Raw genomic sequence first — 115,343 nt, 5'->3', positions numbered from 1 at the left:
TCTTCGCGCTCAAGGAGACCAAGGACCAGCCGCTGGGCTGACAGCCCGGCGACGGCCCGGCGGGCCGGTCAGAGCCTCACCGGCAACCGCGCCAGCCGCCACGAGGCCGGCATGAGCTGACGCTCCAGGTCTGCCGGATCGACGGCGAGGGTGAGGCCGGGGAAGCGGCGCAGCAGCGCTCCGAACGCCACCTCGGCCTCCTGCCGGGCCAGCGCCGCGCCCAGGCAGTAGTGCAGGCCGTGCCCGAACCCGACGTGGGTCTCCCGGCGCCCGTCCGGCTCACGGGTGATGTCGAGCCGTCCGGGGTCGTCGAACACACGCGGGTCGTGGTTGGCCCCGGCCAGTACGGCCATCACGGCCTCGCCCCGCCGTACCGGCATGCCGCCGATCTCCAGGTCCTCGGTCGCGTAACGCGTCCGGGTCCCCTGGACCGGGCCGCACCAGCGCATCAGCTCGTGGACGGCCAGGGGCATCAGCTCCGGCCGCCGGCGGAGCAGGGCGAACTGGTCGGGGTGCGCCAGGAGGGCGGCGGTGCCGTTGCCGATCAGGTGGGCGGTGGTCTCGTGCCCGGCGAAGACCAGGGTCAGCACCAGCGTGACCATCTCGGTGTCGCCGAGCCGGTCGCCGTCCTCGTCGTGGGCGCGGATCAGCCCGCTGAGCAGGTCGTCGGCGGGCGCCGCGCGGCGCCGTCCGATCAGCTCCTCGACGTGCGCCACCAGCTCCCGCAGCGCCGTCCCGAACCCTCCCGGGTCCATGGTCACCAGGGCCCTGCCCCACCCCCGCCACCGCGGCCGGTCCGCCTCGGGGATGCCGACCAGTTCGCAGATGACGGTGATCGGCAGCGGGTAGGCGAAGTGCTCCAGCAGGTCGACGACGCCGTCCTCGGCCGTGGCGCCGAGCCTGTCGAGGAGGTCCGCGGCGATCTCCTCCACCCGCGGCCGCAGGTCCGCGACCCGGCGCGCGGTGAAGGCGCGCGACACGAGCCTGCGCAGCCGGAGGTGGTCGGCGCCGTCGGTCTCCAGCATGCCGTCCAGCACGTACCGCGCGTACTCCGGGGGCACCCCGCGGGCCCGCAGCTCCTTCTCGCGGACGCTCCGCACGTCCATCCCCGGCACGCTCGCCGGGCTGTTGGCGAACCTCGGGTCGCCCAGCACGGTCTTGACGTCGGCGTAGCGGGTGACCAGCCAGATCGGCGTGGCGGATCCGGGGAGGGCGCCCAGCACCATGGGGGCCTGCTCGCGCATCCGTGAGTATCCCCCGAAGGGGTCCCTCATCAGCTCGGGATCGGCCAGGTCCACCCTGCCGGTGACGTCGGTCGTGCCGGGTCCGGCCGGAGTGCTCATGGTTGCCCTCCTCGGGCGTCGGCTCCGTCTCCGCCTGCCCGTTGACGCATGCGGTAGGTCCAGCATGCGCCGCCGAGGGCCGATAACCTACGACCGCGCGCCGGTGAGGACTGCGCCGGGCCCGGCGGGGCGCCCCTACGGACGCTGCCGGGCGGGCGGCTTCACCTGGAGGTCGTCGAGGAGGGCCTGCGTCGCGGCGGCGATGACGTCCACGGCCCGGTCGAAGGCCTCCGCGTTGCGCGTCGACGGAGACCGGAACCCGGAGAGTTTGCGGACGTACTGCAGCGCTGCGGCACGCACGTCCTCGTCCGTCACGTCGCTGGCGTACGGTTCACGAAGGGTCTTGATGCTCCGGCACATGTCAAGACGGTACGACATCCCGCCTCCCGGGCTCCATCCCCGGCCCCGGCCGCGCATGGCGACGCCGGGACCGGGGACGCTCCGCCCGGTCGCCGGGCGCGCTCAGCCGGCCTGCGGGGTCCGGGGCGACCAGACGAGCAGCCCCAGGCACATCTCGTCGCTGGTGCCCTCGCCCCAGACGACGTAGCGGGGCGGCAGGTCGCGCAGCGCGGGCAGCATCTTGCGCAGGCCCGCGTCGTGGGTGCAGGTCACCCGGAAGGTGTCGCCGGCCTTGACGGTGACGGGCTTGGGCAGCGGGCGGATCGCCTGCTCGTCGAAGTTGTAGGCGGGGATGTCGAGCAGGGTCCGCGCGCCGGACGTGCCCGGGTTGAGCTCCACCTTGATCGAGCGTCCGAGCAGGTGCATGTGCCCGGCGACGGCGTACACGGTGCCGGTGCGGTCGGACTTCTGGTCGCAGTGCTGGGTCGGCGCGGCCACCGGAGGCTTGGCGTTGTTGCAGAACTGGTTGAGGCCGGTCACCGTCTGCCCGGCCTGGTCCCCGAAACGGCGGACGACGTCGCGGACCGCGGCCTCGCGCTCGCACAGCGGGCCGGACTCCTCCGACGTGCACGGCAGCTCGATCGGCGCCGGCAGCTGCTCGGTCTCCAGCGGGTCGAGGTCGGCCTTGCCGTCGGTGAGCCGCAGCCGGATCCCGGACTGGTCGCTGCCGACCGGCTTGCCCTCGGCGGCCAGCAGGTTGTAGTGCACCTGCATGATGATCCGGCTACCCGGCGGCATCGGATAGCCGACCTTCTGGGCGAGCAGCGTCTCGTCGGCCCCCGGCGCCCAGTGCCCGATCCAGGCGCCTTCCTCGATGCCGGCGTCGCCGAAGCAGGTCCATCCCTCGCCCGGGGTGCCGGCGTCGAGCTTGGCCGCGGCCTCGGCCCCGTGGGGGTCGACCCGGAAGATGATCGCGTGGTGGACGATGCCGGTGTTCTGCGGCAGGAACTGGCTGCCGGTGAGGAAGGCCCGGTCGGTCAGCCCGGGGTCGACCAGGAAGCAGCGGTATTCGTCGGTCCCTCCGGAGGGGGCCGACGGGGTGTAGGGCTGCGGCAGCGCCAGGTTGACGAATCGCTCGGAGGGCCGCAGCGGTGCCGCCGGCGGCGGCGGGGACACGCTGCCGTGGCCGCCGTGCGCCCCGGCGGTGGAGGCCGTGCCCGGACTGTGGGAGGCGGAGGCCGCGCCCGGACCGGGTGAGGCGGCCGGATGCCGCTCTCCGGAGCATGACGCGACGAGAAGGACGGCGGCGAGCGCGACCGCCGTCCCGCCTAACCACCGCGCCGGCCGGACTGCATGGCTCATGACCCGCCCCCTGCTCTCCTGGGATTCCCCGCGAGCTCCAGCTCGCCGGGGACGGAGCCCTGGACGGGCTCCGAAGCCCAGACTCCACGGCCCCGGCGCGGTTTTCCATCCGCCGCAAGGCCGAAAGCGCTCCTCCGCGCGGCCGAGACCACCTCTCCGCCGGAAGTGGCAGTCACCTACGTCGGAAGTGGCGGTCACCACGCCGTCCCCGGCCGCCGGCCGGGGCCGCCGTCTGGCGCCCCCGGCGGACCGGGACGGCGCGATCGCACTGTCGCGCGGAGCGGTGGAGGCGGGCGTCGAGATCGCGATGGCGAGCACGCCCGGTGCGGTCGCCGCCCGTCCGGTGTTCGCCGGGCCGGTCTCAGGCCGGCACGGCGCCGGTGGCCCCCCAGCCCGGGATCTGGAAGCGGGCGGTGAGCGAGTCTTCCGTCACCTCCTCACCGCAGGCGCGGCAGACCACGATCGGGTCGAGGTCGTTCCCGCAGGAGTGCCGGAACACCACCGGAGGGCGGTCGGCGAGATGGCGGTCGCCCCAGCTCATCAGCGTGAGCAGCACCGGACGCAGCTCCCGCCCCGCGTCGGTGAGGTGGTATTCGAAGCGGGGCGGCCGCTCGCTGTAGGGGACCCGCTCCAGCACGCCCGCCTCCACGAGGGTGCGCAGGCGCGTGGCCAGGATGTCGCGCGGAGCCCCGATGTTGCGGGTCATGGCGTCGAAGCGCCGGACGCCCCAGAAGACCTCGCGGAGCACCAGCAAGGAGTATTTCTCGCCGATCACGCTGAGCGCGTCGGCGATCGAGCAGGGGCGGGCGTCGCGCATACGCCCAGCCTAGGCCAGCGCATTTGCTTATCCAACTCACCGGGTTATAGTTCATCCAGTTTTCCAACTCGCCTGCCGCCCGCAAGGAGCGATGGACATGCGCGACGCCGTCATCGTGGAGGCCGTACGGACCCCGATCGGGAAGGGGAAGCCGGGCGGCGCGCTCGCCGGCGTCCACCCGGTCGAGCTGCTCGCCCACACCCTCCGCACCCTCCTCGGCCGCTCCGGCGTCGACCCGGCGCTCGTCGACGACGTGATCGGCGGCTGCGTCGACCAGGTGGGGGAGCAGGCGATGAACACCACCCGCTACGCCTGGCTGTCGGCCGGCTTCCCGGAGTCCGTCCCGGCGACCACCGTCGACCGCCAGTGCGGCTCCTCCCAGCAGGCCGTCCACTTCGCCGCCCAGGGCGTGATCTCCGGGGCGTACGACCTGGTGGTGGCCTGCGGGATCGAGTCGATGAGCCGGGTGCCGATGTGGTCCAACGTGCCGCCGGGCGCCGACCCCTTCGGTCCCGGGATCGCGGCCCGCTACCCCGAGGGGCTGGTGCCCCAGGGCATCAGCGCCGAGCTCGTCGCGGCGAAGTGGTCGATCGACCGGCAGGAGATGGACGCCTTCGCCGCGGCCTCCCACCGGCGGGCCGCCCGGGCGCACGCGGACGGCCTGTTCGACGCCGAGCTCGCGCCCGTCGCGACGGACGCCGGAATGGTGACCGCCGACGAGTCCGTACGGCCGGGCACCACCCCCGAGATCCTCGCCGGGCTCCGCCCGGCCTTCGCCGACCCCGCCTTCGCCGAGCGCTTCCCGCAGATCACCTGGTCGGTCACCGCGGGCAACGCCAGCCCGATCAACGACGGCGCCTCCGCCGTGCTGATCGCCTCCGGCGAGACCGCGGCCCGGCTGGGGCTGCGCCCGAAGGCGCGGCTGCACAGCTTCTCGGTGGTCGGCTCCGACCCGCTGACCATGCTGACCGGCATCATCCCGGCCACCGGCAAGGTGCTGAGCCGGGCCGGGCTGAGCCTGGACGACATCGACCTGTTCGAGGTCAACGAGGCCTTCGCCTCCGTCGTGCTGGCCTGGCTGAAGGAGACCGGCGCCGACCCCGCCAAGGTCAACGTCAACGGCGGCGCCATCGCGCTGGGTCACCCCCTGGGCGCCAGCGGCACCCGCCTGATGACCACTCTCGTCAACGCCATGCGGCAGCGCGGAGCCCGCTACGGGCTGCAGACCATGTGCGAGGCCGGCGGGCTGGCCAACGCGGCGATCCTGGAGGCGGTCGGGTGACGGCGGCGGAGGGGCGGCGGCACCGCCGGGGGGACCGGGCGGGGAGCGGCCCCCGATCAGGGGAGGAATACGGCCGAAAAGACGTTCCTGCCGACACCTGAGCTCCTATAGTCGATCACTATGCCGTCCAAGGGAGACTCCGCGAACACCCGCGACGTGACCGCCCTCGTGGGAGCCGACACCCCCAACATCGCCCGCATGTACGACTACTGGCTCGGGGGCAAGGACAACTTCGCGGCCGACCGGGAGAGCGCCGAGGAGATCGTCAAGATCTCCGAGGGGCGGGTCCTGCGGGGCGTCCGGCTCAACCGGGCCTTCCTGGGACGGGCGGTGCGGGCGGCCGCCGAGGCCGGGGTCCGCCAGTTTCTCGATCTGGGCTCCGGCCTGCCGACCCGGGAGAACGTCCACGAGGTCGCCGGACCCGGCGCGCGGGTGGTCTACGTGGACTACGACCCGGTGGTCGCCAGCCACGCCCACGCGATCCTGGCCAGGTCCGACGGCGTGGGCTTCGTCCAGGCCGACCTGCGCAGGCCCGCCGAGATCCTCGACCACCCCACGGTCCGGGAGATCGTCGACTTCGACGAGCCGCTCGCGCTCCTGTTCGTCTCCGTGCTGCACTTCGTCGGTGACGCGGACGGCCCGCACCGCATCGTCGCGGACTTCCGCGACGCCGCCGCGCCCGGGAGCCACCTGATCCTCTCCCACCTGTCGAAGGACGGCTTCCCGCAGAAGATGGCGGCCACCGAGCAGGTCTACCAGGGCGCCAGCGCCCGGCTCGGGGCGCGCACGCGCGAGGAGATCCTCGCCTTCTTCGACGGCTTCGAGCTGTCCGAGCCGGGCCTGGTCGGCCCCACCGAATGGCGCCCCGGCGCCGGAGGGGCCGGTCCCGAGAGGTTCGCCGGCCTGGTCGGCATGGGGGTCAGGCGCTGAGCGCCGCGCCGCCGCGGGCCGGATCCGCGGCGGCGGGTCCCGGGGGCCGGCCGGACCGCGGGCGCCGACGGCCCGGACGAGCCGTCAGCCCGCGGCGGGGTCCAGGGAGCCGATCACGTCCTCGGGGACCTGTCCCAGCCGCTCACGCTGGGGGAAGTCGCCGACCGGCACCCGGGCCACCTCGCGCGCCGTGTCGTAGTCCACGACCGAGATCACGTCCTTCTCGCTGAGCGACACGAAGCAGTGCCGGCCGTCGGCGCCGGTGGTCGCCCAGTACGGCAGGCTGCCGGCGTCGTAGTGCACGTAGCCCCGCGTGGTCAGCCCGGGACGGTCGACGATCGCCACGTAGTCGTCGATCGTGCCCGCCACGCAGAGCTTGCCGCTGTCGCCCGACATCGCCATGCCGTGGTGCGCGGAGTTCTGCGGGTAGGCGTCGGCGGCGAGCCTCCCGCCCGCCTCGCTGAAGGGCATCTCGACCTTCCGGGTGATCTTCCCGGTGACCAGGTCGACCTCGGCGAAGCCGTTGAGATAGGAGAACTGGGCGTACATCGTCCTGTTGTCGGCAGTGAACACCGCGGGGCGGATGCCGTACTCGAAGGTGTGTTTCCTGATCACCTTGAGCGTGGCGGCGTCCACGACCGTGAGCTGTCTGCTGCCCTTGAGGGCGTTCAGCGCCTTGGGCAGGGAGGTGACGCCGATGCTGGAGTTGTACAGGAACCTGCCGTCGGGGGAGTAGTCGTTGGCGTGCGGGTAGGTGCCGGTCGGGATGTCGGTGACGAGCGCGCCGGTGGCGGTGTCGATCACCTGTGCCGCGGAGGCGGTCGTCGCCGACACGATGAAATGCCTGCCGTCGGCGGAGAGCGCCGCGTGGTCGGCCTTGAAGCCCTCGATCTTGTAGCGCCACAGCATCCTGCGGCCGGCGATGTCGAAGGCCACCGCGTCCGACAGGTTGCCGCGGGAGACGTACAGGGTGCGCCCGTCGGGGGACAGCGCCATGTCGTCGACGAGCTTGCGGTATCCCTGGATCCGGTTGACCGCCTCGTAGCCGGCGCGCTCGACCGGGTTCATCGCCCTCAGGCGCTCGTCCAGATCGGGGACCGCGTCGAAGGAGCCCAGGTTGCGGTAGGTGGCGCTGTCGACGAAGCTGACCGTCCCGCCCTGCGCGTTGCCCACCAGGAGCACCTCGCGCGCCGGTGCCGACCGGGCGGCGGAGGCGGGGCCGGCGAGGGCCGCCAGCAGCACGGTGGCCGCGGCGAGCGGCATGACGGACTTCATGGAAGGTGCGCGCACGGTGTCGCCGTCCTCTCGGTCGATGGGCACTTCCGTGAGCTCGCGCCGCGGGACCGGCCGCTGCGGTCGGCGGGGGAGAGCGGAGCGCGCCGACGACGACCGGAATCCGTTCAGGCGAGAACGCTACAGGCGGGCGCGGGCGGGCGCTTGTGGGGGCGTCAGCAATTCGCGGGGGGAGATTGTCGGCACCTGACAACCCGGTCAGCGCGGCGGGCCGGGCCGCCGGACGGTCAAGTGTTCGTCGGTGAACGTGGGGATAAGCCGGACGGACGGAGGGGTAGGAGAGCGCCCGTGAAGGGCGAAGCGAACGCCACGGGCCCGCACGTCCCCGCCCCGGCGGAGGCCCGGCCGCCGTCCCGCCGGGGCGGGCCGGACGGCCCCGGCGGGCCGGTGCGCTGAGCGCGGCGAGCGATGTCACCAGTCTTCCGGCGGGCCGCCGACCGGCTGACCGACGCCGCCCCGGGCTGGCTGCTGGAGGCGGTACGGCCGGCGCCGGCGGCGCTGCGGTGGGGACCGATGCTCCGCATGGCCGTGGGCGTGACCACCCCGCTCCTCGTGGGACTCGCCGCCGGGCAGATCGCGCTCGGCCTGCTGCCGTCCATGGGCGTCATGTCCACCGCGATGGCCGACCGGGGTGGGTCCTACCGTGCCAGGATCATCCTGATGTGCGCGGCCGGCTCCGCCGGGGCGCTGGGATATCTCACCGGGGCGCTGGCGCGCGGCGACGGCTGGTGGACGGTGCTGGTCGTGACGGCCGTCTCGGCGCTGTCCGCGCTGATCAGCACGGCCGGGGCCGCGGGGTCGGCGGCCGGGCTCCAACTCCTGGTGATGACCGTGCTCGGCACCGGCATCCCGATCCCGGGGCCGCCCGGCCCGAACACGCTGAGATTCCTGCTGGGCGCGGTGTGGGCCCTCGCGCTGGCGCTGGCCGGCTGGCCGCTGCGCCCCCGGGCGGCGGAGGAGGCCGCGGTCACCGCGGCCTACCGCGCCCTCAGCCGGCTGTTCGCCGATCACGGCCCCGACGGGCTGAAGGCGTTCGACACCGCCCTCAGGAGCGGCTACGACACGGTGCTCAGCGCCCGCTCCGCGGCGGCCGGGACCGACCCCGAGCGTACCCGCCTGGTCGCCCTGCTGAACCAGTCCTCGCTGATCCGCAACGCGCTGATCTCGCTGCGCCAGGAGGCGCGGGAGCCGCCGGAGGAACTGGCGGTCGCCGTGGCGGAGGTCACCGACATGCTCGCCGGCGGGCCCGAGCCGCAGGGGCCGCGGCAGGAGTACGGCTCACCGGCCCTGCGCGCCCTGCACTCGGCCGTGCGGGGAGCCGCCGAGCTGGCCTCCGGCGGTGACATCGCGGCCGGCCAGGTGCCCTACGAGCCGGTCGGGCACCGCCGACGGCTCCGGATGCTGTGGGAGAGGATGTGGTACGGGCACCTGGCCCGCGTCTACACGGTCCGGCTCTCGCTCTGCATGGGCGTCGCCGGAGCGGTGAGCGAGTTCGGCTGGTTCGAGCGGTCCTACTGGCTGATGCTGACCGTCGCGCTGGTGCTCAAACCCGACTTCGGGTCGGTGTTCGCGCGCGCCGTGCAGCGCGCGCTCGGGACGCTCGCGGGGACGCTGATCGGCACGGTGGTGCTCCTGGTGGTGCCGTACGGCCCGGCGCTGCTGATCCCGATCGCCGTCTTCGCGGCGCTCATGCCGTACGGCATGCAGCGCAACTGGGGCATGATGTCGGCCTTCCAGGCGCCGCTGGTGCTGCTCCTGGTGGACCTGCTGACCCGCGGCGGCCCGAAGCTGGCGGAGGTCCGCCTGGTGGACACCCTGGCCGGCTGCGCCATCGTCCTGCTGCTGGGATATCTGCCATGGCCGGCGAGCTGGGAGGCGCCGGTCGGGCCGAGGTTCGCCGACGCGGTGTCGGCCACCGCGCGCTACCTGCGGCACGCCTTCGACCCGGAGGACCCCGGGAGGGCGCTGCTCCGCCGCCAGGCGTATGACGCCTTCGCCGACCTGCGGACGGTCTTCCAGCGGGCGGTGACCGAGCCACGCGTGGTCAGCCGGCGCATCACCACCTGGATGCCCGCGATGACCGCGCTGGAACGGGTGGCCGACGCGACCGCCGCCACCGTCGCGCGGACCGAGCACGGGGCGCCGCCGCCGTCGGACGCGGCGGTCCAGGCGCTGGTGACCTCCTTGGAGGACATCGCCTCCGACGTCCGCGCGGGGCGGACGCCGCGGAGCCCCGAGCTCGCCGACGAGGAGATCCTGGAACGGGTGAACTCCGCCGTCGTGAGCCTGCGCGCCACCGTGTCGGGAGACCATCCGGGCACCGGCGAGGCGAGGAGCGGATAGTCGCCGGCTGCCCCGAACTCCGCCCCGCCCCGTGAGCCCCACGCCGTCCGTGACGCGGGCCGTACCGGGCGGGGCCGGCCCGAACGCGGGCGGGATCTACTACCCATGATCGGAGTGGAGGCGAAGAGGCCGGCGGGCACCGTGCCTCCGGAGGCTGAGACGCCGTACCGCCGGGAGGGCGAGGCGGCTGAAGGGCCGGCCCGCTGAGTGGTCGAGGGGCTCTCCCCGCGCCGCCGGCCACCGCGCCGGCCCGCACCGCGCGAGCATGGCGGGTGTCTACGACGGCGGGTAGCATCGAACGGTCCGCGGGTAGATGGGAGTCGCGCGCGATGCGTGGTCTGGGAGACCTGGAGTCCGCGATCATGGACCGGATGTGGTCGTATCACCGGCCCGCCTCGGTCCGGGACGTGCTGGAGGACCTCCGCCGCGAACGGGAGATCGCCTACACCACGGTCATGACCGTGATGGACAAGCTGCACACCAAGGGCCTGCTGCGCCGCCGGCCGGTCGGCCGGGCCTACATCTACGAGACGGTGGCCACCAGAGAGGCCCACACCGCCCAGCTCATGCGCGACACCCTCGCCTCCGGCGGCAACCAGGCGGCCACCCTGGTGCACTTCCTGGAACGGCTGACCCCCGAGGAGTCGGCCGCCCTGGAGGCCGCGCTCCGGGTCTACCCGCCCGGCAGCCGCCCGTGACGGCCGCCGCGCCGCAAGCCCTCTCCGGCAGGATGGATCGCCGCCGGCGATGACGCCCGGTAGTAGGGGCGACGGTGCGGGCCGCGGCGGTTCCCCGGCGAACATCTCCGTCGTGGGCGCCAAACGTCGGATTTGGCACAACAGCCGCCATGGGGGCATCATCCTCTACTACCGTCCATCGGACGAAGGGCAGCCCGGCTCGACACGCTGGAGCGGGCGCCCGTACCTTCGGGGAAGGGAGAAGCGTGACGGCTGCGTCCCGCGGGATCCGGCGTCACGACGCACTTCGAGCCCTGCTCTCGGCGTTCACCGCCGTGCTCCTGTGTGCCTGCATGGTCTCGGCGGGCCATGCCGAGCCCAAGCCCAGCGCCAAGAAACTCCGCAAGGAGCTGGCGCAGCTGCAGAAGCAGTCCGAGACCATGATCGCTGAGTACCACGCCGGCCGGGTCGAGCTGCAGAAGGTGGAGAAGTCCGAGAAGGTGGCGCGCGGCAACCTCGAACGCGCGCAGCGGCAGTTCGACAGCGCCGCGGCCGAGATCCGCCTGCTGGCCGCCGAGCAGTACCGCGCCGGCAGGATGGGGATGACCGCGGCGCTGCTGGTCAACACCGATCCCGGCGCCATGCTCAACCGTCTGGCGCTCACCCAGCAGCTCATCCGCGAGCAGGACGCCAAGCTGCAGGGGTTCGCCAAGATCCGTGACTTCCACCGGGCGGCGCGGACGGCGGCCGACGAACGCGCCGAGCAACTACGCGCGTCGCTCAAGAAGCTCGACGGCCAGAAGAAGCGCGCGGAGAAACTGATCGGCCAGATCAAGGACAGGATCGACCGGCTCTACCCCACTCCGGGGCTGCGCAGGGCCGACGGTTCGTGGGTCCCCCAACTGCCGTCGGGGCCGGACAACATCACGCCGCGGATGCGGCTGGTCCGGCAGCTGATCGCGCAGCGCTTCGGCCCGCGCTTCGGGATCGGCTGCTACCGGGCCGACGGCGGCATCGCCGGCGGCGGGGAGCACCCACTGGGCCGCGCGTGCGACTTCATGCTCAGCACCGGCGGCGGCATGCCCTCAGCGGCGGAGACCAAGCGCGGTCACCAGATCGCGGCCTGGGCCATCAAGAACGCCCGGCGGCTGGGCATCATGTACATCATCTTCCGCCAGCGGATCTGGCACGTCCGCACCGGCACCTGGCGGATGATGTCCGACCGCGGCGGCACCACCGCCAACCACTTCGACCACCCCCACATCTCGGTGTACTAGCGTCCTGCTGCCCTGACCCGCGGCCGTCTGAACTCCACGCATCTGGTCGATCGTGCCGGCCGTACCGGCCCCGGATGCGAAAGGCCGGACGCCCGCCCCGAAAAGGTGCGGGCGTCCGGCTTCAGGGCCAGGTCAGGCCTGCCGGGCAAGGCCCTTCTCGACCGCCTCGATGATCTGTGGCCGCAGCTCGGCGCAGCTGATGATCGCGTCCACCGAGCCGACGTCGACCGCCCGCTGGATGCTGTGCACTCGGTCGAACTCGGTGGCCACCTCGGTGAGCTTCTCGGCCCGCACGGACGATCGCAGCTCGGCCAGTTCGGCGGCCAGCGCGGCCCGCGTGGCAGCCGGCGCCTCCGCGACACGGGCGGCGAGCGCGAGAACGCGGGGGTCGTTGCCGGTCCGCTTGTCGACGTCGCGCGAGAAGACCACCGCGGCGGCCGGAGCGCCGCCGAGCACCGAGGCGAACGAGCCCTCGACCGCGAGCACGGTCATGTTCGGGTTGAGCGCCTTGGAGAACACCACGAACGCGCCGCCGTGGTATCGAGAGATCACGCAGAACACGATGGGGCCCTTGAAGTTCACCACCGCGCGGCCGATCTCCGCGCCGTACTCCAGTTGCAGCCTGCGCATCGACTCGGGCGACCCGTCGAACCCTGACAGGTTGGCCAGCACGACCAGCGGACGGTTCCCGCTGGCGGCGTTGATGGCCCGAGCGGCCTTCTTGGACGACTGCGGGAACAAGGTGCCCGCGGTGTAGGTGTCCGGGCCGTCGGTGGGGGGGAATCCGCGGCGCGGCACGGACCGGGACTCGATGCCCAGCAGGCACACCGGCCGGCCACCGAGGTGGACATCCTGGACCACGGCGGTGTCCGCCTCGGCCATGCCCGCCCACCGCTCCAGCACCGGGTGGTCCTGATCGGACAGCGCGCGCATGACTGTGCGGATGTCGAACGGCTTCTTGCGGTCCGGGTTGGACTCGACGGAGAAGATCTGGCCCACTGTCGTGAAGTCGCTGTCCGGCACGGCGTGCGGGAACGTCGAAACGTCGCGGTCCACCGGGTCGTCGGTGACCGTCGTGCGCGGCCGGCTCTCTCCCGGTGCGACGTAGCTGTGGTCGTAGTGCGACATCAGGATCTCCCGCGCACCGCGGATGTCCGGCGCCCAGTACTGCGCCTGGCCGTTCGGGCCCATGATCCGGTCGTAGCCGCCGATGCCGTGGTTGTCCTCGGCCGACACCCCGCCGGAGAAGTCGAGCGACTGCTTGCCCGTCAGCACCATCGCGGAGTCGGGTGTCATCACCAGGATGCCCTTGGTGTGCATGAGCATCGTGGCCTCGGCGTTCCAGTACGGCTGGGCGCCGACGTTGATGCCCGCGACCACGACGTTGATCTCGCCGCCGTCCTGGGTGAAGTTCACGATCCGCTTCAGCGCGGCCGCCACCCAGTCCATGTTCTCGGTGCCGGACGACATCGAGATCCGGGCGCCCGCGGAGAGCGCGAACCACTCCAGCGGCACCCGCATCCGCTCGGCCAGGTCGAGCGCGGCGATCACCCGCGCGCACTCGGGCTCGGACAGCGCGCCGAGCGCCTTCGTCGGGTCGCCCAGCAGCACGACGCGGGTCATGCCCTCCGGGTGGCGCGGCGTGGGCGTGCTGACGACACCCGCGACGAGCGCGGCGGTGTTGCGCCCCTTGGGCCGGTCCACCGGCACCAGCTCCGAGTGCTCGTCCAGGTCGTACTCGGTGAACGAGCCGAACGGTCCGGCGAGCATGCCGGTCAGCTCGTACGGGTGGTGCGTGCCGCGGCTGTGCGCGCGCAGCACGTCCTGGCGGTAGTCGTCCAGCGGCTCGATGGGCTCGGTCGGCGGCGGCGCGATGGACAGTTGCACGCCGGAGCTCATGTCGTAGCCGATCCGGACGGCGATGTCGACGAGCTCGCCGGTGGCGCTGTCGCGGCGCCTGCCGAGGAACAGCACCTCCTCCAGGCCCGCGCCCGCCGTCGTCGGCAACACGCGCTTGGCCACGGTGTTCAGGTCGTCCGGTGACAGGTCGGTCGGCGGCCACACGTAGATGACGATCCGGTTCGTGGCGGACGTCTTCGCGCCGGGCTTCTTGGCCCGGCGGATCGCGTCGAGGCACGTGGCCAGGATGTCCTCGGCCGCGGGCAGCGCGACGAGCCTGCCCTCGTCGTCACGCAACGGGGTCAGGTCGCGGACCTGCCCCAAGGCGACCAGGCGCTCGTCGGACGGGTTCTGCCGTGCCGCGGCCCGGAAGAGGTAGACCTCCTCGTCGGGCGAGGGCAGCCGGGTGAGGTCGAAGTCGCGCAACCGCTCCAGCTGCATGCGCTCGGCGATGCGCGGGTGCAGACCGCGCAGCAGCCGTTCCTCCACGAAGCCGTCCGCGGACGGCCGGAAGGTGAAGTGGTGGTGCATCACGGCGCCGCTGTTGCCCGCGACGGTCGTGGTGATGCGGTCGATCCGGTCCGACGGCTGCTGCGCGAGCAGGACCTCGCGCAGGCGCGTGGCCATCTCGTCGGGGTCGCTCGGACCGTCCGACCAGGTCAGGTAGAGGTCCGCCACCAGCGCGCCGTCACCGGCGAACTCATCGACCGCCTTGACCGCCTGGGCCAGCGCCGGGAAGTCGACCGCGGTGGTCACGACGCGGCCTTCGCCGGCCGCGGTGAGGTGGTCGGCGACGACGAACGTGCAGCCCACCACCTTGCTCACCCGGATGTTGCTGAGCGCGCGGTTGCCGTAGTAGCGGCGGCTCAGCACCTCCAGCAGCGGCACGGGGTCCGTGCCCTCGCGGCCGATCCGCCGGCCGACCAGCCGGACGAGCGGCTCGGGACTGGCGACCATCGCGGAGATCCGCTCGGCCCGGTCGGGCGCGTCCGGATGGTGGTCGAGGTGGCGCAGGTGCTTGCGCACGGCCGTGTAGACCTTGGCACGGGTGCGGCGCAGCAGCGGTTGGGCGAACCAGGCGAACACGACGCCGCGCGCCAGGTCCGCGACGGCCGGGAACCGGACCTGGGTGGCGGCGACCAGGTGCTCCAGCGCCAGGCCGACGGCGACGCGGTCCGCCTCGGCGGGCGGGGCCTCGTTCACCCACTGGCGCAGCAGGGCCGTCACCACGGCGACGTCGGCGGAGGCGCGCTGCTGGGCCAGGAAGATCCGGAAGACCGCGTCCTCCAGCTCCGGCGTGCGGTCCAGGCCCTCGACGCCGTAGCGGGACAGCACGTGCGTGAGCCGCTGCTGGAAGCCGTCCGACAGCCCGGACCGGTCCGAATCAAGGTATTGCAGGTAGGTGTGGAAGTATTCGCGGGGGCTGTGCACCGAGGAGGCGGACTTCGACTCCTCGCCGGCGGGCCGGTTGCGGCTCAGCTCGCTCAGGTCGGCGAACAGGCGCAGCAGCTCGACCTCACCGGCCAGCTCGTGTCCGCCCTCCGCGACGAGCTCGGCGCGCGCGGCCAGGTAGTCGGCGAGCAGACGCTTGTCGTCCCGTGGGTCGATGTCGAAGCCCAGCAACAGGCTGCGCAGGTCCTGCAGACCACGCGCGGCCCGCTCGGCGGCGGGCACGTCCACCGGCTCGGAGGGCAGGTCCAGCTCGGCCTCCTTCGCCGCGGCCGCGGGGCCGGCCGCCTCGTCGCCGTCACCCAGCGGCTCCAGGCGGAGCAGGCGGGCGCCCGCCTCCACCTGGCTGCCGAGCGACACCGCGAGCTCCCGCACGCGGCCGCGGAACGGCGCGCGCAGCACGGTCTCCATCTTCATGCTCTCGACCACGAGCAGCGGCGCACCGGCCTCGACCTCGTCGCCCACCTGCAGCGGTGTGGCCACCACGAGCGCGGGCACGGGCGAGCGCACGATGCCGCCCTCGTCGCGGCTGATCCGGTGCGTGATGCCGTCGACCTCGACCAGGTGGATCGGGCCGTGAGTGCTCGTGACGACTTTGAAGCGGACGCCGTTCACGGTGATCTGGCCGCTGTGCTCGTCGAAGCGCTCGATGCCGACGTCGGCCGCGTGCTCGGGGCCGCCCGCCGAGATGCCGATGCGGAACCGGTGGCCACCGGTGCGGGCGACCTGGACGCGGTAGCCGACGTCGCGGAGCTTGAGCTCCAGCGCGCGGCCGCTGTCGTGCTGCGACTGCGGACGGCCGCCGTGCGCGGTGGACAGGAAGCGCTGCCGCGTCACGGCCTCCTCGTCCTCGTAAGCCTCGACGGCGGCGGCGATCAGCGCGATCGCGGAGTGCCGGTGCGACACGAGGGCGCCCTGGGCGCGCACGCGGTCGATCCAGCCGGTGTCGGCGGACCCGTCGATCACCGCGGGCTCGTCGAGCAGCATGCGGACGAAGCCCTTGTTCGTCACACCGCCCTCGATGATGACGGTCGTCTGGGTCATCGCGCGGCGCAGGCGGGCCAACGCCTCCGTGCGGTCACGGCCGTGCGCGATGATCTTGGCGATCATCGAGTCGAAGTCGGCGGGGATCACGTCGCCCTCGCTGAACCCGGTGTCCACCCGGATGCCGGGGCCGCTGGGCAGCGCCAGCCGGGTGATCCGGCCGGGTGAGGGTGCGAAGTCGCGGTCGGGGTCCTCGGCGTTGAGGCGCGCCTCAACGGCGTGACCCCACTCCTCGGGCGCGTCGCCCTCGAGCTTGCCGCCCGCCGCGATGTGCAGCTGGGCCTTCACCAGGTCGACGCCGGTGGTGATCTCGGTGATCGGGTGCTCGACCTGCAGGCGCGTGTTGACCTCGAGGAAGGCGAACAGCCGCTCACCGGGGTGGTAGAGGAACTCGACGGTGCCCGCGCCCTGGTAGCCCACCGCGAGCACGAGCCGCTCGGCCGAGGCCTTCAGCTCGGCGACCTGCCTGGCGTCGAGGACCGGGGAGGCGGACTCCTCGATGATCTTCTGGTTGCGCCGCTGCACGGAGCAGTCGCGCACGCCCAGCGCCCACGCGGTGCCCTGCCCATCCGCGATGACCTGTACCTCGACGTGCCGGGCGCCCGTCACCAGGCGCTCCAGGAACACGACGCCACTGCCGAACGCGCGCGCGGCCTCCTGGCGCGTCAGCTCGTAGGCCCGGGTCAGCTCGTCGGCGTTGGAGACCATCCGGATACCACGACCACCGCCGCCCGCGGTCGCCTTCAGCATCAACGGGTAGCCGATCCGGTCCGCCGCCGCCTTCGCCTCCTCCAGCGTCTCCACCGGACCGCGGCTCCACGGTGCGACGGGCACACCGACCTCTTCGGCGATCAGCTTCGAGCCGATCTTGTCGCCCAGCTTGCGCATCGCCTCGGCGCTCGGGCCGACGAACGTCACGCCGATCTCGGCGCACAGGTCGGCGAACGCCGGGTCCTCCGCCACGAAGCCCCAACCGACCCAGGCCGCGTCCGCACCGGTCTCGACCAGGGCCTTCTTGAGTACGGCGTGGTCCAGATAGGGGCGGTTCGCCGCGAGCCCCAGGTCGTAGGCGATGTCCGCCTCACGGACGAACGTGGCCGTCCGGTCGGAGTCCGTGTACAGGGCGACGGTCTCGATCCGTGTCCCTGTCTCCGCGGCTAGGTCCCGAACGGCGTGGATGAGCCGCATGGCGGCTTCACCGCGGTTGACGATGGCGACACGACTGAACACTGAGCGGGCCTTTCGAAGACGATGAACATGGCGGCTACCCTCGCCCCAACCGTGGTACATACTCTTGGCTGCCCCCGGGGTGCCGAAATGGCGGGGACTAAGCGTGTTTCGCGGCCGGAGTTGTGGGGATCGCACAGACGCATCCGCCGGGGTGGTGTGGCATGCGGCTGATGTGATCTTGGTCACGCAGCGGCTCATGGACTCGGGGCCCGTTCCCGACCGGCCGTGGCCAAGGGGGCCCGTTTGTTGGGAAGCGACAAAGACGGCAGGTGGGCCCGCTCCGGTGCCGGACATGCTCCGATGGTGTTCGGAGGATCTTCGGGGGGCCGGGCACCGGCCCGAAGTCCACATTGAGATGATCTTGGTGTGGGGCTGCGGGGCGCGCTGCCCAGGGTATGTCCGGTCGCTGAGGCTTCACTCGGCGCAGGTCCGGTTCAGTTGTGCGACGCCGGACCTCTGCCGATGCGCGGTCCGCGCCGGTGCGCGGCGCTACCCCGCCGCGCATGTTGGCGTCTGCCGCCATCACCGCTCTGCCCCTGCCGGAGTCATGGAAGTCTTGTGCCGAACGTGCTGACCTGACGGACCCGCCCGCTCCCGGTTACCCTGAAACCCTAACCGACGTGGACATATGAAGGGGCCGGGCGGTAGGTGCCCAGCCTGTCGAGCCGCACGCGATCGAACGCGACCCCGACGAGACCCTCGCCCGCCGAGGTCAGCGGTTCGGCGTCGGTCGGCTCCGGTGGCCGTCCGAGGCGAGCCGGTCATCGATCTTCACCTGCGGTGCGGTGAGAAGGGTGTTGATCTCTGTCGTCACAGACAGATCGTCGACACCCTCCGCCGTTCCCGCACCCCAAACGGCTCAGGGCTTACCCATCTAGGCCATGTAGACGGGGGCGAGGTCGACGAATATGCGGTAGTCCGTGATCAGGCCGTCGTCGCGGGTGCGCCAGATCGATACGGCTACGACGCCGACATCCTTGCCGTCGAGCCGCCGGTAGGTCACCTCGGTCTCGGCGATGATGTCGGCGTCCACCTGCCAGTTTCTGACGATCCGGTGCCGCAGGCCGCCGATGGTGGAGAAGAACGCCCGCAACCCGGCGGCGATGGCCTCACGTCCCGCCATCGGCTCGGCGTTGCCGAACACCAATGTGGCGTCCTCGGCCAGCAACCGCACGAACTCGCCGGGGTCGAACGAGTCGACTGACTGGAAGACGCGTCGCACCACATCGTCGGTCATGCCGATCCTTCCTCGCGCAGCCGGGATCACTGGTGGGGACGATACGGGGCCAAGGGCGACGCGCAACTATCGCCAAGGTGGGTATCTCATCGCCGCAGGGCTCGCCGAAGATCTCCGAACCTGGTGCCCCGTAGAAGAGGAGGAGGAACGGATGTCGAAAGGGCCGTGCGGAGCATGATCATCGTGCTGGGCGACGGCGAGGGCAGGCCGGCCACCGCCGGAACGTACGGCAACGTCTCCGGTCCCCGAGAGGGCGCCGGATACCCCAGCCGGAAGTCTCAGCCGGAGGGGCGCTCGGTCCCGCCGGGAGAGCCGGGGTCCCGGGTGATCAGCGGGATGTCGCCCGTCGCGTGCTCCGCCACGTGGTAGAGCCGGTCCATCATGATCTCGAACTCGTCCTCCATGAAGTACCACTCGAACTCGGGGCGCAGCGCGTGCAGGCGCTCGATGATGAGCTCGACGTCCTGCCTGGTGAGGGGGTTGTCGATCCAGCCGAACCGGCCGTCCGGCCCATGGCCGAGGAAGTTGCCGCCGAGCGGTGCGCCCTCGTGCAGCCCAAGGTCGCTCCGCCTGATGTCGAACGCCCGCCCATGGCCCGGCTCCGGCCAGGAGGGGCGGACCTGCTGGGGCAGGGCGCGCACCCGGGGCGCGGGCGCCGCCGTACACCGGGCAGCGCGTCTTTCACCGCCCCGGTCCCGCGGGCATCCCCCACGGTCAGTGGAGTGGGGCGAAGATCCGTCAGGCGGCCGGGACCGTGGTCGTCAGATGGTCGATTCCGCCGTCGGCCCCGGTCATCCGGCCTGCCGGGCCCGCTCCAGGTAGTGGACCAGGTCGCGCATCCGGTCCACGGGCCACGGCAGCTTCCGGCCGAGCTCCTCGCTGTTGTCCCGCCACATCGTCCGCGCCGCGGCCCTGGTCCGCTCTCCGTCGTCGCCGTCGCCGTGGAACCGGCCCCCCAACGCGTCCCAGCGGCCGACCAGGGCCTGCACCCGCGGATCGTCGGCGGGGGTGCCGTCCTGGACGTGCCGCAGGAGCTCCTCGACGAGCCCGGCCCATTCGGTCCTGGCCGCCTCGACGGCTTCCGGGCCGAGTCCGGCCCGGCGCCGGGCCAGTTGCTCCCGCTGTTCTGCCGTGAACGAGGTCTCGAACACAGAGATCATCTCCAATGCCGTCATGAACCGGTCCGGATCGGGCATCGACCCGCTGTCGATCTGCTCCAGCAGCCCGCGGAGCTGGTGCGTGAGCTGCTGGATCCGTACGGCGTGCGCCTCCAGCCCGCGTAGCCGGTCCGCCAGCAGGTCGCGCATCGCCGCCAGGTCGCCCGCGGGGTCCGCGAGCACGCCCGCGATCTCCTCCAGTGACAGCCCGAGCGCCCGCAGGGCCCGGACCCGGTACAGCCGCCGCACATCGTGCCCGCTGTAGCGGCGGTGCCCCGATGCGGTGCGTCCGCCCGCGCTCAGCAGGCCGATCTCGTCGTAGTGGCGCAGCGCGCGCACGGTCATCCCGCTCGCCCGCGCCACCTCGCCGATGCTCCACCGGCGCCCGGCGCCGTCTTCCCCGATCACGTCCGCAACGTTAGGACCTCCCGTCGCGGCAGGTTCAAGCCCCTGGATCCATCCGGTTGGAGGGGCGCCGGGCTTGGCGGCGTGCGGCGCCGCCCGCCGATCTCCGGCAAGGGTGTGCGGACCGCCCGGCCGCGATCTGCGGGGCCGGATGGCGCCGCGATAGGGGAGGCGCCGGTTAGCGTGGAGTGCGGGGCACGGTGCCCCGGTCCCGGGTCGGGAGGTCATGGTGCCGGAAGGGCGTGAGGACACGCAGGCCGCCGAGGTGGTCCGCGGATCCGATGAGCAGGTCCACGAATACGTCGTCGACCGGGTCAGGGACGTGACCCGCGAGGGAAAGATCGTGTTCGACGCCCCCGGGGGAGGTGTCGACACCGGGCTGCGGCGGCTGATCCCGGTGACCTATGACGTCGTCCTCGACCAGCCGGAGGTCAAGGAGACCGGAGAGGACAAGTGAGCCTGGCGGCCGCCGGAGCCTGGCGACCGCCGGAACACGCCGGGGCCACGTCGTGCGCGGCGCCTCGGCCCGCGTGAGCCCGGCCCGCGTGAGCCCGGCCGGCCGGGCGCCGGAAGCGTCCGTGTTCACCCGATGAGACGTCTACCGGCTGATGAGACGCCTGCCCCGGATCACCAGGCGACCTCCAGGGTCGTCAGGCCGTAAACGATGTGGAAGGAGCGGAAGTGCGCCTCGGGGGAGACGGGGCGCAGCTCGGGGAAGCGCTGGAGCAGGGCGGGGAAGGCGATCCGCATCTCCATCCGCGCCAGCGGCGCGCCCAGACAGTGGTGCACGCCGTGGCCGAAGGCCACGTGACCGGGCGCGCCCCGCGTGATGTCGAAGGCGTCCGGGTCGGACATGAGCGCGGGGTCGCGGTTGGCTGCGGGCAGCGCGCACATCACCAGCTCGCCGGGCCCGATCGTCTGGCCGGCCAGCTCGACCTCCGTGGTGGTCAGCTTGGCCGTGCCGGAGTGGACGATGCTGAGCCAGCGCAGCAGCTCCTCCACCGCCGCGTCGATCCGCTCGGGCTCCTTCCTGAGCAGCTCCAGCTGGTCGGGGTTGCGCAGCAGGGCCAGCGTGCCCAGCCCGAGCATGTTGGAGGTGGTCTCGTGACCGGCCAGCAGCAGCAGGCTGCCGATGCCGGTGAGCTCGTCCGTCGTCAGGTCGTCGCCGTGCTCGCGCACCAGCATCCCGAGCAGCTCCTCGCCCGGGTCGGCCTGGATGCGGGAGACCAGTTCCCTCATGTACGCGCGTGACTCCCGCTGCACCGCCAGGCGCTCCTCGATGGGCACCGACACGTCGAGCATCCGGCCGGTCCTGCGCTGGAAGTCCTCCCGGTCGGCGTACGGCACGCCCAGCAGTTCGCAGATGACCAGCGACGGGACCGGCAGCGCGAACGACGACACCAGGTCGGCCGGCGAGCCCGCGCTCTCCATGGCGTCCAGATGCTCGTCGACGATGCGCCTGATCCGCGGTTCCAGCCGCCGCATCCGGCGGAGGGTGAATTCCGGCGTCAGGATCCGGCGCAGCCGGGTGTGCTCGGGAGGGTCGAACGCGAGCAGGTTGCCCGCCCGCATCGCGGCGATCTCCTCCGCGCTCAGCTTTGGCGCGTCCGGCATGCGGATGGCGCTCTGCTGGGCGATGCCGAACCGCTCGGCGTCGCCCAGCACCGCGCGCACGTCCGCGTAGCGGGTGACCAGCCAGGCGTCGACGCCGAACGGCGTGCTGACGCGCCTGACCCCCTCCCCGTCGCGCAGCGCCGCCAGTTCCGGATCAGGATCGAACCCTGTCCGCCGCATGTGCAGCGGCAGAGTCGGAGACTCGCTCATGCAACCCCCTGGATGACTCGCCGTCCAGACCGCTCTCGCACAAAACGGTAGCAACCTATCGTTTATCTGCAAGGGATCTACGTGAATTGGGAGGGTCGCCGCCTGCCCACACCCCGGACAGCGGCGTGACGGCCCCCAGCGTCAGGCTGGAGGCCGTCACGGCGCCTTGCTTGTTTGGACCGGCGGCTTACTTGAAGCTGCGTAGTCTGAGGCTGTTGGTGACCACGAAGACGCTGGAGAAGGCCATCGCGGCTCCGGCGATCATCGGGTTGAGCAGGCCGAGGGCGGCCAGTGGGAGGGCGGCCACGTTGTAGGCGAAGGCCCAGAACAGGTTGCCCTTGATGGTGCGCAGGGTGCGGCGCGACAGGCGGATCGCGTCGGCGGCGACCCGGAGGTCGCCGCGGACCAGGGTGAGGTCGGAGGCCTCGATCGCGGCGTCGGTACCGGTGCCCATGGCCAGGCCGAGGTCGGCCTGGGCGAGCGCGGCGGCGTCGTTGACGCCGTCGCCGATCATGGCCACCGTCCGGCCCTGGGCCTGTAGGCGCTTGACGGCGTCGACCTTGTCGGCGGGCAGCACCTCGGCGATCACTTCGTCGATGCCGACCTCGGTGGCCACGGAGCGGGCGACGGCCTCGTTGTCGCCGGTGAGCAGGACCGGGGTCAGGCCCAGGCCGCGCAGCTGCCTGATCGCCTCCGCCGAAGTCGGCTTGACGGTGTCGGCGACGACCAGGACCGCGCGGGCCTGGCCGTCCCAGCCGACCGCGACGGCGGTGCGGCCGGCGGCCTGGGCGGCTTCCAGGGCGTGCTCGAGGTCGGCGGGCAGGTGCTGGGACCATTCGGCGAGCAGGCGGGGGCGGCCGACGAGGACGGCGTGCCCGTCGACGATGCCCTGGACGCCGAGCCCTTCGAGGTTGGCGAAGTCCTCCGGTGTGGGCAGCGCGCCGACCTGGTCGGCGGCGCCGCGGGCGACGGCCTGGGCGATGGGGTGTTCGGAGGCGTGTTCCAGGGCGCCGGCCAGGCGCAGCACCTGGTCGCGGTCCTGGCCGGCGGCCAGGTGCACCTCGGTCAGGGTCATCTTGCCCTCGGTGACGGTGCCGGTCTTGTCGAGCACGACGGTGTCGATGGTGCGGGTGGACTCCAGTACTTCGGGGCCCTTGATGAGGATGCCGAGCTGGGCGCCGCGGCCGGTGCCGACCAGTAGCGCGGTGGGGGTGGCCAGGCCCAGCGCGCAGGGGCAGGCGATGATCAGCACGGCGACCGCGGCGGTGAAGGCGGCGCCGGCGCCGCCGCCGGTGCCCAGCCAGAAGCCCAGGGTGCCCAGCGCCAGCGCGATCACGATCGGGACGAAGATGCCGGAGATGCGGTCGGCCAGGCGTTGCACGGCGGCCTTGCCGGTCTGGGCCTCCTCCACCAGGCGGGCCATCTGGGCGAGTTGGGTGTCGGCGCCGACCCGGGTGGCGCGGATGAGTAGGCGGCCGCCGGCGTTGACGGTGGCGCCGGTCACGGTGTCGCCGGGCCGCACCTCCACCGGCACCGATTCGCCGGTCAGCATGGAGGCGTCGACGGCGCTGGTGCCCTCCTCGACCACGCCGTCGGTGGCGATCTTCTCGCCGGGCCGGACCACGAACCGGTCGCCGGCGGCGAGCTGGTCGGCGGGGATGCGGACCTCGGCGCCGCCGCGCAGCACGGCGACGTCTTTGGCGCCGAGTTCCAGCAGGGCGCGTAGGGCGGCGCCGGCCCGGCGCTTGGAGCGGGCCTCGAAGTAGCGGCCGGCCAGGATGAAGGCGGTGACGCCGGCGGCGGCTTCGAGATAGATGTTGCCCGAGCCGTCGGTGCGTTCGATGGTGAAGGCGAACGGGTGGGTCATGCCGGGGGTGCCGGCGCTGCCGAGGAACAGCGCCCACAGTGACCAGCCGAGTGCCGCGATGGTGCCGAGCGAGACCAGGGTGTCCATGGTGGCCGCGCCGTGGCGCAGGTTGGTCCAGGCGGCCTTGTGGAAGGGCCAGCCGGCGTAGGCGACGACCGGCGCGGCCAGGGTCAGCGACAGCCACTGCCAGTTGGTGAACTGCAGGGGTGGGATCATCGCCATCGCGATCACCGGCACCGCCAGCACCAGCGCGGTGATCAGCCGGTTGCGCAGCGGCCGGAGCTCATCTTGCGGCTCGGCCGGCTCCTCGCTCCCACTCCCGCTGTCGTTGTCGCTTTTGGGCGGGGCGGGCAGCTCAGCGGTGTAGCCGGCCGATTCCACGGTGGCGATCAGCGCCTGGGGGTCGAGTCCCTCGGGGAAGGTGACCTTGGCCTTCTCGGTGGCGTAGTTGACGGTCGCGCTCACGCCCTCGAGCTTGTTGAGCTTGCGTTCGATCCGGTTGGCGCAGGACGCGCAGGTCATGCCGCCGATCGAGAGTTCGACCGCGCCTTGGGGTCTGTCGTCGGTGAGGGGAGACATCACCTGCTCCTTCCGTTCGTCATGCCGGATGTCAGTGCTGGTGCTCGCCGTGCGAGCCGGCCGGGGACGGCGTGACCGCCGGTTCCGGAGCCGTGGACGGCGTGACCGCCGACTCCGGGCCCGAGGTCGTGACCGGGCCGGCGTGGGCGGTGAAGTCCGCGGTGCGGACGGTCCCCTCGTGCTGGAAGTCCAGGAACAGACGGTAGTCGCCCCGGCTGGGCACCTCGGCGTAGAAGACGATCTCCGGGCCCGGCTTGGTTCTGCCGTCGCCGGGCTCGCCGTCGGGGTGCACGTGCAGGTAGGCCAGGTCCCCGGCGCGCAGCGCGACGAGGTGGCCGTAGGCGCCCAGGTAGGGCTGCAGGTCGGTGACCGGCTCGCCGTCCTTGCTCACCTTCAGGGTGAGCTTGCTGGAGGCGCCGGGGACCAGGTCGCCGTCGAGGGTGACGGTGTAGCCGTCCACCTCGGCGGTACGGCCGGCCGCGGGCAGCGCCTTGGGCGCGTAGTCACCGGCCACGAGCAGGTCCGCGCCCAGCGTCAAGGCGCTGCCGCCGGTCGGGGCGACGTCGGCGAAGGCCCGGTAGGCGCCCGCTTCGGGCAGGGTCAGCTTCACCGACCAGACGCCGTCAGCGCCTTCTTCGGGGTGCAGGTGTTGGAAGCTGCCCAGATCCCTGGACACCACGATGAAGTGCAGCTTCTTGTCGTGCTGCACCTGGTAGTCGGTGACCGGCTTGCCGTCCGGACCGGTCACGGTGAAACGGAAGTCGGTGGGCTCGCCGGGCTTGATCGCCGCGGTGAGCGGGGTGAGGGTGTAGCCGTCCTGGGACACTTGGAGCCCTCCGGGGGTGGATGTCTTGGTGGTGGTCTGGTCCGGGGCCGGCTCCGTGTGGGCTCCGTGGCCGTCGGCCGTCTGGCCGGGGGAGGGGGTCGTGTGGGCCGGGTGGGGGGTCGCGGTGGGGGGCGTGCCGACCGCTCCCACCGCGTTTCCGACTCCCAGGGCTCCACCGAAGATCACGGCGAGTCCGAGGGCGTAGGCGCCGAGCTTCGCGGGTGTGTTCATGACGGGCTCACCACTCCGTACCCCGCCTCCTCGACGGCGGCGATGATCGCGGAGCCGTCGATCGGGCTGTCGCTGTCGACGGTGAGCAGGCCGGTGGCCAGGTCGACCTCGACGCCGGTCACTCCGGCGAGCTCGCCGACCTCTTCGGTGACCGAGCTGACGCAGTGGCCGCAGGTCATGCCCGTGACGGTGTATGTGGTGGTGGTCATGACGATCACTCCTCCTATGTGCCTTCGTGCTTCACGTGCTCGGTGTGCCGGTCAGGAGCGGACGAGGCGGGCGATGGCGTCGGAGGCTTCCTTGATCTTGGCCTCGGCCTCGGTGCCGCCCTTCGCGGCGGCGTCGGCCACGCAGTGCGCCATGTGCTCCTCCAGCAGGGCGATGGCGAAGGACTGCAGGGCGCTGGTGGCCGCCGACACCTGGGTGAGGATGTCGATGCAGTATTTGTCGTCCTCGACCATGCGCTGCAGCCCGCGCGCCTGGCCCTCGATCCGGCGCAGCCGCCGGAGGTGCTCCTGCTTGGTGTCGCTGTATCCGGCCATTCCCCGCCTCCGGTCGCTCTCGTTCTATCCGTAGTAACACCGTACCCCCCTAAGGTATTCCGAGGGTACGGGGGTGCCGTCCCCGGGGTGCGCGCGGTGCGCGCACCCCGGATGACTACACGCCGAGCGAGTCCGCCTGTGCCCCGGCCTCCACCCGGTCCGCCGACCTGGCCCTGCGCATGAGCAGCAGGGTGAGCACGGCTCCTGCGGCCGCGACCGCGCCGGCGCCGATGAAGGCGCCCTGGAAGCCCTCGGTCAGCCTGGGGAGATCTCCCAGCTCGGCGGCGCCCCGGGAGGTGGCGATCGCGGTCATGACCGCGAGCCCGAGGGCCGAGCCGACCTGGTAGGTGGTGTTGACGATGCCCGAGGCCAGGCCGCTCTCCTCCGGCCGCACCCCCGACATGGCCGACATCATCGCCGGGATGTAGGCCAGCGACATGCCGACCGCCGCGACCAGCGACGCCGGCAGCACGTCGGAGGCGAACGCCCCGTCCGGCCGTACCAGGGACAGTCCCGCCACGCCGGCGGCCAGCACGAGCAGGCCCAGGACGATGAGCGGCTTGGCGCCGAACCGGCCGAGCAGCCGGGCGGTGATGCCGATCATGAAGATCATGATCGCGATGGTCATCGGCAGCAGCGCGGCCCCGCTGGCGAAGGCGCCGTAGCCCAGGACCTGCTGCAGGTAGAGGTTGAGGATGTACCACATCGGGATCCACGCCGCGCCGAGCAGCGCCATCGCCAGGTTGGCCGGCGCCAGACCCGGGGTGCGCCAGATGCCCAGCGGCATGAGCGGCTCTCGGACGGTGCGCTGGATCACCAGGAACAGCGCCAGCAGCGCGATCGCTCCGGCCAGCTCCAGCAGCGTGGCCGGTGAGCTCCAGCCCTGTTCGGGAGCGCGCACGATGGCGTAGACGGCCAGCGCGATCCCCGCGGTGACCGAGACGGCGCCCAGCACGTCGACCGAGCCGCGCCGGCCCTGGACGGCGGGCAGCAGGGCGGGGACGGCGGCCAGGGTGGCCAGGCCGATCGGCACGTAGACGATGAAGACCCACGGCCAGCTCAGGTACTGCGTGATCACTCCGCCGAGGAACACTCCGGCGGTGCCGCCGGCCGGTGCGGCGGCGCCGTACAGGGCCATGGCCTTGCCCAGCTCGCGCGGGTTGTGCCCGAAGAGCATCATGAGCAGGGTCATCGAGGCGGGGGCGATGAGCGCGCCGCCGATTCCCTGGACGCCGCGGCCGACGATCTCGACCCAGGCGTTGCCCGCCGCCGCGGCGACGACCGAGCCGGCGATCAGGATGACCCAGCCGACGGTGAAGATCTTGCGGGCGCCGAGCAGGTCCGACAGCCGCCCGCCGAGCAGCAGCAGGCCGCCGAAGGCGATGACGTAGGCGTTGAAGACCCACTGCAGGTCGCCCTGGGAGAAGCCGAGGTCGCGCTGCATGTCCGGCAGCGCGACGCCGATGATGGAGGTGTCCATGATGACCATGAACTGTGCGGCGGCGAGCACGATGAGTGCCTGCCACCTGCGTGGATTGACGGCGTTCATGCCGCACTCCTGATTCCTCGCATCCTCGCCGGGTGGCAGGATGCGTCGTGGGGGTTGGTGTGATTGGAGTCGGACCGGCCCCGCGGGTGGGCGTGCACGCCGATGCGCGCCCACCCCCTGTTCTCCGGGACGCGCGGTCCCGGGACGTCTTCCCCGGGACGCGCCTTTGTCTAGGAGGCTGTCTGGGAGGCGCCGACGGGTGAGGCGCCGGCCAGCGTGTAGCCCGCCTGCTCCACCGCCGCGCGGATCTCCTCGTCGGAGAAGCCCGCTCCGCTGACGGAGACCGAACCGCTCGCCAGGTCGACCTGGACGCCGGTCACGCCGCCGACCTTGCCGATCTCGGAGGAGACCGATGAGACGCAGTGGCCGCAGGTCATCCCGCTGACCGTGTAGACGTTCGCGTCCGCGCCGCTCGCCGCCGCCTGCGTGGAGGCGCTGTCCTGGGTGCCGCACGCACATGCCGTGCACATGGGATTCTCCTCTCGCCTGTACCCCGGTGGGGTATCGCTGTGGCAGTAACATACCCCTAGGGGGTTTTATTTCTCAAGTCCGGCGCGAGGTGGATCTCCAGCGGGATCCCGCCGGGTGGATGCCCTGCGGCGCCGTGCAGGCGGGCCGTTCCGGGGGCCGGCGTCCGGTCCCTGCCGATCCCGCGGCCGAAAAGGCCGTCCGGCCGAGAACAACTCCGGGAGGCCGCGCATCTAACGGTTCATGATCAGAGTGTCAGCCAGGCGTGCGGCGGTCCCGGTGGTCGCGATCACGCTCACGGCTCCACCGGGCGACCGCCGCGCCGCCCGGCCATGAGCCGCCGATTGTGAGCAGTCGCTCGTGCGCGGTCGGCCGTGCGCGACCGGTTGTGAGCAGTCGCTCGTGCGCGGCCGACCGTGGGCGACCGGCTATGAGTCGCCGGTCGCGAGTCCGGCTGTGAGCCGTCGGCCGTACGCGGCCCGGCGGCCGGCGCACGGCCGTCCGGGGCTCCTCGGAGCTTCCTGAAACACCCGGCGGGGCGAGGGGCCTCGCCCCGCCGGGGATGTCGTCTTCTTTCCATGTCGCGAGCGCGCAGGGGCCGCTCGCGCCCATTGATGGAGCAAACGCTTGCTTGTTATACGACGGGGGACCATCGGCCTGGGCGTCCTCACCCTGGCCTTCCTGACCTTTCTGACCCTCCTGGCCTGCGGGCCGGCCAAGCTCTCCCTGGCCGAGAGCCGGGGCAAGGTCACCTGCCAGGGTGACCAGTTCTCCACCGTGCCGGCGACCGACGCGATGAGCGGACGGCTCGCCTTCGTCGGTCTGCCCCCGGTCGACCTGGGCAGGGACATCGACTGGCACACCGACCCCTACGGAAACCGCTCGTGGGCGCTGAACCTGCACACGCTGCGCTGGATGGGGCGGCTGGTCGTCGACTACGAGGCCACCGGGCGGCGCGACCGCCTCGACCGCGCCGTCGAGATCGCCAGGGACTGGGTGCGCGACAACCCGCGCGGCGGGCCCGGCACCAGCGAGTGGGCCTGGGCCGAGCACCCGGTCGCGCTGCGGGCCCCGGCCCTGGTCTGCCTCAGCGCCCACGTCAAGGATGACTGGCTGGCCGCCACGCTGGCCGAGCACGCCGAGATCCTGGCCGACGCCGCCCTCTACAAGGGTGGCCACAACCACGGACTGGACCAGGACATCGCACTGCTGGCCATCGGCTGCCGCTTCGGTGAGCAGGACTGGACGGCCCTGGCGCTGCGCCGGATGAGCGCCTCGGCCAGGCTCGCGATCGACGGGCAGGGCGTGCTGCGCGAGCAGGCTCCCCGCTACGGGGTCTACGTCCACCAGCGGCTGGGCGTCGCGATGGAGGAGGCCCGCGACTGCGGGGTGGCGGTCCCCGCCGACCTCACCCGGCGCCGGCGGTCGCTGGAGACCTACGTCGCCCACGCCACCCAGCCCGACGGCCGCCTGGCACCCATCGGCGACAGCCCCGCCGACCTGCGCCCGGAGGGATTCCCCGCCGACCGGCAGACCGTGAAGGTCTTCGACGGCGGCTACGTCTTCGGCCGGACCGCCTGGAACGACGCCGGCTCGGCCTACTACTCGATCCGGTTCGGCCCCGGCCGCGCACTCCACGGTCACGAGGACCACCTCGGCGTGACCTACCACGCACAGCGGCGCGACCTCCTGGTGGAGGCGGGCTTCCACTCCTACGAGAAGACGCCCTACCAGAAGTGGACGCTCTCGCCGCAGGCCCACAACGTCCCCGTCGTGGTCGGCGCCGGCTTCCGGGAGGGCACGGCCGCGCGCCTGCTGCAGGCGGCCACGGGCCCCGGCCGGCAGTCCTTCCGGCTCACCGACGACGCCTACGGCGTCAGCCGTACCCGGTCGGTGCTGGTCGAGCACGGCGGCGACCTGATGGCGGTGCTCGACACGGTCCCGCCGGGACGGCAGGTCCGCCCGCTGTGGCACCTGGGGCCCGGGCTCAGCGCGACCGCCGTGGCGGGCGGCAGGGTGGTCCTGGCCGACGGGCGGTGGAAGGCGTCGCTGCTCCAGCTCCGGCTGCCCGCGTGCACGCCGGTCGGCGGTCAGTCGGTGCGCCCGGAGGAGATCTCGCCCGGCTACCTGAGGAGGGTCGTGAGCCCGACGGTGCTCTCCCCGGCGGCGAGGGCCCTGCTGACCGTGATCGTGCCGGGCACCGCCGACCCGGAGGTCTCCTGCTCCGGAGGGAGGGTGCGGGTCCGCACCGCCGCGGGCGCGGTCTCCTTCACGGCCGACCTGTCCAGAGGACTCGCCTGAGACCTTCCCGGCCGGCCGGCCGGCCGTCCGTCCGCGTCCGCGGTCCGGCGGCCGGCCGGTCACACCCCGCCCTCGTGCGTCGCGGTCTGCGCCTTGGCCAGCTCGGAGTGGCGGTAGGAGTAGGCGAAGTACACGACCAGGCCGATCAGGAACCACACCGCGAAGCGCACCCACGTCTGCCACTGCAGATAGGTGATCAGCCAGAGCGAGAAGACGACGCCGATCGCGGGCACCACCGGCATCCCCGGGCAGCGGAAGGTCCGCGGCAGGTCGGGCTGCCGGTAACGCAGCACGATCACCGCCGTGCACACGACCGCGAAGGCGAGCAGGATGCCGATGTTGGTCAGCTCCGCCGCCTCCCTGATGGGCAGGAAGCCGGCGATGAGGGCCGAGGCGATGCCGATGATCCACGTCACGCGCGTCGGCACGTGCCGTGTCGGGTGCGTCTTGGCGAACCACTTGGGCAGGAGCCCGTCGCGGCTCATCGAGAACCAGACGCGGCTCACGCCGAGCATGAACGTGAACATCACGGTGAGGATGCCGATGATCGCCCCGACCGCGATCACGTCGGCCAGGCGGCTCAGGCCCACCGACTGGAACGCCGTGGAGAAGCCGCTCTCCTTGTCGATCTCCGTGTAGTGCTGCATGCCGGTCAGCACCAGGCAGGCCAGCACGTACAGGACCATCGAGATGGCGAGCGAGTAGACGATCGCCTTCGGCATGTGGCGCTGGGCGTCCTTGGACTCCTCCGCCGCCGTGCTCATGGCGTCGTAACCGAAGACGGCGAAGAAGACCGTGGCCGCCCCCGTGATGGCGCCCCCGATGCCGTAGGGGAAGAACGGTGTGTAGTTGTCGGTGTTGATGTAGAAGAAGCCCACGATGATGACCAGCAGCACCACGGCGACCTTCAGCCCGACGACGGTCGTCTCGAACCGGGCGGCGTTCCGCATGCCGAGGTTCAGCAGGTAGGCGATCAGCAGGCACAGTATGGCGGCGAACAGGTCCACCCGGTGCCCCCCGCCCGTCCCCGGGGCCCCCAGCATCCAGGCGGGCAGCTGCGCGCCCAGGTCGCTGATCAGGAACGAGAAGTATCCGGAGATGCCGATGGCGACGACCGCGACGATGGCGGTGTACTCCAGCAGCAGGTCCCAGCCGATGAACCAGCCCGGCAGCTCGCCGAGGACCGCGTAGCCGTAGGTGTAGGCCGACCCCGCCTTCGGGATGAGCCCGGCGAACTCCGCGTAGGAGAGCGCCGCCGCCGCGCTCGCGATCCCGGCGATCAGGAACGACACCACGACGGCGGGACCGGCCGTGCCGTTGGCGACCGTGCCCGCGAGCGCGAAGATGCCCGCGCCGATGATGCCGCCCACCCCGATCGCGGTGAGCTGCCACAGCCCCAGCACACGGGTGAGCTGCTCGGTCTTGTCACCCTCTGGTTCTTCGATGTGCTCGATGGGTTTACGGCGCAGTACGCCGGATCCCGTCTGGAATATGGCCATGAAGCATCCCCCCGCACGGCCGCAGCGGATCATGTGGACCGATATCGGACCTGCTGAAGGGCTCTTACCCCGTTTCACCTGCGCCGATGCTGCGCTTACCGGAGCCGGGCGGCCGGGCGGGTCCCTGCGCCCCGGGGGATGGCGCGAGGCCGGGCCGGAGGCCGCTCCTCCGTATCCCGGGCGATCGGCAGATCCGGCCGTTACTGTGGGGAGAGCCGTTCCATTTCCGGTCCGGGGGCCGTGAGCGCGATCACGCACACTTCGACACCGTCATGAGTGAGGCATGAGTGAAGCCACCGTTCGCCGCCTTCCGGCTCCGGATCATGTTCGTCTTCCTGGCGGTGGCAGCCTCCGTGCTGGGCTGCGTCGGCATGCGGACCTACCTGCTGTCCAGGCCCGAGTTCGCGCGGTCGCCGCTGGACACCGTCTACTACGTCCTCCAGCTGTTCGTCCTCGACCCCACCCCCCTCGACGGCACGGCCCCGCTGCCGTGGACGCTGGAGGTGGCCAGGTTCATCGCGCCCGCTGTGACGATCTACGCCCTGTTCGAGGCGGCCCGGCTCATGCTCGCCGGTGAGATCCGGCGGATCCGGGCGCGGGAGGCGCGGCGGCACGCCGTGATCTGCGGGGAGAGCCCGATGACGCGGGGGCTGGTCGAGCGGCTGCGCGCCGCCGGGCGCGACGTCGTGGTGATCACCTCAACCCCCGTCACCCTCCTGGACGACCCCCGCGTGCTCCACGTGGTCGGCGACGCCCGCAACCCCGCCGTGCTCAAGGCCGCCGGGGTCGCCAGGGCCGAGGTGCTCTACGCCTGCGAGCAGGACAGCTCCACGAACACGGGGATCGCCCTGGCCGCCCACGGTGTCCGGCGGGCCGCGCCCGGCCCGCTGGCGGCCTACGTCCTCATCCCCGACCCCGATCTCTGCACCGCGCTGCGCGCCCGGCGGCTGGGCGTGGCCGATCCGCCCGGTCTCCGGCTCGACTTCTTCAACCGCGACGAGCTCGCCGCCCGGGTGCTGCTGGACCGCGACCCCGTCGGTGAATGCCTGCCGATCATGATCTTCGGCCTCGACGGCTTCGGCCGCGCGCTGCTCATCGGGCTGGCCCGCCGGTGGCGGCTGCGCTCTCCGCAGTCGCAGCCGAGACTGCCGGTGACCGTCGTCGACACCGACGCCGACGCGGCGCTGGCCACCATGCGGCGCAGATACGACTTCGTCGACTCCGCCCTCGACCTGACGGCCGTCCACCCCAGCCGGCTCGACTCCGAGGGCTACCGGTTCCCCGGCGTGCCGCAGCGGGTGTACGTGTGCTATCCCGACGAGGACCTGGCCCTGAAGACCGCGCTGACCACGTTGCGGCTGTGGACCGGCACACCGCGCTCGCTGGTGATCCGGGTCGAACGGCAGGGGATGTTCGACCAGGCGTTTCAGGGGGTCAGCCTCCTGGATAACCTGGCCGGCCTCCTGCAGGTGTTCGCCGTCACCGACGAGGCCGGTGATCCGCGCCTGATCGCCGAGGACCTCATCGAGCAGCTGGCGCGGGCCATCCATGAGAACTACGTCTACGACTGCCTCCAGAACGGCGACTCCCTGGAGACCAACGACTCACTGCTCCCGTGGCCGGAGCTGCCCGAGACCCTCAAGAAGGCCAACCGCGGCCAGGCCCAGGACATCGGCCGCAAGCTCAAGGCCGTCGGCGCCGTCCTCGCCTCGCGGGTCAACCCCGAGCTCGGGTTCACCTTCACCGACGCGGAGATCGAGCGGCTGGCGGCCATGGAGCACCGGCGCTGGATGGACGAGCGCGCCGCGGAAGGCTGGACCCACGGCCCCTCTCGCGACACCGTCCGCAAGCGGCACCCCGACATGGAGGACTGGGCGCGCCTGCCCGAGTCGTCCAAGGAGAAGGACCGCAACGTCATACGCCACCTGCCCGCCGTGCTGGCCATGGCCGGCTTCCAGATCGTCCGCATGGAGGGGAGCCCCCGGGAGATCGCGCCCCACCGGTGACGAGGACGCGGCCGGTCAGCGTGGTTCGGGGGTGAACCGGAGGCCGAGCTGGACGTACGGTTCCAGCTGGTCGAAGTAGACGCGCTGGCTGATGACGAGGCCGTCGGCCAGCGCGAAGATCCAGCAGCACCGCACGCTGACGCGGCGGCCCGTGGCCGGGAGCACCTCGCCCCCGGTCAGCAGGAAGGGCTCGGTCTGGGTGCCGGTGACCGTCCCCTCGACCACCACGAGGTCGCCGCACGCGGTCTTCTCCCAGACCACTATGCGTATGTCGGGGAAGCTCTCCCAGATGTGCGCCTGGTAGGAGCAGATCTCCTCCGGCCCCTCCCCCTGACCCTGCGGACCCACGTGGACCGCGTCCGGGTGGTAGCACCGCAACGACGCGTCCAGATCATGAGCGTTGTAGGCGCTGAACAGCCGATCCACGGTGTCGGGCATCGCGTGACCTTCTTCCCCCGCCGATGGGATCACGGTGCCGGGGCGCCGGCGGGGTTCCACTCCGGCGGGCCCTGCCGGGCCGCCGCGACCGCCGGCGATCCGCGGCGCCCGGCCCGCCGAGGAGCGGCGCCGGCCTGCCTCCCCCCAAGCTCACTGTACGGCCCGCCGGATCGCGTCCGTCGAGGTGAGTGCCGCCGCGGGGGCCTCCCGGCCGCGGACGATGGCCGTGGCGTCCGCCGGGATCTCCATCCGCAGCGTCAGCGTCCCGCCGCTGATCGACCAGTCGCTGAGCGCCCTGCCGTACGGCGTGCGCAGATCGGCCTCGCCCGAGGTGGGGCCGCCGCCGGGGCGCGGCGCGATCGTGATCCGCCGGTAGCCGGGCTGCTCCCACCCGGACGGGCCGCTCATCGCGGGCGGCTCGATGGCGTGCCGGCCGGCCCGGGACTCCCGCCGCGCGGCCGGGCCGCCGTCACCACCGGCCGTCAGAGGCTCCCGCCCCCGCGGCGGCCGGAGTGGGCGCGGTGATGCCCGCCAGGCGGGCCAGACGGCGGTAGGAGTCGAGCCGCTCGCCGTGGTCGAAGGTGTTCATGGTGACCAGCACCTCGTCGGCGCCGCTCCGCGCGACCAGCCCCTTCAACGCGAGCGCGACCTCCTCCTGCGTGCCGTGGATCTGCCCCCGCAGCGCCTCCTCGAAGAGGGCGCGTTCCCGCGCCGTCATGTCCGAGGAGAGGATCTCCCCGGCCGGGGCGAGCGGAGGGAAGACGCCGCGGGTGCGCGAGACGGCGGTCGCCCACGCCTCGGGCGCCTGCAGCCGCCGGGCCGCCTCGGTGGTCCCGGCGACCGCGATGCCGGCCGCGACGACGACGTACGGCCGCGCCGACCAGGCCGAGGGCCGGAAGCCCGCACGGTAACGGGCGATCGCCTCCAGCATCCGCTCCTGCCCGCCCGCCGCCGCGATCACCAGCGGCAGCCCGTGCCCGGCCGCGATGTCCGCTCCGGTGCCCGTGGCGAGCACGTACGCGGGCACCCGCAGCCCTTCGGACGGGAACGCGTGCACCCCCGGATGTGCCTGCTGGTCGCCGGTGAAGTAGCCGAGCAGCTCGGTGAGCTGGGCCCCGAAGTCCTCCGCGTCGCGCTTGTCGTGGCCCAGCGCGCGCCGTATGCCGCCGGTGAAGCCGACCGACCGGCCCAGGCCCATGTCGATACGGCCCGGGTAGAGCGACTCGAGGACGCCGAACTGCTCGGCGACGACCAGCGGCGGGTGGTTGGGGAGCATCACCCCGCCGGTGCCGATCCGGATGCGGGAGGTCGCGGCGGCGACGGCGGCGGCCAGGACGGTCGGCGCCGAGCCCGCGGCCCCGGGCACCCCGTGATGCTCCGACACCCAGAAGCGGTGGTAGCCGAGGGCCTCGGCCTCCTGGGCGAACCGTACGGTCTCGCGCAGCGCCTGCGCGTGGCCGTGCCCCCGCCGGGCGAGGGAGCGGTCCAGGATCGACAACCGTGTTGCCGGCGATGCTGCGTTCACCCTCACTTCAACACCTTCGCCCCCCGGGGATTCCCCGGCCGCCGCCCGCGGCACCCGGACCGGTGGGAGGCGGAGGGGCGGAGCGGCCGGGGAGACGGAGGGCGGGAGACGAGAGTGGGAGGCGGGGGGCGGGGGCGGAGGGGTCGTGCGGCCTGACCCGGCGGGTCCCGGGGTCACGGCCCGCGCCCGTCCGGGCCGGAAAGAACCGTTGATTCAAGCGCTTGGTTTTCGCATATGACCCGACGAGAAATTCCGGTGCGGTGGCCGGTGTCCGGACATGGCCGGCGGATATGTCTGCTGGTCGCATTGTTTACTGACTCGCGGAGTGGGTGTTTACGGCCGGAGCCGCATGCGCCGACGTGACTTGAGAAGGCATACCGAGCGGGCCGGGGCGCGCCTGTCATGATTTGACACTAACACGGGACCCCGGGGCTGCGGCGGTCGTTGGCGGGAGGCCGCGATCCGGCCGCCGGCACCGCAACCGCCCGTCGACAGCCCGTCTGAGCTGGTATTTCAGGATGCCGCGACGGCCCGCGTGTGGCGCTCCGGGAAGTGTGGGATTCCGCTTAATTCGCCGATCTGCGGCTCCGGCGATGCAGCGCTTATCTCAACAGAATTCCCATTGATTCGCGGCGTGAGATTGTCGTCTGACCAAAGTATTTGACATTGGGACATTGACTGATGATATGCGGCTATCTACTCTCGCGATGTCCGGTAAATTACAGAGGAGTGGCCGATGAAACGCCTCCGAAATCTCGTCCTCGCCGTGACCGCCGTCGTGCTGGCACTCGCCTCCGTCCCGACCTCCGCCTGGGCGGCCACCACCAAGATCCACAGGAACGACCAGTTCGGCGCGCTCTACTCCGGCAAGGTCAGGGCGACGTTGATCGGCAACGTATCGATCAGCACCTCACTCGCCACCGCCACCTGTAACGTCGGCGTCATCGACGGCACCGTGCAGTCGGACGGCACCGCGCTGAACGTCTCGGCCTACAACTTCAGCAACAGCCCCGGCCCGCAGTGCCCCAACAGCGCCGGCGGCCAGTCCACCGTGACCGCGGTCGGGCTCCCCTGGAACAACGGCAACGTCACCTACGCCCCGATCCCCAACGGCCGCGACGGCACCGTAACCCTCAACAGCGTCAAGGTCTCCTCGGTGAGCACCGGCTGGTTCGGCACCATCAACTGCACCTACCGGGGCTCCGGCGCCGGCAACAGCATCGTCCTGGACGCCTTCAACCCCACCAACGCCAACCGCCCGCAGCCCGTGGTGCAGGCCCAGGCCAGAGCTGTCAACTACAGCCTCAACAAGGACAGCGGCAGCTTCCTGTGCCCCGGCACGGCCACCTTCAGCGCCACGTTCCAGCTTCTCGGTGAGACCACCGCCAACTCGGGCGTCTACGACCAGAAGCTCCACCTCACCTCCTGAGAACCCCTGAGCGGTCCCGTCCGCCCGGCAGGGCCGGCCCGCCTCTCCCGCACCCGCGCGAGAGGCGGGCCATGACGTCCGCGGCCCGCGCGGCCCGTGCGCACCGCACGGGCCGCCCTCCGCCGCCGGGAGCCCCGATGCCACAAGGTCCGATGCCACAAGGTCCGATGCCACAAGGTCCGATGCCAGGAGGTCAGGTGCCACGAGGTCAGGTGCCGGCAGGCGCGGGGGCCGGGCTAGACGCGGGCGCACGCGCACAGCGCCTCCGGGTGGCCCGCGGCCTGACAGCTCAGCGCCCGCGCGGCCTGGTAGACGCAGAGCAGGGCCCAGATCTCCTGGGCCACCATCTCCGGGCTCCGCGAGCGCAACACGGCCGCCGGTCCCCGGCGGCCGGAGCAGAGCCAGGCCAGCGCGCTGTCCAGGACCCACCGCTCGGCATAGCGCGCCGCCAGCTCGGCGGCGGACGCCTGCTCCGGGTCGACCAGCGTGGTGATCAGCCATTCCGTGCCCGGCAGGGGGATGACCCGCAGGGGCGGGCCGCCCAGGCCGACCGGCCGGGACAGGTAGGAGCCGTCCTCGAAACCGCGCCCTACGGGGAGCGCGTCGGCTCCGGTCATCCCCCACAGCAGGTGCGTGCCGGTCTCGACCGCCTGGCGCCACAGGTCGAACCCCCGCGAGCCGGAACGGGCGAGCAGTAACATGTCGGACTCCAGGCAGCGCAGCAGCCTCCGGGCCAGGGTGTCCTGCTCCACGGCCGAACCGCCGAACGTCGCGTCGATCAGCGCGTGCGTACCGTTCTCGGCCACGGCCACCACACGGACGCGGGGGAGGCCGGCCGCCCCGGCAGGATGGCCGAAGGCCGAGTTGTCATGGGTCTCGGGGACGACCAGCGTCGTGCCGTCCATCGTGACCAGCCGGAGGCCGGCCAGCCACGACCTGGGGGCCTGGGGGTGCGCCACCGGGCCGCTCACCCGGTAGAAGAGCACGCGCAGGGGTTCCGCGCCGAGCCGTGCGCGGGCCCGGCTGATGGCCGAGGCGCTGGGCGGCTCCCAGGTGTGGACCCAGCGTGACCGCCACGCCAGGCCGTTCAGCAGCAGGCGCATGACCTGGTCGTAGTTCTTGTCGGAGAACAGGCACAGGGCCAGCACGTAGTAAATCGTCAGACGGGCCGGCAGCGCCCGCCGCCGCCGCTCCGCGCATCCGCAGACCTCTATCACCTCGTCGAGCAGCGATGTCGGAAAGACAGATGTGAGAAAACCGATCGACAGCTGATCTGCCAGCCGACCACCGCCTGACGGAGTCTTCACCTGCGTAACTCTGCCTGAAAGCGCGCCGTGCACGTTATAAGCAAGTGCCTGACTTTTCCGGTGAACCGCGTCGAGATTGACAAGTGACAAGCGCTTGAGGAAAGCGCTGTCACAGGCGAAACATCGGCACCCCGCGGGCTACGTCCGGGGGCCCCGGACGGGCGGCCGGAGGCCGGTGGCGGAGGGCCGGACGGCCGGGGGTTGGGGGGCCGTCCAGTTGGCCAGGAGCCGGAGCGCCGTCTCCGAGGGGCTGCCGGGTTCGGTGGTGTGGACGCACATGGTCTGGTCGGCGTCGCCGGGGAAGACGACCGACTCGTAGGACAGGACGAGCTCGCCCACGACGGGATGGTGGTAGCGCCTGGTGCCGTGGGTGCGCTCACGGAGGTTGCGGTCGGCCCACCAGGTCCGGAACTCCTCGCTCTTGACGGCCAGCTCGCCGACGAGCTCGGCGAGCTGCGGGTCGTCGGGGTGGCGGCCGGCGTCCAGGCGGAGGGCGGCGACGGTCTCGGCGGCGACGGTGTCCCAGTCGAGGTAGAGGTCACGCGCGGCCTCGTCGAGGAACATGTGGCGGGCCAGGTTGCGCTCGCGCTGCGGCAGCGCGTCGAAGTCGGTGATCAGGGCGCGGGCGAGGCGGTTGGCGGCCAGCACGTCCGTGCGCCGGCCGAAGATGAGCGCCGGGGCCACGCCGGCCAGGGCCTCCAGTATCCGGTGCAGCCCGGGGCGCACGCGCTGCGGCCGCGCGGGCGTGCGGCGGCGGGTGGGCCGGGGCGTGGAGCGGCCGAGCTCGAAGAGGTAGGCGCGCTCCACCCCGTCCAGGCGCAGCGCGCGGGCGACGGCGTCCAGGACGCTCTCCGAGACGTTGACGTGGCGGCCCTGCTCCAGGCGGGTGTAGTAGTCCACGCTGACGCCGGCGAGGTGGGCGAGCTCCTCCCGGCGCAGGCCGGGCACCCGGCGGGTGCCGCCGGTGGTGGGCACGCCCGCCTGCTGGGGGCTCAGGCGCGCGCGGCGGCTGCGCAGGAACTCCCTGAGCTCGGCGTTGTGGTCCACGTTCTCCAGTGTGCGCCCGCCGTCGTCACCGGGCCGCCCCGAGGGCGGGCCGGGCCGTACGGGCGCGCTCAGGCGGACTGACGGACCACCAGGGTGGGTTCGAAGATGACCGAGGTCACCTGCCGGCCCGGCTGGTCGATGTGGGCCAGCAGCAGGCGGGCCATCTCGGCCGCCATGTCCTCCACGGGGTGGCGGACCGTGGTGAGCTGCGGCCGGCAGGCCAGCGCCGCGCTGCTGTCGTCGAAGCCGACCACGGCGACGTCGTCGGGCACCCCGCGCCCGTGGTGGCGCAGCACGAGCAGGGCCCCCTGGGCCATCAGGTCGTTGGCGACGAAGACACCGTCGATCTCCGGATGCTCGGCCAGCAGCCGCTCCATGGCCGCCTCGCCGCTGTCGTGGGTGAAGTTCCCCTCGACGCAGGGGATGTAGGGGTGGCCGTGCATGGCCATCGCGTCGCGGAAGCCGGCCAGGCGGTCCTGGCTGGCGGGGACGTCGAGGGGGCCGGAGATGGTCGCGATGCGCCGGCAGCCGCGGGCGATCAGGTGGTCGGCGGCCAGTTTCGCCCCGGCTCTGTGCGCGACGTCGACGTAACTGATGGGGATGGGCTCGGCGGGCCTGGCGAAGAGCACGGCGGGCAGTCCCGAGCCGACGAGCAGCCGCGGCAGCGGATCCTCGGCGTGGGTGGAGACCAGTATCGCTCCGTCGGCGTTGCCCTGACGGAGATATGTGATCACCTGGGCGCGGGACTCGGAGGTCTCGGCGAACATCAGGGTCGGGTAGATGGCGCGGGGGCGGAGGAAGCCGACGATGCCGCTGGCCACGCGGCCGAAGAAGGGGTCGGCGAAGACCTGGCTGGGGAACGGGTCCTGCTCGCTCTCGCCGCCCGCTCCGGAGACCACCAGCGCGATCGCCCCGGTGCGTCGCGTGACGAGGGAGCGCGCCGCCTGGTTGGGGACGTAGCCGGTGGTGGAGATGGCCTGCCTGACCGTCTCCTGGATCGCGGGATCGACGTTGCGGATGCCGTTGATCACGCGGGAGACGGTGGCGCGGGAGACACCCGCAACTCGGGCCACGTCTTCCAGCGTGGGAGACCCCGATGTCAGCGGGAGATCTTCGCTCATACGGCCTTTATAGCACAGCGGGAGAGCGCTCTCCCGGCCGATGCGCCGGAGCCCGCGGAGTCCGCGGGAAGGCGGGCGCGGGGGCCATGATCTGCGGCGCCGTACGGCGGGCGGCCCCTCCCCGCCGGAGCGCGGCGAGGTACCGTCGTCTTATCGAATCTCAGCCACCGGGGGAGCCGCTATGCCAAGCGATCCCGACCACGTGCTCGACGCCATCGACGGAGTCGTCGACGAGTGGCTCGCCATGAGCGAGGACTCCATGCGCTGGGCACCACCCGAAAAAGCTCCGCCGAGGCGGCAGCTCGCATTACCGGCGCCGCCCCTGCCGGGGGTCTCCGCGGAGTTCATGCATGACGTCGGCGTCGTGTTCGGCGCCCAGGCGCAGGCCGTGGTGGAAGCGGTGACGGAGGTCTTCCGCCCGCTGGGCGAGGGGCTGGTCGGCGCCCTCGCCGCGGTCCTCGACAGCCCCGCCGTACGGCAGCTCGTCGAGCTGGTCGACCCACCCGAGGAGCGCGCGTTCCCCGACCCGGTCGAGGGCGGCGAGCACCGGGACGGACTGTCGCCGGACGAGTATCCATAACGGGCGTGCGCCCGTTGTCCGGATGGGTATCCATGGCGGGCGGGCGTCCGCCGCCCGGGTGATCCGCGATCCGTCGGCGGCGCGCCCGGCGCCGTGGCGCGCCCGCCCCGCTCCATGCGGTCCGTCACAGACTCCGCGGCAGCTCGTAGGTCTCGGCGACCAGCTCGTAGGAGCGGATCCGGTCCGCGGTGCTGTGGACCAGCGTGGTGATCATCAACTCGTCGGCCTCGGTGCGCTTGCGCAACTCCTCAAGACCCGCCCGCACCTGGGCGGGGTCGCCGTGCACCACGTTGGACAGGTAGTCGTCCATGATCTGCTGCTCCACCGGGCTGTAAGGGTAGGCCTCGGCCTCCTCGGGGGTGGGGACCGGCTGCGGGGCCCCGCGACGCAGGCGCAGCATGGACAGCCCGCCCGAGCGGGCCATGCGGAGCGCCTGTTCCGGGGTGTCGGCGGCGACGGCGGAGACGCCGATCATCGCGTACGGCCGGTCGAGCACCGCCGAGGGCTGGAAGGCCGAGCGGTAGAGGTCCAGGGCGGGGATGGTGTTCGCCGAGCTGAAGTGGTGGGCGAACGCGAACGGCAGCCCGAGCAGGCCGGCGAGCTGGGCGCTGAAGCCGCTGGATCCGAGGAGCCAGATCGGCGGCCGGCCCGACTCGGGCGACCGCGGAGTGGCCACGACCTTCTCGAGCGGATGGCCCGCCGGGAACGCGCCGTCCAGGAAGGCGGTCAGCTCGGCGAGCTGCTCGGGGAAGTCGTCGGCGTCCAGGCCGTGGCGGCGCAGCGCCCGGGCCGTGGCGGGGTCGGTGCCCGGAGCCCGGCCGAGCCCGAGGTCGATGCGGCCCGGATGCAGCGCGTGGAGGGTGCCGAACTGCTCGGCGACGATCAGGGGCGCGTGGTTGGGCAGCATCACGCCGCCGGAGCCCAGCCGGATGTTCGTGGTCGCCGCGGCCAGGTGGGCGATCAACACGGCGGGGGAGGAACTGGCCACCGAGGGCATCCCGTGATGTTCGGCGACCCAGATCCGGTGGTAGCCCAGCTTCTCCGCCCGCCTGGCCAGCTCGGTGCTCGCCCGCAGGGTCTCGGTGGCGCTGACACCCGAACCGACCGTGGCCAGTTCGAGGATCGACAGGGGGACGTCGGAGGTGCCGCGGGCCACGCCACGGATGTTGTCTTCAGCCATGACAACGGCAACCCCGGCTAAGCGGAGGTTTATTCCGGTTAGTCGGGACAGGTGAGATCAGACCGCGGCTGAGCGCCGGCCGGGCGGGACGGCCTTGGCGAGCAGGAAGTCCTCCACGACGAGGGTGGCGGCGCCCAGGGCGACCGCGTCGGGGCCGAGGCGGCCCAGCACGATGGAGGCCGAATCGTAGGGCTGGGTCAAGGAGTTCGTGGCGGCGGATCTCCTGATCCTCGTCAGGTGGTGCCGGCCCATCAGGAGCCCGGCCCAGCCGCCGATGACGATCCGCTCGGGGTTGAACAGGTTGATCAGGTTGGCCAGGCCGGCGCCGAGGTAGTCGGCCGTCTCGTCGATGACGGGGCCTCCGGCGGCGACCAGCTCGGCCAGCACGGCCTGCTCGTCGGCGACCTCGGCGGACAGGCCGGCCCGTTCCAGGATGCTCTCGGCCCCGATGTAGGACTCCAGGCAGCCGCGGCCGCCGCACCGGCAGGGCCGGCCCCCCATCGTGATCTTCGTGTGCCCCCACTCGCCGGCACTGCTGTTGACGCCGCGGTAGGGGATCCCGTCGGTGATGACGCTGGCCCCGACCCCCGAGCCGATCAGCGCGACGATGGTGTGCCGCGTCCCGCGGCCGGCGCCGAACCACAGCTCGGCCTGGCCCATCGTCCTGGCGCCGTTGTCCACGTACAGGGGGAGCGAGGTGCCCGCGCGCAGGAGCGTGCCGAGGGGGACCGCGTCCCAGCCGAAGGTCTGGGCGTGGATGAGCGCTTCGGGCCCGCTCTCGACGATGCCGGGGACGCCGATGCCCACGCCGAGCACCTGGGCGGGATCGACGGCGCCGGTGGCGAGCACGGCGTCGATGCCGGACAGGATGTGCCGCACGACCAGGTCGACGTCGTGCCGGGCCGGGCGGAGGGGGTATTCGGCCCTGGCCCGCTCGTTCATGTCCAGGTCGAACAGCTCGACCTGGACATGGGTCTCGCCGACGTCCACCCCGATCGTGTATCCGAACTCCGGGTTGACGCGGAGCAGCACCCGGGGGCGCCCGCCGTCGGACTCCACCAGGCCCGCCTCGACGACGACGCCGTCGGTGATGAGGTCACCGGTCACGTTGCTGACCGAGGCGGCGCTCAGGCCGGTCAGCTCGCTGAGCTCGTGGCGGCTGGTCGGGCCTTCGAAGTAGAGCGTGCGCAGCAGCACCGCCCGGTTCCCCCGGCGGAGATCGCGCACTGTTCTGCGTTCGGCCCTGACCATGATCTTCCTTCCCCCAGCCTCCGGCCATGTTAGATCAGGCCCTGAAATAAGTCATCCAGAGCCGTCACGGTCCCCACCGGATCCGGCCGCACCCGCTGTGACCTGGCCCCGGCCGGGGGCCGATCAGTGGCCTGTCCCTCGTGAGGTGATTAGACCAGATGGATCGGGGGCAGGACACGCAACATGGCACAGGGGGGATGGATCTCCCGCTGGCCGGTGATCCGCCAGCTCAGGGGAGAGGACGGCAGGGGCGACGCCGCCCGGTCGGCACGGACCGACGCGCTGCGGCCCCGGACCGAGGAGGCGGACACGGTCGCCAGATCGATCTGCCCCTACTGCGCGGTCGGCTGCGGCCAGCTCGTCTACGTCAAGGACGGCACGGTCACCCAGATCGAGGGCGACCCCGACTCGCCGATCTCGCGCGGGCGGCTCTGCCCCAAGGGATCGGCGAGCAAGCAGCTCGTCACCCACCCCGGCCGGCAGACCCGCGTGCTCTACCGGCGGCCGCACGGCACCGACTGGGAGCCGCTGGACCTCGAGACCGCGATGGACATGATCGCCGACCGGGTGCTGCGGACCCGGCGGGAGACCTGGCAGCAGGAGGAGAAGGGCAGGGTCGTACGGCGCACCATGGGCATCGCCAGCCTGGGCGGGGCGACGCTCGACGACGAAGAGAACTACCTGATGAAGAAGCTGTACACCGCCCTCGGCGCGGTCCAGGTGGAGAACCAGGCGCGTATTTGACACTCCTCCACCGTCCCCGGTCTGGGGACCAGCTTCGGGCGTGGTGGCGCTACGGACTTCCAGCAGGATCTGGCCGAGTCCGACTGCATCGTCATCCAGGGCTCCAACATGGCCGAATGCCATCCGGTGGGCTTCCAGTGGGTGGTCGAGGCCAGAGCGCGGGGGGCGAAGGTCTTCCACGTCGACCCGCGCTACACCAGGACCAGCGCGCTCGCCGACAAGCACGTGCCGATCCGCGCGGGCAGCGACATCGTCCTGCTCGGCGCGCTGATCAACCACGTGCTCGCCAACGGGCTGGACTTCCGCGAGTACGTCCTGGCCTACACCAACGCCTCGACGATCGTCTCCGAGCGCTTCCAGGACACCGAGGACCTGGACGGGCTGTTCTCCGGCTTCGACCCGGACACGCGCAAGTACGACCCGTCGAGCTGGTCCTACGAGGGCGCGCACGAGGAGGCCGCCGCCGGGCTGCGCGACGAGCAGTTGGAGGGCGGCCCCCGTCATGCCGAGGCGGCGGGTTCTGACCAGTACGGCTCCGGCGGCGCCGCGATGCTCGCCAGGCCGCCCACCGACCCGACGCTGACCCACCCGCGCTGCGTCTACCAGATCCTCAAACGGCACTTCGCCCGCTACACCCCGGAGACGGTGGCCGAGCTGTGCGGCATCTCCCGGGAGGACTTCGCCGAGCTCGCCGGGGCGGTCACCGCGAACTCCGGCCGGGAGCGGACCACCGCGTGGGTCTACTCGGTCGGCTGGACCCAGCACTCGGTGGGCGTGCAGTACATCCGCACGGCCGCGATCCTGCAGCTGCTGCTGGGCAACATGGGCCGCCCCGGCGGCGGCATCCTGGCGCTGCGCGGCCACGCCAGCATCCAGGGCTCCACCGACATCCCGACGCTGTTCAACATCCTGCCGGGATACCTGCCGATGCCGCACGCCCACCGGGACGAGGGGCTGGCGGAGTATCTGGCCGGGGTGGGCGCCGACACCGGTTTCTGGGGCCGCAAACGCTCCTACATGGTGAGCCTGCTCAAGGCGTGGTGGGGCGATGCGGCCACCGAGGACAACGACTTCTGCTTCGGCCACCTGCCGCGCCTGACCGGCGACCACGGCCACTTCACGACCGTGATGAACCAGATCGACGGCACCGTGAAGGGCTACTTCGTGGTGGGGGAGAACCCGGCGGTCGGCTCCTCCGGCGGCCGGGCGCAGCGGCTCGGGCTGGCCAACCTCGACTGGCTGGTGGTGCGGGACCTGACGCTGGTGGAGACGGCCACCTTCTGGAAGGACGGCCCCGAGCTGGAGACCGGGGAGATGCGCACCGAGGACATCGGCACCGAGGTGTTCTTCCTGCCCGCGGCCAGCCACGTGGAGAAGGAGGGCACCTTCACCAACACGCAGCGGCTGCTGCAGTGGCGGGAGAAGGCGCTCGACCCGCCGGGCGACTGCCGTAGCGACCTGTCGTTCTACTACCACCTCGGCAAACGCATCAGGCAGCGGCTGTCCGGCGACGAGATCGACCGGCCGCTGCGCGAGCTGACCTGGGACTACCCGGAGGAGGGCGAGCACCGGGAGCCCTCGGCGGAGGCGGTGCTGCGCGAGATCAACGGCACCGGTCCCGACGGGCGGGCGCTGTCGGCCTACACCGAGCTCAAGCCCGACGGCTCCACCCGGTGCGGCTGCTGGATCTACTGCGGGGTCTACGCCGACGAGGTCAACCAGGCGGCCCGCCGCAGGCCGCGCGGCGAGCAGAGCCGGGTCGCGCCCGAATGGGGCTGGGCGTGGCCGGCCAACCGGCGCATCCTCTACAACCGGGCCTCCGCCGACCCCGAGGGCCGCCCGTGGAGCGAGCGCAAGGCCTACATCTGGTGGGACGCCGACAGGGGCGAATGGACCGGGGACGACGTGCCGGACTTCGAGAAGGACAAGCCGCCGGACTACCTGCCGCCCGAGGGCGCCGGCGCCGAGGACGCGCTGGCCGGGACCGACCCGTTCATCATGCAGGCCGACGGCAAGGGCTGGCTGTTCGCCCCGGCCGGACTGGCCGACGGGCCGCTGCCGGCGCACTACGAGCCGCACGAGTCGCCGGTGCGCAACACGCTGTACGGCCAGCAGGCCAACCCCGCGCGCAAGATCTACCACGGCCCCGAGACGCCCTACAACCCGCCGTTCTCGCCGCGCTTCCCCTACGTGCTCACGACCTACCGGCTCACCGAGCACCACACCGCCGGCGCCATGAGCCGGCCGCTGCCCTACCTGGCCGAGCTCCAGCCGGAGCTGTTCTGCGAGGTCTCCCCGCAGCTCGCCGCCGAGGCGGGGCTGGTCAACGGGGGCTGGGCGACGATCGTGACCTCGCGCACCGCGATCGAGGCCCGAGTCCTGGTGACCGAGCGCGTCCGGCCGCTGCGGATCGAGGGCCGGCCGGTCCACCAGGTCGGCCTGCCCTACCACTGGGGCTGGGGCAGCGGCGGCCTGGCCACCGGTGACGTCACCAACGACCTGCTGCCCATAGTGCTCGACCCGAACGTCTACATCCAGGAGGGCAAGGCCATGACCTGTGACCTGCGGCCCGGTAGGCGTCCCCGGGGAGAGGCCCTGCTCGCCCTGATCAAGGAGTACCGCCATGACTGAGCGGATGGGGTTCTTCACCGACACGAGCGTCTGCATCGGCTGCAAGGCGTGCGAGGTCGCCTGCAAGGAATGGAACGACGTCCCCGACGACGGCTTCGTCTTCCGGGCCACCTCCTACGACAACACCGGGAGCCTGGGGGCGAGCACCTGGCGCCACGTGGCCTTCATCGAGGAGCTGAGCCGGGTGCCTGCCGGCCCCGGGCAGAGCGGCGACGGCGGGTCCGAGGGGATCGAGGGCTGGCTGATGTCATCGGATGTGTGCAAGCACTGCACGCACGCCGCGTGCCTGGACGTCTGCCCGACCGGGGCGCTGTTCCGCACCGAGTTCGGCACGGTGGTGGTGCAGGCGGACATCTGCAACGGCTGCGGCTACTGCGTGCCGGCCTGCCCCTACGGCGTGATCGACCGCAGGGAACGCGATGGCCGGGCGTTCAAGTGCACGATGTGCTACGACCGTCAGCTCGGCGGGCTGGAACCGGCCTGCGCCAAGGCCTGCCCGACCGACTCCATCCAGTTCGGGCCGCTGGAGGAGCTGCGGACCCGCGCCGAGGAGCGGGTGGAGCGGCTGCACGAGGAGGGCAGGCCGCAGGCCCGGCTGTACGGCGCGAGCCCCGGCGACGGGGTGGGCGGCGCCGGCGCGTTCTTCCTGCTGCTGGCCGACCCCGAGGTGTACGGCCTGCCCCCCGATCCGGTGGTCACCACCAGGGACCTGCCGACGATGTGGCGGTGGGCCGCGGGGGCGGCGCTCTCCCTCGTCGGCGCGGTCGCCGTGTCGTTCCTGGGGAGAGGTTGATGGGCGGGGCCGGCGCCCGCGGGCGCCGCCGGGGGTGGCGGCGGTGACGCGGGAGCGGGAGATGGTGCCGGAGGCGGAGTTCCGGTCCTACTACGGGCAGCCGGTGATCAAACCCCCGGTCTGGCACGAACCCCACATGCCGACATACCTCTACCTGGGTGGCCTGTCCGGGGCGTCGTCGGTGATGGGGGCGGCGGCCCGGCTCTCCGGGCACGGCCGGCTCGCGCTCACCGCCGGGGTCACCGCGGCGCTCGGAGCCACCGCCGGGGCGGCCTTCCTGGTCGCCGAGCTCGGCAGGCCGGAGCGGTTCCTCAACATGCTGCGCGTCTTCAAGCCCACCTCGCCGATGAGCATGGGCTCCTGGATCCTGGCCGTCCACGGCGGGCTGACGGCGGTCGCCGCCGCCTCCGAGGTCGCCGCCCGGCCCGCCTCCCGGGTCGCCGGCGTGCGGCCCGCCGCCCGGCCCGCCTCCTGGCTCGCCGCAGCTCGGCCCGCCGCCCGGGTCGCCGGCGCCCGGCCTGCCTCTCGGGTCGCCGGTTCCCTGCCCTCCGCGGTCGCCGCCGTGCTGCCTCTCGCGGGCGGCGCCGCGAGCCTGGTCGCCGGGGTGGCCACCGGGCCGCTGATGGCCACCTACACCGCGGTGCTCCTGGCCGACACCGCCGTGCCCGCCTGGCACGAGGCGCACCGGGAGCTGCCGTTCATGTTCGCCGGGAGCGCGCTGGCCAGCGCGGGAGCCGCGGGCATGCTGGCCACGCCCCGCGCGGAGGCGGGCCCGGCCCGTGCCGTCGCCGTGCTCGGCGCCGCCGTGGAGACGGCCGCCGGTGCGGTGCTGGAGCGCCGGCTCGGCCTGGTCGGCGAGCCGTACCACCAGGGGAAGGCGGGGCGCCGGATGCGGGCGGCCCGCGTCCTGACGGCGGGCGGCGGCCTGCTCGCCACGGTCGCCGGCCGCAGCCGCGCCCTCACCGCGCTGTCCGGTCTCGCCCTCAGCGCGGGCTCGCTGCTGCTCCGCTTCGGCGTCCTGGAGGCCGGCAGGGCGTCGGCCGCCGACCCGAAGTACACGGTGGTGCCCCAGCGGCGGCGCCTGGAGGCCGGAGAGCCTGCCTCGCTCCCGCCGCCGGCCCGGACCTGGCCGTAGCGACCCGGCGGCCCAGCCCCGCCCGGCCTGGCCGCTCGCCCGCAACGGTCCGGCGCGGGCGGCCCTGCCAGGGAGGGCTCAGTGCGGGCGTGGGCGGGCCTGCCCGGAGGGCTCAGCGCAGCCGCAGGGCCGGGCCGTCGAGGGGGACGAGCTCGCCGATGACCGGGGCGCCGGGGATCTCGCCCGCCACCAGCAGGCCGCCGGAGGTCTGGGCGTCGGCCAGCAGCAGCAGGTCCTCCTCACCGATGCGGCCGGGATCGAGGTGGGACTCCACCCAGGCCAGATTGCGCCGGGTGCCGCCGCTGACATAGCCGTCCCGCACCGCCTCGCGGGCCCCCTCCAGGTACGGCACGGCCGCCACGTCGACCACCGCCGTGACACCGCCTGCCCTGGCCAGCTTGTACAGGTGGCCGAGCAGGCCGAATCCGGTCACGTCCGTGGCGCACCCGGCGCCGGCGGCGAGCGCCGCCCGGGAGGCGTCCCGGTTCAGCGTGGTCATCGCGGCGACCGCCTGCGGGAAGACCTCGCCGGTCGCCTTGTGCCGGGTGTTGAGCACGCCGACGCCGAGCGGCTTGGTGAGGGAGATCGGCAGCCCCGGCCGCCCCGCGTCGATGCGCAGCAGCCGGTCGGGATCGGCCAGGCCGGTGACGGCCATGCCGTACTTCGGCTCCGGGTCGTCGACGCTGTGGCCCCCCGCGACGTGACATCCCGCGGCCCCGGCCACGTCCAGGCCGCCGCGCAGCACCTCCTTCACCAGATCCATCGGCAGCCTCTCGCGTGGCCAGCCGAGCAGGTTGACCGCCACCAGCGGTTCCCCGCCCACCGCGTAGACGTCCGACAGGGCGTTGGCCGCCGCGATCCGCCCCCAGTCGTAGGGGTCGTCCACCACGGGCGTGAAGAAGTCGGCCGTGGCCACGATCGCCCGGCCCCCCTCGATGCGGACCACGGCGGCGTCGTCCCCGTCGTCGAGCCCGATGACCAGCTCTCCGGCGGGGGAGGGGAGGTTCCGGCGGTCCGGTCGAGCCCCGTCGAGCAGGCCCGCGACGACCTCCTCCAGCTCGCCGGGTGGGATCTTGCAGGCGCAGCCGCCCCCGTGGGCGTACCGCGTCAGCCGGACCGCCTCCCGCGCCGGCCCCCGCGAGGAGGGGGGAGCGGAGACACCCCGCTCAGCTGCTCTCGCCATGCGGCACTCCCTGCTAGGTCTGCGACGGTCCACGTGGGGGGAGCGCGGCGCGCCGCCCCCACACGTGCTGCCTGGGGCTTTACCCGTCTGCTGTTAGGTTCTCCCCTGGAGGCGTGTGGGCGCCTGGTGGCCCCCGCGGTCTTCAAAACCGACGAGGCCGAGGTTCTCGGCCTGGCGGGTTCGATTCCCGTCCGCCTCCGCCACCTGGGAAACGCGCGAGAACCGGAGAGGGCGACCGCGCCGGTTCGACCGCCTGGTCCGCATTCTCCGCGGGCCGGGCGGGGGGCATGCGGACAATGTCTCAGGGGCCGCCTCATACGGTGATGATGGATAGCGGGAGTTCTTTCTGTCCATAAGCGGACAAATATGGATGAATCATTGCCGGTCCCATCGAGTCATACAAGGATGATCTCGACCTGGAGCGCCCATTCGGCGGCGGATCCACGGCAGAAGGGAACCCCCCCACATGAGATTCAAAAAGGCCCTGACCGTCGCGACGACCCTCGCTCTGTCGTCCGCCCTGACGCTCACCGCGACCGCGACTCCGGCTCATGCCGTGACCTGTAACAGGGGATGGTCCGCCGACCTGCACACCGCGTGGATCGACTGCGACAACGGCATGACCACGGGCAGGTTCCGCCTCAAGGCGCTGTTCTGCAGCGGTACCGGATGCTCCTGGAGATACGGGCCCGACAGGTATTACCAGGGGGGAGGCGCGTCCTCGCACACGGACGCCATCTGGGTGGACACCAACAACATCACCTACGAGGACCGCGGACCGGGTTCGCTCACGTCCGACTGACCGGCGCCCCGCCCGTCCTCCTCGCGGGCGGGCGGGCTCCCTGCGGCCGGAGCCGGGCGCGTCCCGGGCGGAGGGGAACAGGCCGAGGTCCTCGGCCCGGCGGGTTCGATTCCCGTCCGCCTCCGTTCTATTTTCGAACCATGGACTCACGCAGGCGCGTGCCCCGCACCGACCTCGTGCTCGCCGATCCGCGGCTGGCCGCGACGGTGGAGAGGCTGGGCCGGGCGGTCGTCAAGGACGCGGTGGCCCACGCCCAGCGGCGGGCGCGGCAGGGCGAGATCGCGCCCGAGGAGGTCGCGGACGCGGCCGTGGCGGCGCTGCCGCCGTACGCCGCCGGTATGCGGCCGGTGCTCAACATGACCGGAGTGCTGCTCCACACCAATCTCGGCCGCGCACCCCTGTCCGCCGCGGCGGTCTCCGCGGCGGTCTCCGCCGCCGGCTCCGCCGACGTGGAGTTCGACCTGGCCACCGGTGCCCGCGCCCGTCGCGGGCGGGGCGCGGTGGAGGCGCTCGCGCGGGCCGTGCCCGCGGCCGAGGACGTGCACGTGGTCAACAACAACGCCGCCGCGCTCGTGCTGGTGGCCACCGCGCTCGCCGCCGGGCGGGAGATCGTGATCAGCCGGGGCGAGCTGGTGGAGATCGGCGACGGGTTCCGCATCCCCGACCTGCTGGTGTCCACCGGTGCCAGGCTGCGCGAGGTGGGCACCACCAACCGCACCTCCCACGCCGACTACGCGGCCGCAGTGGGACCGGAGACCGGGTTCGTGCTCAAGGTGCACCCGTCCAACTTCCGGATCGAGGGCTTCACCGGCGCGGTCGAGGTCGCGGAGCTCCGCGACCTCGGCGTGCCCGTCGTGGCCGACATCGGCTCCGGCCTGCTGGCGCGCGAGCCGCTGCTGCCCGGGGAGCCTGACGCGGCGGGCACGCTCAAGGCCGGCGCCGACCTGGTCACCGCCAGCGGCGACAAGCTGCTCGGCGGGCCGCAGGCGGGCCTGCTGCTCGGCCGCCGTGACCTGGTCGAGCGGTGCAGGCGGCACCCGCTCGCCCGTGCCCTGCGGGTGGACAAGCTGACGCTGGCCGCGCTGGAGGCCACCCTGCGTGGCCCGGCCACGCCCGTCCACGAGGCGTTGCACGCCGATCCGGCGGCGCTGGGCGAGCGTGCCGAGGCGCTCGCCGGGGAGCTGGCCGAGGCCGGGGTCGACGCGAGAGCCGTGCCGAGCGAGGCCGCCGTGGGCGGCGGGGGAGCACCGGGGGTGCGGCTGCCGAGCGCCGCGGTGAGCCTGCCCGAGCGGTTCACCGTACCGCTGCGGACCGGCGAACCTCCGGTCGTCGGCCGGGTGGAGGGCGGCCGGCTCCTGCTCGACCTGCGGACCCTCCCCCCGGACCGGGACGGCGACGTGGTACGGGCGGTCCTGAGGGCGCGGGGCTGATGCACGTCGTCGCCACGGCGGGCCACGTCGACCACGGCAAGTCCACGCTGGTGCGGGCGCTCACCGGGATGGAGCCCGACCGGCTGGCCGAGGAGCGGCGGCGGGGACTGACGATCGAGCTCGGCTACGCCTGGACGGCGCTGCCCTCGGGGGAGCGGCTGGCCTTCGTCGACGTCCCCGGACACGAGCGGTTCCTCGGCACGATGCTGGCCGGGGTGGGAACGGTGCCCGCCGTCATGTTCGTGGTGGCGGCCGACGAGGGCTGGATGCCGCAGTCCGAGGAGCACCTGGTCGCCCTGGAGGCCCTGGGAGTACGGCACGGCCTGCTCGTGGTGACCCGCTGCGACCTGGCCGACCCCGGGCCGGCGGCCGATCAGGCCCGGGCCCGCCTGGCCGCCGGTGGCCTGGGCGGGGCCGGGACGCTGGCGGTGAGCGGGCGCACCGGGCAGGGCCTCGGCGAGCTGCTGCGGGCGCTGGACCGGCTGGTGGCCACGCTGCCGGCGGCCGATCCGCGGGCGCCGGTGCGGCTCTGGATCGACCGGGTCTTCAGCGTGCGGGGCAGCGGCACGGTCGTGACCGGGACGCTGCCGGCGGGCACGATCGCGGTCGGGGACGAGCTGGCCCTCCCCGGCGGGCCGGTGCGGGTGCGGGGACTGGAATGCCTGAAGGAGCCGCTGGCCTCGGTGACCGGTGTGGCGCGGGTGGCGGTCAACCTGCGCGGGCAGGCCCTCCCCGGGCGGGGCGAGGCACTGGTCACGCCGGGCGGCTGGACGTGCACCGACCTGGTGGACGTGCGGATCTCCCCGGTGGGAGCGGCCGCGGGAGCCGGAGCGGGCGGGGCGGCCGGCGGCGGCCGGTGGGGGCGGGAGGTTCCGGCCCGGGAGCGCGGGCCGGCCGGCCGGGACGGGGCCGACCTGCCGCGGCGGCTGACCGCGCACATCGGGTCGGCGGCGGTGGTGTGCGCGGTGCGGCCGCTCGGCGGGCGGATCGTACGGCTCCGCCTGGCCCGGCCGCTGCCGCTGCACCTGGGCGACGTGCTGCTGCTGCGCGACCCCGGCCGGGACCGTTCCGAGGTGCGGGTCATCGCCGGGGCGAGCGTGCTCGACGTACGCCCGCCCGCGCTGCGCCGCAGGGGCGCGGCCCGGGAGCGCGCGGCCCGGCTGGCGGTCCCGCCGGACGCCGCCGCGCTGCCGGTCGGCCACCCGCTGTTGCGCGCGGGTGACCTGCTGGCCATGGGGTGCGTCCCGGCGGGACGGCCGGTGTGCGGCGACTGGCACGCCGACCCGGCGTACTGGTCGGCGCTGGGGGAGCGGCTCGCCGAGGCGGTACGGCGCTACGCCGCCGGTCATCCGCTGGAGCCGGGCATGCCGGTCGAGGCGGCCCGCCACGGGCTCGGCCTGCCCGACCGGCGGCTGGTCGCGGCGCTCGTGCGGCCCCCGCTCGCCGTCGTCGACGGGCGGATCGTCAGCGGCCCCGCGGGCCTGCCCGCCCCGGTGGCCCGCGCGGTCGAGCGGCTCCGCGCGGAGCTGGCCGCGCACCCCTTCCGGGCGCCGGAGGCCGGGCGGCTGGCCGAGCTGGGGCTGGGGCCCCGGGAGCTGGCGGCGGCCGTGCGGACGGGAGCCCTGCTCCGCGTGGCCGACGGGATCCTGCTGGCGCCCGGCGCGGAGACGCGGGCGGCGGAACTGCTCGCCCGGCTGCCGCAGCCGTTCACGGTCAGCCAGGCCAGGCAGGCCCTGGACACCAGCCGCCGGGTCGCGGTGCCGCTGCTGGAGCATCTCGACCGCCGGGGGGTGACCGAGCGGGTGGACGGGGTCCACCGCCGGTGCCCGGCGCCGCACCCGGGCGGGTGCTGAACGCCGCCGGTGCCCGGCATGTGCCGGGCGGGTGCTGAGCGCCGTTGGGACGCGGCATGTGCCGGGCGGACGCTGAGCGCCGCCCGCCGGGGCGCGCCGTACGCCCGGGGAATCCAGGCCCCGACGGAGCCCGGCGGGACCGCCCGGCCGGTCAGGCGGGAGGCCGCTCTCCGGCTCTATGGGGAGATTGCCCGGTTACTGGAGTAGTCGTCGGGTATGTACTTTGACCTGGGGAAAGAACCACCGTCGTCGGGGGTTGCGATGGCCGGCTACCCGCCGGGAAGGCCGCTCGGAGGCCATGGAGGCCATGGCTTCCTCCGCCCGGGCCCGGCCGCTGCCCCCCTCACGGGAAACGGCACGCCGGACCACGCCGGACTCGGCTCCGTCCCGTCCCCGTCCGCGGCGCCCGTCGCAGCCGCCCGTCACGTGTCCGGGCGTACCGGACGCGGGCAGGCGGCCCGCACGGCCCCGTGACAGCGGCGGACGGCCGTCCGGCCGGCGCTTCCGGCGAGGAGGGGGAACGTCATGCCGGACAACAGAGGCGTCACCTACCAGGGACCCGGCAAGGTCGAGGTCCAGGAGATCGCCTACCCCGAATTCGAGCTCAAGGACGGCCCGGGGGTCAACCCGGCCAACGTGGGGCGCAAGGTCCCGCACGGGGCGATCATCAAGACCGTCGCGACGAACATCTGCGGCAGCGACCAGCACATGGTCCGCGGCCGCACCACCGCTCCGGCAGGCCTCACCCTCGGCCACGAGATCACCGGTGAGGTCGTCGAGGTGGGTCCGGGCGTGGAGTTCATCAAGGTGGGCGACCTCGTCTCCGTACCGTTCAACATCGCCTGCGGCCGCTGCCGCAACTGCAAGGAGGGCAAGACAGGGGTCTGCGAGAACGTCAACCCGGACCGGCCCGGCTCCGCCTACGGCTACGTCGACATGGGCGGCTGGATCGGCGGGCAGGCCAACTACGTGCTCGTCCCCTACGCCGACTGGAACCTGCTGAAGTTCCCGGACAAGGACCAGGCGATGGAGAAGATCCTCGACCTGGCCATGCTCTCGGACATCTTCCCGACCGGCTTCCACGGCTGCGTCACCGCCGGGGTGAAGCCGGGGTCGACCGTCTACATCGCGGGCGCCGGCCCGGTCGGGCTCGCCGCCGGCGTCTCGGCGTTCCTGCTCGGGGCCGCCGTGGTCATCGTCGGCGACCTGAACAAGGAGCGCCTGGCCCAGGCCGCCAGCTTCGGCTGCGAGACCATCGACGTCTCCGCAGGAGAGCCGAAGGACCAGATCGAGCAGATCCTCGGCGAGCCCGAGGTCGACTGCGGCGTCGACGCGGTCGGCTTCGAGGCCCGCGGCCACGGCTCGGAGGCGGGCACCGAACATCCCGCCACCGTGCTCAACTCGCTCATGGAGGTCACCCGCGCGGGCGGCGCGCTCGGCATCCCCGGCCTGTACGTGACCGGTGACCCGGGGGCCGCGGAAGAGGCGGCCAAGGTGGGATCCCTGTCGATCAGGCTCGGTCTCGGCTGGGCCAAGTCGCTGGCCTTCACCACCGGCCAGTGCCCCGTCATGCGGTACAACCGCCAGCTGATGATGGCGATCCTGAACGACAGGGTGCAGATCGCCAAGGCGGTCAACGCCACGCCGATCTCGCTCGACCAGGCACCGCAGGGCTACGAGGAATTCGACAAGGGCGCGGCGCGCAAGTACGTGCTGGACCCGAACGACATGCTGGCCAAGTCCGCCTAGGCCGCGGCCCGCCACGAGGGCGCCGCCACGCGCCCCGACGAGGGAGCGCGTGGCGGCGCGGAGAGGGGTTCCCGGGTGGGATGGCCCTACCCGACCAGCTTGTCGAGGCGGATCGGCAGGTCGCGGATCCGGACGCCGGTGGCGTGGTGGACCGCGTTGGCGACCGCCGCGGCGGTGCCGACGATGCCGATCTCGCCGATGCCCTTGGAACCCATCGGGTTGAGGTGCGGATCGTCCTCCTCGATCCAGAACGCCTCGACGTCGCGCACGTCCGCGCAGGCCGCGATGTGATACTGGGCGAAGTCGTGGTTGAGGTAGTCGCCGAACTCGCGGTCCATGACGCTCTCCTCCAGCAGGGCCATCGACAGCCCCATCGTCATGCCGCCGATGAACTGCGAGCGCGCGGTCTTCGGGTTGACGATCCGCCCGGCGGCGAACACCCCGAGCAGCCGGAGCACCCGTGTCTCCCCGGTGTCGGCGTCCACCCCCACCTCGGCGAACTGGGCGCCGAAGGCGTGCCGCGCGAACCGCTGCTGTCCCTTGATCTCCTCGGTGGTGTCGGCGTCCGCCTCGACGCCGCCGGCCGGGTCCCCGCCCCGCCGCTCGAGTTCCTCCCGCAGCGCCTCGCAGGCCCGCACCACGGCCGTGCCCCACGAGGCGGTCCCCATCGACCCGCCGGCCAGGGAGGCGGTGGGCAGCGCGCTGTCGCCGATCTCCACCCGGACCCGGTCCGGCGAGGTGCGCAGCGCGTCGGCGGCGATCTGGGTGAGCACCGTCCGGGCGCCGGTGCCGATGTCGGTGGCGGCGATCCGCACGGTGAAGCGGCCGTCCGGCTCGGCGCGGGCGCTCGCCCGGGAGGGGCTCCGGTAGACCGGGTAGGTGGAGGCCGCCACCCCGGTCCCGACCAGCAGCCGGCCCCGGCGCCGGATCCCCGGCGCGGGGTCGCGCCCGGCCCAGCCGAACCGCCGCGCCCCCTCGCGCAGGCAGGCCACCAGGTTCCGGGAGCTGAAGGGCAGCCCGCTCTCCGGGTCGATCTCCGGCTCGTTGCGGATCCGCAGCTCGACCGGGTCGAGCCCGCAGGCGATCGCCAGCTCGTCCATTGCCGACTCCAGCGCGAACATGCCCGGGGTCTCGCCGGGCGCGCGCATCCAGGACGGGGTGGGGACGTCGAGCCGGACCAGCCGGTGGCTGGTGCGCCGGCCGGGCGCGGCGTACATCATCCGCGTGGGCACGGTGGTCTGCTCGGCGAACTCCCGGACCGTGGAGCTCTGCTCGAACGCCTCGTGCACGATCGCGGTCAGCCGCCCGTCGGTGTCCGCGCCGAGCCGTACCCGCTGGATCGTGGGCGTGCGGTAGCCGGTCACCGCGAACATCTGCTGCCGGGTCACGGTGAGCTTGACCGGGCGGCCGGTCTGCTTGGCGGCGAGCGCGGCGAGGATCACGTGCGGCTTCGGGGCGCCCTTGGACCCGAAGCCGCCGCCCACGTGCGAGGAGATCACCCGGACGTTCGCCGGCGGCATGCCGAACAGCGACGCGACGGTGTCGCGGACCGCCGGCGCCCCCTGGTTGGAGTCGTGGAGCGTCAGCCCGTCGCCGTCCCAGACGGCGACCGTCGCGTGCGGTTCCATCGGGTTGTTGTGCTCGGCCGGGGTGCTGTAGGTCGCCTCCAGCACGATCGGGGCGGCGGCGAGGGCCGCGTCCGGATCGCCCTGCTCGGTGTCGGTGGGGAAGGCCGGGTTGACGTGGTCCGGCCGGTACAGCCCCGGGTGGTCGGCGCGCAGCTCGACGTCGTGCGGCTCGGCGGCGTACTCCACCCGCACCAGCCCGGCCGCCTCCCTGGCCCCCTGGAGGGTCTCGGCCACCACGACGGCGACGTACTGGCCGCGGTAGGCGACCCGCCGCGACTGGAGCACGGCCAGCTCGGCGTCGTCGGCGGGGGCCAGCCTGGGGGCGTTGCCGTACCAGATGGCGGCGATCACGCCCGGGTATTTGAGGACGGCGTCGACGTCAACGGCCTGGATCTCGCCGCGGGCGACGGTGGCCTGCACCGGCACCGCGTAGGCCAGGTCCCGCGGGGAGCGCTCGGCGGCGTACCGGGCCCGGCCGGTGACCTTGTCGAGGCCCTCCACCCGGTCCAGCGCCGAGCCGACAAACGACGGGGTCGTGGTGGTCATGGTGTCTCCACGAGTTCGGTGAGGGTACGGACCAGCACGTTCCGGGCGAGCGGCACCTTGAATCCGTTCTCCCGCAGCGGCCGTGACCGGGCCAGCTCGGTGTCCGCCGCCCGGGCGAACTCGGCCGCCGTGGCGGGGGCCCCGCGCAGCGCCTCCTCGGCGAGCTCGGCCCGCCAGGGCACGTGGGCGATCCCGCCGAAGGCGATCCGGCAGTCGCGGACCGTGCCGTCGGCGACCTCCAGCGCCGCCGCCACCGACACCACCGCGAACGCGAACGAGGCCCGGTCCCGGACCTTGCGGTAGCGCGACCGGGCCGCGGCCGGCAGCGCCGGCAGCTCCACCGCGGTGATCAGGTCGCCCGGATCCAGCACGGTGTCGCGGTCCGGCTCGTCGCCGGGCAGCCGGTGCAGGCCGGGCATCGCCACCCGGCGGGCCCCGTGCCGTCCCTCCACCCGCACGCCCGCGCCGAGCGCGGCCAGCGCCACGGCCATGTCCGAGGGGTGGGTGGCCACGCAGGCGGGGGAGTGGCCGATGATCGCCAGGTTGCGGTGGTCACCCTCGACGGCCGGGCAGCCGGAGCCGGGCCGCCGCTTGTTGCACGGCTTGGAGACGTCCTGGAAGTAGGAGCAGCGGGTGCGCTGCAACAGGTTGCCGCCGACGGTGGCCATGTTGCGGATCTGCCCCGACGCCCCGGACAGCACCGCCTCGGCGAGCATCGGGTAGCGCCGCCGCACGGCCGGGTGGGCGGCCAGATCGCTGTTGCGGACGCCCGCGCCGATCAGCAGGCCGCCGTCCGGGGTCTCCTCGACCGTGTCGGGGGCGATCCGGGTGACGTCCACCAACGCCTCGGGCGAGGCGACGCCCAGGCGCATCAGGTCCACCAGGTTCGTGCCGCCGCCCAGGTACATGGCCTTGGGCTGCTCCTCCAGCGCGGCCACGGCCGCCCGCGCGTCCGCGGCCCGCCGGTAGACGAAGGGCCTCACCGGGCCACCTCCCCTATCGCGGCGACGATGTTGACGTAGGCGCCGCAGCGGCAGAGGTTGCCGCTCATCCGCTCGCGGATCTCGTCGTCGTCCAGGCGCGGCGCGGCGTTCAGGTCCGCGGTGACCGCGCTCGGCCATCCCGCCCGGGCCTCGGCCAGCATCCCGGCCGCCGAGCAGAGCTGTCCGGGCGTGCAGTATCCGCACTGGAAGGCGTCGTGCTCGATGAACGCCGCCTGCAGCGGGTGCGGCGTGTCTCCCTCGGCCAGCCCCTCGACGGTGGTGATCTCCCGGTCGTCGAGGGTCACCGTCAGCGTCAGGCAGGACTTCACCCGCCGCCCGTCCACCAGCACCGTGCAGGCCCCGCACTGCCCGTGGTCGCAGCCCTTCTTCGCCCCGACCAGGTCGAGCTGCTCGCGGAGGGTGTCGAGAAGCGTCTCCCGGGTGTCCACGGTGATTGGATAGTCATTACGGTTGACCGAAAGCCGGATGTCCACCATGACCGGAGTCGGGACATCCCATCGCGTCGTATCGGCTTCGTCATTCATGGCGCTTCCCTACCCGATTGTCTGCCTGGGATTTCCCCGATTTCACCAACGGAGGTTTGACCTCTCCGTCGAATGTCCGGAGTGCTCTAATTTAGGATGGCATTAAAAGTTTAGATTGCCATTAAATGGGAATAAAGGAGTGCTGCAAATGGGGAGGCGGTAGCCATGACGGATCGCCTGTTTCGGGATCGCCGGGACGCCGGCCGCGTTCTGGCCGGTCTCCTCGGGCACTACCGGGACCAGCCCGGCGTCGTCGTCCTGGGGCTGCCCCGGGGCGGGGTGCCGGTGGCCTACGAGATCGCCAGAGCCCTCGCCGCCCCGCTCGACGTCTTCCTCGTCCACAAGCTCGGCGTCCCGGGCCACGAGGAGCTGGCGATGGGGGCGATCGCCGACGGCGGCGTGACCGTGCTCAACGACGACATCATCGGCGGCCGCGGCCTCTCGCCGGAGACCGTCGAGGAGGCGGCCGAACGGGAGCGGCGCGCGATGCGCCGGCGGGAACGGCTCTACCGGGAGGCGAGGACCATGCCCGACCTCGCCGGCAAGATCCTCATCGTGGTCGACGACGGTCTCGCGACCGGTGCGAGCATGCGCGCGGCCATCCACGCCCTGGGCCCGCTGCGGCCGGCGCGGATCGTCGCCGCCGTCCCCGCCGCGCCCGCCTCCACCTGCCGGGAGCTGGCGGAGCTGGTCGACGAGGTGGTCTGCGCCAGCACGCCGTCGCCCTTCTTCGCGGTCGGGCAGGCTTACGTGGACTTCACCCAGACAGGTGACACGGAGGTGCGGGAGCTTCTCCGGGCCGCGTCGGAGGCCGACGGGTCCGGCGCCGGCGCCTAGAGTCCCGGCGGACCCGGCGCCGGCGCACGGGGCTCCGGCGGGCGCCGGAGGAGGGGGAGGGGCCCGGCGCCCGCCCGTCCGCCGTCCGAGCAGTTCAAGGGGGCAGTTCAAGGGGAGGGAGATGAGTCGGATGGTCGAAACGGGTTTCCCGGCCTTCGACACCGCCGTGGACAAGACGAACCGCGTTCTCAAGGTGATCGAGGACGCCTACGGATGGCCGAAGGCGCGCAGGAACCGCTCCTACACCGCGCTCCGGGTGGTCCTGCACACTCTCCGCGACCGCCTCACCGTCGACGAGATCGCCCGCCTCGGCTCCCGGCTGCCGATGCTGACCCGCGGCATCTACTACGGCTCCTGGGATCCCGGCCGCGCCCCGATCAGGATGGACGCCGCGGAGTTCGTCGCCCGGGTGCGCGGCAGGCTCCCGGACAAGATCCTGGAGGAGATCGGCGGCGACGCCGAGCGGCTGATCCACACGGTGGTCCACGCGCTGCGGGAACACATCGACGAAGGGGGGTGGGAGGACATCAAGTCGATCATGCCCAAGGACCTGGCCGCCGCCCTAGCGTAGGCCGGACGACAGCTCGGCCAGCAGCTCGCCCACCTCGCGCTCCACGCCGGGGTCGAGCAGGTCGTGCCCGGCCATCCACGCGTCGTCGAAGACGGTGTCGAGGTATTTCTCCCCGGTGTCGTTGACCACCGCCACGGCCGTGGATCCCGGTGGCACGGAGGTCATCAGGCGCAGCGCCTCGTGGACCACCCCGCCCGCCGACCCGCCGACCAGCAGGCCGGTACGGCGGGCCAGCGCGCGCGCGGTGCCGAACGCCCGGCGGTCGGAGACCTTGCGCCCCTCGTCGATCAGGTCGAAGTCGACCAGCGCCCCGATCGGCGCGCCCGGCGGTGTGCCGGTGCCCGACTGGTGGTAGGGGCCGCCGGGGCCGCCGAAGGCGATGGAGCCCACCGGCTCCACCCCGACGATCCGCACGCCGGGCATGGTGCGGCGCAGCTCGCGGCCCGTCCCGCAGAGCGACCCCCCGGTGCCCACCGCGCCGATCAGGTGGTCGACGCCCTCCGGCAGCGCCTCGGCCAGCTCGCGGGCCAGCGCCCGGTACCCCCCGGCGTTGCTGGGATTGTTGTGCTGCTCGGTGAAGACCGCGCCGTCGGTGTCCTTGGCCAGCCGGGCCGCGAGCTCCTCGCGCGCCGCGGTGGCCAGCTCGCCGTCGCCGGTGACGTACACCAGCTCCGCGCCCATCGCCCGCATCGCCCGCAGCTTGTCGGGGCAGGCGTGCCCGTCCACCACGGCGGTGAAGCGGTAGCCGCGCTCGGCGGCCACCAGCGCGAGCCCCAGGCCGGTGTTGCCCGAGGTGGACTCGATGATGTGGCCGCCGGGACGGAGCGCGCCCCGGCGCTCGGCCTCGCACACCATCTCCAGCGCCATCCGGGTCTTGGCGGTGCCGAGCGGGTTGAACTGCTCCAGCTTCAGCAGCAGCCGGCTGCCGGAGCGGTCCTGGCACAGCGACAGCAGGGGCGTCCGGCCGATCAGGTCGGTGACTTTCCGTACGATCCGCAGCGTGATCACTCCTCTGGTCGGGCTGCTCCGGTCAGGCCGGCGGCCGGTCCAGCCGCCAGCTCCCGTCGGCGTTCACCACGACCTTGGGCGGCAGCGGCAGCCCGTGGAACGGTGACTCGTTGGAGTCCATCTGGTATCCGGCGGTGTTGGGATAGACGAGCAGGTCCCCCCGCCTCGGCCGGCCGGGCAGGGCGATCCTGCGCCAGGTGAGCATGTCGGACTCCAGGCAGCTCGCCCCGCCCACGCAGGACTCCGACGCCGGCCCCTCCCGCGCCGGGACGGGGACCGGCTCGGGCAGGAACTCGCTGTTGAACCACTGCTCGGACAGGCTCAGGCTGGTGCCGTCCACGGTGACGATCCCGTACTCCCTGCCGTGCCGCGCGTCCTTGACGCCCTGGATCCGGAAGATCGTCAAGCCCGCCTGGTCGAGCAGGGCGCGGCCCGGTTCCAGGATCAGCGTGACCCCGGAGCCGCGCAGCAGGGCCGCCACGTCCGCGCTCCCGCCGCCGGGTCTGGCCGCCAGCACCGCGCGCAGCGCCGCCGCCCCGGCCACCGGCGAGTGGTAGGGGTAGAACCCGTCGAACCGCCTGCCGGCGTGGAAGTGCGCGGGATCGTCGGTGAAGCGCCGCCAGTCCTCGGCCGCCAGATAGTCCACCGCGAACCCGCCGCCGATGCTGATGCGGGCGGCGGGGAGGCCCCGGGCCCGCGCCCGCTCGCACCAGCGCAGCAGCAGGGCGGCCGTCTCGGCGCGGGGCCCCACCTCGTAGCCGGACAGATGGCAGCTGAACCCCTCCAGACGCGGCGGCCCGCACCGCTCCAGCGCCCGCTCCAGCTCCTGCGGCGTCATGCCGAACCGGCTGTGCGGCTGGCTCGGCGGCGTGACGCGCAGCATGATCCGCGCGCCGTCCAGCGCGGCGACCCGGTCCAGCTCGTCGAGGGCGTCCACGGTGACCAGACAGTCGTGCCGTACGGCCAGGCGGAGCAGGTCGTCAGACTTGGCCGGGCCCGTCACCACGATCCGCGTGCCGCGCACGCCGTGGCCCAGCGCGTCCCGCAGTTCCGGCACGCTGGCCACGTCCACTCCCGCGCCGAGCTCCGCGCAGGTTTCGATCCAGCACGCCGCCTTGTTGGCCTTCTTGGCGTAGTGGACCTCGCCGGTGACGCCGGTCTCCTCCAGCACCTCCAGGAAGGCGGTCAGGTTGGCCGCGAACCGGTCGGGCAGGAGCACGTGGTAGGGGCCGCGCAGGCCGTAGGCGAGCTCCCGCAGCAGCCCGGATCCCTCGCCGAGCAGGGTGCGCGCCGGCTCCGACAGCCTGGCGGGCAGAGGCGCGCTCAGTCCCACAGGTCGATCACCTGCCCGAGCCCGCGCTCCCCGGCCACCCGCGCGAAGTGGTGGCCGAGCGCGATGTCGGTGATCACCAGGCCGCTGTTGTAGGCGAAGATCCGCTGCCCGCCGCCGGTCCGCGCCTCGGCCCGGCCGGCGAGCACGTCGGGCAGCTCGGCGTCCACCGGGCGCAGCACGCCGTGCTCGTCGGCCAGGTCGGTGCCGGTCACCGCCATCTGCGCGGCGCTGGTGGCCAGCACGCGGTCGGCCCGGTGCAGGGTCGAGGGGGCCAGGCCGTACCCGACCAGGACGCACAGCGCGTCCGGCCGGAGCCAGTCCGCCTCCACCGCCGCGGTGGTGGCGGGGCCGGCGACGGCGAGCACCACGTCGGCCTCCGCCGCCGCGGCCCGCAGGTCCGGCACGGCCTCCACCTCGCGCCCGGGCACCGAGTCCCGTACGGCGCGCAGTCCGCCGGGGTGGGTGCCGAAGACCATGAGCCGTTCCAGCTCGGGCATCGTGGCCGTCAGGTACGGCAGGGCCTGCCGCCCCTGCACCCCGGTGCCGACCACCAGGGCGCTGCGGCTGCCGGGGGCGGCGCACTCGCGGGCGAGCAGCGCCGACGCCGCCGGGGTGCGCATCGCGCCGATCCCGCCGCAGTCCATCAGGGCGACGGGCCGCCCGGAGACGTCGTCGTAGAGCGTCAGCGAGGTGTAATAGCACTCCCGCCGGGGGTGGAACCGGTATGAGGTCTTGAAGGCGACCACCCCGCGGGTGCCGTCCCGGCCGAGCATGGCGTAGGACACCGAGTGCCCGTCGGGCGGCTGCAGCGTCAGCTTGCTCGGATTGGCCGACAGCCCGGCGGCCAGGGCGCGGTAGGCCTCCTCCACCACCGCGATCACCTCGGCCGGCCCGAGCTCCACCTTGGCCAGGTCGCTCCTGCTCAGAACCCGCATCACCGCTCCTGGCAGGGATCGATCGGCTGCTGGCCGTACCCGTGCTCGGTGGCCTCGGCCGACGGGCGGGCGCGGTGGGGCAGGCGGACGTTGACCCGCTTTAGCCAGCGGTCGGTGCCGTCGTAGCGGGCGCGGAACGGCTCGCGGCCGTGCACGACCGCGTCGTTGTCGATGACGAGCACGTCGCCGGGGTCGAGCCGCACGCCGGTCCTGACCCGCTCCAGCTCGCGGCCGAGCCGCCCGTAGGCGGCCCGGTAGCCGGGGCCCGCCTGCTCCAGCGGCGTGTAGGCGGGGTCGAAGCGCAGGCACAGGCCGTCCTCGCCCTGCCACAGGGTCGGGACCCTGGGAGGTTCGAGGGGGGAGCGCCGGGCCTCGTCGTAGGCGTCGTCGGGGAGGATGGGCAGGACGGGGGCCGACAGCGTCTCGACGTCGGCCCCGTCGAGATCGGTGTGGCGCACGGCCGCGGCGCTGGTCGCCACCCGGTCGGGGTTGCGCAGGCAGCCCAGCAGCATCAGGTGGGCGCGCCTGTGGTGGAAGGCGTCCTCGTTGTGCGCGGCGAGCGTGACCGTGCTGCTCGCGCCGGTCTGCCCGTGCTCGTGGCCGCGGCTCGGCACGATGTCGTGCACCAGCCGCCCGTCCTGCTGTCCCTCCCAGCCGAACGGCCGGCCGGCGGCGGCGGCCAGCAGCAGCAGGGCGACGTCCCAGACGGCCGTGCGTTCGGGGGAGGCGTCCGACCAGTGCGGCGGGGTCGCGCCGAGGCCGGCGTCGTCGACGGGCAGGCCGCGCAGGACGTACAGGCCGGTGGCCGGGGCGGGCGGGGGGCAGAGATCCCCGAGGTCGGCGGCCGCCTCTGGGAGGTGCTGGATCAGTTCAGGGTTCGACGCCGTTTCATACATCGATACAAGGGCATTTGCTCGGCTGATGAGCGTGTCAGGTCCGATTTCTCGGACAGGGGTCGGGTTGGAGTACACCTGGATTACCGCCTTGGTCCGTCGAGAGATGACGTTCCGGTCCCGGAGTTCATGGGTGTCGATCGATGGAATGCGACGCTAGTCCACCAAGAATTGATAAGGCAAGGCTTGCCTAAGTTATAAAAATATAATCTCTCCGTCATAAGCTCGTGATCTGCAAATATTCATCGAAACGGACATTTCCGGCCTTGAGCTGGCGAAAAAATTAGGGTAGGCAAACCTTAATGACGCCGTAAGGGAGGAGCCGGAGGTGGAGCTGACGAGGAGACGGATCCTGGCGACCGGAGGAGGACTGGGGGTGGGCCTGCTGCTGTCGGCCTGCGGCTCCGGACCCCGGCGGGACGCCGCCGGAGCCACGCCCCCGCCCGGTCCGCCCAGACCGGGCGGCACCCTGCGGGTGGGAGCGGTCGGCAAGGCGTCCGCGGTCACCCGCGACCCGCACGGCGTCCAGGTCAACGACAGCGACTACCTCATCCTCGCGCTGGTCCACGACGCGCTGACGGTCCCCGGGGACCGGCCCAACGTGGCCCCCCGGCTGGCCGCCCGCTGGGAGCCCAGCGACGACCTGAAGCGATGGCGCTTCACGATCGCCGAGGGCGCGACCTTCCACGACGGGACGCCGGTCACCGGTGCCGACGTGGCCTGGTCGCTGCGGAGGCTGCGCGCCACACCGGCCGGCGCGACCCGGCTGCCCGGCATCGGCGCCGGCGGGATCAGGGCCGACGGCCGCAACGCCGTGACGCTCACCAGCGCCTACCCCAACAGCGAGGTGCCGCTGCTGGCCCGGCTGACCACCTTCACGCTGAAGGAGGACACCAAGGACGTGGCGAGGGCGCCGGGCACCGGCCCGTTCCGCCTGGAGTCCTTCCGGAACGGCAGCGCCCGCCTGGTCCGCAACGACTCCTGGCACGGCGGCGAGGTCCCGCTGGACGCCATCGAGGTGCGGATGTTCGAGTCGCCCCAGGCCATGGCCAACGCCATGCTGACCGGCCAGATCGACCTGGCCTCCAACGTGGGCGCGGTCGCCGCCCGCACCGCCGAGGGCAGGGACGGCGTCCAGGTGATCCGCCGCCCCGACGACATGGCCATGCCGATCGTGATGCGCACCGCCGACGGCCCCTTCGCCGACGAGCGCGTACGGCTGGCGCTGCGCCTGGCCGTCGACCGGGAGGCCATGGTCAGGCAGGTGCTGTCCGGCTACGGCGCGGTCGCCAACGACGTCCTCGGCACCGCGGATCCGGCCTACGCCGGGGACCTGGCCCAGCGCGGCCGCGACCTGGCACAGGCCGGAAGGCTGCTCGACGGGGCCGGTTTCGACAGGAGGGCGGCCTACGAGCTGTTCACCACCGAGGACGTCCCCGGCCTGGCCGAGTCGGCGACCCTGTTCGCCACCCAGATGCGCGAGGCCGGGATCACCATCAAGGTCGTCAAGCAGGACCCCGACGTCTTCTGGGAGAGGACCTGGCTCAAGGCCCCCCTGTACACCACCTACTGGGGCACCAACGACTCGGTGGTCTTCTTCGCCGGCAAGACCCTCAGCTCCGACGCCGCCCAGAACGAGGCCGGCTGGAAGGACCCGGCCTTCGACGCGGCCTACCGCAAGGCCGTCGGCACCCCGGACGGCGCCCGGCGCGCGGACGCGCTGCGCGAGCTCCAGCGGCTGGAGCACGAGCGCTCCGGCTACCTGCTGTGGGGCATGGCCGACGGCGTCGACCTGGCCGCCGCGGGGGTCGGCGGCCTGCCCAGGCTGCCCGGTTACGGCAGAGTCCAGCTGGAGCGGGCATGGCTGAGCGCCTGACCGCCGGCCGCGCCATGCCCGGCCCGCCCGCGCGCCGGGCGGCCCGGCCCGCCCCGTCCGGGCCGGCGCCCCTCCTCCTGCGGGGACTGGGCGTGCTGGCCCAGCGGGTCGCGCTGCTGGCCGCCCTGCTCGTCGCGGTCTTCGCGGCGATGGAGTTCCTGCCCGGCGACGCCGCGCGCGCCAGCCTCGGCCGGGGCGCCACGGCCGAGGCCGTCGCCGCCCGCAGCGCGGAGCTCGGGCTGGACCAGCCCCTCTGGAGCCGGTTCCTGCGCTGGATGGCCGGTCTGCCGGCCGGTGACCTGGGCGTGACGTCCCGGGGCGAGCCGGTGGCCGAGGTCCTGGGCCGCCACTTCCCCGGCACGCTGCTGCTCGGCGGCCTCGCCTTCGCCGTCACCATGGCGGCCGCGCTCGCGCTGGCCGGCGCCGCGGCGCTCCGCCCCTCCTCGGCGCTGGACCGCGCGATCTCGGGGACGTCGACGATCGTGGCGGCGCTGCCGGAGTTCGTGGTCGCGAGCGTCCTGGTCCTGGTCCTGGCGCTCTGGGCGGGCCTGCTGCCCGCGGTCACCGTGACCGCCGCGGGCGGCGGCGGGCCCGCGTCGGCGGCCATGCTCGTGCTGCCGGTGCTCTCGCTCGCCGTGCCGCAGATCGGGTGGAACACCCGCATCGTCCGCGCCGCGCTGGCCGACGAGTGCACCGCGCCCCATGTCGAGGCGGCCGTCCTGGACGGGCTCCCGCCCCGCCGGGTGCTGCTGCGGCACGTGCTGCCCGGCGCCCTGCCCGCGATCGCCGCCGGCGCGGCGACGTCGGTGGGCATGCTGCTCGGCGGCGCCGTCGTCGTCGAGACGATCTTCAACTATCCGGGCGTCGGCAGCGTCCTCGCCGGAGCGGTCCGCGACCGGGACACCCCCCTGGTGGCGGGCGTGGTGGTGGCGACCAGCGTGGCCGTCCTCGCCGTGCTGCTGGCCGCGGACCTGGTGCGAGGCTGGGCCTCGGTGAGGCGCTCATGAGGACCGTGCTCCGCCTCCTGCCGGCCGGCCTGATCGCGGCGATCGCGCTGGCGGGGCCGCTGCTCGCGCCGCACGCGATCGACACCCCGGTCGCCGCCCCCTACGCGCTGCCCGGCTCCGGCCTCCCCCTGGGCGCCGACGAGCTCGGCCGGGACGTCCTCAGCCGCCTGCTGGGCGGCGGCCGCGACCTGCTGCTCACCTCGCTCGCCGTGGCGTGCGCGGTCACCGTCGCCGCCGCGGCGCTGGGGACGGCCGCCGCGCTGCGCCCCGCCCTCGGCCGGCTGGTCGAGCGGCTCGCCGACCTCATGATCCTGCTGCCCGCGGTGCTGGCCGTGCTGCTGGTGGTGCTCTCCTGGCGGGGCGGCGGCCGGGTGGCGCTGGTCACCGCGGCCGTCGTGGTCTCCCTGCCGTACGCGGTCCGCATGGTGGCGGGGGCGGCGGCGCCCATAGCCGGGTCGGGGTACGTCGAGGCCGCCGCCGCCGGGGGAGAGCGGCTGCCCCAGCTCATCTGGCGCGAGGTGCTGCCCAACCTCCGCGCCACGCTGCTGGTCCTGCTCGGCCTGCGCTTCGTGGCGGCCGTGTACGTGGTCACCACCGCGGCCTTCCTGGAGGCCGGACCGCAGCCGCCGGCCGCGGACTGGGCCCTGATGGTCCGCGAGAACGCGCCCGGCATCCTGCTCAACCCCTGGGCGGTCGTCGTCCCCAGCCTGGCCATCGGAGTGCTGGCACTGAGTGTGCAGGCGGCCGCCGAGGTGCTCGTACCGCGGCCCGGACGGCAGGCGGTGACCAGGCTGTGAGCTCCAGGACGGCGGTGGTGGAGATGGACGGGCTCGTCCTGACGGACCCGGCGGGCGGCGTCGTGGTGGACGTGCCCCCGGTGACCGGGGAGCGGGGCGCCGTCGTGGCCCTGGCCGGGCCCTCGGGGATCGGCAAGTCCACCGCGCTCCGCGGCATGCTGGGGGCGCTGCCGGAGGGCCTGACCCACCGCTCAGGGCGGGTGCGCGTGCTGGGCCAGGAGGTCCTGGGCCTTGATCCGGTACGGCTGCGCCGGCTCCGCCGCCACCACATCGCCCTGGTGGACCAGGACCCGGCCGCGCGGCTCAACCCCCGCATGCGCGTCCGCCACCTGCTGGCCGAGCTCGCGGTCCGGCCCGGCCTCGACGAGCTCCGCCGGCTGCTGGCGGAGGTGCGCCTGCCCGCCGGGGACGAGCTGCTGGCCCGCCGCCCCCACCAGCTCTCCGGCGGCCAGCAGCGCCGCCTGGCCCTGGCCCGTGCCCTCGCCCGCCGCCCGGACCTGCTGCTCCTCGACGAGCCGACCGCGGGCCTGGACCCGTCACTGGGAGGGGAGATCGGCCTGCTCGTCCGGGAGCTCGCCGACCGCCACGGCATGGCCGTGATCCTGGCCTCCCACGACAGGGACCTGGTCGACCGGATCGCCGACCGGGTGATCGAGCTGGCCCCCCGGACCCCGGACACGATCTCGGCCACGGTCCTGGTCCCGGACACAGCCCCGGTCCTGGTCCCGGACGTGATCTCGCGCCCGGCCCGGCTCCCGGCCCCGGACGCCCCACGGAGGCCGGCACCGGAGGAGGCCCAGGTCCCGCGCCCGGCCCCGGACGCGGTCCCGGCCCCGGCTCCGGGCGCCGGCTCGGGGCGGACGGCTCCGGGGACGGCGCGGAGCTCGCCGGCGCTGGCCATGCGGCGGCTGCGCGCCCGCGCGGGCAGGCGCGGCCGGACCATCCTGCACGACGTCGAGCTGGAGCTGGGCCAGGGGGCCGCGCACGCGGTCATCGGGCCGTCCGGCGCGGGGAAGACCACCCTCGCCAGGGCCATCACCGGCCTGCACCCGCACGCCGAAGGCGTCGTCGAGCTGGCCGGCCGGCCGCTCCCGCTCCGGCTCGCCCGCCGTACCGGGGAGCAGCGCAGGCTGGTCCAGCTCGTGCCGCAGGACCCGCTCGGGGCGCTCAACCCCGTCCGCACGGTCGGCGCGGTCCTCGCCCGCCCGATGCGGCTGCACCGGCGCGCCGACCCCGCCGACGTCCCGGCCCGGGTCGAGCGGCTCCTCGCCGACGTGGCCCTGCCCGCCGAGACCGCCGGCCGCCTGCCGCACGAGCTGTCCGGCGGGCAGCGCCAGCGGGTCGCCCTCGCCCGCGCGCTCGCGGCCGACCCCGCCGTGCTCGTCTGCGACGAGGTGACCTCGGCGCTGGACGCCCGGACCGCGCACGCCCTCATGGAGCTGCTGATGCGCCTGCGCGAGGAGCGCGGCCTGACGGTCGTCCTGGTCAGCCACGATCTCGACCTGGTCGCCCGTCACTGCGACACCGCCTGCGCGATCGACGAGGGGCGGATCAGCTGGGCCGGCCAGGCGGGCGCGGTCGCCGAGCGCCGGTGACACGCTCCGCGATGCCGGTGACACCGGGGAATACTCGGTTCCTCCGTGGGTAGGCGCCCTCGGGTCGGGGGGCCGACTGCGACGACGGGACGAGGATGACTTCACTGCGCCACCTCTCGGATCAGGCTGATCTCCCCGGCAGGGTCGTGCTGGTGGCCATGGGGAACGAGGTGATCCGCTGCGGGCTCTGCACGATGCTCGACGATCTCTCCATGGTCGACGAGACCTGCGCGACCGACGACTTCGACCACGGCGTCGAGCTGCTCCGCTCCAGGCGTCCCGACATCCTGGTGCTGCCCACCCCGGGCGAGCAGCACGTGGCCGAGAAGCTGGCGCGGACCGCGGTCGAGCACGACGTGCGGATCCTGCTGCTGCTCCGCGCGGCCAGCGACGGGGCCCTGGTCGAGGCGGCGGCACTGCCGGCCGACGGCTTCCTGCTCGAGAACGACCTGACGCGCGACTCCCTGGGCAGCGCCCTGGCCGACCTCGACAGCGGCCTCATGCCGATGCCCGGCCCGCTGGCGCGCAAGCTGCTGGCCCGGGTCAGGCGCGCCGAGGCCGCCCGGCAGACGGAGGCCGAGCGGCACCCCGGGGCCGACCGCGCCGCCTCGCCGCTGACCTCACGCGAGCGGGAGACCCTCTCCCTCATGGCGGAGGGGCTCAGCAACAAGCAGATCGCCCGCCGCCTCGGCATCTCCGAGCACGGCGCCAAACGGCACGTCGCCAACATCCTGGCCAAGCTCAACTGCTCCAACCGGACGCTCGCGACCGCCGTCGCGCTCAACCGCGGGCTGCTCCCCGACCCGGAGCGGGGACCGCGCGACTGACCGGCGCGCCGGGCAGGCCGCTCAGGCCCCGCAGCGGCGCCCTGGCCTTCAGCAGCATCTCCTCGTACTCCTCGACGGGATCGGAGTCGAGCACGATCGCCCCGCCCGCGCCGACCGTGAGCCTGCCGGAGTGGGCGACCGCGGTCCGTATGACGATGTTGAGGTCCGCGGTGCCGTTGAGCCCGAAGAAGCCGATCGTGCCGGAGTAGAGGCCCCGCGCCCGGCCTTCGAGCCTGTCGATGATCTCCATCGTGCGCAGCTTCGGCGCGCCGGTCATCGACCCGCCGGGGAAGCAGGCGCGTGCGGCCGGCACCGCGCTCATGCCCTCGTGCAGCCGGCCGCGCACGGTGGAGACAAGCTGGTGGACCGTGGTGTAGGACTCCACGGCCATGAAGCGCGGCACGTCCACCGTGCCGATGTCGCAGATCCTGCCGAGATCGTTGCGGAGCAGGTCGACGATCATCAGGTTCTCCGCGCGGGTCTTGTCCGACGACGCGAGCCCGTCCCTGAGCGCCGCGTCGCTGCGCGGCTCGGGATGGCGCGGGGCGGTGCCCTTGATCGGCTTGGACTCCGCGACCCCGTCCCTGCCGACCTTGAGGAAGCGCTCCGGTGACGAGCACAGCACCTCGTGGTCGCCCAGGCGCAGGTAGGCCGCGTACGGGGCGGGGTTGAGGCGGCGCTGGCGCAGGTAGAGCGCGTGCGCCGACCCGTCGAACGGGATCTCCGCCGCGTTGGTCAGGCAGATCTCGTAGCTCTCCCCGGCACGCAGCAGCCGCAGGCACTCCTCGATGTCGGCGAGGTAGTCCGCGCGGGACCGCACGAGCCACGGCTCCGGATCGAACTCCTCCCCGGCCGTCGGCTCCTCCCCAGCAGGCGGCTTCTCCCCGGCCGGCGGCCCCTCCGCCGTCGCGGGAGTCCCGGCCGCCCGCCGGCACGTCTCGGCCGCCTCGGCCACCCAGCGCCTGGCCAGGGCCCCGCTGCGGGGCCCGCCGTCGGTGAGCGCCACCGCCCACGTCTGCCCCGCCTCGTGGTCGACCGCGACGAACCGGGTGGCCGACATCCAGACCGCGTCGGGGAGCGGGGAGACGTGCGGCGAGGCCGCGCCGCAGTCGCGCTTCAGCTCGTAGCCGAAGTGCCCTACGTAGCCGCCGTTCAGGTCGAACGGCAGCGCGGGATCGGCGGGTACGGCGCGCGCCCGCACGCGCTCGTCCAGCACGTCGAAGATCGAGCTGTGGATCGCCGTGCCGATCCCCGAGGCGTCGTGGACCCGGACGCTGCCCGCGCCCGGGCTGCAGGACAGCACCTCCCCGTGGGGGCCGCCCGCGTCACCGAGGAAGGAGAAACGCGCCAGCCCCTGGCCGGTGCGGCTGCTGTCCAGCCAGAAGGCGTACGGCTGCGCACCGAAGAGCTCGGTGAAGGTCTGCTCGGCGTCGGCGGCGCCGGGGACGCGCTCCACCTCCAGCGACCATCGGGGGCCGTGCGCGCGGCGGGTCCCGCCGCGCTCCCGGTGCCGCGCCGGCAGGGCGAGCTCGCGGAAGTTGCGCAGCAGCGCCGGGCCGTACTCCGTCGAGATCGACTCGGGGTGGAACTGCACCCCCCACCACGGCATCGTCCGGTGCCGCAGCCCCATGACGACGGAGTCCCCGGTCCACGCGGTGATCTCCAGGTCGTCCGGGGCGGGGGTGGCCACGCACAGGGAGTGGTAGCGCACGGCGTGGAAGCCCTGCGGCAGGTCGCGGAACAGGTCGCGCCCGCAGTGCCGGATCTCCTCGACGTAGCCGTGGATCGGGGCCGGGGCCGGCACCACGTCGGCGCCCGACAGCCAGCCGAGCGCCTGGTGGCCCAGGCACACCCCCAGCACCGGCAGCCCCGACTCGCGGATCACGTCGAGGCAGGCCCCGATGTCGCGCTCCACCTGCGGCCGCCCGGGACCGGGGGAGATGATCAGCGCGTCGAACCGGTCCAGGCCCATCCGGTGCCAGCCGTCGTCGTCGTTGGCCAGGACGACGGGTTCGACCCCGTAGGTCTCCGCGATGAGCTGGAAGAGGTTGTAGGTGTAGGAGTCGTAGTTGTCGATGATCAGAGTGCGCACGGCGGTTCCCCGGGTCGGTCTGCGGGAGGCGGCGGGCTGCCCGCCGTCATGTGGTCACCAATCCCCGTTGCGGACGGCGAAGCGGCGGAGCTTGCCGGTGTGCGTCCGCGGCAGCGCCCGGCACAGCCGCACGCTGCGCGGGACCTTGAACGGGGCCAGCCGGCTGCGGGCCAGCGCGATCAGCTCCTCCTGCAGCCGCGCCGGATCGGGGTCGGCCACGGCCGGGACCACGAAGGCCCGCAGCTTGCTCGCGCCGCGCTCGTCGGCGACGACGGCGACCACCACCTCGGCGACGGCCGGATGCCCGGCCAGGACCGCCTCCACCTCCACGGGCGACATGGTGATGCCGCCGACCATTTCGAGGTCGTCGCGCCGGCCGCGGTGCACGTAGGCGCCGTCGGGGCGGCGCTCGGCGCGGTCCCCGGTCCGCAGCCAGCCGTCCACCAGCGTCCGGGCGGTCTGCTCGGGCCGGTTGAGGTATCCGCTCATGACGGAGGCGCCGCGGACCCAGAGCTCTCCCACGCCGTCCGCGACGGGCCCGCCGTCGTCGTCGCGGACCTGCAGCTCGTAGCCGGCCAGGGGGCGGCCGATAGTGCCCGCCTCGTCGGAGCGGGAGGTGTTGGAGCAGAACGCGTGCCCCGCCTCGGTCGAGCCGAGCTGGTCGAGGACGGGAGCCGCGAGCAGGTCCCGTGCCCGTGCCGCGAGCGTCTCGTTGAGCGCCTCGCCCGCCGACACCGCGATCCGCACGGAGGCGAAGGAGGCGCCGGCGCACTCGGCGGCGAGGTTGGCGTAGGCGGAGGGCACCGCGTACAGCACAGTGACGCCGTGGCGCTCGACGGCCTCCTCGATCTGCCCGGGGCCGGGCCGGTCGGCGAGCAGGACCGCCGACGAACCGGAGAACAGCGGGAACACCAGCGCGTTGCCCAGGCCGTAGGCGAAGAACAGCTTCGACACCGACAGCGTCACGTCGGCGCGCCGGATGTCCACCACCCCCTGCCCGGCAGCGCGGTGGTAGCGGGCGAGGTCGGCGTGGCGGTGCAGCGCTGCCTTGGGCGCCCCGGTCGTGCCGGAGGTGTACTGCGCGTACAGGGCGGTGGCGCCGGTGACCCGCGTGACCGGGCCGGGGGCCGCCCCGCCGGCGAGCGCGAGCAGGCGGTCGCCGGTGAGGCAGGGCAGGCCGTCGAAGTGGTCGGCCACCTCCTCCCCGGCGACGACGAGGGCGGCCTGGCAGTCCTCGGCCATGAAGGCGTGATCGGCGGCGGTCAGCTCCGGGTTGACCGGCACGACCGTCGCGCCGAGCCGCGCCGCGCCGAGGAAGGCCGCCACCCACGCGATGCCGTCGCCGTGTGCCACCATCACCCGGTCACCCGGCCGCACGCCCAGCCCGACCAGGGCCGAGGTGGTCCGGGCGGCAAGGTCGTGGACCTCTCCGTGGCTCCAGACGCGGTCACCGGTGTGGAAGGCGGGCGCCGCGCCCCAGCCGTTGCGCCGCGCGAGCCCGGCGAGCTCGGCCGCGACGTTCGTCCGGCCGGCCGCCGGGGCGGCCCCGTCACCGCCGACCCGGATGTCGGTCACGAGGCCGTCCCGGCGGACGGCCGGACGCTCAGTCACGCGGCTCACCTCGGTCGGCGGTGTAGGGGGTGATCAGGAAGCGGCCGTTCACGCGGCCGATCGGCCACCACCCGTCCGTCAGCAGGTCGGCGAGCTCGGCGAGCGTGCCGTCCTCGCCCTCCTCACCGTCCCCGTCGGCGAGGGCGCCGGCCACGACCGTTCCGATGAGCCACAGCAGGGCGCCGGAGACCGCGCGGGCCCCGGGGTCGGTCTGGTCGGCCGGGTCGAGCCGGGGGGTCGCGACCAGCATGGCCACGTGCTCAGCCAGTTCGAGCTGCTCCTCGCGGCCCGCGTCGAGCAGCCGCGACCGGGCCGCCGCGCGGCGCCGGTCGAGATCGGCGAGCCAGCCGGGGTCGACCAGGTCCATGGCGGCCGTGGCGGCGGCCCGATCGCGCACGACGGTGAAGCGGGTGGCGGGCCGTGCCGGCGCGGGGGTGGTGAAACCGGGCGCCGTGCTCGGCCGGGTGGCGTCGCAGACGCCGCGCAGGAGCCGCTCGACGCGGTCGCCGCCCGGCCCCAGCTCCGTGGCCAGGCCGGAGGGCGGCGCGCTCAACTCGAAGTGCCGTGCCATCGCACGTCCACTTCCGGGTGATCGAGCTCCAGCTCCTCCTCGAGGAGCGCCCGCGTCCGGCGGACGAACTCCGCGCGGCACTCGTCGTTCGTCATCCGCTTGATGCCCCAGCGGCGGAAGGTCTCGTTGTTCCTGGAGTCGCTGCGGCCGAAGAAGGGGAGCGTCATCGTGATCAGCTCGTGCGCCGCCCGCCGTACCTCGTCGCGTCCGGCGGGATCGGCCGCCAGCTGCCGCGCGGTCGTGGTGCCGAACCCGACGTGGAAGCGCTCCTCCGGCATCAGCGACCGGCAGAGCTTGCGGAGGGGGAGGTAGGAGCAGTGGGCGAGGTCCTCCATCAGGACGACCTCGGCGAGGTCGACGATCGCCTTGGTCATGACGTATTCGGTCCAGGTGGTCACCTCGTATTCGAATACGGAAAGGGGCGACCGCGCGTGCGGGTCCTCCACGCCGAGCTCGGCGGCGAGTTTGTTGAATTTCAGATGGTGCCCGTATTCCTCCATCGCCATTCTGCAGGCCAGCCACTTCTCCCGGGGCGTCGGCGCGAGCGCGATCGACGGCTCGTCGAATATCGCGGCCCCCGCCGCCTCGTTGCGGACATGGCTGTTGAGAATCTTGCCGACCGCGGTGACGTAATCGTCTCCGAGTGCGCGGGCCTCCTCCGGGCCGGAAACCACCTGGTTCGCGAGAACCCCGAGCGTGTTGGACATCTGTCGCCTCCTCTCCAGAGCCGGCCATGCCGAAGCTAGGGCGGTCCGCGGAGAGGGTCAAGTGCCCGATCGGGCACCTCGAAATAGGTGGTGAATTATTTCCGACAGGCCCATGGATGGGGCCGGACGGATATACCGTTCGCATTGTCGCAGGACACGGCGGAGCCTTCCATGAGTTAGGCAAGCCATACTTAATCACATATCGGCTACCCCGTCCGCCCGCTTTCCCCGGCTCAGGTCATTCCGTTGATTGCCTGTTCTCCGAGGCCCGTGTCAGGGTGATTCGCTATGTGGGACATGGCGACGCGGCGACATGATCTGACCGTTCAGGATCGTATTCACAGCCCGGAGGACCTGGAACGCACGCTGGCCGAGGCCACCGGGCGCCCGTGCCGTGTGCTGCAGCCGGTCTCCGGCGGCGGCCTGCTGCTGACGGCCGAGACGGAACGGGATCTCCCGCCCGCTCGGCTGGCCGAGCTCGTCGGCCGGATGCGCGCCGTCGTGGCCGAGGAGCACGAGGTGGTGGCCGAGACCGTCGCGCTCGTCGCCCCCGGGCAGCTCGGCCCGGACACCGGGGACGGGCCAGGACGCGCCGCCCTGCTCAACCGCTACCGCCACGGCGAGATCGAGGTGCTGCGGACCGACTGCCTGTCCCTCGCGCCCCGGCCCGCCGCGGGGGAGTGGGCGGCGGGCACCCCCGGCCGGACGCCCGCCCCGGCAGGCGCCGGGCCGCTGACGGCCGACGCCGTCCGCCTGACCGTCGCCGCCGTGCTCGGCATGGACCCCGCGGAGCTGGGCGACGACGACGACCTGGTCCGCCACGGCCTCGACTCCATCCGCACGATGCAACTGGCCGGCGAGTGGCAGCGCGGGGGCGCGGAGGTCAAGTTCGCCGACCTTTTCGACCAGCCCACACTCGCGGCCTGGTGGGCACTGCTGTCGGCCCGCACGGGCGGGCAGCGGCCGGCGCCGGAGGCGGTGCCGGAGGTGGACGAGAGCGCCCCGTTCAGACTCACCCCTGTGCAGCACGCCTACTGGATCGGCCGCCAGGACCGCCAGGTGCTCGGCGGCGTCGGCTGCCACTTCTACGCCGAGTTCGACGGCGCCGGCGTGGACGCGCCGGCGCTGGAGGAGGCCGTCCACGCGCTGCTGCGGCGGCACGCGCTGCTGCGCACGCGCTTCCTCGACGACGGCACCCAGCAGATCCTCGACCGCAGCCCGTGGCCCGGCCTGACCGTGCACGACCTGCGCGAGCAGCCCGCGGAGGCGGTCGCCGGACGGCTCGCCGCGCTCCGGGAGAGGCTCTCCCACCGCCGCCTGGAGGTGGAGCGCGGCGAGGTGTTCGACCTGTGGCTCACCCTGCTGCCCGGCGGCGCCCACCGGCTGCACGCCGGCTTCGACCTGCTCGTCGCCGACGTGCGCAGCATCCAGATCATCCTTGAGGACCTGGCCGCTCTCTACTCCCGGCCCGATGACCCGCTGCCCCCGCTCACCTACGGATTCCCCACCTACCTCGCCGAGCAGGAGGCCCGGCGCCGGCAGGACCGCCGTACGGACCGGGAGTACTGGCAGGAGCGCCTCGCCGACCTGCCGGCCGGTCCCCGGCTCCCGCTGGCCGTCGAGCCGGAGCGGGTCGAGCGGGTGCGCGTGGTCCGCCGCGACCACTGGATGCCGCCCGAGCTGCGGCAGCGGCTGGCCGAGCGGGCCCGCGGGCACGGCCTGACGCTGCCGATGGTGCTGGCGACGGCGCTCGCCGAGGTGGTGGGCGCGTGGAGCGGCCGGCCCCGCTTCCTGCTCAACCTCCCGCTGTTCGACCGGCAGACGCTCCACCCCGACGTGCCGCGGATGGTCGCCGACTTCACCAACCTGCTCCTGCTCCAGGTCGACCTGTCGGAGGAGATGTCCTTCGCCGACCGGGCCAGGACGCTGCAGAACCGCTTCCAGGCCGACATCGCGCACTCGGCGTACTCGGGGGTGGAGGTGCTCCGAGACCTCAGCCGCGGCCGCCGCGCCGGCCAGGTGACCGCCCCCGTGGTGTTCACCAGCGCCGTCGGGATGGGCGACCTGGTGGGCGCCGACGTCCAGAAGAGCCTCGGGGACCTGGGCTGGATGCTCTCCCAGACGCCCCAGGTGTGGCTGGACCACCAGGTGGTCGAGGTGGCGGGCGGGCTGCTGTTCAACTGGGACGCCGTCGAGGAGCTGTTCCCGGCCGGTGTGCTGGACGGGATGGCCGGAGCCTTCTCCCGCCTGCTCGGCTGGCTGGACGGGGACGGCTGGGACGGGCCCGTCCCTGACCTCCTCCCCCAGGAGCAGCGTGCGGTCCGTGGCCGGGTCAACGACACCCGGGGGCCGGTGCCGCCGGGACTGCTGCATTCGCGTTTCTTCGCCCTGGCCGCGGCGGAGCCGGAGCGGGCCGCGCTGGTCCGGGACGGCGGCGGCCTGTCGTACGGCGAGCTCGCCGGCCGGGCGCTGCGGGTGGCGGCCTCGCTGCGCTCGCGGGGCGTCGGGCCGGGCGACGCCGTGACCGTCTCTCTGCCGAAGGGGGCCGACCAGATCGTCGCCGTGCTCGGCGTGCTGGCGGCCGGCGGCGTCTACGTGCCGGTGGGCGTGGACCAGCCGCGGGTCCGCCGGGAGCGGATCGCCGCGCTGTCGCGGGCGGTGGCCTCCGTCGACGACGTGGCCGCTCTCTGCGGCGCCGACCGGCTGGCGGGGCCGGTGGAGGTGGATCCGGGTGCGCCGGCGTATGTGATCTTCACGTCGGGGTCGACGGGGGAGCCGAAGGGTGTGGAGGTGTCGCATCGGGCGGCGTTGAACACGGTGGTGGATGTGGGTGAGCGGTTCGGGGTGGGGGCCGGTGATCGGGTGCTGGCGCTGTCGGCGCTGGACTTCGATCTGTCGGTGTGGGACGTGTTCGGGCCGCTGTCGGCGGGCGGCGCGCTGGTGCCGGTCGCCGAGGACGAGCGGAAGGACGCGGCCCGCTGGGCGGAGCTGGTGGCGGCGCACGGGGTGACGGTGTGGAACACGGTCCCGGCGCTGCTGGACATGCTGCTGGTCGCGGCCGAGACCACGCCGGGAGCGCTGGACGGCCTGCGGCTGGCGATGGTCTCGGGCGACTGGGTCGGACTGGACCTGTCCGGCCGCCTGGCGGACCAGGCGCCGGGCTGCCGGCTGGTCGCCCTGGGCGGGGCGACGGAGGCGGCCATCTGGTCCAACTTCTCCGACGTGCCGGCGACGGTGCCGGCGCACTGGACGTCGGTCCCCTACGGCAGGCCGCTGACCAACCAGTGTTTCCGTGTGGTGGACGCCAGGGGGCGGGACTGCCCGGACTGGGTGCCGGGTGAGCTGTGGATCGGCGGGGTGGGGGTGGCGCTGGGCTATCGGGGTGATCCGGAGGTTACGGCGGCCAAGTTCGTCGAGCGTGCGGGTGTGCGCTGGTATCGGACCGGTGATCTGGGCCGTTACTGGCCGGACGGCACGCTGGAGTTCCTCGGCCGGGCCGACCACCAGGTGAAGGTGGGCGGCCACCGGATCGAGCTGGGGGAGATCGAGAGCGCGCTGGCGGCGCACCCCGATGTGGGCCACGCGGTGGTCACCACGGTGGGCGGTGCGGCCCGCCGGCTGGCGGCGCTGGTGACGGCGCCCGGCGGCACCGTCCCGGCGGGGCTGCGCGACTGGCTCGCCGGACGCCTGCCGCCGTACATGATCCCCGAACGGTTCGCGGCACTGCCGGACCTGCCGCTCAGCGCCAACGGCAAGGTCGACCGGGAGGCCGTACGGGGCATCCTCGACGGGGAGCTCGCCGGGCGCGCCGAGCCGGCCGTGCCGCCGCGCGGCGCGACCGAGACGGCCGTGGCGGAGATCTGGGCCGAGCTGCTCGGACTGCCCGCCGTGGGCCGGGACCAGAACTTCTTCACCCTCGGCGGGGACAGCCTGCTCGCGACGCGGCTGATGACCAGGTTGCGCGCGGCGGGCATCGGCGGCGCGGAGCTCTCCCGGCTGTTCGAGACACCGGTCCTCGCCGACTTTGCGGCCACCCTCGACCTCGGCGGCCCCGCGCCCGCGCAGCGGAGGCTGACACCCGACCCCGCGCACCGGCACGACCCGTTCCCGCCGACCGACGTGCAGCGCGCCTACTGGGTAGGGCGGACCGACGACTTCGCGCTGGGCGGCGTGGGCTGCCACTTCTACACCGAATACGACGTCACCGGGGTCGACCTCGCCCGGCTGGAGGAGGCGTGGAACCTGCTCATCCGGCGCCACGAGATGCTGCGCGCCGAGTTCCTCCCCGACGGCCGCCAGCGCATCCTGCCCGAGGTGCCGAGATTCCGCATCCCGGTCACCGACGTGCCCGGCGCCGACGGCGACCGGGCCGACCAGGCCCTGGCGGAGCTGCGGGAGGCCATGTCGCACCAGCTCATCGACGCGACCCGGTGGCCCCTGTTCGACGTGCGGGCCGTGCGTTACGCCGGGGACCGCACCCGCATCGGGATCAGCTTCGACAACATCATCCTCGACGCGCTGAGCTCGATGACCGTGCTGCGGGAGCTGGAGGCTCTCTACGCCGACCCCGGCGCCGAGCTACCCCCGGTCGACATGTCCTTCCGCGACTACGTGCTCGGCGTCCGGCCCGACCCCGCCTCACTTGAGAAGGCGCAGGCGTACTGGTCCGACCGGGTGGCCGAGCTGCCCCCCGCCCCCCAGCTCCCGCTGGCCGCCGACCCCTCGCGGATCGGCCGTCCCCGCTTCGTGCGGCGCCAGGCCCGTCTGTCGCCCGAGCGGTGGCGGGCCGTCAAGGAGACCGCCAGGAAGCACGCGCTCACCCCCTCCACCGTGCTCGCCACCGCCTTCGCCGAGGTGCTGGGGGCGTGGAGCGCGAGGCAGGACCTGACGATCAACCTCACCCTCTTCGACCGCAGGGAGGTCCACCCCGACATCGGCAACGTCCTGGGCGACTTCACCTCCCTGCTGCTCGTCGCCTACCGGCCCGCCGCCGGGGAGACCTGGCTCGACAGCGCCCGGCGCCTGCAGCGGCAGGTGGTCGCCGACCTGGAGCACAGCGACGCCTCGGCCATCTGGGTCATGCGGGAGCTGGCCAGGCGCACCGGTTCCACCGAGGTCTCCATGCCGGTGGTGTTCACCAGCACGCTCGGGGTGACGGGCGACGATCCGTGGAACGCCGGCGCGCGACTGTTCGCCGAGCCCGTCTGGGGCGTCTCCCAGACGCCCCAGGTGTGGCTGGACCACCAGGTGGTGGAGTCGGCGGGCGGGCTGCTGTTCAACTGGGACGCCGTCGAGGAGCTGTTCCCGGCGGGCGTGCTGGACGGGATGTTCGGCGCCTTCGCCGAGATGCTGGAGTGGCTGGCCGGGGGCGCCTGGGACGCGGTGGCGCCCTGCGCGGTGCCGGCGGGTCAGCTCGTGGTCCGCGCCGAGGCGAACGGCACGGCGGGGCCGGTGCCCGAGGGCGCCCTGCATTCGCGTTTCTTCGCCCTGGCCGCCGCGGAGCCGGAGCGGGCCGCGCTGGTCCGGGACGGCGGCGGCCTGTCGTACGGCGAGCTCGCCGGCCGGGCGCTGCGGGTGGCGGGATGGCTGCGCTCGCGGGGCGTCGGGCCGGGCGACACGGTCGCGGTGACGGTGCCGCGGGGCACGGACCAGTACGTGGCGGCGCTGGGCGTGCTGGCCGCGGGGGCGGCCTACGTCCCGGTGGGCGTGGACCAGCCCCCGATCCGCCGGGACCGGATCTACCGGCGGGCCGGCGTGCGGCTGGCGCTGACGGGCGACTCCGGGATCTCCCCGGGCGACTCCGGGATCTCCCCGGACGGCGTGGAGCACGCGCCGGTGGCGGCGGCGGTGACCGACGGGGCTCCCCTGGCGGGGCCGGTGGAGGTGGATCCGGGTGCGCCGGCGTATGTGATCTTCACGTCGGGGTCGACGGGGGAGCCGAAGGGTGTGGAGGTGTCGCATCGGGCGGCGTTGAACACGGTGGTGGATGTGGGTGAGCGGTTCGGGGTGGGGGCCGGTGATCGGGTGCTGGCGCTGTCGGCGCTGGACTTCGACCTGTCGGTGTGGGACGTGTTCGGGCCGCTGTCGGCGGGCGGCGCGCTGGTGCTGGTGGAGGAGGAGGACAGGCGGGAGGCGCACCGCTGGGCGGAGCTGGTGGCGGCGCACGGGGTGACGGTGTGGAACACGGTCCCGGCGCTGCTGGACATGCTGCTGGTCGCGGTGCCCGAGGGGCTGCCGCCGGGTCTGCGGCTGGCGATGGTCTCGGGCGACTGGGTCGGACTGGACCTGCCGGGCAGGCTGGCCGCGGCGGCGCCGGGCTGCCGGCTGGTCGCCCTGGGCGGGGCGACGGAGGCGGCCATCTGGTCCAACGCCTTCGAGGTCACCGAGGTGGATCCACACTGGCGGTCGATCCCCTACGGGTTCCCGCTGCGGAACCAGTGTTTCCGTGTGGTGGACGCCAGGGGGCGGGACTGCCCGGACTGGGTGCCGGGTGAGCTGTGGATCGGCGGGGTGGGGGTGGCGCTGGGCTATCGGGGTGATCCGGAGGTCACGGCGGCCAAGTTCGTCGAGCGTGCGGGTGTGCGCTGGTATCGGACCGGTGATCTGGGCCGTTACTGGCCGGACGGCACGCTGGAGTTCCTCGGCCGGGCCGACCACCAGGTGAAGGTGGGCGGCCACCGGATCGAGCTGGGGGAGGTGGAGAGCGCGCTGGCGGCGCACCCGGGCGTGGAGCACGCGGTGGTGACCGCGGCCGGGCACCCCACCCGCCGGCTGGCCGCGCTGGTGGTGGCCGCCGCCGGCACCGGCCCGCAGGAGCTGCGCGACTGGCTCGCCGGACGCCTGCCGCCCTACGCCGTGCCGCCCACCATCACGATGCTCGACCGCCTGCCCCTCAACGCCAACGGCAAGGTGGACCGCGGGGCGCTGGCGGAGCTCGCCGGACGGGACGGGCAGGGGAGCGGCGAGGACGCGCCGCCGTCCGGCCCCGTCGAGGAGGCGCTGAGCCGGATCTGGTGCGGGCTGCTCGGCCTGGACCGGGCCGGCAGGCACCAGAGCTTCGTGGCCCTCGGCGGCGACAGCATCCTGGCGGCCCGCCTCGCCGAGGAGATCCGGGCCGGGTTCGGCGCCGAGCTGGCCCTGCGAGAGATCTTCGCGGGCCCGACCGTCGCCGAACAGGCGGCCCTGATCGAGCAGCGGACCGAGACCGAGACAGCGGCCTTCGAGGAGGGCGACATATGACCGAGCGGACCGAGCGCATCGACGGAGACGGCGCCGCGGCCGGGCGGCCGGAGGAGCCTGTACGGGTGGAGGAACCGGCGCGGGCGGAGGAGACCGCGCGGGCCGGAGAGGGCGCGCGGCCGCAGGAGCCGGGCGGGACCGGGGCGGGGCGGGGCGTGAGCGCCGGACGGCTCGTCGCGGAGCTCGAACGCCAGGGGGTCCGGCTCTGGGAGGAGTCCGGGCGGCTCCGCTTCCGGGCGCCGCAGGGCGTGATGACCGATGAGCGGCGGGCACTGCTGTCGGCCCACAGGGGCGCCCTGCTCGACCACCTGCGCCGGCCCGGCCCGGAGCTGACCCCCGCACCGGGGGAGCGGCACGAGCCGTTCCCGCTGACCGACGTCCAGGCCGCCTACGTCCTCGGCCGCAGGGACGCCTTCGACTACGGGGGCACGGCCTGCCAGGTCTACGCCGAGCTGGCCTTCCCCGACCTGGACCCGCCCCGGCTGGAGGCCGCCTGGCGCGCCCTGGTCCGCCGCCACGACATGCTGCGGGCGGTCGTCCACGTCGACGGCTACCAGCAGGTTTCGGCCGAGGTCCCGGACTACCGGATCGAGGTGACGGACCTGCGCGGCGAGCCCGCCGGACGGGTGAGCGCGCACGTCGACGGGGTCCGCGCCGAGATGGACCACCGGGTCTACGACGCCGGCGCCTGGCCGCTGTTCGAGCTGCGCGTCACGCGTGCCGACGGGCGGGCGCTGCTGCACGTCTCGATCGACTTCCTGATCGCCGACTACCTGAGCATCCAACTGCTGCTGACCGAGCTCAAACGGCTCTACCTCGATCCGGAACACGTCCTGCCGCCTCTGGAGATCGGCTTCCGCGACTACCTGCTCGCGGCCCGCCGGCTGCGCGACGGCGCCGCCTACGAGCGCGACCGCGACTACTGGGAAGGGCGCGTCGAAGAGCTGCCGGGGCCGCCCGAGCTGCCGGTCCGCGACAACGCCGCCGCCGGGGCCGGCCGGAGCTTCACCCGCCACCGGATGATCCTCGACGCCGGGGAGTGGGACCGGTTCCGGAGCAGGTCGGGCGCCCACGGCGTGACCCCGTCCACGGCGGTGCTGGCCGCCTACGCCGAGGTGGTGGCCAGGTGGAGCCGGCGTCCCCGGTTCTCGCTGAACCTGACCCTCCTCAACCGGCAGCCGCTCCATCCCCAGGTGGGAGGGCTGGTCGGCGACTTCACGACGGTCAGCCTGCTGGCCGTCGACGGCGGTTCGGACGCGACGTTCCACGGGCGGGCCCGCGCGCTGCAGGAGCGGCTCTGGGAGGACCTCGACCACCGGCTCTACTCCGGGGTGGAGGTCATGCGGGAGATCGCCCGCCGCCGGGGCCGGGGCGCCGCGCTGATGCCGGCCGTCTTCACCAGCACGATCGGGCTCAGCGACGAGGCGTCGGGCCACGAGGGCATGCGCGGCCTGGCCGAGGTGGTGTACGGCAGGAGCCAGACGCCGCAGGTGTGGATCGACTGCCAGGCGGTGGTCGAGGGCGGCGAGCTGGAGGTCAGGTGGGACGTGCGGGACGGGGTGTTCCCCGCCGGCGTCGTCGAGGACGCCTTCGGCGCGCTGGAGGGGCTGCTGCGCGCCCTGGCCGCCTCGGACGGGCCGTGGGAGAGCGCCTGCCCGATCGGGCTGCCCGCCGTACAGGCCGACCGGCGCGAGCGGGTGAACGCGACCGCCGCCCCGTCGCCGCGCGGGCCGCTGCACGGGGAGGTCGTCGCCCGGGCGCGCCGCGCGCCCGGCAGGGCGGCCGTCGTGACGGACGGGCGGACCCTCACCTACGGCGAGCTGCTGGCCAGGGCGGCGGGCGTGGCCCGGACGCTGAAGACCCGGGGGTTCGCGCCGGGCGACCTGGCCGCGGTCATGATGGACAAGGGCTGGGAGCAGGTCGTCGCCGTGCTCGGCACGCTCCTGGCCGGCGGCGCCTACCTGCCGGTCGACACCGGCCAGCCGCCCGCCAGGCGCGCGCGGATCCTCGCCGACGCCGGCGTCCGGCACGTGCTCACCCAGTCATGGGTCCGCGACCGCCCGGAGGGGGCCCGGCTCGTCGACGTCGACCTCCTCCCGCCGTCGGAGCTCCCGCCCCCGGAGCCGGAGACGGACCCGGGCGACCTGGCCTACGTGATCTACACCTCGGGCTCGACCGGCGACCCCAAGGGAGTGATGATCTCCCACCAGGCGGCCCTCAACACCGTGGCCGACGTCAACCGGCGCTACGCGGTGACGGAGGAGGACCGCGTCCTCGGCCTGGCGGGGCTGGGCTTCGACCTGTCGGTCTACGACATCTTCGGCCCCCTCTCCCTGGGCGGCGCCCTCGTGCTGCCCGACGCCGCGGGCCGCGGCGACCCCGCGCACTGGGCCCGGTTGATCGCCGAGCACGGCGTCACGGTCTGGAACTCCGTGCCCGCGCAGCTGCAGATGCTCGACCACTACCTGGGCTCCCAGCCGGAGATCGACCTGCCGTCACTGCGGCTGGCGATGCTCAGCGGCGACTGGATCCCCGTCGCGCTGCCCGACCGCGTCCGGGGACGCCTGCCGGGCCTGGAGCTGGTCAGCCTCGGCGGCGCCACCGAGGCGGCGATCTGGTCGATCCACCACCCGATCGGCGAGGTCCGGGACGGCTGGCGGAGCATCCCGTACGGCACGCCGCTGGCCAACCAGACCTTCCACGTCCTCGACGAGGCCCTGCGCCCCTGCCCCGACTGGGTGCCCGGCGAGCTGTACATCGGCGGCGCGGGCCTGGCGCTGGGCTATCTCGGCGACGAGGAGAAGACCGCCCAGCGTTTCATCCGCCATCCCGCCACCGGCGAGCGCCTCTACCGCACCGGCGACCTGGGCCGCTACCACGGCGACGGCACGATCGAATTCCTCGGCCGGGCGGACCGGCAGGTCAAGATCCGCGGGCACCGCATCGAGCCGGCCGAGGTGGAGGCGGCGATCCAGTCCCACCCGTCGGTCGCGGCGGCCCACGTCCTGGTCGACGGCACCGGCATGGAGCGCAGGCTGGCCGCCTTCGCCGAGCCGGTACGGCGGGCCGCCGCCGGCGACGACCCGGCCGCTGAGCTGGCCGCCGCGGCCGCCGCGGCGGCCGACCCGCACACCGCCCACATCGACCGCGCCGAGCTCATGGAGTTCATCGGCAGGCTCGACCGGGCCGCGGTGCTCGGCATGCTGTGGGCGCTGCGGCGGCAGGGCCTGTTCGGCTCCACCGCGGAGACGGTGACCACCGAGGAGGTCCTGACCGCGACCGGGGCGGCGCCCCGCCACCACCGGCTCGTCCGGCGGTGGCTGCGGGTCCTGGAGCGCGAGGGCCTGGTCGAGGACGACGGCGACGGCCTGCGCGCCCTGCGGGTGATCGAGGCCGGCGACCTGGCACGGGCCTGGCAGGCGGTGGCCGAGCTCCAGCGCGAGGACAGCTACAAGGCCGTGCTCATCGACTACTTCAAGGACAGCACCGAGCGCCTGCCCGAGCTGCTCCGCGACGAGCTGGACCCGCTGCCCCTGCTGTTCCCCGAAGGCCGGCTGGAGATCTCCGAGGCGGCCTACCGGGAGAACATCATCAGCCGCTACGTCAACCACGCCGCCATCGAGGTGCTCCGCGGGATCGCCGCCCGGCACGACGGTCCCCTGCGCGTCATGGAGGTCGGCGCGGGCGTCGGCGGCACCAGCGCCCAGATGATCCCCGCACTGGCCGAGTTCGACGTCGACTACCTGTTCACCGACGTCTCGCCGTTCTTCCTCAACGAGGCCCGCGGGCGGTTCGGCGACCGGCCCTGGGTGCGCTACGGGCTGTTCGACCTCAACGAGGACTACCGCGAGCAGGGCTACGCCCCCAACGACCGCGACGTCATCCTGTGCGCGAACGTGCTGCACAACTCCCGGCACGCGGGCCGGGTGCTGGCCCGGCTCCGCGAGATGCTGCGGCCGGGCGGCTGGCTGGTCTTCATCGAGACCACCAAGGACAGCTACCAGATCATGACCTCGATGGAGTTCATGATGCCGGACAAGGACCCGCGCAAGTGGGACTACGAGGACCTGCGCAGGGGACGCGACCGGACCTTCCTGGACCGCGGGGAGTGGCTGGGGCTCCTCGCCGAGGCCGGCGCCGACACCACCCTGTGCCTGCCGGGGCCGGACGACGTCACCGGCCCCCTCGGCCAGAACGTCTTCGCCGCCCGGTTCAAGAGCGACCGGGCCCCGCTCGGCGTGGCCGGCCTCACCGGGCACCTGGCCGACCGGCTGCCCGAACACATGATCCCCAGCCACACGCAGGTCGTGGACGCCCTGCCGCTCACCGCGAACGGCAAGGTCGACCACGCGACGCTGCGCTCCTGGCTGCCCCGCGCGGCGTCCGGGCGCGCCACGGCGGGCGGCGGCCCCCGCGACGACCTCGAACGGCGGCTCGCGGCGGTGTGGGCGGAGGTCCTGGGCCTGGCCGAGGTCAACCGGGAGGAGGACTTCTTCGAGCTCGGCGGGGACTCGCTGGTCGTCGCGAAGCTGGCGGCCCGCCTGCGCGAGGAGGTGACAGAGACCCGGGAGCTGTTCTGGGACGACCTGGTCCGCCAGATCCTGCACCGGCCCACCGTGGCGGCGCTGGCCGAGCACGTCCGGCGGGCGCACGCCGAGGAGGATCCCGGCGCCCGCGGCGAGACCTCCCCTCTGATCCCGCTCGGCGGCGCGGAGGACGGGGGCGACGGCGCCCTGCGCGTGCTCGTCCACGAGGGCAGCGGCACCCTGGCGCCCTACCGCGCGCTGGCCCGGCTGCTGGCCGCCAAGGGCGGGCCGCTGGCCGGCCTGGCGATCACCGAGGTCGAGCGGTATCTCGCCGAGGAGCCCGAGGGCCTGATCGACCGGCGCGCCGCCCGGTACGCCAGGTCACTGCTCGGCACCGGCTCCACCCGCTTCCACGTCGTGGGCTACTGCATGGGCGGCCTCCTGGCCACCGAGGTCGCCCGCCACCTCACCGAGGCGGGCGCCGCCGTGGAGAGCCTCACCGTGATCAGCAGCTACACCCTGCCGCGGATCATCGAGGACGAGCTGGTCGTCGAGTACGTCTTCGCCCGCGTGATGGGGATCGACCCCGCCGACGCCGGCTACCCGGGCGACGAGGCCGCCATGTCACGGGTGTTCGAGTCCCTGCTCGGCCAGGACCCCGACCGCGTGCCCGCCGGCCTCGTGACCGGGCTCACCGGGGACCCGGGCCTGGAGTCGGCCGCCGCCGCCTTCCGGCGGCTCGCCGGGCGCCCCCAGCGGGAGCGGCTGGCCGCGATCGGCCGCGCCGCCGCCGCGACCCGGTCCGACCCCGAGGTCGAGCGGCATGTGAGCTCCCTGTTCCGGGTGGTACGGCACAGCCTCCTCGCGGTCGGCACGCACACCCCGGAGCCGTACGCCGGGGACATCACCTTCCTGCGGCAGCTCGGCGACACCCGCTTCCTGCCGTGGCTGCGCGACGACATGACCGGTCTCTGGCGCGAGCTGTGCCTGGGCGACCTGGAGGTGGTCGACATCCCCGGCGACCACTTCACCTGCCTGCAGCCGCCCAACGTCGACGAGGTGGCGAGCTTCCTGTCCACGGCCCGGGCGGCGCGGTGAACGGCGACCGCGGGGCACCCGTCGTCGGAGTCCTCGGCTGCTACGGGGCCGTGGGCGGGGCGGTCGTGCGCCGCCTCCGGGGAGCCGGGGCGGACCCGCTGCGCCTGGGCGGCAGGGACCTCGACCGGGTCCGCGCGCTCGCCGCGGCCCGGGCCGGGGCGGACGCGGCCGTCGCCGTCGACATCCGCGACGCCGCGGCGCTCGCCGCGTTCTGCGAGGGCTGCCACGTGGTGGTCAACTGCGCGGGACCGTCCAACCGGGTCCTCGACACCGCGGCCCGCGCCGCGCTGGCCGCCGGCGCCCACTACGTCGACGTCGCCGGCGACGCGGCCGTGCTCGACCGTCTGGCGGCGGCCTCCGCGGCGGGCTCCGCGGCCCGCCCGGGCCGGGATCCGGCGGGGCGGGAGCGCGGAGGGTGGGAGCGCGCCGGGCAGGTCGTCATCCTCTCGGCGGGGATGATGCCCGGGCTGTCGGCCCTGCTGCCGAGGCATCTCGCCGGGCAGGGGTTCGACCGGGTCGACCGCCTGACCGCCCACGTGGGCGGCGTCGACAGGTTCACCCCGGCCGCCGCGCTCGACTACGTGGCCTCGCTGTCCGGCGGGTACGCGACGCCGCTGGCGGTCTGGCGGGGGCACCAGGTGATCCCCGGCGCGTCCAGACCCCGCCACGGGGTCGAGGTGCCGCACTTCCCCGGCCGGGTCAACGTCTACCCCTACCTCAGCGCGGAGGCCGAACGGCTGGCCCGCTCGCTCGGCATCGCCGAGGTCGAGTGGTCGAGCGTCTTCGACGGGGAGCTGACGCTCGCCGCGCTGGCCCGCCTGCCCGAGCTGGACCCGGACGCCGCGGCCGACGAGCTGGTGCGGGCCTCACACCTGGAGTCCCTCGGGCGCACGCCGTACTTCCAGATGGTCTTCGAGATGGCGGGGGAGACGGGAGGCCGGCCGGTCACCCGGACGCTCCTCGCGCGGGCCGCCGACAGCTACGAGCTGAGCGCGGCGGCCGCCGTGCCGGCGGTCGGGGCGGTCCTGCGGGGACTCGTCCGCCCGGGACTGCACGAGGCGGCCGACGTGCTCGACGCCGGCGCCGTCTTCCAGGCCCTCCTCGACGACCCGGCGGTCACCCGGCTGGAGATCGTCGACGGCGCGGCGCGGGCCGCCGAGATGGAGGAGGGAGTCCTGTGAGCGGACGGCCACGCGTCATCGTCTGCGGCACCGGCTTCGGACGGGTGCACCTGGCGGCACTGGCCAGGCCCGGCGTGCCGTTCGAGCTGGCGGGGGTGCTGGCCAGGGGAGGCGAGCGCTCGCGGCGCTGCGCGCGGCAGGCCGGGGTCCCGCTGTACACGCGGGTGGCGGAGGTGCCGGACGGCGTCGACCTCGCCTGCGTGGTGCTCCTGGGCGAGGTCAACGGCGGCCCGGGCAGCGCGGTCGCGGCCCAGTTCATGTCCCGCGGCGTGCACGTGCTGCAGGAGGGCCCCCTGCTCCACGACGAACTCGCCGCCTCGCTGCGCGCGGCCCGCCGGGAGGGCGTCTTCTACCAGGTCAACACGCACTACACCCACCTGCCGCCGGTACGCAGGTTCACGGCCGCCGCGCGGGTGCTGCTGGCCCGCCAGCGCCCCCTGTTCGTCGACGCCGTCTGCGGCGTCCAGGTCTCGTACAACCTCTTCGACATCCTCGGCCGGACCCTGGGCGGGCTGCGGCCGTGGCGGTTCGCCGACCCTCCGGCCGTGCCGGAGGAGATCCGCCGGCTGTCCGACGTCGAGCCGCCCTTCCGTACCCTCACCGGAGTCCTGGCCGGGGTGCCGCTCACCCTGCGGGTGCAGAACCAGCTGAACCCGGCCGACCCCGACAACCACGCGCACTTCCTGCACCGGATCACCCTGGGGACGGAGGGGGGGACGCTCACGCTGGCCAACACCCACGGGCCGGTGCTGTGGTCCCCCCGCCCGCACCTGCCCGCGCAGGCCAGGCTGCTCGCCACGCTGGACGGCGCGGCCGACGAGCACCTCGACTTCCCCAGCAGCGCGCCGATCGGGCCGGCGCGGGCGCCCAGCTACCGCGAGATCCTCGGCGACATGTGGCCGGCGGGGGTCGAGCGGGCCCTGCGCGCCACCTGGGAGGCGCAGCGCGAGGGGGTCGATCCGCTCCGTGACGGCCAGTACCACCTCTCGGTCTGCAAGGTGTGGCAGGCGATGGCGGGGGCACTGGGATTCCCCGAACGCCTGCTGGGCCCGGCGCCCCGCCCGATCTCCGCCGACGAGCTGATCTCCGCCATGAGATCGCAGCACGAGGAGCTGCTCACATGACGATCATGACCACCGAGATGCGCGACCGGTGGCTGCGGTGCCAGCGCGCCGATCCCGCGCCGAGACTGCGGCTGGTGTGCTTCCCGCACGCGGGCGGCGCGGCCGGCTTCTTCCGGACCTGGGCGGGGCGGCTGCCGTACGGCGTCGAGCTGTACGCGGTGCAGTATCCCGGCCGCCAGGACCGCATCGGGGAGGAGCCCGCCGCGGACATGGACGGGCTGGCCGGCCCGGTCGCGGCGGCGCTGGAGGAGCTGCCGGACGTGCCGATCGCGCTGTTCGGCCACAGCATGGGCGCGGCGGTGGCGCACGAGGTGGCACGGCGGCTCGAAGAGCGCGGGAGGGGTCCCTTGGCCGGCCTCGTCGTCTCCGGACGGCCCGCGCCGGACCGCCTCAGGGCCGCCGGGGTGCACCTCGGCGGTGACGCGGCCCTTTTGGCCGACCTGCGCAGGCTCGGCGGGACGAGCGAGGAGACGCTCGCCGACCCCGCGCTGCGCGCGCTCGTCCTGCCCACGCTCCGCGCCGACTACCGGCTGGTCGAGACCTACGAGCCGCGGCCCGGCGCGCCGATCCGGACGCCGATCTGCGCCTGCCTCGGAGACGCCGACCCCGAGGTCGACGTGGACGAGGCGGCGGCGTGGGCCGACCAGACGGCCGGAGCCTTCGGGCTGCGCGCCTTCCCCGGGGACCACTTCTATCTGGTCGCCCACGAGGGCGAGCTGGTCAGGGAGGTGCTGCGCCACTGCCGCCTGTCCGACCCGTGGCCGTCGGCCCCGTGACACGTCATGACCCGTGACCCCCTACGAGAGGAGACCACAGTGGATGCCAAGACGATCGAGAGGGAACTGCTCGCCCTTGAGGAGCAGGGCTGGGCGGCGATATCGGTGGGGGACGGCGACTTCTACCGCCGGCTGGTCACCGACCGGACGCTGTGCGTCGAGCCGGACGGCCTGCAGACCGGGGCGGAGCTCGCCGACGACATCGACGCCAGCAAATCGCCCTTCGACGACTACACGCTGCACGACGTCAAGGTCCTGCCGCTCACCGACGACAGCGCGGTCATCACCTACCGGGCGGCGGTGAGCCTCAAGGAGGGCGGCGCCGTCTTCCAGCTCTACATGAGCAGCGCCTACGTCCGCCGCGACGGCGCGTGGAAGCTCGCCTTCCACCAGCAGACGCCGGTGAAGCAGGAGGGCTGAGCCGCCGGGCCGCGCCTGCCTCGGCTACGCCGCCGGGCCGCACCCGCCTCGGCCGTGCCGCCGGGGCGCCCCCGCCGTCGCCGGCGGGCGGCGCCCCGGGAGAATCTCCGTCCCCGGGAATCCGTCGTCCCGGAGAATTCCCGGGGCCGTCCCGGAGTTTCCCGCGATCACGTTTCTCCGGCCGTCCCGCCGATATCCCGGACGGCGGCGGCGCCTTTTGTCGCGCCGCCGCCATCGGTCTTTCTCATGTGTGAGGAGGAATTCCTCCGGCATTCATCGGTTCCGGAGGAATTCGACGAGCTGGTAATTTATCTCCCCTTCCGGGGCCGCGCAGCGGGCCGCCCGGAGAACGGCCGGCCGCCAGCCGTGCCGGGCGGCGATCTCGCCGATCCGCGCCGGGTTCCCGAGGTCGGTGAAGCCGAGCATCAGCCGCCCGCCGGGGTTCAGATGGCCGCCGGCGTCGCGCAGGAAGGCGTCGTGCGCGACATAGCCGGGGTCGAAGAACGCCCGCTCCAGGTCGTCGGCCGTGCCCTCGCCCGAGGGCGCCTCGACGAAGTTGGAGTTCCAGTAGATCAGGTCGAAGCGGTCGCCGGCCTCCAGCGGGGCGAACATGTCCCCGCAGGCCACGCGGACGCGGTCGGCGACGCCGTGCCGTACGGCGTTGAGCCGGGTGTTGTCGGCGGCGGCCCGGCTCATGTCGATCGCGGTCACCGCGTCGCATCCGCGCAGGGCGGCGGTGACGGCCACGTAGCCGGTGCCGCTGCCGATCTCGCAGAGGGAGCCGTGCACCGGGTAGGGGATCCACTCGGCGTACAGCGCCGAGGACTGCGACAGGTGCGGGGCGTAGACGCCGGGAAGAAGGTCCCAGTCCAGGCCGAGCAGCCGGAAATTCCGCCGCAGCGTGATTTCCCGGTGGCGGGCGAGAAGATTTCCGGCGGCCTGCCGGGCGCGAGCATTCATCGTCTCTCCGGTCTCCGATCGACGTTGCATTAGATAATTATAGGCATTAGCGTTTAAATCATGCCACGCACGGCATATGACTATAAAATTTGTAATGGTGGATGGAGAGGCCGATGTCGACGACCACCGATCTCATCCGGCTGGGCGCCTCCTGCAGAAGAGACGGGATCGACCCCGAGAGGCTGGAGCGCGACCCGCTGGCCCAGTTCCGCAGCTGGCACGAGGAGTGGCTGGGCACCGGCCCGGCCGCGGGCCGGGCGGCCGTGCTCGCCACGGCGGACATCCACGGCCGACCGTCGGCGCGCTGGGTCGACCTGGCCTACGTCGACGACGGATTCGTGTTCTTCACCAACTACGGCAGCCGCAAGAGCGCCGACCTGGCCGTCAACCCGCAGGCCGCGCTCTGCTTCGGCTGGCTGGAGGTGGGCCGTCAGGTGCGGGCCGAAGGCGGCGTCGCCCGGCTCACCGACGTCGAGTCCGACGCCTTCTTCGCGGGCCTGCCCCGCGGCGTCCAGCTGCTGTCCTGGGCCAGCGACCAGCGCCGGGTGGTGGGGGACCGGAGCGTGCTGCAGACGCAGCTGGACCAGGCCGGCGACCGCTTCTCGGGACAGGAGGTGCCGCGCCCCGTCCACTGGGGCGGCTACCGGCTGACACCCGAGGAGGTCGAGTTCTGGCAGCGCCGGACCGACGAGATCCAGGACCGCTTCCGCTACCGCCGGGAGATCGCCGGCGACGGCTGGCGGAGCGTGCGGATAGCCCCCTGAGGCCCTGAGGAGGGACAAGCCGATGATGCCCGGATGTGTGGAGTGGCCGGAAGAGGTGGCCGAGCGTTACCGGAGGGAGGGCTACTGGCGCGGCGAGACGCTCGGCGACCTGCTGCGCCGCCTGGCCAGGACCCACGGCTCGAAGACCGCCCTGGTGTCGGGGGAGTCGCGCTGGAGCTACGCCGAGCTCGACGCGCGCGCCGACCGCCTCGCGGCGGGCCTGCGCGAGCTCGGCGTCGGCCGCGGTGACCGGGTGCTGGTCCAACTGCCCAACATCCCGGAGCTGGTGTTCCTCTGCTTCGCGCTGTTCCGCGTCGGGGCGGCGCCGGTCCTGGCCCTGCCGCCCCACCGGCACAGCGAGATCGGCCCCCTGGCCGAGGCCGCCGGCGCCGTCGCCTACGTCGTCCCCGACACCTGCCAGGGGTTCGACCACCGGGAGCTCGCCCGGCAGGTGCGGGCCTCGACGCCCTCCCTCCTCCACGTCATCGTCGTCGGGGACCCGCAGGAGTTCACGGCCCTGGCCGACGTCGAGCGGGATCCCGTGCCGCTGGCCTCGCCGGATCCCGGGGACGTCGCGCTGTTCCTGCTGTCGGGCGGGACCACCGGCCGCTCCAAGCTCATCCCGCGCACCCACGACGACTACGCCTGCAACATCCGGGTGAGCGCGGAGAACGCGGGCCTGAACGAGACCTCGGTGTATCTGGCCGCGCTGCCCGTCGCGCACAACTACGCGCTCGGCTGCCCCGGGGTCCTCGGGACGCTGCACGCGGGCGGGACGGTCGTGCTGGCGCCGACGCCGAGCCCCGACGACGCCTTCGCGTTGATCGAGCGCGAGCGGGTCACCGTCACCGGCCTGGTCCCCTCGCTCGCCCAGCTGTGGGTGGAGGCGGCGGGCTGGTCCCGGCAGGACCTCTCCAGCCTCCGCCTGGTCCAGGTCGGCGGCGCCGCGCTCTCCGGCGAACTGGCCCACCAGGTGGGCGGAACGCTGGGCCGGCTCCAGCAGTCCTTCGGGATGGCCGAGGGCCTGCTCAGCCAGAGCCGCCCCGACGACCCCAGAGAGGTGCTCGTGTCCACCCAGGGCAGGCCGCTCACACCCGCCGACGAGGTGCGCGTCGTCGGCAAGGACGGCCGTGACGTCCCCCAGGGGGAGGTCGGCGAGCTCCTGGTCCGCGGCCCCTACACCATCCGCGGCTACTACCGGGCGCCGGAGCACAACGCCGCGGCCTTCACCCCGGACGGGTTCTTCCGCAGCGGCGACCTCGCCCGGCTGACGGACACCGGCCATCTCGTCATCGCCGGCAGGGTCAAGGACGTGATCAACAGGGGCGGCGACAAGGTGCCCGTCGAGGAGGTGGAGGACCATCTCCTCGCCCATCCCGAGGTGCACGCCGTGGCGGTGGTCGCCATGCCCGACCCGTTGCTGGGGGAGCGGACCTGCGCCTACATCGTCCCCCGCGACGGCGCGCCGAGCCTGAAGACGATCCAGACGTTCCTCCGCAAGCGGGGAGTGGCCGCCTACAAGGTCCCCGACTGGGTCGAGGACGTCTCCGCCCTGCCGTACACCCCGGTGGGCAAGGTCGACAAGGCCCGCCTGCGCGCCGACATCGCCCACCGGCGGGGCGGCAGGCGGCCGTGACGGCGCTGACGCCGGGGCACGCGCCCCAGCAGCCCGACTGGAGCGACCCCGGCCTGCTCGAGGAGGTCAGGCGGCGGCTGGCCGCGCTGCGGCCGCTGGTCACCGAGGAGGAGTGCGCGCGGCTGGCGGAGTCGATGGGACGCGCCGCCGACGGCCGGGCGCTGGTGCTCCAGGGAGGCGACTGCGCCGAGCGGTTCCGCGAGTCGAACCCGTGCGACGTCGGCAGGAAGCTCGACCAGCTCTATCGCCTGGCCCGGGGGGTGGGCGCCGCCGCCGGCGTCCCGGTCGTGCCGATCGGACGACTCGCCGGCCAGTACGGCAAGCCGCGCTCCGAGGCGTGGGAGCGGGTCCCCGACGGGACGGTCATGCCCGCCTACCGAGGCGACGCGGTCAACAGCCCGGACGCCGACCCCGACGCCCGCTTCCCCGACCCGCTGCGGCTGCTGCGGGCCTACGAGTGCGCCGAGCGGGTGCTCGCCACCGTGCGGGCCTCCTGGGAGGGGCGGGAGGCCGTCGAGCGGGCACACGTCTCGCACGAGGCGCTGCTGCTGGACTACGAGCATCCCCTCGCCAGGCAGGGGAGCGCCGGGCGGTTCGCCTCCTCGGCGCACTCGGTCTGGATCGGCGACCGCACCCGCTCCGCCGACGGCCCGCACGTGGCGTTCGCCGCCTCGATCACCAACCCGATCGGAGTGAAGATCGGCCCCACGGTCCGCCCGGCGGACGCCGTACGGCTCAGCCGCCTGCTCAACCCGGAGGCGGTCCCCGGCCGGCTGACCTTCATCGTGCGGATGGGCAGCGCGCGGATCCGGCGGTTGCTGCCGGAGGTCGTGGGCGAGGTCGCCAGGCGGGGCACCTCGGTGGTGTGGCTGTGCGACCCCATGCACGGCAACACCATGCGGATCGGCACCGGCCGCAAGACCCGGCCCATGGGGGCGGTCCTGGAGGAGGTCGGGGCGTTCGTCCGGGTCCTGCGCTCCCTGCGGCGGCACCCGGCGGGACTGCATCTGGAGATGACGCCCGAGGACGTGACCGAATGCGTGCCGACCCCGCTCCCCTTCTCCGCGCTGCCTCCTCTGTCGCGGTACCGGACCGCGTGCGACCCCCGGCTCAACGCCGAGCAGGCCGCCGAGGTGGTCGAGCGCTTCGTGAGCGCGCTGTGAGAGCGGGCGTGCCGCGAGCGTGACGGGGAAGAGGGCGGAGAAGAGGAAGAGAGGGAAGGAGCGGCATGGGTTTCGACGGCATTCCGGCCAGGGCGTTCGCCTTCTACGAGGGGCTGGCCGCCGACAACTCGCGCGACTACTGGCACGGCCACAAGGAGGTCTACGAGGGCTCCGTCCGGGAGCCGCTGCTCGCGCTGCTCGACGAGCTCGAAGAGGAGTTCGGGCAGGCCAAGCTGTTCCGGCCGCAGCGCGACACCCGGTTCGCCAAGGACAAGTCGCCCTACAAGACCTACCAGGGCGTCACGGTCGGCGCGGGCGGGAGCGTCGGCTACTACCTCCAGCTGGAGGCCGACGGCCTGTTCCTCGGCGCGGGCTTCCACGCCTACGACCCCGCCGAGACCGCACGCTACCGCGCCGCGGTCGACGACGGACACACCGGCGGCGCGCTCGTCAAGATCACCGACCGTCTGGTCAAGGACGGGTTCGAGCTGGTGGGCGACCGGGTCAAGACCCAGCCCCGCGGCTACCCGGCCGATCACCCGCGCATCGAGCTGCTCCGCCACAGCTCGCTGGGGGCCGAGCGCCGCGTGCCCAGGTCGAAGGCGCGGGGGCGCGGGGCGCTCACCGAGGTCCGCGACGGCTGGCGCCACCTCCGCCCGCTCGTCGACTGGCTCCTCGGCCACGTCGCCAAGGGGTGAGCCCCGGGCCGCGGCCGAACATCCTCCCTGGTCAGGGCCCAGCTGAGGTGCGCCCGCCGGGGGCGGCCAGGGTCTGCCGGTCGGGGCCGTGATCTCGCTGGAGCGTCGAGCCGGACACCGTGCCGGCCGTGGTGACCGACCACGTGCGCGCCGCGATCGAGCCGCCCGGGGGCGATCACCGGTCCGGGGGCGGCGTGGCGGGTGCGCCGGCTGCGGCGTCGGCGTAGCGGCGGGCCAGGTGCGCGAAGGCGTCCTTGAGCTCGGCCGGGCCGACGACCTCGATGTCGGCGTCGAACCTGCCGATGGTGGCGGCCAGGCCAGGCCATGACCACGAGCCCAGGACGAGCCGGCAGCGGTCCGGGCCGAGTTCCTCGACGATTCCGCCGCGGGTGTAGCGGGACACGGCGGCGGCGGGCAGGTCGAGGATCACCTCGCCGCGGCAGGGCCAGTCGCCGGAGCCGTCGGAGCCCCGGAACCTGCCGGCCACGAAGGCGGCCACCTCACCTCCGGGCAGCTCGCGCGGGGTGAAGCGGGGGCCCGTAGGGGTGCGCGGGGTGATCCGATCGGCACGGAAGGTGCGCCAGTCCTCGCGGTCGAGGTCCCAGGCGACGAGGTACCAGCGCCCGCCCCAGGTGACGAGGTGATGGGGCTGCACCCGGCGCGGCGGGGCCTGCACGCCGTTGTCGTCCACCCCCGTGTCGTCCACCCCCGGCGGGGACGCGGGGGAGTAGTCGAAGCGCAGCACCTCGCGGGCGTGGAGGGCGGCGCTGAGCGCCATGAGCACGCTGCTGTCGACCTGTGGGGCCGGCCGGAGCTCGGGCCGCTCGACGGCGGTGACCTGGAAGGTGTCGATCCGGCGGCGCAGCCGTGCGGGCATGACCTGCCGGACGGTGTTCAGCGCGCGCGCCGCGGCCTCCTCGATGCCGGCACCGGTGGTGGTGGCGATCTGGAGCGCGACGGCGAGGGCGACCGCCTGCTCGTCGTCGAACAGCAGCGGGGGCAGCTCCGTGCCGGCGTCGAGCCGGTACCCCCCGTCGGGGCCTTTGGTGGTCAATATCGGGTAGCCGAGCTCGCGCAGGCGGTCGACATCGCGGCGCACGGTGCGGGGGCTGACCTCCAGCCGCTCGGCCAGTAGCGCCCCCGGCCAGTCCCGGCGCGCCTGGAGCAGGGAGAGCATCGACAGCAGTCGCGCTGATGTCTTCGGCATGAAGCCAATATTGCCCTGAGAAGCGGCCACAACCTGGCCGCTTCTCCTGCGACTGTGGTCACCCAGCAGGGGCCGGGCAGGCCGATCCTCGTGATCGTCGTCGGCGGCGGCGGCGGGGGCACCGGGCTCCCGCTTCACAGCGGACCGACCCCGCGGTCAGCGCGCCTTGCGGGCCGTCGGGCCTGGATGTGCAAGCCCGCCCGAACAAGATGGATCGAGAGACAGAGGAGCCGATCATGTCCGTCAACGCTGTGACCCACCTGAACTTCCGAGGTGACGCCCGCGCGGCACTCACGTTCTACCAGTCCGTGTTCGGCGGGGACGTGATCATGGTCACGTACGAGGACGCCGGGAACGTCCAGGACCCGTCCGAGGCGGACCAGGTGATGTGGGGCCAGGTGGCCTCCGGCAGCGGTCTTCGCGTGATGGCCTACGACGTGCCCTCGCACATGCCGTGGAACCAGGGCGAGAACGCGTTCTTCATTTCGCTCCGCGGCGAGACGACCGAGGAGGTCACCGCGTACTGGGGGAAGCTCTCCGGCGGCGCGACCGTCCTGCAGCCGCTGGGACCCGCGCAGTGGGCGCCCCTGTACGGAATGCTGAAGGACCGGTTCGGCGTCACCTGGGTCGTGGACGTCGTCAGCGGATACAACGCGTCCTGACAGCGAAGCCCGGGTGGTGGGCGTCCACCGCCCGGCCGGCGCTCCGACGGCGGCGTTCGACAACGGCCGCCGCCCACCGCCCACCGCCCACCGCCCGTCGGCCGCAGGTCGCAGCGGCCGGTCCGGCCGGGGACGCGTCCCGCGGAGCCGCCGCCCCGCGTTCCGCCACGGCGCTGCCGGCTCCCACCGGAGCGACACACACCTCGAAGGAAAGGACGTGCCAGTGAAGATGCGCGCGCTGGGCCGGACCGGAATCCAGGTCGGCCCCTACCGCCCGGGCACCATGACGCTCGGACCGGCCGGTGACACCGACCGCGACGACCGTGTCCGGATCATCCACCGGACCCCGGACCCGGGGATCGACTCCGTCGACACCGCCGACGTGTACGGCCCCGGCGGGGAGTCTGGGGAAATCGCGGGCAGGGCCCCGAAGGGCCGACGCGACGACATCGTGCCGGCCGTCACCCGCGCGGCGCCACGCCGACGGTCGGCCGACGAGTGCGTCGCGGCATGACCCCGGCGACTGTTCTCGACACCCGGGCGCTCAACCGCGCGACGCTCGCCCGGCAACTGCTGCTCGACCACGCCGACGTGCCGGTCCTCGACGCCGTCGCGCACCTGTGCGGCCTGCAGGCGCAGGAACCGCAGGAACCGTTCGTCGGGCTCTGGTCCCGGCTGCGCGCGTTCGACCCGGCGGCGCTCTCGGACCTGCTGACCCGGCGGAGCGTGGTGCGGACCCATCTCATGCGCCGCACCGTCCACCTCCTCACCGCCGGCGACACCCTGGCCTGGCGGGCCCGACACGACACCATGCTGCGCCAGCGGGTGCTCGGGACCTACCGCCGCGAGCTCGCCGGGGTAGACCTCGACGAGCTCGCGACGGCAGGTCGGGCGGTGATGGCCGACGACGAGCCCCGCTCGATGACCGAGCTCGCGCGGGCGCTGGCCGGGCGCTGGCCGGCGCCGGGCCGGCGGGCGCTGGGCGAAATGCTGGTCGCCGCCCTCGTCCCGGTGGCGCAGCTGCCACCGCGCGGGCTGTGGCGTGCGAAGGCGGGAGTGCGCAACGTCCTGCTCTCCTCCTGGCTGGGGCGCGAGATCGACCCGCCGGCCCCGGCGGGCTCCGATCCGGTCGGCGAAGCGCTGGTACGGCGCTATCTGGCCGCGTTCGGCCCCGCCGCCACGGCCGACCTGCGCGCCTGGTGCGGCCTGGCCGGACTGCCGGCCGCGGTGGCCGCGGTACGCGAGGAGCTTGTCACCTTCCGCGACGAGCGGGGCCGGGAACTGCTGGACCTCCCCGACGCGCCGCGCCCCGACCCCGACACACCCGCCCCGGTGCGGTTCCTGCCGGCGTTCGACAACGCGCTCCTCGGTTACCACGACCGCAGCCGGATCGTCGACGACGCCCACCGCGGCCTGTCGGTCGCCGGCGCACGCGTGGTGCTGGTCGACGGCCGGGTGGCGGCGACCTGGGAGGTCAGGGCCGGCACCGTGACGGTCACCCCGCTGCGCCGCTTCTCCCGGGCCGACCGCACCACCGTCGCCGAGCAGGGGCGGGCGCTGGCGTCGTTCCTGTCCGACAACGACAGCGACCGTGTACAGATCGCCGCGTCTCCCCGCTGAGCGACACACCCACGGGCCGCTTCCCCTGAGCGCGGGGCCGGGCGGTGTGCTCCGGCTCACGCTGTGGCTGGACCCGCACGGTCAGCGGGTCCAGCGCCGCGTGCCGATGCCGCGCCCTGCCCATGTGCGACGTCGGCGGCGGGAGCCGTACGCGCCCGACGTCAGCATGTGATGCCGGGTGGGGGCAGCGTCCGGTCGGTGAGGTAGCGGTCGATGCGCTCGCGGGCGCAGGGGTTGTCGCCGTAGAGGGTGTGGCCGGGGCCGTCGTGGCGGATGGTGACGCTGCCCGGGACCGAGGCCAGGGCGCGTTGCACCGCGTCCGATTCGCCCCACGCACCCGCGCCCAGGATGGGGGGCAGGCCCGCGGGAAGAGGGGCGGGCGGGTTGGTCACCGGCACGGGCCAGCCGATGCAGCTCAGGGTCGCCGAGGCCATCGTGTTGGCGCTGCCCGTGAGGGGGGCGATCCGGCGCAGCCGGTCGGTGGCCGCGGTCAGCTCCTTGAGGCCGGCGTAGCGCGGCCAGTCGGCGCATTCCGTGACACCCGTGGCCTGGTCGGGATAGCGGCTGCCGCGAGCGGGCACGAAGTCGGAGGCGTCGCCCTTGGCCGCCTTGCGGATCGCCCGTACCAGCGAGGGCCAGCCCGGGGCGCCCTGCCGGGCCATGGCCAGGGCGAAGGACTGGAGGTCGCGGGCCTTGTAGGCCACGTTGGGGGTCGTCGTGGGAATGGGGGCGCGCTCTGCCCGGTCGATCACCTTGCGCCAGAGGCCGGGCACGTCCTGGCAGTCATCGGTGGCGCACCAGGTGAAGACGTGCCGCATGAACTCCTCGTTGGACCTGGCCATCTCCTCCAGCTCGCGAGGCCAGTCGGCGGCGCTGTGGTTCCACGTGCCGTCGAGGACCATCGTGCGGACCTGGCCGGGGAAGAGGCGGGCGTAGGCCTGGCCGTAGAAGCCCGCGTAGGAGGCGCCGTAGTAGTTGAGCTTGCCGCCGTCCAGGGCCCTCCTGATCGCCTCCATGTCCCTGGCCTGGTCCGCCGAGGTCATGTGGGCGAACAGCTCGGGGTCCTTGAGCCGGCAGGCTTCGGCGTAGCCGCGGTTGGTGTCGGACAGGCGGCCGAAGTCGGCGGCGTCCTCGGGGACGTCCGGAACGGGGACGCGGGTCCAGGCGCACGGCAGGCCGGTGCTGAGGCCCCGGAACTGCTCGCCGTAGCCGCGGGTGTCCCACGTGACGATGTCCATGCGCTCGCGGAGTCCGGTCCACCAGCCGGGGACGGACTGCGTGATGGCGATGCCCGGGCCGCCGGGGCCGCCGTAGGCCACCAGGACGGAGCCCTCAGAGGTGCCGGTGGCCTTCAGCCTGCCCAGCTTCAAGGTGATCTTGCGGCCGCCGGGCTTCTGCCAGTCCACCGGGACCTGGAGGTCGGCGCACTCCATGCCGATCTTGTCGTCCGGGCAGGTCCGCCACTCCTGAAGGGACGTCCCGGTCGCGGCGGCGGCGGGGGTGGCCGCCGTCGGGGCGGACGGGCCGCCCACGGCCAGCAGGGTGGCCACGACGGTGGCGAGGGGTTTCAACATGGCGTTCACGATCGCGGAGCGGGGGGTGGGACCGCGTCGGACCGGGGTCTGGTCCTGGGACGGGAAGTCCTACCACAGGCCGTCAGACCCCGGGCGGTGCCTGAGCTCGGGGACGATCAGCTCCTGAGATTGGGGACGATCGGCCGACCCCGGCGGACGCCGAGGATCGCCGTTGTGGCTTCTGCGCTCGTCGTGGGTGGCGTCCGCAGCGGTCCGGCGTCAGCCCCGGGCCGGTCCGAGCCCGGCCGGGTGGTCGCGTTCCGTGCCCGCCGGCCGATTCCGGCCGTCGCGGTTGCGGCGCATGGAGTGCTGCGGCCGGGCTGCCGCTGCGCTCAGAAAGCGGTAGGCGGCTTTTTGGCTAGAATCCGCAGGGTGAAGAGCGACGCCCCCTGGTGGATTCTGGAGCGGAGAGCCGCTCACGGCGCCGATGTGGAGAGCGTCCCCGGGCGTGGCGGGAGCGCGCTCACTCTGCGCCTGCCGCTGCGCCTGCTTCTGTTGCCGCACCTGCTCGCCACCTCGTCCGTCCCGCTCGGGCCGGGCGTGCGTGCGCCGATGTCCTTCCTCGGGCTGCCGGAGGGAAGAGCATGATCCCACGCGTCTCCGTCCCCTGGGCTCTCACCGGGAAATACCTCATCGAGCGGCTCCTGCTCCAGAACGACGAGTGCGACCTCTATCTGGCGCGTCCCCGCAAGGGTGACGCCACGCCGGTGACGCTCAGGGTCTACCGCCCGGGGCTGAGCCTGGACCCGGCCCTGCTGGAACGGCTGAGCGGCCTCATCACGGGGGAGCCGTACACCACGAGGCTGATCGAGCACGACCGGGTGGGGGCGGCGTGGCTGGTCCAGGAGTTCCTCCCGCTGGGGACCCTCCGCGACCTGATGAGCACCGGGCCGTTGCCGGAGGAGCGGTCGCTTGAGGTCGTGGCCGCCGTCGCACGCTGCCTCGACATCTGGCAGAGCGCTCTCGGGCACGTGGTCGGCGACTTCGGCCCCGACGACCTGCTGGTCAGGCAGACCGGCCCGCTGGTGCTGGCGCTGGGCCACCACCGTGCCGCGCAGTGGGCGGCCCTGCCGGCCGGCACGTCCTGGCCGGTGCCGCCCGAGACCGTCGAGGGGGTCCGCGGGGCCCCCGCCGCCTGGTGGACGCTGGGCGTCGTCGTCCACGAGCTCCTGACCGGCCGCCCCCCGGCGTTCGGGCCCGGCGACGCGGCCGTCGACCTCGGAGCCGTCGGCGAGGAGCGCTGGGAGCGGCTGCTGGCCGGACTGCTGACCGTCGACCCGGCCGCGCGCTGGGACGGCGAGGCGGTCCGGTCGTGGCTGGCGGGCGCGGCGCCCGAGGTCGCGCCCGTCCGCCGGTACGCGCCCCTGGAGTTCGCCGGCCGCTCCCACGCCACCCCGGCCGCGCTGGCGATCGACCTGACGGCCCGGCCGGGGGCCGCCGAGTCGTGGCTGCGCGAGGGCGGCCGCGCCCGGCTCGCGACCTGGCTGGACCGGGAGGTCCGGGACGGGCGCTTCGACCGCGCGTGGCTTGGGGAGAGCACGCCCGAGCCCGTGGCCGTCGCCGCCTTCGCCGCGGCCTTCACGGCCGGGCTGCGGCCGAGATACCGGGGGATGGCGATCGACGCCGACGGCCTCCTCGACCTGGCCAGGGGCGGATCGTCGGGCCACCACGCCGTCGCCGAGACGGTGGCGGCCGGCGCGCTCGCGCACGCGGCCCGGCACCGCTGCGCGCATCCGGAATGCCCGGAGAGTACGGCGGGCGGGTGCGCGCGCCTGCTCAAGGCCGAGACCGAGGTCCCCGTCATCATGGCCGAGGTGCGGGGCGTGCTCGACCGGCTGCACGACGTCGTCGGCGAGGTCTCCGAGGAGACCTGGGAGCGGGGCGTGGCGGCTGCCGTCGAGCTGTGCCTGGTCCCGCAGGCGGCCCGCACGCACCGGTGGCGGCTGCGCGCCGGGGGCCTGCATCCGCTGCGGCGGGCCGCGATCGGGCGGGTCACCTGGTGGTCGGAGCAGCGCGGGCGCGCCCTGAAGGGCAGGCCCGAGGAGCTGGAGACCCGCGCCGCCATCGTGTCGGTGCTCCTGCTCACCTCAAGCGCCGACGCGGCCGGCCGGCAGCTCGCCGAGGAGAGCCGGGAGGAGCTCCGGCGCCGGCGGCAGGAGCTCGCCGACCAGGGACGCTCGGTCGTGGTGCGGGTCGCCAGGGGCGCCGAATCCCTCTGGCTGGAGCTGCGGGTGCGCTACCCGTCGATCAGGGCGGCGGTGACGCGGACGCTGGTGGATCTGGCCGAGAGCGGATTCTCCCGCGGTCAGGAGATCTGGCGCGGCGCGCGGGCGCGCCGGCAGCAGCGCCGGGGAGCCGGTCAGCAGGAGCGGCGGGTGGGGCGACCGTAGCCCCGGCGGGGACCGCCCCGCCGTCCGAAGGGGAGGCGCGGGAGTCCGGGCCGGTGTGGCCGGGCGGGGACCCGGGGACCGTCCCCGGCTCCTCTCACCCCTCCCGGCCACGGGCCTTCTCGGCCAGCTGCGCCCGTATCTGCTCGGCCACCGGGGGATCCAGCTTCTCGGCCAGGGCGTGCGCCTCGGCCAGCGCGTCGTGCGCGGCGGCGCTGTCGCCCGCGGCCAGGTGCGCGTCGCCGAGCATGATCAGAGTGCGGGCCTCGTGGACCGGGACCTGTATCCGGCGGAACAGGGACAGCGCCTGCTGGAAGTAGGGCACGGCCTGGGCCGGTCCGCCGGAGGCGATGGCCAGCTCGCCCAGGCCGACCAGCACCCGGGCCTCCGCCAGCCGCTGGTTGGAGGTGCTGGCCATCATCAGGGCATGGCGCAGCGCCCCCTCCGCCTCGGCGAGCATGCCCTGGCGCAGCCGCGCGGTGCCCAGCCCGTACAGCGCGTACGCCTCGCCCGTGGGATCGCCGATGTCCCTGACGATGGTCAGCGTCTCGTCGAACATGCGCGCCGCGAGAGCGGGCTCGCCCGACTGCAGATGGGTGCGGCCCATCCGGTTCAGGACCTGGGCCTTCATCCTTCTGCTGCCGCCGTTCCCGCTGAGCTGCAGCGCCTCCGACAGCAGCCGCTTGGCGCCGTCGAAGTCGTCGAACTCCAGCCGGAGCTGGGCCAGGTTGTGGAGGGCGTAGGCGGCGGCGACCTGGTCCCCGATGGCGCGGAAGGTCGTCAGCGCCCATTCGTAGTGCGCCTCGGCCTCGTCGAAGCGGCCGTTCATCCGGTCGAGGAAGCCGATGTTGCGGATGGCCATGGCCACCCCGCGGTCGTCGCTGACCTCCCGGAACAGCCGGACCGCCGATTCGAAGTCGCGCTGGGCGTCGTCGAAGCGCTGCTCGGTGATGGCCAGCGAGCCCATCGAGTGGAGCACCGCGGCCTGGCCGCGCTTGTCCCGGGCGTGCCGGGTGGCCGCCAGCGCGATCTCGTGGGTCTCCCGCCAGTCGTCGAGGTAGACCCGCGCCTCGAAGAACGTCACCGCGTTGATCGTCAGGCCCCAGCAGAGCTCGACGAAGCCCGCCTGCGCCGCCTGCCGGATGCCGGAGACCAGGAACATGCGCTCACGCTCGAACCAGGCGAGCGGCACCGCGATCAGCTGGTCGACCAGCTCCCTGGGCAGCGACCAGAGGGAGGCGTCGCTGTGGATCATGACGTCGGGGCCGTACTCACGGCGGCGGGCGGCCTCGGCGAGGAAGAGCAGCCCGCCGAGCACGCGGGCCAGGGCCGCGCTCCGCTCGCCGGCGGACTCCTCCGCGGCCAGCCGCTCCCGGGCGAAGACCCGGATGAGGTCGTGGAAGCGGTACTGGGTGTGCACCCCGCGTCCGACCCCCGTGGTCTCGACGAGCTGCGCGTCGGCCAGGTCGTCCAGCAGGTCCTGCGCGTCGGCGAAGGGCAGGTCGAGCAGTGCCGCGCTGATCCAGGCGGAGAAGAGCTGCGACTCCAGGATCGCCAGCCGGCGGAAGAGCCGCCGGGCGTCCTCGCTGGCGCTGTCATAGGTCAGCGAGATGCTGGCCCTGATCCCCATGTCGCCGTGCTTGAGTTCGTCAAGCCGGCGGGTCTCGTCCTCGAGCCGGCCCACCAGCTGCTCGATGCTCCAGTGGGGGCGTGCCAGCAGCCGCGCGCCGGCGATGCGGAGCGCCAGGGGGAGCTGGCCGCAGAGCTCGGCCAGCGCCGCGGCCGACTCCGGCTCCGACTGCACCCGTTCGACCCCGGCTATCCGGGAGAGCAGGTCCATCGACTGGCTCGAATCGAAGACGTCCACATCGATGTGGATCGCACCGGCCAGTCCGGCGAGCCTGCTCCGGCTGGTGATGATCACCGCGGAGGCGGGATTGCCGGGCAGCAGCGGCAGGACCTGGCTCTCGTTGCCCGCGTCGTCCAGCACGATCAGCATCCTGCGGTCGGCGAGCAGGGCGCGGTACATCTCCGCCCGCTCCTCCAGGCCGTCGGGGAGCGCGGTGCCCGGCACGCCGAGCACGCGCAGGAACCGTTCGAGCACCTGCATCGGGCTGGTCGGACGGGACAGGCCCCCGTGCAGGTCGGCGTAGAGCTGCCCGTCGGGGAAGTGCTCGGCGACGCTGTGCGCCGAGTGCACCGCGACGGTGGTCTTGCCGATCCCCGCCTTCCCGACGATCGCGATGATCGGTACGGCGAAGCGGGACCGGTCACCGGAGGCGAGCGTCAGCCGCTGGCGGATGTCGTCGATCTGCTTGGTGCGGCCGGTGAAGTCGGCGATGTCGGTGGGGAGCATGCCGGGGACGTGCGGCACGCGGGCCGGCGGCTCCTCGGCGACCTTGACGGGCTGCGCCGGCAGGTCGAGGCTCTCGTCGGAGGTGAGGATCGCGTATTCCAGTTGCTGCAGGCGCTCGTTGGGCTCGATCCCGAGTTCTTCGATCATGGTCTGCCGGGCGAGCCGGTAGACCTGGAGCGCCTCCGCCTGACGTCCCGAACGGTACAGCGCCAGCATCAGCTGGCCGCGGAGCCGCTCACGCAGCGGATACTCCTCCACGAGCTCGCTGAGCTCGCCGACCAGTTCGTGATGCCTGCCCAGATCCAGCTCAAGCTGGAGGCAGTCCTCGTTCGCCGTGATCCGGTGCTCGATGAGCCTGCTCGCCGCCGACTGCACGAGCCTGCTCTCGATGCCGTCGAGGGCGGGGCCGCGCCAGAGCGCGAGCGCCCGGCGGTAGTGCTTGATGGCCTCTTCGGAGTCGCGGTCCTCGCGGGCGCGCCGGGCCTGGAGGAGGAGGTTCTCGAAGCGGTGCGAGTCGATCCGGCTGCTGTCGGCCTGGATCGCGTAGCCCTGGGACTGGGTGGCGATGAGATCGGCGCTGCCCTGGGCGGCGAAAAGGCGCCGAAGGGCGGATATGCAGATCTGCACCTGGGCCCGGGACGTGGTCGGCGGGTCGTCTCCGTAGATCGCCTCCATGAGCCGGCCGGTGGTGACCGCCCGGTTGGCGTCGAGGAGGAGGACGGCGAGCACGGTCTGCTGCCTTATGCCTCCAAGGTCCAGCCGTTGGTCGCCGTTGGTCACCTCCAGAGGTCCAAGAACGAGGAAGTCCACCCGCATCTCCTTGAAGAAAACCCGCAACCCCGGCCCATGCGAAAGTCCCTACACTTCCCGATGCGAGAGAAGCGTCGGTTGTACAACCTCATTGTCAGGCGTGCGTCCTCAGGGAGACCAGGAAAGTCTGTCTGTAACGGCAATTGTCGTCGATGTTCGCGATATACGCGGTCGCTGAATCTTACCGATACTAGAGTCACCCCGTGTGCAATGTGTCACTTTGGTGTGGAGTGTACTACTTGGAGTGATGCCTTGCCAGGGTCTGGGCCGCACCAATGAGTTCATCCGCCGTTTGTGGCCGTAAGTCCATTGTCAAGAGAACGGAAAACGGCCGGAGACGTAATGTCTCCGGCCGTGTGGGTGGCCGCTGGCGACCCGCGACACTCAACTCGTGCGTCCGTCTTTCAGGAGTTCACCGGCTCACGAACCGTCCCACGGGTCACCGTCGGTGTGCGGGGGCAGGGTGGGGGTCGGGGTGGGGGTCGGCTGGGTGTCCGAGGCGCTCACCACTGTGACACCGGAAGCGCCCGCGGCCGCCGTGCCCGCGATGGCGACGGTGCCCGTGGCCGCCACCCCCGCGGTGACGATGATGGCGGAGAAAGCGAGGCGGAAGATGCGGCTGCCGGTGTAGTCGCTCATTTTGTGCCCTTGTCTGTCGCGGTGGCCCGTGGTCGCCGGCCGGTTGGCTGAGGCACTTTCAACGTCGCAGCCGCCGCCATCCGGTCATTATCGGATCGCTTCCGGTATGCCATCAGCGCAGGTCAAATAGGGTGCCGACGCATTTCTCCGCTCATATCAAGAAGGGTCCGCCAATTGTGCGGCCCATCGCCGCGGCGGACGCCGACGGATCCGCCGCGTCCGTCCCGCCGGCGCGGTCCGGAGGACGATAGCGGGACGAAAGCGGCCGATAGCCGGACGAAGCCAGAACGATAGCGCGCTCCGGAAGCCTGGTTCGGAGGCCCGGACCGGCCGGTGTCCGTCGTGTGCGGCGGCCAGCCGACACGCGACGGATCGGGAGCCGGGGCCCTCGTGAGACCGTCCGCGGGCTCGCGGGGGCCCGCCCCCGGTGGCCGGGCGTGGATCGCGGAGATAGTCAAGCTGGTCCGTCATGGCGGGCCTTGTAGATAGGTGTCGCTGACATGGGCATTAGTGCACAGGCGCTGGACGGCGTCCATGGGCGGTACGCCGCCGGCGTGCGGGCGCGGCTGGAGCGGGCCGAGGACAGCCATTGGAGCGCCATCGCCGACGCCGAGACCGACGACGAGGGCTGCATCACGGAGTGGTGGGGGCAGAAGTTCGAGCGCGGGCTGTATCGCATCGTCTTCGAGAGCGACTACTACTTCGTCGGCCTCGGCCTCAGTGCCGCATATCCCGAAATAGCCGTCATATTCCGCATGAAGGACGAAACGGATTCATATCAGATAAAAGTAGTTATTTCCCCTTACTCTTACTCGACGTATTTCGGCTCCAACAACTGACGGCGGACGTGCAAGCATAGAAGGGAACCAGCCAGTGAGGAACGTGAGACGACAGGCCGGGCGCTACGGCGCGTTCACACCAGTGGATCTTCCTGGGCGCACGTGGCCGGACGGCGCCATCGTCTCCGCGCCGCGCTGGCTGTCCACCGATCTCCGCGACGGCAACCAGTCACTGGCCAGCCCCATGTCTCCCGACCGCAAGCTGGCGATGTTCGACCTCCTGGTGGGCATGGGCTACAAGGAGATCGAGGTGGGCTTCCCGGTCGCCAGCCAGGACGACCACGACTTCCTGCGCGTGCTGATCGACCAGGACCGGATCCCCGACGACGTGCGGATCTCGGTGCTCGTGCAGGCCCGGGACGAGCTGATCAGACGCACCGTGGAGAGCCTCGAAGGGGCGCCGCGCGCCACCATCCACCTGTACAACGCGACGTCTCCGCTGTTCAGGCGTGTGGTGTTCGGCATGAGCCGCAACGAGTGCAAGGACCTCGCGGTGCAGGGGACCCGGCTGATGATGAAATACGCCGAGAAGACGCTGGGCGACTGCGACCTCGGCTTCCAATACTCTCCCGAGCTCTTCAGCGACACCGAGCTGGATTTCTCCCTGGAGGTCTGCGAGGCCGTCATGGACGTCTGGCAGCCGGAGCCGGGCCGCGGGATCATCCTCAACTTCCCCACGACCGTCGAGCGCTCCCTGCCCAACGTCTTCGCCGACCAGATCGAATGGCTGAGCCGGAACCTCTCCAGGAGAGAGCACGTCTGCCTGTCCATCCATCCGCACAACGACCGGGGCACGGCCGTCGCCTCCGCGGAGCTGGCCCTCCTGGCGGGCGCGGAGCGGATCGAGGGCTGCCTGTTCGGCAACGGGGAGCGGGCGGGCAACGTCTGCCTGGTCACGCTCGGGCTCAACATGTTCACCCACGGGGTCGATCCCGGCATCGACTTCTCCGACATCAACGAGATCCGCCGCACGGTGGAGCGCTGCAACGGGCTGCCCGTCCATCCGCGGCACCCCTACGGCGGCGACCTCGTCTACACCTCCTTCTCCGGCTCCCACCAGGACGCGATCAAGAAAGGGTTCGACGCCCTGGAGCGCGAGGCCGTCCGGCGGGGGACCGCCGTCGGGGACCTGCCGTGGGAGATGCCGTACCTGCCGCTCGACCCCGAGGACGTGGGCCGCACCTATGAGGCCGTGGTGCGGATCAACAGCCAGTCCGGCAAGGGCGGGGTCGCCTACGTCATGAGCGCCTGGCACGGGCTGAACCTGCCGCGTGAGCTGCAGATCGACTTCGCGCACGTGGTCCAGTCGCAGGCCGACGCGGAGGGCGGGGAGATCACGCCGGACCGGGTCGGGCGGCTCTTCGAACGCGAATACCTCCTGAACGCCGAGCTGCCCGTCCCCCTCGCCTCCGGCACCGAACTGGTGACGACCTCCCTGCACGTCGACGGGGAGAGGTTCGACGTCGGCGCCGGCCGTACGGACGCCGTCCAGGCCGTCCGCGCGGCGCTGTCCCGCTGGGGCTTCGACGTGCGGGCCGTGCACCGGACCGGATTCGCCGGCCAGGGCCGGGGGCCGGACGCGGAGGTGGCCGTCTACGCCGAGTGCCGGGTCGACGGCCGGCCCTCCTGGGGGGTGGGCATCGACCGGGACGTCGAGGCGGCCTCACTGGCGGCGGTGCGTTCGGCCGTCATCAGGGCGCGTCTGAAGCACCTGCCCGCCAGGAGCGGGGAGGACGCCGGCGCCGCCACGCCGCTGATCGCCGCGGGCAGGTAGCCGGGCGGGCGCCGCGGCCGGCCGCCGTGGGCGGACGATGACCGCACAGCGTGGGCAATAGCCATCCGATAACAGACGGAAACCGGGCAAGCCTAGCGTCGTCATCGTCATCCCATCGGAGAACAGCCGAGATCGAAAGGTACGGCGACCATGCGGAGAGTCCAGCTCAAAAAGCAGAAGGCAAAGACGCCGGGTCCACTGGACCTGCGTACTCCGTCCGGCCGTAAGTTGCGGTTCTGAACCGCCTGATCCATTGCTCGAAGAGGGAGGCTGATGATGAGCTTGGTCGAAAGAGATGAGGCGTTGGCCTCCCTCGAGGGGCTCCTCGCCAACGCGGTGATGGGCAAGGGGAGGGTCGCGCTGGTGAGCGGCACCGTCGCGACCGGCAAGAGCGAGCTGCTGCACCGCTTCGCCGAGCAGGCCCTGGAGCTGGGCGCGCTGCCCGTCACGGCGACGGGGTCGCGGGTCGAGCGCGATCTGCCGCTGGGCGTGCTGCGCCAGCTGATCCAGGACTCGCCGCTGGTGGCGGAGGAGCGCGAGCGGGCCATGGCCCTGCTGGAGGAGGGGGCCCGGACCGTGACGTCGTCCGGCTCCGAGGCGGAGCCCCTCGACCAGGTCGACGCCCAGATCGTCCACGCCCTGTGCACGCTGCTGCTGGAGCTGTCGGAGCGGTATCCGCTGATGATCGTCGTCGACGACGTGCAGCACGCCGACCGCGCCTCCCTGCTCTGCCTGTCCTACCTGTCGCGCCGGGTGAGGTTCGCCAGGATCGTGGCGGTGTTCAGCCACTCCGACCACGGATGGTCCAGCGAGACGTTCTTCCAGACCGAGCTGCTCCGCCAGCCGCACTGCCGCCGCATCCAGCTCGCCCCGCTCTCCCGGGCCGGTGTGATGTCCCTGGTCGCCGAGCGGGTGGGGCGGGAGACGGCCGAGCGGTTCGCCGACGGCTGGTACGCCGTCAGCGGCGGCAACCCGCTGCTGGCCGGGGCGCTGGTGGACGACTACGAGGACTCCGTGCGGACCGCCGGCGGGGAGGCTCCGGCCGAACTCGTCGTCGGCGACCGGTACGGCCAGGCCGTCCTGTCGTGCCTGCACCGCGGCGAGCCGCAGATGCTCCAGGTGGCACGGGGGCTGGCGATCCTCGGCGGCCCCGACTCCCTGGCCCGGCTGCTCGGCGTCGGCCCCGCCTCCGTGATCCGGTCCCTGCACTTCCTGACCGTCGCCGGCCTGCTCGCCCTGGGCCGCTTCCGGCACGAGGCGGCGCGCACCGCCGTACTGGCCGAGGTGGGGTCGGGGGAGTGGGCGGATCTGCACCGGCGCGCGGCGGAGCTGGCCCACGAGAGCGGCGCCTCCACCACGACGGTCGCCGACCACCTCCTCCAGGCGGGCCGGGCCGACGCCCCCTGGGGGGTCTCCGTCCTGGAGGACGCGGCCAGGAACGCGCTGCGCGAAGGACGCGTGGAGTCCGCCGTCGCCTATCTCCGGCTGGCCTGGCGCGAGTGCGCCGACGAGCAGCGCCGCATGAAGATCACCACGATGCTCGTACGGGCCGAATGGCGGATCAATCCGGCCGCGCCCGCCGGGCACCTCGCCGAGCTGGCCGAAGGGATGCAGCGCGGCCATCTCCGGGGGAGCGACGCCGTGGTGCTGGCCCGGGCGCTGCTGTGGCACGGCCGGTTCGAGGACGCGCGCGACGTGCTGGAGCACCTGAACGAGTCGGGCGGCGCGATGGACCCCGAGACGGTCACCGAGCTCGTCATCGCCCGCCCGTGGCTGCGTTCCACCCACCCGCCCTTCCTGGCCCACCTCCAGCGGGCGGCCGGCGGGCGCGACCGCGCCGCCGTCGTGTCGGTGACGGCGAACCGCCGGCTGGACACCGCGCTCGCGCTCGCCGACGTGCTCGCCAGGGGGCCGCGCGCGGAGGTCCTGGACGCGGTCGAGCGGATCCTGCGCGGCTGCCGCCTCGACGAGATGTCGATGGACACCGTGGAGAGCGCCCTGCTGGCGCTCACCTACGCCGGGCGGCCCGACCGGGCCGCGCCCTGGTGCGACCTGTTCAGCGCGGAGGCCTCCTCGCTGCACGCCCCGAGCCGTCAGGCCAGGCTCGCCGCCATCCGGGCCGAGATCGCGATCCGCCAGGGTGACATGCCGGGCGCCGAGCAGCACGCGCGCGCCGCCCTGGAGATCATCCCGCTGAGCAGCTGGGGCGTCGCCGCGGGCGGGCCGCTGAGCAGCCTCATCCTCGCCCTGACGGCGATGGGCAAGTACGAAGCCGTTCACGAACACCTCGACCAGCCCGTGCCCGAGGCCATGTTCCAGACCCGGTACGGCCTGCACTACCTGCACGCCAGGGGCCGCTACAGCCTGGCGACCGGTCACGCCGCCCTGGCGCTGCGCGACTTCCGGCTCTGCGGTGAGCTGATGGGCAGGTGGGATCTCGACGTGCCGGGACTCGTCGCCTGGCGGACCGACGCCGCCGAGTCCTGCCTGAGCCTGGGCCGGCCGGAACAGGCGCGGCAGCTGGTCGAGGAGCAGATCAGGCGCTGCGGCCCCGAGACGCCCCGGGTCCACGGCATCGCCATGCGCCTGCTGGCCGCCACCGGCGAAGTACGGCACCGCCCCATGCTGCTGCGCCAGGCGGTGGAGCTGCTGCAGGCGGCCGGCGACGGGTACGAGATGGCCAGGGCGCTCTTCGACCTCGTCAAGGCATACCAGGAGCTCGGCGAGTACCGGCGCGCGGCGATGATCACGGGCCGGGCGCAGGCCATGGCCCAGGTGTGCCAGGCCGGGCCGCTGAGCAGGGCGCTGTCCAAGGACGGAGAAGGGGACGGGGACGGCGCCGGGATGCGGGTGGCGACGGAGCTGGCCGCCGTCCTGAGCGACGCCGAGCGCAGGGTCGCCGTCCTGGCGGCCGCCGGATACACCAACCGGGAGATCGCCGGCAAGCTCTACATCACGATCAGCACGGTGGAGCAGCACCTGACCCGGACCTATCGCAAGCTGAACATCACCCGGCGCGCCGACCTGCCGTCGAGCCTCGAATTCGGCAGCCCCGTCACCGCCTGAGCCGTCCCGGACGGGCGGTGACGGGTGGGTTTGTAGGGGTGTCTGAAAAAGGACATCCCTGACTAACCTTGCGGCATCGGTGTATTGCATATCTCTGGAGCGGCGTAACCAGGTAATCCGGTGAGGAGATCGCGTGCACGTACAACAGAAGGCCGGAGACGATCCGGCGCCGGGGACCGATCCGCCGGGGGAGACGGCGCGCGGTCGGGAGCCGGCCGGGCGGAGCGTCCATCACGGCCCCGCCCCCGAGACGGCGGCCGTCACCCGCGCGGCGGGGGACGTCTCCGGATCCCGCCCGGAGATCTCCCGCCGGAGACCGCACGGCCACCGGCCGCCCTGCCCCTGGTCACCACCCTCCACGCTGCGAAGGCCGCTATGAACCGTCGTTTCCACAAGGTCCTGATCGCCAATCGTGGTGAGATCGCCGTGCGGATCGCCCGCGCCTGCAAGGACGCCGGACTGGCCAGCGTCGCCGTCTACGCCGACCA

Annotated in this window: 86 protein-coding genes and 1 tRNA gene (1 of these 87 running past the window's edge); 45 read left to right on the top strand and 42 right to left on the bottom strand. The window is 73.3% G+C overall.

The window, feature by feature from the left end; genetic code table 11:
* On the top strand, positions 1-41 hold the final stretch of the coding sequence (locus ACZ6R6_RS32280) for an MFS transporter (protein ID WP_470099748.1). Its footprint begins 1,264 nt before the window's first position; the window shows 41 of its 1,305 coding nt (coding positions 1,265-1,305); the start codon falls outside the window, past its left edge; its stop codon occupies positions 39-41.
* 27 nt (positions 42-68) lie between these two features.
* On the opposite strand, the gene ACZ6R6_RS32275 is transcribed toward ACZ6R6_RS32280, so the two are convergent.
* The 4 genes from ACZ6R6_RS32275 to ACZ6R6_RS32260 form a co-directional block, all read right to left on the bottom strand.
* Positions 69-1,343, bottom strand: coding sequence for a cytochrome P450 family protein (locus tag ACZ6R6_RS32275; protein ID WP_470099746.1), 1,275 nt, complete (start codon positions 1,341-1,343; stop codon positions 69-71).
* A 135-nt stretch (positions 1,344-1,478) separates the two neighbouring features.
* Complete coding sequence (locus ACZ6R6_RS32270) at positions 1,479-1,721, bottom strand: DUF2277 domain-containing protein (protein WP_470099744.1); 243 nt, start codon at positions 1,719-1,721, stop codon at positions 1,479-1,481.
* 84 nt (positions 1,722-1,805) lie between these two features.
* Positions 1,806-3,044 carry a monooxygenase gene (locus ACZ6R6_RS32265; protein WP_470099742.1) on the bottom strand — a complete coding sequence of 413 codons (1,239 nt, stop codon included), beginning with the start codon at positions 3,042-3,044 and terminating at the stop codon, positions 1,806-1,808.
* Positions 3,045-3,405: 361 nt separating this feature from the next.
* Positions 3,406-3,861, bottom strand: coding sequence for a winged helix-turn-helix transcriptional regulator (locus tag ACZ6R6_RS32260; protein WP_470099740.1), 456 nt, complete (start codon positions 3,859-3,861; stop codon positions 3,406-3,408).
* A 97-nt stretch (positions 3,862-3,958) separates the two neighbouring features.
* On the opposite strand from ACZ6R6_RS32260, the gene ACZ6R6_RS32255 reads away from it, so the two are divergent.
* Both ACZ6R6_RS32255 and ACZ6R6_RS32250 read left to right on the top strand, forming a co-directional pair.
* On the top strand, positions 3,959-5,143 hold the full coding sequence (locus ACZ6R6_RS32255; RefSeq protein ID WP_470099738.1) for a thiolase family protein: 1,185 nt from the start codon (positions 3,959-3,961) through the stop codon (positions 5,141-5,143).
* A 120-nt stretch (positions 5,144-5,263) separates the two neighbouring features.
* Positions 5,264-6,073, top strand: coding sequence for an SAM-dependent methyltransferase (locus ACZ6R6_RS32250; RefSeq protein ID WP_470099736.1), 810 nt, complete (start codon positions 5,264-5,266; stop codon positions 6,071-6,073).
* A gap of 84 nt (positions 6,074-6,157) precedes the next feature.
* Here the strand turns inward: ACZ6R6_RS32250 and ACZ6R6_RS32245 are convergent, their stop codons facing one another.
* Positions 6,158-7,393, bottom strand: a complete 1,236-nt coding sequence (locus tag ACZ6R6_RS32245) for a YncE family protein (protein WP_470099735.1) — start codon at positions 7,391-7,393, stop codon at positions 6,158-6,160.
* Positions 7,394-7,774: 381 nt separating this feature from the next.
* Here ACZ6R6_RS32245 and ACZ6R6_RS32240 point away from each other — a divergent pair, with 381 nt between their 5' ends.
* From ACZ6R6_RS32240 to ACZ6R6_RS32230, 3 genes are all read left to right on the top strand, one after another.
* A complete protein-coding gene (locus ACZ6R6_RS32240) occupies positions 7,775-9,709 on the top strand; it encodes an FUSC family protein (protein ID WP_470099733.1) in 1,935 nt (644 codons plus the stop codon).
* Positions 9,710-10,038: 329 nt separating this feature from the next.
* Entirely contained in the window at positions 10,039-10,407 is a 369-nt protein-coding gene (locus tag ACZ6R6_RS32235; RefSeq protein ID WP_470099731.1) for a BlaI/MecI/CopY family transcriptional regulator, read from the top strand.
* Between the two features lie 245 nt (positions 10,408-10,652).
* Positions 10,653-11,663 (top strand): coiled-coil domain-containing protein, encoded by a 1,011-nt coding sequence (locus tag ACZ6R6_RS32230; protein WP_470099730.1) that lies wholly within the window; start codon positions 10,653-10,655, stop codon positions 11,661-11,663.
* Between the two features lie 132 nt (positions 11,664-11,795).
* On the opposite strand, the gene ACZ6R6_RS32225 is transcribed toward ACZ6R6_RS32230, so the two are convergent.
* The 4 genes from ACZ6R6_RS32225 to ACZ6R6_RS32210 form a co-directional block, all read right to left on the bottom strand.
* Positions 11,796-17,285 carry an ATP-binding protein gene (locus tag ACZ6R6_RS32225; RefSeq protein WP_470099728.1) on the bottom strand — a complete coding sequence of 1,830 codons (5,490 nt, stop codon included), beginning with the start codon at positions 17,283-17,285 and terminating at the stop codon, positions 11,796-11,798.
* A gap of 874 nt (positions 17,286-18,159) precedes the next feature.
* Positions 18,160-18,522, bottom strand: a complete 363-nt coding sequence (locus tag ACZ6R6_RS32220; protein ID WP_470099726.1) for a nuclear transport factor 2 family protein — start codon at positions 18,520-18,522, stop codon at positions 18,160-18,162.
* Positions 18,523-18,800: 278 nt separating this feature from the next.
* The gene (locus ACZ6R6_RS32215) at positions 18,801-19,163 is read right to left on the bottom strand and encodes a hypothetical protein (RefSeq protein WP_470099724.1); all 363 of its coding nucleotides are present in this window, start codon (positions 19,161-19,163) and stop codon (positions 18,801-18,803) included.
* 150 nt (positions 19,164-19,313) lie between these two features.
* Positions 19,314-20,087, bottom strand: coding sequence for a MerR family transcriptional regulator (locus tag ACZ6R6_RS32210; protein WP_470099722.1), 774 nt, complete (start codon positions 20,085-20,087; stop codon positions 19,314-19,316).
* Positions 20,088-20,310: 223 nt separating this feature from the next.
* On the opposite strand from ACZ6R6_RS32210, the gene ACZ6R6_RS32205 reads away from it, so the two are divergent.
* The gene (locus ACZ6R6_RS32205) at positions 20,311-20,541 is read left to right on the top strand and encodes a hypothetical protein (protein WP_470099720.1); all 231 of its coding nucleotides are present in this window, start codon (positions 20,311-20,313) and stop codon (positions 20,539-20,541) included.
* Positions 20,542-20,711: 170 nt separating this feature from the next.
* Here ACZ6R6_RS32205 and ACZ6R6_RS32200 read toward each other — a convergent pair whose 3' ends face one another.
* The 7 genes from ACZ6R6_RS32200 to ACZ6R6_RS32170 form a co-directional block, all read right to left on the bottom strand.
* Complete coding sequence (locus ACZ6R6_RS32200; protein ID WP_470099718.1) at positions 20,712-21,908, bottom strand: cytochrome P450; 1,197 nt, start codon at positions 21,906-21,908, stop codon at positions 20,712-20,714.
* Between the two features lie 187 nt (positions 21,909-22,095).
* Positions 22,096-24,354 (bottom strand): heavy metal translocating P-type ATPase, encoded by a 2,259-nt coding sequence (locus ACZ6R6_RS32195; protein WP_470099716.1) that lies wholly within the window; start codon positions 24,352-24,354, stop codon positions 22,096-22,098.
* Between the two features lie 31 nt (positions 24,355-24,385).
* Positions 24,386-25,411 (bottom strand): hypothetical protein, encoded by a 1,026-nt coding sequence (locus ACZ6R6_RS32190; RefSeq protein ID WP_470099714.1) that lies wholly within the window; start codon positions 25,409-25,411, stop codon positions 24,386-24,388.
* The gene (locus ACZ6R6_RS32185) at positions 25,408-25,620 is read right to left on the bottom strand and encodes a heavy-metal-associated domain-containing protein (protein WP_470099712.1); all 213 of its coding nucleotides are present in this window, start codon (positions 25,618-25,620) and stop codon (positions 25,408-25,410) included. The genes ACZ6R6_RS32190 and ACZ6R6_RS32185 overlap by 4 nt, the downstream gene beginning before the upstream one ends.
* A gap of 51 nt (positions 25,621-25,671) precedes the next feature.
* Positions 25,672-25,953, bottom strand: a complete 282-nt coding sequence (locus ACZ6R6_RS32180; protein ID WP_470099711.1) for a metal-sensitive transcriptional regulator — start codon at positions 25,951-25,953, stop codon at positions 25,672-25,674.
* Between the two features lie 115 nt (positions 25,954-26,068).
* Positions 26,069-27,502: an MFS transporter gene (locus ACZ6R6_RS32175; RefSeq protein ID WP_470099710.1), complete on the bottom strand. Its 1,434-nt coding sequence runs from the start codon at positions 27,500-27,502 to the stop codon at positions 26,069-26,071.
* Between the two features lie 170 nt (positions 27,503-27,672).
* On the bottom strand, positions 27,673-27,972 hold the full coding sequence (locus ACZ6R6_RS32170; RefSeq protein WP_470099708.1) for a heavy-metal-associated domain-containing protein: 300 nt from the start codon (positions 27,970-27,972) through the stop codon (positions 27,673-27,675).
* A 625-nt stretch (positions 27,973-28,597) separates the two neighbouring features.
* Here ACZ6R6_RS32170 and ACZ6R6_RS32165 point away from each other — a divergent pair.
* A complete protein-coding gene (locus tag ACZ6R6_RS32165) occupies positions 28,598-30,271 on the top strand; it encodes a heparinase II/III family protein (RefSeq protein ID WP_470099706.1) in 1,674 nt (557 codons plus the stop codon).
* Positions 30,272-30,330: 59 nt separating this feature from the next.
* On the opposite strand, the gene ACZ6R6_RS32160 is transcribed toward ACZ6R6_RS32165, so the two are convergent.
* The gene (locus ACZ6R6_RS32160; protein WP_470099704.1) at positions 30,331-31,770 is read right to left on the bottom strand and encodes an amino acid permease; all 1,440 of its coding nucleotides are present in this window, start codon (positions 31,768-31,770) and stop codon (positions 30,331-30,333) included.
* 287 nt (positions 31,771-32,057) lie between these two features.
* On the opposite strand from ACZ6R6_RS32160, the gene ACZ6R6_RS32155 reads away from it, so the two are divergent.
* Positions 32,058-33,776, top strand: a complete 1,719-nt coding sequence (locus ACZ6R6_RS32155) for a RyR domain-containing protein (RefSeq protein ID WP_470099702.1) — start codon at positions 32,058-32,060, stop codon at positions 33,774-33,776.
* Between the two features lie 15 nt (positions 33,777-33,791).
* On the opposite strand, the gene ACZ6R6_RS32150 is transcribed toward ACZ6R6_RS32155, so the two are convergent.
* From ACZ6R6_RS32150 to ACZ6R6_RS32140, 3 genes are all read right to left on the bottom strand, one after another.
* A complete protein-coding gene (locus ACZ6R6_RS32150; protein WP_470099700.1) occupies positions 33,792-34,214 on the bottom strand; it encodes an ester cyclase in 423 nt (140 codons plus the stop codon).
* A 150-nt stretch (positions 34,215-34,364) separates the two neighbouring features.
* Positions 34,365-34,622 (bottom strand): alpha-L-rhamnosidase C-terminal domain-containing protein, encoded by a 258-nt coding sequence (locus ACZ6R6_RS32145; protein WP_470099698.1) that lies wholly within the window; start codon positions 34,620-34,622, stop codon positions 34,365-34,367.
* Positions 34,623-34,683: 61 nt separating this feature from the next.
* Entirely contained in the window at positions 34,684-35,739 is a 1,056-nt protein-coding gene (locus tag ACZ6R6_RS32140; protein ID WP_470099696.1) for an MsnO8 family LLM class oxidoreductase, read from the bottom strand.
* A 736-nt stretch (positions 35,740-36,475) separates the two neighbouring features.
* Here ACZ6R6_RS32140 and ACZ6R6_RS32135 point away from each other — a divergent pair.
* The gene (locus ACZ6R6_RS32135; RefSeq protein ID WP_470099694.1) at positions 36,476-37,168 is read left to right on the top strand and encodes a hypothetical protein; all 693 of its coding nucleotides are present in this window, start codon (positions 36,476-36,478) and stop codon (positions 37,166-37,168) included.
* A 236-nt stretch (positions 37,169-37,404) separates the two neighbouring features.
* Here the strand turns inward: ACZ6R6_RS32135 and ACZ6R6_RS32130 are convergent, their stop codons facing one another.
* The 3 genes from ACZ6R6_RS32130 to ACZ6R6_RS32120 all read right to left on the bottom strand — a co-directional run bounded on the left by ACZ6R6_RS32130 (position 37,405) and on the right by ACZ6R6_RS32120 (position 40,643).
* Positions 37,405-38,475 carry a transposase domain-containing protein gene (locus ACZ6R6_RS32130; RefSeq protein ID WP_470099692.1) on the bottom strand — a complete coding sequence of 357 codons (1,071 nt, stop codon included), beginning with the start codon at positions 38,473-38,475 and terminating at the stop codon, positions 37,405-37,407.
* A 138-nt stretch (positions 38,476-38,613) separates the two neighbouring features.
* Entirely contained in the window at positions 38,614-39,522 is a 909-nt protein-coding gene (locus ACZ6R6_RS32125; protein ID WP_470099691.1) for a helix-turn-helix transcriptional regulator, read from the bottom strand.
* 68 nt (positions 39,523-39,590) lie between these two features.
* On the bottom strand, positions 39,591-40,643 hold the full coding sequence (locus ACZ6R6_RS32120) for a LacI family DNA-binding transcriptional regulator (RefSeq protein ID WP_470099689.1): 1,053 nt from the start codon (positions 40,641-40,643) through the stop codon (positions 39,591-39,593).
* Between the two features lie 181 nt (positions 40,644-40,824).
* Here ACZ6R6_RS32120 and ACZ6R6_RS32115 point away from each other — a divergent pair, with 181 nt between their 5' ends.
* Complete coding sequence (locus ACZ6R6_RS32115; RefSeq protein WP_470099687.1) at positions 40,825-41,223, top strand: hypothetical protein; 399 nt, start codon at positions 40,825-40,827, stop codon at positions 41,221-41,223.
* A 124-nt stretch (positions 41,224-41,347) separates the two neighbouring features.
* On the opposite strand, the gene ACZ6R6_RS32110 is transcribed toward ACZ6R6_RS32115, so the two are convergent.
* Both ACZ6R6_RS32110 and ACZ6R6_RS32105 read right to left on the bottom strand, forming a co-directional pair.
* Complete coding sequence (locus ACZ6R6_RS32110) at positions 41,348-42,403, bottom strand: LLM class flavin-dependent oxidoreductase (RefSeq protein ID WP_470099685.1); 1,056 nt, start codon at positions 42,401-42,403, stop codon at positions 41,348-41,350.
* 57 nt (positions 42,404-42,460) lie between these two features.
* Positions 42,461-43,654 (bottom strand): ROK family transcriptional regulator, encoded by a 1,194-nt coding sequence (locus tag ACZ6R6_RS32105; protein WP_470099683.1) that lies wholly within the window; start codon positions 43,652-43,654, stop codon positions 42,461-42,463.
* Positions 43,655-43,837: 183 nt separating this feature from the next.
* Here ACZ6R6_RS32105 and fdh point away from each other — a divergent pair, with 183 nt between their 5' ends.
* The 3 genes from fdh to nrfD are packed head-to-tail and all read left to right on the top strand — an operon-like array spanning position 43,838 to position 48,957.
* Positions 43,838-47,029 (top strand): formate dehydrogenase, encoded by a 3,192-nt coding sequence (fdh, locus tag ACZ6R6_RS32100; protein WP_470099681.1) that lies wholly within the window; start codon positions 43,838-43,840, stop codon positions 47,027-47,029.
* A complete protein-coding gene (locus ACZ6R6_RS32095; RefSeq protein WP_470099679.1) occupies positions 47,022-47,822 on the top strand; it encodes a 4Fe-4S dicluster domain-containing protein in 801 nt (266 codons plus the stop codon). Before fdh ends, ACZ6R6_RS32095 begins: the two co-directional genes overlap by 8 nt.
* 43 nt (positions 47,823-47,865) lie before the next feature.
* A complete protein-coding gene (nrfD, locus tag ACZ6R6_RS32090) occupies positions 47,866-48,957 on the top strand; it encodes an NrfD/PsrC family molybdoenzyme membrane anchor subunit (RefSeq protein ID WP_470099677.1) in 1,092 nt (363 codons plus the stop codon).
* A 112-nt stretch (positions 48,958-49,069) separates the two neighbouring features.
* Here the strand turns inward: nrfD and selD are convergent, their stop codons facing one another.
* A complete protein-coding gene (gene selD, locus ACZ6R6_RS32085; protein WP_470099675.1) occupies positions 49,070-50,140 on the bottom strand; it encodes a selenide, water dikinase SelD in 1,071 nt (356 codons plus the stop codon).
* 107 nt (positions 50,141-50,247) lie between these two features.
* Between selD and ACZ6R6_RS32080 the strand changes: the two genes are divergently transcribed.
* The 5 genes from ACZ6R6_RS32080 (at position 50,248) to fdhA (ending at position 55,974) form a co-directional block, all read left to right on the top strand.
* Positions 50,248-50,343: transfer RNA gene (locus ACZ6R6_RS32080), tRNA-Sec, on the top strand.
* Between the two features lie 263 nt (positions 50,344-50,606).
* Entirely contained in the window at positions 50,607-50,942 is a 336-nt protein-coding gene (locus ACZ6R6_RS32075) for a hypothetical protein (RefSeq protein WP_470099673.1), read from the top strand.
* Between the two features lie 140 nt (positions 50,943-51,082).
* Entirely contained in the window at positions 51,083-52,372 is a 1,290-nt protein-coding gene (selA, locus tag ACZ6R6_RS32070; RefSeq protein WP_470099671.1) for an L-seryl-tRNA(Sec) selenium transferase, read from the top strand.
* The gene (locus tag ACZ6R6_RS32065; RefSeq protein ID WP_470099669.1) at positions 52,372-54,225 is read left to right on the top strand and encodes a SelB domain-containing protein; all 1,854 of its coding nucleotides are present in this window, start codon (positions 52,372-52,374) and stop codon (positions 54,223-54,225) included. Before selA ends, ACZ6R6_RS32065 begins: the two co-directional genes overlap by 1 nt.
* A gap of 525 nt (positions 54,226-54,750) precedes the next feature.
* Complete coding sequence (fdhA, locus tag ACZ6R6_RS32060) at positions 54,751-55,974, top strand: formaldehyde dehydrogenase, glutathione-independent (RefSeq protein WP_470099667.1); 1,224 nt, start codon at positions 54,751-54,753, stop codon at positions 55,972-55,974.
* Between the two features lie 86 nt (positions 55,975-56,060).
* Here fdhA and ACZ6R6_RS32055 read toward each other — a convergent pair whose 3' ends face one another.
* From ACZ6R6_RS32055 to ACZ6R6_RS32045, 3 genes are read right to left on the bottom strand one after another with little or no spacing between them, the layout of a single operon-like run.
* The gene (locus tag ACZ6R6_RS32055; protein ID WP_470099665.1) at positions 56,061-58,148 is read right to left on the bottom strand and encodes a xanthine dehydrogenase family protein molybdopterin-binding subunit; all 2,088 of its coding nucleotides are present in this window, start codon (positions 58,146-58,148) and stop codon (positions 56,061-56,063) included.
* Positions 58,145-59,131, bottom strand: coding sequence for an FAD binding domain-containing protein (locus ACZ6R6_RS32050; protein WP_470099663.1), 987 nt, complete (start codon positions 59,129-59,131; stop codon positions 58,145-58,147). The genes ACZ6R6_RS32055 and ACZ6R6_RS32050 overlap by 4 nt, the downstream gene beginning before the upstream one ends.
* Positions 59,128-59,676, bottom strand: coding sequence for a 2Fe-2S iron-sulfur cluster-binding protein (locus ACZ6R6_RS32045; protein WP_470099661.1), 549 nt, complete (start codon positions 59,674-59,676; stop codon positions 59,128-59,130). The genes ACZ6R6_RS32050 and ACZ6R6_RS32045 overlap by 4 nt, the downstream gene beginning before the upstream one ends.
* A 165-nt stretch (positions 59,677-59,841) precedes the next feature.
* On the opposite strand from ACZ6R6_RS32045, the gene ACZ6R6_RS32040 reads away from it, so the two are divergent.
* A complete protein-coding gene (locus ACZ6R6_RS32040) occupies positions 59,842-60,513 on the top strand; it encodes a phosphoribosyltransferase (protein ID WP_470099659.1) in 672 nt (223 codons plus the stop codon).
* A gap of 130 nt (positions 60,514-60,643) precedes the next feature.
* A complete protein-coding gene (locus ACZ6R6_RS32035; protein ID WP_470099657.1) occupies positions 60,644-61,084 on the top strand; it encodes a DUF2267 domain-containing protein in 441 nt (146 codons plus the stop codon).
* Here the strand turns inward: ACZ6R6_RS32035 and ACZ6R6_RS32030 are convergent.
* From ACZ6R6_RS32030 to ACZ6R6_RS32015, 4 genes are read right to left on the bottom strand one after another with little or no spacing between them, the layout of a single operon-like run.
* Positions 61,076-62,092, bottom strand: coding sequence for a cysteine synthase family protein (locus ACZ6R6_RS32030; RefSeq protein ID WP_470099655.1), 1,017 nt, complete (start codon positions 62,090-62,092; stop codon positions 61,076-61,078). The genes ACZ6R6_RS32035 and ACZ6R6_RS32030 overlap by 9 nt on opposite strands.
* 22 nt (positions 62,093-62,114) lie before the next feature.
* Positions 62,115-63,425 carry an alanine racemase gene (locus ACZ6R6_RS32025; RefSeq protein ID WP_470099653.1) on the bottom strand — a complete coding sequence of 437 codons (1,311 nt, stop codon included), beginning with the start codon at positions 63,423-63,425 and terminating at the stop codon, positions 62,115-62,117.
* Positions 63,416-64,360, bottom strand: coding sequence for an ornithine cyclodeaminase family protein (locus ACZ6R6_RS32020; RefSeq protein ID WP_470099651.1), 945 nt, complete (start codon positions 64,358-64,360; stop codon positions 63,416-63,418). Before ACZ6R6_RS32020 ends, ACZ6R6_RS32025 begins: the two co-directional genes overlap by 10 nt.
* Positions 64,360-65,256, bottom strand: coding sequence for a TauD/TfdA family dioxygenase (locus ACZ6R6_RS32015; RefSeq protein WP_470099649.1), 897 nt, complete (start codon positions 65,254-65,256; stop codon positions 64,360-64,362). Before ACZ6R6_RS32015 ends, ACZ6R6_RS32020 begins: the two co-directional genes overlap by 1 nt.
* Positions 65,257-65,581: 325 nt before the next feature.
* Here ACZ6R6_RS32015 and ACZ6R6_RS32010 point away from each other — a divergent pair, with 325 nt between their 5' ends.
* The 5 genes from ACZ6R6_RS32010 (at position 65,582) to ACZ6R6_RS31990 (ending at position 71,355) form a co-directional block, all read left to right on the top strand.
* A complete protein-coding gene (locus ACZ6R6_RS32010; RefSeq protein WP_470099647.1) occupies positions 65,582-67,129 on the top strand; it encodes an ABC transporter substrate-binding protein in 1,548 nt (515 codons plus the stop codon).
* On the top strand, positions 67,114-68,136 hold the full coding sequence (locus ACZ6R6_RS32005) for an ABC transporter permease (protein ID WP_470099645.1): 1,023 nt from the start codon (positions 67,114-67,116) through the stop codon (positions 68,134-68,136). Before ACZ6R6_RS32010 ends, ACZ6R6_RS32005 begins: the two co-directional genes overlap by 16 nt.
* On the top strand, positions 68,133-68,933 hold the full coding sequence (locus ACZ6R6_RS32000) for an ABC transporter permease subunit (RefSeq protein WP_470099643.1): 801 nt from the start codon (positions 68,133-68,135) through the stop codon (positions 68,931-68,933). Before ACZ6R6_RS32005 ends, ACZ6R6_RS32000 begins: the two co-directional genes overlap by 4 nt.
* Positions 68,930-70,528: an ABC transporter ATP-binding protein gene (locus ACZ6R6_RS31995; RefSeq protein ID WP_470099642.1), complete on the top strand. Its 1,599-nt coding sequence runs from the start codon at positions 68,930-68,932 to the stop codon at positions 70,526-70,528. The genes ACZ6R6_RS32000 and ACZ6R6_RS31995 overlap by 4 nt, the downstream gene beginning before the upstream one ends.
* 95 nt (positions 70,529-70,623) lie before the next feature.
* Positions 70,624-71,355, top strand: coding sequence for a response regulator transcription factor (locus tag ACZ6R6_RS31990; protein WP_470099640.1), 732 nt, complete (start codon positions 70,624-70,626; stop codon positions 71,353-71,355).
* Here the strand turns inward: ACZ6R6_RS31990 and pabB are convergent.
* The 4 genes from pabB to ACZ6R6_RS31970 are packed head-to-tail and all read right to left on the bottom strand — an operon-like array spanning position 71,309 to position 76,336.
* Positions 71,309-73,447 (bottom strand): aminodeoxychorismate synthase component I, encoded by a 2,139-nt coding sequence (gene pabB, locus ACZ6R6_RS31985; protein ID WP_470099638.1) that lies wholly within the window; start codon positions 73,445-73,447, stop codon positions 71,309-71,311. The two genes, ACZ6R6_RS31990 and pabB, sit on opposite strands and share 47 nt — an antisense overlap.
* 54 nt (positions 73,448-73,501) lie before the next feature.
* Entirely contained in the window at positions 73,502-75,058 is a 1,557-nt protein-coding gene (locus ACZ6R6_RS31980) for an AMP-binding protein (protein ID WP_470099636.1), read from the bottom strand.
* Positions 75,051-75,629 (bottom strand): hypothetical protein, encoded by a 579-nt coding sequence (locus ACZ6R6_RS31975; protein WP_470099634.1) that lies wholly within the window; start codon positions 75,627-75,629, stop codon positions 75,051-75,053. Before ACZ6R6_RS31975 ends, ACZ6R6_RS31980 begins: the two co-directional genes overlap by 8 nt.
* The gene (locus ACZ6R6_RS31970; RefSeq protein WP_306875121.1) at positions 75,608-76,336 is read right to left on the bottom strand and encodes a Phenylacetic acid catabolic protein; all 729 of its coding nucleotides are present in this window, start codon (positions 76,334-76,336) and stop codon (positions 75,608-75,610) included. The genes ACZ6R6_RS31975 and ACZ6R6_RS31970 overlap by 22 nt, the downstream gene beginning before the upstream one ends.
* Positions 76,337-76,633: 297 nt before the next feature.
* Between ACZ6R6_RS31970 and ACZ6R6_RS31965 the strand changes: the two genes are divergently transcribed.
* Genes ACZ6R6_RS31965 through ACZ6R6_RS31940 form a run of 6 tightly spaced genes read left to right on the top strand, consistent with a single transcriptional unit; the run spans position 76,634 to position 92,700 of the window.
* Positions 76,634-83,575 carry an amino acid adenylation domain-containing protein gene (locus ACZ6R6_RS31965; protein WP_470099632.1) on the top strand — a complete coding sequence of 2,314 codons (6,942 nt, stop codon included), beginning with the start codon at positions 76,634-76,636 and terminating at the stop codon, positions 83,573-83,575.
* A complete protein-coding gene (locus ACZ6R6_RS31960; protein WP_470099630.1) occupies positions 83,572-89,199 on the top strand; it encodes an amino acid adenylation domain-containing protein in 5,628 nt (1,875 codons plus the stop codon). The genes ACZ6R6_RS31965 and ACZ6R6_RS31960 overlap by 4 nt, the downstream gene beginning before the upstream one ends.
* A complete protein-coding gene (locus ACZ6R6_RS31955; RefSeq protein WP_470099628.1) occupies positions 89,196-90,380 on the top strand; it encodes a saccharopine dehydrogenase NADP-binding domain-containing protein in 1,185 nt (394 codons plus the stop codon). The genes ACZ6R6_RS31960 and ACZ6R6_RS31955 overlap by 4 nt, the downstream gene beginning before the upstream one ends.
* Entirely contained in the window at positions 90,377-91,504 is a 1,128-nt protein-coding gene (locus ACZ6R6_RS31950) for a Gfo/Idh/MocA family oxidoreductase (protein WP_470099626.1), read from the top strand. The genes ACZ6R6_RS31955 and ACZ6R6_RS31950 overlap by 4 nt, the downstream gene beginning before the upstream one ends.
* Positions 91,501-92,280: a thioesterase II family protein gene (locus ACZ6R6_RS31945; RefSeq protein WP_306875113.1), complete on the top strand. Its 780-nt coding sequence runs from the start codon at positions 91,501-91,503 to the stop codon at positions 92,278-92,280. The genes ACZ6R6_RS31950 and ACZ6R6_RS31945 overlap by 4 nt, the downstream gene beginning before the upstream one ends.
* Before the next feature lie 39 nt (positions 92,281-92,319).
* Positions 92,320-92,700: a nuclear transport factor 2 family protein gene (locus ACZ6R6_RS31940; RefSeq protein WP_470099625.1), complete on the top strand. Its 381-nt coding sequence runs from the start codon at positions 92,320-92,322 to the stop codon at positions 92,698-92,700.
* Positions 92,701-92,973: 273 nt separating this feature from the next.
* Here the strand turns inward: ACZ6R6_RS31940 and ACZ6R6_RS31935 are convergent, their stop codons facing one another.
* Positions 92,974-93,690: a methyltransferase gene (locus ACZ6R6_RS31935; RefSeq protein ID WP_470099624.1), complete on the bottom strand. Its 717-nt coding sequence runs from the start codon at positions 93,688-93,690 to the stop codon at positions 92,974-92,976.
* An 83-nt stretch (positions 93,691-93,773) separates the two neighbouring features.
* On the opposite strand from ACZ6R6_RS31935, the gene pdxH reads away from it, so the two are divergent.
* The 4 genes from pdxH to ACZ6R6_RS31915 all read left to right on the top strand — a co-directional run bounded on the left by pdxH (position 93,774) and on the right by ACZ6R6_RS31915 (position 97,921).
* Positions 93,774-94,424, top strand: coding sequence for a pyridoxamine 5'-phosphate oxidase (pdxH, locus tag ACZ6R6_RS31930; protein ID WP_470099622.1), 651 nt, complete (start codon positions 93,774-93,776; stop codon positions 94,422-94,424).
* Between the two features lie 22 nt (positions 94,425-94,446).
* Entirely contained in the window at positions 94,447-96,060 is a 1,614-nt protein-coding gene (locus ACZ6R6_RS31925) for a (2,3-dihydroxybenzoyl)adenylate synthase (RefSeq protein ID WP_470099620.1), read from the top strand.
* Entirely contained in the window at positions 96,057-97,223 is a 1,167-nt protein-coding gene (locus ACZ6R6_RS31920; protein WP_470099618.1) for a 3-deoxy-7-phosphoheptulonate synthase, read from the top strand. Before ACZ6R6_RS31925 ends, ACZ6R6_RS31920 begins: the two co-directional genes overlap by 4 nt.
* A gap of 65 nt (positions 97,224-97,288) precedes the next feature.
* On the top strand, positions 97,289-97,921 hold the full coding sequence (locus ACZ6R6_RS31915) for a DUF2461 domain-containing protein (protein ID WP_470099616.1): 633 nt from the start codon (positions 97,289-97,291) through the stop codon (positions 97,919-97,921).
* A gap of 175 nt (positions 97,922-98,096) precedes the next feature.
* Here the strand turns inward: ACZ6R6_RS31915 and ACZ6R6_RS31910 are convergent, their stop codons facing one another.
* Positions 98,097-99,128 (bottom strand): helix-turn-helix transcriptional regulator, encoded by a 1,032-nt coding sequence (locus tag ACZ6R6_RS31910; protein ID WP_470099614.1) that lies wholly within the window; start codon positions 99,126-99,128, stop codon positions 98,097-98,099.
* Positions 99,129-99,364: 236 nt separating this feature from the next.
* Here ACZ6R6_RS31910 and ACZ6R6_RS31905 point away from each other — a divergent pair, with 236 nt between their 5' ends.
* The 3 genes from ACZ6R6_RS31905 to ACZ6R6_RS31895 all read left to right on the top strand — a co-directional run bounded on the left by ACZ6R6_RS31905 (position 99,365) and on the right by ACZ6R6_RS31895 (position 101,410).
* Complete coding sequence (locus ACZ6R6_RS31905) at positions 99,365-99,790, top strand: VOC family protein (RefSeq protein WP_470099612.1); 426 nt, start codon at positions 99,365-99,367, stop codon at positions 99,788-99,790.
* 217 nt (positions 99,791-100,007) lie between these two features.
* Positions 100,008-100,304 carry an aldo/keto reductase gene (locus tag ACZ6R6_RS31900; protein WP_470099610.1) on the top strand — a complete coding sequence of 99 codons (297 nt, stop codon included), beginning with the start codon at positions 100,008-100,010 and terminating at the stop codon, positions 100,302-100,304.
* Positions 100,301-101,410: a winged helix DNA-binding domain-containing protein gene (locus tag ACZ6R6_RS31895; protein ID WP_470099609.1), complete on the top strand. Its 1,110-nt coding sequence runs from the start codon at positions 100,301-100,303 to the stop codon at positions 101,408-101,410. Before ACZ6R6_RS31900 ends, ACZ6R6_RS31895 begins: the two co-directional genes overlap by 4 nt.
* A 161-nt stretch (positions 101,411-101,571) precedes the next feature.
* On the opposite strand, the gene ACZ6R6_RS31890 is transcribed toward ACZ6R6_RS31895, so the two are convergent.
* Positions 101,572-102,984: an alpha/beta fold hydrolase gene (locus tag ACZ6R6_RS31890; RefSeq protein ID WP_470099607.1), complete on the bottom strand. Its 1,413-nt coding sequence runs from the start codon at positions 102,982-102,984 to the stop codon at positions 101,572-101,574.
* 372 nt (positions 102,985-103,356) lie between these two features.
* On the opposite strand from ACZ6R6_RS31890, the gene ACZ6R6_RS31885 reads away from it, so the two are divergent.
* Together ACZ6R6_RS31885 and ACZ6R6_RS31880 are read left to right on the top strand one after the other, a co-directional pair.
* Positions 103,357-103,572 carry a hypothetical protein gene (locus tag ACZ6R6_RS31885; RefSeq protein ID WP_470099605.1) on the top strand — a complete coding sequence of 72 codons (216 nt, stop codon included), beginning with the start codon at positions 103,357-103,359 and terminating at the stop codon, positions 103,570-103,572.
* Complete coding sequence (locus ACZ6R6_RS31880) at positions 103,569-105,374, top strand: serine/threonine protein kinase (RefSeq protein WP_470099603.1); 1,806 nt, start codon at positions 103,569-103,571, stop codon at positions 105,372-105,374. The genes ACZ6R6_RS31885 and ACZ6R6_RS31880 overlap by 4 nt, the downstream gene beginning before the upstream one ends.
* A 94-nt stretch (positions 105,375-105,468) precedes the next feature.
* Here the strand turns inward: ACZ6R6_RS31880 and ACZ6R6_RS31875 are convergent, their stop codons facing one another.
* Both ACZ6R6_RS31875 and ACZ6R6_RS31870 read right to left on the bottom strand, forming a co-directional pair.
* Positions 105,469-108,537: an AfsR/SARP family transcriptional regulator gene (locus tag ACZ6R6_RS31875; protein ID WP_470099601.1), complete on the bottom strand. Its 3,069-nt coding sequence runs from the start codon at positions 108,535-108,537 to the stop codon at positions 105,469-105,471.
* A 420-nt stretch (positions 108,538-108,957) separates the two neighbouring features.
* A complete protein-coding gene (locus ACZ6R6_RS31870) occupies positions 108,958-109,176 on the bottom strand; it encodes a hypothetical protein (RefSeq protein WP_470099599.1) in 219 nt (72 codons plus the stop codon).
* Between the two features lie 500 nt (positions 109,177-109,676).
* On the opposite strand from ACZ6R6_RS31870, the gene ACZ6R6_RS31865 reads away from it, so the two are divergent.
* From ACZ6R6_RS31865 to ACZ6R6_RS31850, 4 genes are all read left to right on the top strand, one after another.
* Positions 109,677-110,015 carry a hydroxyisourate hydrolase gene (locus ACZ6R6_RS31865; protein ID WP_470099597.1) on the top strand — a complete coding sequence of 113 codons (339 nt, stop codon included), beginning with the start codon at positions 109,677-109,679 and terminating at the stop codon, positions 110,013-110,015.
* A gap of 43 nt (positions 110,016-110,058) precedes the next feature.
* Positions 110,059-111,789, top strand: coding sequence for a 2-isopropylmalate synthase (gene leuA / locus ACZ6R6_RS31860; protein WP_470099596.1), 1,731 nt, complete (start codon positions 110,059-110,061; stop codon positions 111,787-111,789).
* A gap of 273 nt (positions 111,790-112,062) precedes the next feature.
* Complete coding sequence (locus tag ACZ6R6_RS31855) at positions 112,063-114,855, top strand: helix-turn-helix transcriptional regulator (RefSeq protein WP_470099594.1); 2,793 nt, start codon at positions 112,063-112,065, stop codon at positions 114,853-114,855.
* 375 nt (positions 114,856-115,230) lie between these two features.
* Positions 115,231-115,343, top strand: a 113-nt coding sequence (locus ACZ6R6_RS31850) for a biotin carboxylase N-terminal domain-containing protein (protein WP_386498305.1), incomplete at its 3' end; no start/stop codon positions are given.

This window comes from Streptosporangium sp. NPDC048886 (assembly GCF_055586905.1).
The sequence above is the reverse complement of the archived record's forward strand: the minus strand, read 5'-3'. Positions and strand labels throughout refer to the sequence as shown.

Coding starts and splice junctions, on each gene's coding strand:
- ACZ6R6_RS32015 (WP_470099649.1), bottom strand. CDS start 65,256: ATGTATGAAACGGCGTCGAACCCTGAACTGATCCAGCACCTCCCAGAG.
- ACZ6R6_RS31865 (WP_470099597.1), top strand. CDS start 109,677: ATGGGCATTAGTGCACAGGCGCTGGACGGCGTCCATGGGCGGTACGCC.
- ACZ6R6_RS32205 (WP_470099720.1), top strand. CDS start 20,311: ATGGTGCCGGAAGGGCGTGAGGACACGCAGGCCGCCGAGGTGGTCCGC.
- ACZ6R6_RS32160 (WP_470099704.1), bottom strand. CDS start 31,770: ATGGCCATATTCCAGACGGGATCCGGCGTACTGCGCCGTAAACCCATC.
- ACZ6R6_RS32065 (WP_470099669.1), top strand. CDS start 52,372: ATGCACGTCGTCGCCACGGCGGGCCACGTCGACCACGGCAAGTCCACG.
- ACZ6R6_RS31965 (WP_470099632.1), top strand. CDS start 76,634: ATGGCGACGCGGCGACATGATCTGACCGTTCAGGATCGTATTCACAGC.
- ACZ6R6_RS32190 (WP_470099714.1), bottom strand. CDS start 25,411: ATGAACACACCCGCGAAGCTCGGCGCCTACGCCCTCGGACTCGCCGTG.
- ACZ6R6_RS32260 (WP_470099740.1), bottom strand. CDS start 3,861: ATGCGCGACGCCCGCCCCTGCTCGATCGCCGACGCGCTCAGCGTGATC.
- ACZ6R6_RS32200 (WP_470099718.1), bottom strand. CDS start 21,908: ATGAGCGAGTCTCCGACTCTGCCGCTGCACATGCGGCGGACAGGGTTC.
- ACZ6R6_RS31990 (WP_470099640.1), top strand. CDS start 70,624: ATGACTTCACTGCGCCACCTCTCGGATCAGGCTGATCTCCCCGGCAGG.
- ACZ6R6_RS32250 (WP_470099736.1), top strand. CDS start 5,264: ATGCCGTCCAAGGGAGACTCCGCGAACACCCGCGACGTGACCGCCCTC.
- ACZ6R6_RS32000 (WP_470099643.1), top strand. CDS start 68,133: ATGAGGACCGTGCTCCGCCTCCTGCCGGCCGGCCTGATCGCGGCGATC.
- ACZ6R6_RS31890 (WP_470099607.1), bottom strand. CDS start 102,984: ATGTTGAAACCCCTCGCCACCGTCGTGGCCACCCTGCTGGCCGTGGGC.
- pdxH (WP_470099622.1), top strand. CDS start 93,774: ATGTCGACGACCACCGATCTCATCCGGCTGGGCGCCTCCTGCAGAAGA.
- ACZ6R6_RS32175 (WP_470099710.1), bottom strand. CDS start 27,502: ATGAACGCCGTCAATCCACGCAGGTGGCAGGCACTCATCGTGCTCGCC.
- ACZ6R6_RS31945 (WP_306875113.1), top strand. CDS start 91,501: ATGACGATCATGACCACCGAGATGCGCGACCGGTGGCTGCGGTGCCAG.
- ACZ6R6_RS31935 (WP_470099624.1), bottom strand. CDS start 93,690: ATGCAACGTCGATCGGAGACCGGAGAGACGATGAATGCTCGCGCCCGG.
- ACZ6R6_RS32035 (WP_470099657.1), top strand. CDS start 60,644: ATGGTCGAAACGGGTTTCCCGGCCTTCGACACCGCCGTGGACAAGACG.
- ACZ6R6_RS31960 (WP_470099630.1), top strand. CDS start 83,572: ATGACCGAGCGGACCGAGCGCATCGACGGAGACGGCGCCGCGGCCGGG.
- selA (WP_470099671.1), top strand. CDS start 51,083: ATGGACTCACGCAGGCGCGTGCCCCGCACCGACCTCGTGCTCGCCGAT.
- ACZ6R6_RS32045 (WP_470099661.1), bottom strand. CDS start 59,676: ATGAATGACGAAGCCGATACGACGCGATGGGATGTCCCGACTCCGGTC.
- ACZ6R6_RS31970 (WP_306875121.1), bottom strand. CDS start 76,336: ATGTCCAACACGCTCGGGGTTCTCGCGAACCAGGTGGTTTCCGGCCCG.
- ACZ6R6_RS32135 (WP_470099694.1), top strand. CDS start 36,476: ATGAAACGCCTCCGAAATCTCGTCCTCGCCGTGACCGCCGTCGTGCTG.
- ACZ6R6_RS32255 (WP_470099738.1), top strand. CDS start 3,959: ATGCGCGACGCCGTCATCGTGGAGGCCGTACGGACCCCGATCGGGAAG.
- ACZ6R6_RS31905 (WP_470099612.1), top strand. CDS start 99,365: ATGTCCGTCAACGCTGTGACCCACCTGAACTTCCGAGGTGACGCCCGC.
- ACZ6R6_RS32170 (WP_470099708.1), bottom strand. CDS start 27,972: ATGTGCACGGCATGTGCGTGCGGCACCCAGGACAGCGCCTCCACGCAG.
- ACZ6R6_RS31975 (WP_470099634.1), bottom strand. CDS start 75,629: ATGGCACGGCACTTCGAGTTGAGCGCGCCGCCCTCCGGCCTGGCCACG.
- ACZ6R6_RS32275 (WP_470099746.1), bottom strand. CDS start 1,343: ATGAGCACTCCGGCCGGACCCGGCACGACCGACGTCACCGGCAGGGTG.
- ACZ6R6_RS32195 (WP_470099716.1), bottom strand. CDS start 24,354: ATGTCTCCCCTCACCGACGACAGACCCCAAGGCGCGGTCGAACTCTCG.
- ACZ6R6_RS31880 (WP_470099603.1), top strand. CDS start 103,569: ATGATCCCACGCGTCTCCGTCCCCTGGGCTCTCACCGGGAAATACCTC.
- ACZ6R6_RS31915 (WP_470099616.1), top strand. CDS start 97,289: ATGGGTTTCGACGGCATTCCGGCCAGGGCGTTCGCCTTCTACGAGGGG.
- ACZ6R6_RS32040 (WP_470099659.1), top strand. CDS start 59,842: ATGACGGATCGCCTGTTTCGGGATCGCCGGGACGCCGGCCGCGTTCTG.
- ACZ6R6_RS32115 (WP_470099687.1), top strand. CDS start 40,825: ATGCCAAGCGATCCCGACCACGTGCTCGACGCCATCGACGGAGTCGTC.
- ACZ6R6_RS32145 (WP_470099698.1), bottom strand. CDS start 34,622: ATGAGCGGCCCGTCCGGGTGGGAGCAGCCCGGCTACCGGCGGATCACG.
- ACZ6R6_RS31895 (WP_470099609.1), top strand. CDS start 100,301: ATGACCCCGGCGACTGTTCTCGACACCCGGGCGCTCAACCGCGCGACG.
- ACZ6R6_RS32150 (WP_470099700.1), bottom strand. CDS start 34,214: ATGCCCGACACCGTGGATCGGCTGTTCAGCGCCTACAACGCTCATGAT.
- ACZ6R6_RS32005 (WP_470099645.1), top strand. CDS start 67,114: ATGGCTGAGCGCCTGACCGCCGGCCGCGCCATGCCCGGCCCGCCCGCG.
- ACZ6R6_RS32120 (WP_470099689.1), bottom strand. CDS start 40,643: ATGAGCGAAGATCTCCCGCTGACATCGGGGTCTCCCACGCTGGAAGAC.
- ACZ6R6_RS32240 (WP_470099733.1), top strand. CDS start 7,775: ATGTCACCAGTCTTCCGGCGGGCCGCCGACCGGCTGACCGACGCCGCC.
- ACZ6R6_RS32185 (WP_470099712.1), bottom strand. CDS start 25,620: ATGACCACCACCACATACACCGTCACGGGCATGACCTGCGGCCACTGC.
- ACZ6R6_RS31910 (WP_470099614.1), bottom strand. CDS start 99,128: ATGCCGAAGACATCAGCGCGACTGCTGTCGATGCTCTCCCTGCTCCAG.
- ACZ6R6_RS31855 (WP_470099594.1), top strand. CDS start 112,063: ATGATGAGCTTGGTCGAAAGAGATGAGGCGTTGGCCTCCCTCGAGGGG.
- ACZ6R6_RS32235 (WP_470099731.1), top strand. CDS start 10,039: ATGCGTGGTCTGGGAGACCTGGAGTCCGCGATCATGGACCGGATGTGG.
- selD (WP_470099675.1), bottom strand. CDS start 50,140: ATGGCGAGAGCAGCTGAGCGGGGTGTCTCCGCTCCCCCCTCCTCGCGG.
- ACZ6R6_RS32265 (WP_470099742.1), bottom strand. CDS start 3,044: ATGAGCCATGCAGTCCGGCCGGCGCGGTGGTTAGGCGGGACGGCGGTC.
- ACZ6R6_RS32180 (WP_470099711.1), bottom strand. CDS start 25,953: ATGGCCGGATACAGCGACACCAAGCAGGAGCACCTCCGGCGGCTGCGC.
- fdhA (WP_470099667.1), top strand. CDS start 54,751: ATGCCGGACAACAGAGGCGTCACCTACCAGGGACCCGGCAAGGTCGAG.
- ACZ6R6_RS32105 (WP_470099683.1), bottom strand. CDS start 43,654: ATGGTCAGGGCCGAACGCAGAACAGTGCGCGATCTCCGCCGGGGGAAC.
- ACZ6R6_RS32055 (WP_470099665.1), bottom strand. CDS start 58,148: ATGACCACCACGACCCCGTCGTTTGTCGGCTCGGCGCTGGACCGGGTG.
- ACZ6R6_RS32095 (WP_470099679.1), top strand. CDS start 47,022: ATGACTGAGCGGATGGGGTTCTTCACCGACACGAGCGTCTGCATCGGC.
- ACZ6R6_RS31925 (WP_470099620.1), top strand. CDS start 94,447: ATGATGCCCGGATGTGTGGAGTGGCCGGAAGAGGTGGCCGAGCGTTAC.
- ACZ6R6_RS32110 (WP_470099685.1), bottom strand. CDS start 42,403: ATGGCTGAAGACAACATCCGTGGCGTGGCCCGCGGCACCTCCGACGTC.
- ACZ6R6_RS31870 (WP_470099599.1), bottom strand. CDS start 109,176: ATGAGCGACTACACCGGCAGCCGCATCTTCCGCCTCGCTTTCTCCGCC.
- ACZ6R6_RS32020 (WP_470099651.1), bottom strand. CDS start 64,360: ATGCGGGTTCTGAGCAGGAGCGACCTGGCCAAGGTGGAGCTCGGGCCG.
- ACZ6R6_RS32075 (WP_470099673.1), top strand. CDS start 50,607: ATGAGATTCAAAAAGGCCCTGACCGTCGCGACGACCCTCGCTCTGTCG.
- ACZ6R6_RS32220 (WP_470099726.1), bottom strand. CDS start 18,522: ATGACCGACGATGTGGTGCGACGCGTCTTCCAGTCAGTCGACTCGTTC.
- ACZ6R6_RS32270 (WP_470099744.1), bottom strand. CDS start 1,721: ATGTCGTACCGTCTTGACATGTGCCGGAGCATCAAGACCCTTCGTGAA.